The organism is Alloprevotella sp., assembly GCF_057240785.1.
The window spans coordinates 1-115,343 of sequence record NZ_DBHHRH010000038.1 but is presented as its reverse complement, the minus strand read 5'-3'; the positions used below and the strand labels follow the sequence as shown (position 1 = coordinate 115,343).

Below are 115,343 nucleotides of genomic sequence, written 5' to 3'. Positions count from 1 at the left end.
TGAAATGGGCAGAGCATTCTCGACGGAAACACGAACTGGAAGGTGGAGAACCTCCTTTCTTTGGTGAGGACAAGGAAGAACTCGTTGTTTTTGCAAAGAATTATCTAAAGACGCATCCCAATATCAACTATTTTATCTTTGGACATCGCCACATAGAATTGGATTTACATCTCCAAAAAGAGTCGCGCCTCTTCATTCTCGGTGATTGGATTGATAAGTTTACTTACGCCGTGTTTGACGGAGAGCATATCTTCATGGAGAATTTTATCGAAGGCGAAACCAACCCATAAAAAACATAAGACACGTTCATAACAGTCCGTGTTTTTCTCCCATAACAAAAGCGAAGTCTGAGGTCTATTTCCTTCGACTTCGCTTTTACTGTTCTATACTATTATTGATTCTTTTATAGTAGCTTACTATTTATCGAAAATAGCGATAACAGGAACCGTTTTCATCATTTCTTGCTTAGTTATATATCGATAGATACCTATCTGTCTAAAATGTTTTCCAGACGGGCGTGTTATAATTTGCTCATCGTAGTAATTAGTGTTGCTATTATTGTTGTTTAAGAATAATACTATTGTTCCATTTTCTACAGAGTTGTCAGCTGTACTAGAAAGGCTATTGTTTAGCATACTAGAAATGTTGTCAACCATAGCTAAAGCACTGCCGTCAGGTAAGACTTGCATAACTCTGAAACTGTTTGCTTTGATTTCTTGTGTAGGTTTCTCGAATAGCTGCAAGTTTTCATCTGTATTCCTTGGTCGTAATATTAGAGCTAATAGAATAGTTAAAATAAAACCAGTGATAATTCCTGCAACAAAAATAAGAATAGATTTGTTTCTTGTATTCATGAAAATTAAATATTTGTTCAGATAATATGTGTGCCTATGTATTTCTTTTTCTTTACAATACTGCATGAGAGTATTTTTAGTGAAGTTGGCTGACAGAGTATAGTGCTAGCTTCTGCAGCATATTTTTAATTATGGAATAATAACCTTGAAAGATTTGTCACCGATAACAATAAGATAAACGCCTTGTGGTAGTGGTAGGGATAGAGGGCTGTTCGGCTCAATAGATGTTTTTGTAACACATTTACCATCAAGTTGGTAGATGGAAATAATGGCTGATTTATCTGTGAGGACGATTGTTAAATGGCCTGGAGTCGTGGAAAAATAGGGGTCTTTAGCTGTAGTAGTGGAATTGATGCCAGTAGTGGGAGTTACCACCTTGAAGTATGTGCTATAGAGAGAAGCCTTATCTTTCAGTTTAGGGAAAGCAGCGGTCTTAATCTTTATTCGGAGAGCTTTATCAAATGCTTTGGAGAAAGTGAAAATACCATTAGTGCAAGTATAATCATCGCCTTCTGAAAGCATATTTCCTTCAGAATCGTACACAAAGAAAACTGTTTTCTTCTTGCTTTGTGCAACGCCTGTAGCTTCTGCTTCTTGGCTTAAATCTAAAGGTTTTCCTACTTCAACTTGCTGTGCTACCATAAAATCTTTTTGTGGCCAGTAGATATAAGTAGATAAGTTTCCTCGCATTGGCAGTTGAGAAATCGGGAGTCTGTTGGCACCACAATCCAAAGAGGTCAGTGAATCCAATACAATGTTGAGTGTTTGAAGTTGGTTGCTACTTACATTGAGTTCAACGAGCTTTGCATTCTGATGGAGGTCAATGTGTTGTAGTTTATTGCCATTGATATTTAATTTTATCAAATCTTTCAGAGCGGAGAGATTCACGTCGGTTAAAAGATTATCTGTCAATTCAACACTTTGCAACTTTGTATTTTTAGAAAGATCTATGGATGAGGTCTTTGTATTCGTCAAATCAAGAACTTGTAGTTCTGTTAACGCCGAGAGGTCAGGGTTGCTTAAAGAAGAGTTGTAAGCATACAGATAGCTGAGTGCTGTACAATGATTCAAACCTACTGGAACCAATCCCTCAGTGTTGGAGATGTTGAGAATTTTAAGTTCGGTAAGATCTGTAACATCTAAAGCTTTTAGTTTTGTGTTGCCATGGAGATAAAGTTCTTCCATTTCCTCGAGTCCGGAAAGGTTTATGCTTTCAAGATTTTGATAAGGTAGCGTGAGTCGTTTGATTTCTTTACAGCCTGTAAGATCTACTTTTGTGATACCTGTTTGCTGAGAGGCGAAAGACGCAATTCCTTCAACAGATATTTCTATCGTCCAAGGAGCTGGGACATCTTTGATTCGATGGGCAAACTGTGTGAGACGGTATTCGTTATCGCTCACGGCTTCAGCTACAATACCATCTGGGAATTTTACAGACACAGTTGTGTTTGGAGTGATGGTTCGAACAGAAAAACTTTGTATAGGAACACTCCCGTCAGCTATGTATCTTAGCTTAGACTGAGCCTGTATAGGCAAGGAAGTAAAGAAAAATAATACCAATAAAATTGGTAAGAATACAGAGTAAAGTTTCTTGTCCATAAGCATTTAAAAATTAAGATGAGTAATTAAAATAATTGCGTTATAGCTATAGATTCTTGTATGCAAGAGGGTGAATATTATCGTGTTATATTGCAAATATACGCTCTTATTTAATTCATTGCAACTGTATTTAGAGCAATGGATAGAAAAATACTAAAAGTGTTTCGGAATTTTACGTAAAATCAGAAACAGGTGTCGTTTTTTATTGAGTATGATTTAAAGGTTTATAGAATGCTATTCCTTAGTTGGACCTTAAATGTCTTCCAGCTTTACTATCCCGTGCATGACAGCATATACAGTAAGGCCACTGACAGATTTGATACCAAGTTTTTCAGTAAGATTCTTTCGGTGGGAGATGACAGTGGTAAGCCCCACTTGCAATTTTTCTGCAATTTCTTTGTTGATAAGTCCCATAGCTACAAAGTGCAGTACTTCTGTTTCGCGCAGAGTTAGTGGAGTGGGAAGGTTGCGCGGGTGAGGTGTTTGCGAGTTGGTACCGTGTCCACTATGGAAAATGCTGAGCAATTGTCGTGTGAAGTTTGTCTCTGTTTGGTGTGTGTTGATTGTGCGAAAAGCATTGGGGATACAACCAGTATCAGTACCATTGATCAAGACAATGGTACGATGACACAACGGAGTAAAGAATTCAGAATGTTGTAAAAGAACGTGACCTGTAATAAAAAAGTGGAAAAATTGCCCATTGTTCTCCTTTTGCATTTCTTCAAAGTCGTGAAAAATACAAGCTTCACCCATTGGCATCATACGCTTAATCATTTCAGCAAGACCTTTTCCTTCTAGTGGGTTTGCTGTAATGATAGCTATTTGTGGAGTAAACTTCATTCGCTTCTATCTTTTTTGGTTTGCAAAGTTACTACAAAAAAGTGAAATGCGGAAAGATATAGTGATAGAATTGAGTTACAAGGGTTTTAGTTAAAGTGGCGATAATTCGTGAAGCCATTACAATCCTTGCCGAAGCCAAATCTTGACGCCGCAACGTTACTTGTTCGTAACCATGTCCGAAAATGCGACAAACGGGTACGAATGGCGAAACAAGACACTATGTTATAGTGAGTTACCCACAACTCACGTAACAAATACGGTTACGGAAAAAAGATTGCGCCGTTCCTCCCCGTTTTGCGTACCGACACCGGACTCTTCACCAACTAATTTTGAAATCCAAAAATTAAGAACGATGAAGAGTACATTTTCAGTAATCTACTACCTCAAGCGTCAGGTAGTGAAAAAGGACGGGACGGTTCCCGTCATGGGACGCATCACGGTGGACGGCAGCCAGACGCAGTTCAGTTGCAAGTTGAGTGTCGATCCGAAGCTGTGGGACACCAAAGGGGGACGTGTCACGGGCAGAAGCGCGGCGGCACTCGAAACGAACCGTATGCTTGACAAGATGCGGGTGCGCATCAACAGACACTATCAGGAAATCATGGAGCGTGACAACTTCGTCACGGCGGAGAAGGTAAAGAACGCCTTTCTCGGACTGGAACACCGCTACCACACGCTGATGCAGGTGTTCCGTCGGCACAACGAGAACTATGAGAAACAGGTGGAAGCAGGCATGAAAGCAAAAGGTACACTGGAAAAGTACCGTGTCGTTTACAAGCACCTGCAAGAGTTCCTCGACATCCGCTACCATGTGAAGGACATCGCCCTAAAAGAGCTTACTCCCGCTTTCATCTCCGACTTCGAGATGTTCCTGCGCACGGACAAGCACTGCTGCACCAATACCGTGTGGCTGTACGTCTGCCCGCTACGGACAATGGTGTTCATAGCCATCAACAACGAGTGGCTGACACGCGACCCGTTCCGCGAGTATGAAATCAAGAAGGAGGAAACGACACGCAGTTTCCTGACCAAAGACGAAATACGCCTGCTGATGGAGGGGAAACTGAAAACGCCAAACAGGAACTGTACCGCGACCTCTACCTGTTCTGTGCGTTCACCGGATTGTCGTTCGCGGATATGCGCAACCTCACGGAAGAGAATATCCGTACCTATTTCGACGAACACGAGTGGATAAACATCAACCGCAAGAAAACGGGCGTGGTGTCCAACATCCGCCTGCTTGACATCGCCAACCGCATAATCGGCAAATACCGTGGGCTATGCGAGAACGGCAGGATATTCCCCGTTCCGCATTATAACACGTGCCTTGCCGGTATCCGTGCCGTCGCCAAGCGTTGCGGCATCACCAAGCATATCACGTGGCATCAAAGCCGCCACACGGCAGCCACGACAGTTTTCCTTTCCAACGGCGTACCCATCGAAACGGTCAGCTCCATGCTTGGACACAAGAGCATAAAGACGACGCAGATTTACGCGAAGATAACCAAAGAAAAACTCAATCAGGATATGGAAAACCTTGCCGCAAGGTTAAACAACGTCGAGGAATTTGCAGGTTGCACCATCTAAAAAAGAGGAGCCATGAAACGTGACATAATCATCATAGAGGACAAGGCGGTCAGCGTAACCGGTAACGATGTGTGGATGACCGCCACCGAAATAGCCGGACTGTTCCATACGACCGTCCCGGCAGTGAACGCCGTCATCAAAGCCGTCCGCAAGTCTGACGTGCTGAACGACTACAAGGTGTGCCGCTACATGCAGCTTGAAAACGGGCTGTACGCGGACGTGTACGCGCCTGAAATCATTATTCTGATTGCTTTTCGGCTGAACACCTACAACACCTACCTGTTCCGCATGTGGCTGGTAGGAAAGGTTCTCTCACAAGAGAAGCGGCAAACATACGTGATGTTTATACAGAACGGAAAAACTGCGTACTGTTGAAGATATCAAATGAAAATTATACGAAAGAATTTCTATATGGATCCTTATCTAAATAGCCATATCATATCTCAAAAAATATAGAGGTAATAATATGGCTATTATTTAATTCTTTTGATTTGTCGTTATGCAACGAATTCCGTTCATAAAATGTTTTAATATATATTTGTCAAATGAATGGAGATTAGGTATTTTTTGTTCAAGGTATTCAATTCCTATCGTGTTAAATTCCTGTATAACGATTGTAATCTCTTTAGAATCGTCTTCAAGATTTATAAGACCTGCATTTTGTATCTTTTTACTAATCATCCTCGGTAATCCGTATTCTTCAAGTTGAAATACAATTTTAGGTAAAAAGGCATTTGATGCTTTATATACAAAATTGGCGATATTTGAGGAATTAGGATAAAGTTCTTGACGTATAATATTAATTACCGCAATAATAGATGAGAGATTAAAGGATACATATCTTTCAAATGTAAATATATCCTCATATGTAATACCATAATCTTTTACTGTGTTATATAGCTCTTTTATAGTCATTTTCCATCCATTACTACATGCACATGCATAATACCGTAAATGTCCTTTTCGATGATATTCCAAAATTTCTATGATATCTCCTAAAGCATCCCTCCATTCCCATGTATTATTGTTTTGTAAAGCATCGCAATTTGTTGGCCAATTGGAATCAGTTTTCAATTTTTCCGCAATTATCTTTAACATTGATGGTTTACAACTTCTGATTTGTGGTATTCTTTCAATTCTATGCCAAATATCCGTTCCAAGAAGTTCTATCATTTCATCTTGATATCGTTGAATTTTTACATATTGTTCATTATTCAATTTTATACCGGGGTCATTTCCATCAAGTTTTTTTACTACATCATCAGGAAACTCTAATCTCAATTTAGTATTTTCTTGACTTGGTGGCTCTTCAAGCATATAGACACGACCTACAAAATAACGAAACATTCTGCCTGCGCGTCCAATGATGTTGCGAAAGGTAAAATAATCAATCTTATGAGCCCCGTTCTTATTTGACCATAAAACGACACTCTCTGCTTGAGTATTTACTCCTTCAATTATAGACGAGGTCGATACCAAATAATCTAACCCATTCTGTTCTTCAAATAGTTTTATTTGAATTTGACTAAGAGAACGATGTAGCTGACCATTATGAATACCAATACCATGTTTGACTAAATCTTTAAGAATATACTTTTCTCCATAATTGCATTCCAGCCAATCAGAAAAATTAGCAAGCAGTTCAGAGTCTTTATTATATAAATTTCTGTTAAGAATTGTTGTTACTTCTTCAATTCCCTTATATGTGCCGGTATATATCAAAGCTTTACCTATACCTGTATTTATTAATTCAATAAGTTTACGTGTCTTAAAACTCTGTTTATCTTCATTCTTTGGTCTGCTTTTATATAACCGCCATGCATGCGTTACAACGGTCTTAAAATCCATACGCAGAAATGTCATCCCTTCAGTGAATACATTTTCTTCTATTTCATGGATATTTGGGGCAAGATAATATCTTTGTTTAGCTTTCTTTCCGAGTTCTACCATTGAACTGAGTAAAGTGGAGCTTCTTTCAAGATCAAAATTTGTACTTGCCTTATAAAACTCATCAACGATTAGAATATCAATTGAAGGAAGTTTATCTATATAGGCAAAAGCTCTTTCTTGCGGAAATACCAATATGTTTTTCTCCGCAAGTTCTACATCTGTTGTTGTAATTATTTTATATTGATGAGAGAATTTTCGGCAAATTCGTCTTCTTGTTTCATCTGCAAGAGCAACCGTAGGTACTAATATTACAACATTAATTGGTTGTTTAATCGCAATAAATGCATCAATAACAAAACTTTTACCAAAACTTGTAGGAGCACTCACCGCAACGCTTTTCCCTTCTAATAACTTCTTTAATACCTGTGATTGAGCAGTATGTAAGACACAAGGTTTTCTTTCTCCAATATTAACTTTAAAAACTTCACATACAAACCGATCTTCCCAAGATGCAGTATATGTATCAATATACGGTAAAAGCCCCACTTCACGAATAAGATGGTTGACTAATTCCATATATGAATTATTGTTAGTACCATTAATCTCATGAAGTAATGTAATTACTTTGGATCTTGCATTACTTATATCACCAGCATTTAGAACATTACTTATATCTAAACATGTATTATATATATCATTCGTCTGCATCATTTTTGAGATTTTTTGCTTGTGAAATAAACCAGTTTACTATTTTTGTTTTATCAGGAACAGGAAAAAGAATCAAATGAAAGTTTATTTCCGAATACTTATGAACAGAACTAAGCTTGTTGATCTGCTTCTTAAAAAACGAATGAGCACGATCTCTATGAAAAGAAATAATACTATTTTTATACTCATCACTCATTTCAGTAGTACTTGCTGTTATCTGGCATTCATGTAATAAAAGAATAGGTATATGTAGTTTGGGTTTTATTTCGTCAATGGAAGTATTCTCATCGAAACATTCTTTTATCTTTTTAAGTAATGTTTGGTTTTCAATTTGTTTATCAAGTTCATTGAGATTGGTCATTATTCCGCATTCCTTTTTCATAATAGGTTTGCGCAACATTTGTTCAACAGAATTTATTGGTTCGTATAATCGCGCATCCTCAAGAGAATTATAAAATTTAGCTTCTCCTAACCAAAGTTGAAAGCCTCCATTTGGGTCAATTACAATGTGTACAGAATCAGAGCCCTTTGCATTATCATTATCATTCTGTTTATAAAAAATTTTAGGTATTGCAGATAAGGCTTTATAATGGTTCTTCATTATGCCATATAGAATAATTTCCGCTATTTCACTTCCCTTTCCATTCTGCTCTTTGTCAACAAGTCGTAAATGTTTGGCAGCCTCAATAAGCCTACCGTAATCATTATCTATTAATTTCTCTCGTTCTTGTGCAGACAAAGCTGTTTCTGCAATATTACTGAAAACAAATTCTTTGAATTGACGATATCTCCAACTGCCATCTTCAAAGCCATTAGCAACTGATAATAACCTGTCATTATGATCTGGATTTATTTCTTGCTTTTTTGTATTAAAATTAACAAAACAATCATCAACTAATATATCAAAATTCCAAATTTTATTGCTCATACACTTTATTTACATGCTTAAAAATGGTGAAACATCTATATTCCTTTAGATACTATTTTTTTGTATGACAAATAAGTTCATGAACATCAACATCAAGCAAATTTGCAATACGAACAAATGTGTACAAATCAGGTTGAGAATGATTATTACACCATTTAGATACTGTTGCAGGATCTTTCTGTAATTGTTTTGCCAACCATTTGCTCATAACTCCTTTTTCTGATAGTACATTTTTAATGTTGTTTAAAATTGCCATTACAATTAATTTTTAGATTGCGTTAAATGCAAAGTTACAACTTTTTATTAACTATATGAATTTCTAACGATAGAAATTGGTTGGATCAATCAAAAAACTGGTTTTAAGGTCATTAAAACACCCAAGTATATAAAAAGTAAACGGGCAGCACCACAAAATGTCGCCCGTTTCCTTTTTCATGTTGGCCGCCTCACTCCAGCGGCTTGCGGTAGTTCGCTTCCAGCACCTCGCGCAGCCCCGTTTCCGGGTAAAGCACCTTCCCTCCCAAAAGTATGAAGGACAACACGCGGTTGTTGCGGTATTCCTGCAAGGTGCGTCGGCTGACACGGAGCAGTTCCGCCACCTCACCGTCAGTCAGGTAACGTTCCCCGTCCAGCGGAGGGCGGTAACTTTCCAGAAATACAGACAGCCATTTCGAGCCTTTGCGCATATCCTGCATCACAGAGGCTATCGGCTCGTCTTCCATCGTAAAAACATCGTTGGTCTCGTTCATCATAACTTCGGATTCAGTGGGTGAATAAATCAAATCATCTGCCGTGCGAATAGAGCGTGCCGATAAGCGGTATCAACCTCTTAACCTCCTCCGGCTTGTAATAGAACCTGCGGTTTATCTGCGAGTAGCCGATAAGCCGCCTGTCGCGCAGCGTCTGCAACGTGCGCGGGCTTATTCTCAACTGCCCGCAGACCTCCTCGCCCGTGAGCCATCTTTCCATGCGCCCCGTGTCGCTTTTGCGCCTTAGGGCGGCGACCTTCTCCGAGAGTGCGCCGAATGCCGCCACCATCATCTCGAAAGTCTTTTTCTCGATAGATACTATTTCCATATTCATGCAATTATCGGTTTGCCCGCAAAGGTAACGATGCAGCCCTTAACACGTACCGTTTTCCGCTGAAAGGCTGCCTGTTGCACCGTTTGACCGGGTTACGGAGCCATCTTCCGTAAAAATCTTACGTGAGTCACGTAGTGAGTTGTTAAAGCCCCTTTTGTTTATTGCCGAATTTTGTCGCAGAAACATAGAGCAAGCCGAGTGTAGAGCGTCAAACTTGCTTGAACGGTATGCCGAGGCGCAGCCTATGTTCATGAAAATAAACAAAAATAAAGGACTGAATATGAAAGTGATAACGATGGAAAGTTCTGCCTTCCGGTCATTGACGGAACAGATAGCGGAGATTGCGGCACACGTCCGTGCCGCCTCCGGCGACAAGAAAGCGGCATCGCCCGACAGGTTGCTCACCACACGCGAGGCGGCGCACCTGCTTAACGTGAGTACCCGCACCCTCCAGCGTATGCGCAGCGAGCAACGCATCGGTTATGTCGTGCTTCGCGGTAAATGCCGCTACCGGCAGTCGGAAATAGACCGCCTGCTTGAAGCGTGTGCCGTCAACGAGGACGCGGCGACACCGCAGGAATTGAAACGCAACCACACGCTGCGCACTGGCGGCAAACCAAAAGGAAGGAGGACATAGGTCATGGAACTGCTCACACGAAACAACTTCGAGGGCTGGATGCAGAAGCTGATGGAACGGCTCGACCGTCAGGACGAACTGCTGCTGGCGATGAAGGCTGAGGGGAAACAGCCTACTATCACGGAAAGCATCCGCCTTTTCGACAATCAGGATTTGTGCATGCTGCTCCAGATAAGCAAGCGCACACTGCAACGCTACCGCAGTGTCGGCGCATTGCCCTACAAGACACTGGGCAAGAAAACCTATTACAGCGAGGAGGATGTGCTGACATTCCTTTCCAACCATATCAAGGACTTCAAAAAAGAAGATATAGCCTTCTACAAGGCTCGTATCCATAATTTCTTTCATAAATAACCCATTAAAACATTTTTCAAATGGCAAAGAAAAAAGACGAAAAGGACGTGCTGGTAGTCCGTGACGAGAAGACGGGCGAGATCAGCGTGGTAGCCGGGCTGAATGCAGACGACACACCCAAGCGTACCCCTGCGAAAGCTGAGAACGCGCAGAGTTTCCTGCAATTCGACCGACACGGCGACGTGCTGGACAACTTCTTCAAGAACTTCTTCCGGCAGTGCAAGGAACCCAGCCGCTTCGGTTTCTACCGCATCGCGGCAGACCAAGTGGATTCCATGCTTGGCGTGATGAAAGACCTGCTTCAGCATCCGTACCAGAACAAACAAATCCTTGCACCGCACAAAATCGACACCTTCCCTTATCAACAGCAGGTGCAGGAAGAGATGGCGGCACAAAAGACAGAGAAACAAGAACCTCAAAAACAGGAAAACATGGAACAACAGAAAGAACAGCAGGAAAGCCCGCAACAGACGCAGGGCAGACAGGGCTACCAACCCATCAACGAGAGCAAAATCAACTGGCAGGAGCTGGAGGACAGATGGGGCGTGAAGCGTGACGACCTTGAAAAGTCCGGAGACCTTACGAAGATGCTCCACTACGGCAAGTCCGACTTGGTAAAGGTCAAGCCCACCTTCGGCGGCGAATCATTCGAGCTGGACGCCCGCCTCTCCTTCAAGAAGGACGGCGAGGGAAATGTCAGCCTCGTGCCGCACTTCATCCGCAAGGAGCAGAAGTTAGATGAATACAAGGAACACAAATTCTCCGACGACGACCGGAAGAACCTGCGCGAGACGGGCAACCTCGGCAGGGTCGTGGACATCGTGGAGAAGGAAACGGGCGAGATTATCCCCTCCTACATCAGCATCGACCGCAAGACGAATGAGATCACGGACATTCCGGCGAGCAAGGTACGCATCCCGGAGCGCATCGGCAAGACGGAAATCACCAAGCAGGAGCAGGATATGCTCCGCGCCGGACTGCCCGTGCGCGACAAGCTCATCGAGCGCAACGACGGCAGGAAGTTCGTCACCACTCTGCAAGTGAACGTGGAGCAGCGCGGCGTGGAGTTCGTGCCGGGAACCGGAAGGTCGCCCCGTACCGTACAGACGCAGGAAACCAAAGGCGACACGTCGAAAAGTCAGGCGCAAGGCGGGGAAAATGCCACACAGACCAAGAAGGAGCAACGCCGCAACACGTGGACGAACGAGGACGGCAGCATCCGCCCCATCAGCAAATGGAGCGACGTGAACTTCACCGAACAGCAGAAAGCCGACTATGTGGCGGGCAAAGCCGTGAAACTGGAGAACGTGACCGACAAGCAGGGCTTCCATGCCACGATGTATATCAAGTTCAACCCGGAGAAGGGTCGCCCGTACCGCTACGAAACAAATCCCGACATCGGGCAGCAGGTCGCCCCGTCCAACGAGAGCCGCACGCAGGTGGCGGTGAACAACGAGGGCAAGACCAACGAGGCGACAAAGAACCTGAAAGAGCCTTTGCAGAAAGGTCAGACCACTCCGAAGGACGCCCGCCAGCAACAGCAGCAGGACAAGCCGCAGAAGAAAACGGGCAAGGGCATGAAAGTATAGACCGATGTCCGCCACTGAATCCAAAATAAAATCCAAAGTATCAACAAAAAAGAAGAAGACATGAAGACAATCATTGCAGAAAAGCCCTCCGTGGCACGTGAAATCGCCCGCATCGTGGGCGCGACAAAGAGAGAGGAAGGATATTTCGAGGGAGGCGGCTATGCCGTGACATGGGCATTCGGACACCTTGTCCAGCTCGCCATGCCCGATGGCTACGGCGTGCGCGGTTTCGTCCGTGACAACCTCCCGATTATCCCCGACACCTTCACGCTCGTCCCCCGTCAGGTCAGGACGGAGAAAGGCTACAAGCCCGATAGCGGCGTGGTGTCGCAGATAAAAACAATCAAAAGGCTGTTCGGCACCAGCGACCAAATCATCGTGGCAACCGATGCCGGACGCGAGGGTGAACTTATCTTCCGCTACCTCTACCACTACACGGGCAGTACCACTCCTTTCGTGCGCCTGTGGATAAGCTCGCTCACCGACAAGGCTATCCGCGAGGGATTGCGCAACCTCGAAGACGGCGGCAAGTATGACAACCTATACCTCGCCGCCAAAGCGCGAAGCGAATCCGACTGGCTCGTGGGCATCAACGGCACGCAGGCTCTCTCCATCGCCGCCGGACACGGCACATACTCCGTGGGGCGGGTGCAGACACCAACGTTGGCTATGGTATGTGAACGCTACTGGGAGAACCGCCGCTTCACGCCCGAAGCCTTCTGGCAACTCCATATCGCAACGGACGGTTGCGACGGCAAGGTCGTGAAATTCTCATCCTCTGAAAAATGGAAGTCGAAAGAACCGGCAACGGAGCTATATAATAAGGTAAAGGCGGCAGGCTTCGCAACGGTAACGAAAGCCGAGCGCAAGGAGAAAACGGAGGATACCCCGTTGCTGTACGACCTGACCACGCTTCAGAAAGAAGCCAACGCCAAGCACGGCTTCACGGCGGAGCAGACGCTTGAAATCGCGCAGAAGCTCTACGAGAAGAAGCTGATAACCTATCCGAGAACGGGTAGCCGCTACATCCCCGAAGACGTGTTTGCCGAAATTCCCAAACTGCTCGCTTTCATCGGCACACAGCACGAATGGAAAGACAAGGTGCGGGCAAAAGCCATCCCGACACGCCGCAGCGTAGACGGCGGCAAGGTGACAGACCACCATGCCCTACTCGTCACGGGTGAGAAACCGCTCTTCCTCTCCAAAGAGGACAATACCATCTATCAGATGATTGCCGGGCGCATGGTCGAGGCATTCTCTGAAAAATGCGTCAAGGACGTGACCGCTGTCATGGCGGAATGTGCCGGAGTGGAGTTTACCGTGAAAGGCAGCGTCATCAGGCAAGCCGGATGGCGTGCTGTCTATGGCGAGGAAAACAAGGAGGAAACCACCATTCCCGGCTGGCAGGAAGGCGACACGCTGACACTGAAAGCCTCTTCCATCACAGAAGGGAAGACCAAGCCCAAGCCGCTACATACCGAAGCCACCCTGCTGTCCGCAATGGAAACGGCGGGCAAGGAAATCGAGGATGACGCACTGCGGCAGGCGATGAAGGACTGCGGCATCGGTACTCCCGCCACACGCGCCTCCATCATCGAAACGCTCTTCAAGCGCGGTTACATGGAACGCTGCAAGAAATTGCTTGTCCCCACCGAAAAGGGGCTTGCACTCAATTCCGTGGTGAAGACGATGCGCATCGCCGATGTCGCCATGACAGGCGAATGGGAGAAGGAACTGGCACGCATCGAGCGTGGGGAGCTGTCCGCCGATACCTTCCGCAAAAAGATAGAGGCGTACACGCGGGAGATTACCTCCGAACTGCTCTCATGCGACAAACTCTTCGGCAGCCGCGATTCCGGTTGCGCGTGTCCCAAGTGCGGCACGGGCAGGATGCGGTTCTACGGCAAGGTGGTACGCTGCGACAACACGGAGTGCGGGCTTCCCGTGTTCCGGCTGAAAGCGGGACGCACCCTGTCCGACGATGAAATCAAAGACCTGCTCACCGAAGGGCATACCCAGCTGCTCAAAGGCTTCAAGAGCAAACAGGGCAAGAGCTTCGATGCCGTCGTCGCCTTTGACGGGGAATATAACACGACGTTCGTGTTCCCGGAGGCTAAAAAGGGCAAGAAATTTTCAGGACGGAAGAAATAGTATTAACTTTGCCACTTGTTCAGAGTAATGAATTGTTCTTCGATACCGGATTACACTCATACTTTGGATTTAGTGGCGGCACTCGGAGGGATACCGAGTGCCTTTTTCTTCCTTTTTTCCAACCGATTATCCCGTTAAATATCAATCCACTAAACTCCAAAGTAATGAACAACAAGAAGAACAACGAAGGGCAGTCCGACTTTTCCTATTACGGTCTGTACCTGATGGACTACCTCCGCACGAACAAGTTTGAACAGGCTACCGACACCGCTTTCATACGGGAACGCGCCGATCGTGCCGCCGAAACGTATGAAAAGGCGCGGATTGAAGGCTATCCCACCGACGGTGCGCAGGAACTGGCGATGGAAACACTGCTGCGCGGGTTGCACTATTCCCGGTACGCCATGCTCCACGAAGTCGTGGAGAACGAGTTTGCCAACGAAGTGCCGGAAGAGAAACAAGAAGCCTTTATCCATAAACTCCTGCCGCTTGTCGGCAACGTGTTCTCCGTCTATGACCTTTCGGACGACAACTTCGCCCTGTCTTCCGATTACGACCTGCTCTATACGGAGCTGACGGGGGCAACCGTCCTTTACATCGGGGAATATGGCGTTTAACCGCAAACAGAAACTACGGGACAACATCGAGGCGATACGGACGGCATTCATCCTTGACAGGGAACAGAGAGCGGCGACAACCGAAGAGCGTGCCATACTTCAAAGGTACTGCGGTTTCGGCGGTCTGAAATGTATCCTGAACCCTGCCAAGGAACTGACGGATGCCGTCCGGTGGGCGAAATCCGACCTCGAACTGTTCGCCCCGACAGTGGAGTTGCACAGGCTTATCCGTGAGAACAGCAAGGACGAAACAGAGTACAAGCGGTTTGTGGATTCGCTGAAAGCGTCCGTGCTGACCGCTTTCTACACCCCCAAAGAGATAACCGACACCATCGCGGACGTGCTGGCAGATTACAGCGTCCGCCCCGCCCGTATGCTCGAACCGTCGGCGGGGGTTGGCGTGTTCGTGGATTCCATGCTGCGGCACAACCCCAATGCGGATGTGATGGCTTTCGAGAAGGATCTGCTCACGGGTACAATCCTGAGGCATCTCTATCCCGGCAAGAAAACGCGCACCTGCGGTTTTGAGAAAATCGAAAGACCGTTCAACAATTATTTCGACTTGGCGGTGTCCAACATTCCGTTCGGAGACATAGCCGTGTTCGACCCTGAGTTTCAGCGGAGCGACTCATTCGGCAGACGCTCCGCCCAGAAAGCCATCCACAACTATTTCTTTCTCAAAGGACTGGATGCCGTGCGTGACGGCGGTATCGTGGCGTTCATCACCTCGCAAGGGGTATTGAACAGCACCAAGACCTCCGTGCGTAACGAGCTGTTCAGTAAGGCTGATCTGGTATCCGCGATACGCCTGCCCAACAACCTGTTCACGGACAACGCGGGGACAGAAGTGGGCAGTGACCTGATTGTCCTGCAAAAGAACCTCAGCAAGAAGGAAATGTCGCAGGACGAGCGGCTGATGACCGTAATACAGACGGACACGAAAACCGACCTGACCGACAACGCCTATTTCATCCACCACCCGGAACGCATCGTGCATACGACGGCGAAACTTGACACCGACCCATACGGGAAGCCCGCTATGGTCTATCTGCACGAGGGCAAGGCAGCAGGCATCGCCGGGGATTTGCACCGTATGCTCGACGAGGATTTCCATTACAGGCTCGCCATGCGTCTGTATTCGGGTTCAATCCGGCAGTCGGGAACGGAAGAAAAAGTTACCGTTCAAAAGGAGGTGGAGCGTACTGCCATAAAGATGGAAACAACATCTTCGATGCAGGCGGTGGAAACTCCGACGGAGAAACCGCAACCCACAGAGGAAAAGCCGGAGATAGAGCCACGTCCGAAATATTCTGACGGTGTGCAGCTATCCTTGCTCGATCTCTGGGGGATGACGGAAGAAGTCAGCCAACAACCGAAAACCGCCAAAAAGAAAAAGGAGGCGAAAAAGGAAAGCTCGGCAAGGCGCGTTCTACCCAAGCCACAGGTGCATGTCACACAAAATGTTACGGCTGTGCCGACGGCTACCACCCCTAAGACTGTAACAGAGAACAAGGAGGCTAAAACGGAGAACACCGCCAAGCCTGCCGACCCGGACGACATCTATGCCACGTTGGACTGGGATACCAATCCTCCCATCAACGGCTTCTACGAGATGATGATGGATTTGACGCCGGAACGCAGGAAGGAACTTCGGGAACTGGCAAGGCAGCATAACGAGAAACAAGCGGCGGCGGAAAAGATGGAAGTGAAAGCCGTGCCGGACACTCCCCGTGAGCAACCACGGCAGGAGGAAACACAGCCGGAAGCAGTCACCGCACCTGCCGTTACAGATACCCCACCGGAAGCGGTGGCGACCTCCCTTTTCCCCGACATCGAAGCGGAGAAGCCGAAGGAAGAAGTCGTGGACCTTTCGCCGCGTGCCTACCACCGCACGCCGGAGATGCACCTGCGCGAAGGGTCGCTGGTGGCTGACAGGGGGCGTCATAACATCGGCTACCTGAAGGACATCACGCCATACGGGGCGACATTCCAGCCGCTCGACCTGAAAGGCTACCAGAAGGAGAAGGCGTTACAGTATGTTTTACTCCGTGACGCCTACGAGCGGCTGTACCGCTATGAATCGAACCTGCATGAAGCAAATGTCCCGTGGCGAGAGCATCTAAACACCTGTTACGATGAGTTTGTCATGCGCTACGGCAACCTCAACGCCAAGCAGAACGTGAAGTTAGTGATGATGGACGCGGGCGGGCGTGACATCCTTTCGCTGGAACGGGCGGAGAACGGGAAGTTTGTCAAGGCGGACATCTTCGAGCGTCCCGTTTCCTTCTCCGTGGAGAGCCATGCCAACGTCGGCTCACCCGAAGAAGCACTGTCCGCGTCGCTCAACAAGTTCGGCACTGTCGATCTCGACTATATGCGGGAGATAACCGACAGTACGGCGGAGGATTTGCTCACAGCCCTGCAAGGGCGCATCTATTACAATCCGCTCGTAACCGGTTACGAGATTAAGGACCGCTTTATTGCCGGAAACGTGATAGAGAAAGCGGAACGCATAGAGGCTTGGATGGGCGAAAACCCCGAAAGTGAACGTATGCCGGAGGTGAAGCAGGCGTTGGAGGCTCTGAAAGATGCCGAACCGCCGCGCATCGCTTTTGAAGACCTTGATTTCAATTTCGGGGAACGCTGGATTCCGACGGGTGTCTATGCCGCCTACATGAGCCGGCTGTTCGACACGGAGGTGAAAATCGCCTACTCTGCAAGCATGGACGAGTTTTCGGTGGCGTGCGGCTACCGCACCATGAAAATCACGGACGAGTTTCTGGTGAAGGGGTATTACCGTAACTATGACGGCATGCACCTTCTGAAACACGCCCTGCACAACACCTGTCCCGACATGATGAAGTCCATCGGCAGGGACGAGCATGGCAACGACATCAAGGTGCGCGACAGCGAGGGAATACAGCTCGCCAACGCCAAGATTGACGAGATACGAAACGGCTTCTCCGAATGGCTCGAAGAGCAGTCGCCACAGTTCAAGGAGCGGCTGACGACGATGTATAACCGCAAGTTCAACTGTTTCGTGCGCCCGAAGTATGACGGCTCGCATCAGACTTTTCCCGACCTCAATCTGAAAGGGCTGGCAAGCCGGGGCATCAGGAGCGTCTATCCCTCGCAGATGGATTGCGTCTGGATGCTGAAACAGAACGGCGGCGGAATTTGTGACCACGAGGTTGGAACCGGCAAGACGCTGATAATGTGCATCGCCGCGCATGAAATGAAGCGTCTGAACTTGGCGCACAAGCCGATGATTATCGGGCTGAAAGCCAATGTTGCGGAGATTGCCGCCACCTATCAAGCGGCATATCCCAACGCGAGGATTCTGTACGCTTCGGAGAAAGACTTTTCGACCGCCAACCGCGTGCGTTTCTTCAACAACATCAAGAACAACGACTACGATTGTGTCATTATGTCGCACGACCAGTTCGGCAAGATACCGCAGTCGCCGGAGTTGCAGCAGCGCATCCTGCAAGCGGAGCTTGACACGGTGGAGGAAAACCTCGAAGTGCTGCGCCAGCAGGGAAAGAACGTATCGCGGGCGATGCTGAAAGGTCTGGAGAAGCGCAAGCATAACCTTGAAGCGAAATTGGAGAAGGTGGAACACGCCATAAAGTCACGCACGGACGACGTGGTGGACTTCAAGCAGATGGGCATCGACCACATTTTCATTGATGAATCGCACCAGTTCAAGAATCTGACTTTCAACACGCGCCACGACCGTGTGGCGGGATTGGGGAACAGCGAGGGAAGCCAGAAGGCACTGAACATGCTCTTTGCTATCCGCACCATACAGGAGCGCACGGGCAAGGACTTGGGGGCGACCTTCCTCTCCGGCACGACTATCAGCAACTCGCTGACTGAGCTGTACCTGCTGTTCAAGTACCTGCGCCCGAAGGAGCTGGAACGGCAGGACATTCGATGTTTTGATGCGTGGTCGGCGATATTTGCCAAGAAGACAACGGATTTTGAGTTCAACGTGACGAACAACGTGGTGCAGAAGGAGCGTTTCCGCTACTTCATCAAAGTGCCGGAGCTTGCCGCCTTCTATAATGAAATCACGGACTACCGCACGGCGGAGGATGTGGGCGTGGACCGTCCCAACAAAAACGAGATACTGCACCACATACCGCCCACGCCGGAGCAGGAGGACTTCATACAGAAGCTGATGCAATTCGCCAAGACGGGCGACGCCACCCTGTTGGGCAGACTGCCGCTTTCGGAAACGGAGGAAAAGGCGAAGATGCTTATCGCCACGGACTATGCCCGGAAGATGGCACTCGACATGCGCATGATAGACCCGCATTACGAAGACCACCCCGACAACAAGGCGAGCCACTGTGCCAAAATAATCGCGGAGTATTATCAAAAATACGACGCGCAGAAAGGCACGCAGTTCGTTTTCTCTGACTTGGGGACTTACCAGCCGGGCGATGGGTGGAACGTCTATTCGGAAATCAAGCGCAAACTGACGGAGGACTACGGCATACCGCCAAGCGAGGTGCGCTTCATTCAGGAGTGCAAGACCGACAAGGCTCGGAAGGCGGTGATAGATGCCATGAACGCCGGGACGGTGCGTGTGCTGTTCGGCTCCACCTCCATGCTCGGAACGGGTGTGAACGCACAGAAACGGTGTGTGGCAATTCATCATCTTGATACGCCGTGGCGACCGTCCGACCTGCAACAGCGTGACGGACGGGGAGTTAGAGCAGGCAACGAGATAGCCAAGCATTTCGCCGGGAACAACGTGGACGTAATAATCTACGCGGTGGAAAAATCACTGGACAGTTACAAGTTCAACCTCCTGCACTGCAAGCAGACTTTCATCAGCCAGCTTAAAAGCGGTGCTATGGAAGCGCGTACCATCGACGAGGGGGCAATGGACGAGAAATCGGGCATGAACTTCTCGGAATATATGGCGTTGCTATCCGGCAACACCGACCTGCTGGACAAGGCGAAACTGGAAAAACGTATCGCCTCGCTCGAAGGGGAACGCAAGTCGTTCAACAAGGGCAAGCGTGATTCGGAGTTCAAGCTGGAATCGAAGACCCGCGAGCTGGGCAACAACACAGCTTTCATAGATGCCATGACGGAGGACTGGAACCGCTTCCTCTCTGTGGTGCAGACCGACAAGGAGGGCAATCACCTTAATATAATAAAGGTGGACGGAGTGGATTCCGCCGATGAGAAAGTCATCGGAAAGCGTTTGCAGGAGATAGCCAAGAATGCCACGACCGGAGGGTTGTACACGCAGGTTGGAGAGTTTTACGGTTTCCCGATAAAGGTGGTCAGCGAAAGGATACTCAAAGAGGGATTGGAGTTTACCGACAACCGCTTCGTGGTCGAGGGGAACTACAAGTACACCTACAACAACGGGCATCTGGCGCTGGCTGACCCGTTGGCCGCCGCCCGCAACTTCCTCAACGCGATTGAGAGAATCCCCTCCATCATCGACCAGTATAAAGCGAAGAATGAGGTCTTGGAACGTGAGATACCGCAGTTGCAGGAGATAGCAGGCAAGGTGTGGAAGAAGGAGGAAGAACTGAAACAGTTGAAGTCCGAACTTGCCGCCCTTGACCGCAAGATACAGCTGGAACTTGCGCCGCCTACACCCGAAATCACCGAAAAGGAGCATGAAGGGCAACAGGTCAAACCGGAAGCGAAAGGTGTGCGAAACGGTATCAGGCAATATCCCGAAGATACATCACCGCAAATACGCAATCCATCGGAAAGTATTATCGCCAATCACACCATAACTGGGCATCCGGGGCTGTATGCCAAGGAGGAAACCCGGTCCAAAGGATTGAAAATATAACCTTAGGAATTTTATCTGAAGTATTAATAAGGGCTATCCCAAAAGGTCTAAAAGTAAATTTTATCCTTTCTGCAAGTATCTGTAGGATGGCAACTGCATTTTTTTTCTTTTTGGGCAGCCCTTATTAAAATTTATTCTTATTTTAGGTTATATACATTCATGTCCATTTATGTAAAAAATCCTGCTGACCTTGTTTATGTCTTGTCAGTCACCATTTGCAAAACCATATTTGACCCTCAAAGAGGCTGAATTTGATAAGCAACTTGCTACATACTCATAATAAGGAGCTAAATAGAACACGAATGGGAAATACTCAAATGCCAAACTAAAGAAGATATTGGCCAAAATAAACGTTATACCGAGAGAGAAACTTGATTTTTTTTCAACTTCCTAAAACGTTGTTGTTCAAACATTTCTACTTATTTGTACTTACCAGTTGAACCTACGCTTCCCTAATAAAATGTCTATGGTAAAAAGTTAAAAAATCCTCCCACTTTTGTTAGATATATTTTTTTGTGTAATTTTGTAATCGTTATGCGGCAGTAATAATATACATATTAATACGAGTTAGTAATCCTGTAGTTCTCACATGCTACGAGGAGGTATTAAAAGGTGCGTTTCGACAATGCATCTATTGTAGTATATTATTGCTTAATCCAAATGAATATTATAAATTTAGGAATTCTTGCTCACATTGATGCAGGAAAAACTTCCGTAACCGAGAATCTGCTGTTTGCCAGTGGAGCAACGGAAAAGTGCGGCCGTGTGGATAATGGTGACACCATAACAGACTCTATGGATATAGAGAAACGTAGAGGAATTACTGTTCGGGCTTCTACGACATCTATTATCTGGAATGGAGTGAAATGCAATATCATTGACACTCCGGGACACATGGATTTTATTGCGGAAGTGGAGCGGACATTCAAAATGCTTGATGGAGCAGTCCTCATCTTATCCGCAAAGGAAGGCATACAAGCGCAAACAAAGTTGCTGTTCAATACTTTACAAAAACTGCAAATCCCGACAATTATATTTATCAATAAAATTGACCGTGACGGTGTGAATTTAGAGCGTTTGTATCTGGATATAAAAACAAATCTGTCTCAAGATGTCCTGTTTATGCAAACTGTTGTCGATGGATTGGTTTATCCGATTTGCTCCCAAACATATATAAAGGAAGAATACAAAGAATTTGTATGCAACCATGACGACAATATATTAGAACGATATTTGGCGGATAGCGAAATTTCACCGGCTGATTATTGGAATACGATAATCGATCTTGTGGCAAAAGCCAAAGTCTATCCGGTACTACATGGATCAGCAATGTTCAATATCGGTATCAATGAGTTGTTGGACGCCATCTCTTCTTTTATACTTCCTCCAGAATCAGTCTCAAACAGACTTTCAGCTTATCTCTATAAGATAGAGCATGACCCCAAAGGACATAAAAGAAGTTTTCTAAAAATAATTGACGGAAGTCTGAGACTTCGAGACATTGTAAGAATCAACGATTCGGAAAAATTCATCAAGATTAAAAATCTAAAGACTATTTATCAGGGCAGAGAGATAAATGTTGATGAAGTGGGGGCCAATGATATCGCGATTGTAGAAGATATGGAAGATTTTCGAATCGGAGATTATTTAGGTACTAAACCTTGTTTGATTCAAGGGTTATCTCATCAGCATCCCGCTCTCAAATCCTCCGTCCGGCCAGACAGGTCCGAAGAGAGAAGCAAGGTGATATCCGCTCTGAATACATTGTGGATTGAAGACCCGTCTTTGTCCTTTTCCATAAACTCATATAGTGATGAATTGGAAATCTCGTTATATGGTTTGACACAAAAGGAAATCATACAGACATTGCTGGAAGAACGATTTTCCGTAAAGGTCCATTTTGATGAGATCAAGACTATCTACAAAGAACGACCTGTAAAAAAGGTCAATAAGATTATTCAGATCGAAGTGCCACCCAACCCTTACTGGGCCACAATAGGGCTGACGCTTGAACCCTTGCCGTTAGGGACAGGGTTGCAAATCGAAAGTGACATCTCCTATGGTTATCTGAACCATTCTTTTCAAAATGCCGTTTTTGAAGGGATTCGTATGTCTTGCCAATCTGGTTTACATGGATGGGAAGTGACTGATCTGAAAGTAACTTTTACTCAAGCCGAGTATTATAGCCCGGTAAGTACACCTGCTGATTTCAGACAGCTGACCCCTTATGTCTTCAGGCTGGCCTTGCAACAGTCAGGTGTGGACATTCTCGAACCGATGCTCTATTTTGAGTTGCAGATACCCCAAGCGGCAAGTTCCAAAGCTATTACAGATTTGCAAAAAATGATGTCTGAGATTGAAGACATCAGTTGCAATAATGAGTGGTGTCATATTAAAGGGAAAGTTCCATTAAATACAAGTAAAGACTACGCCTCAGAAGTAAGTTCATACACTAAGGGCTTAGGCGTTTTTATGGTCAAGCCATGCGGGTATCAAATAACAAAAGGCGATTATTCTGATAATATCCGCATGAACGAAAAAGATAAACTTTTATTCATGTTCCAAAAATCAATGTCATCAAAATAATGGAGCGGTCAGGAAATTTCTATAAGGCAATACAGTTGGGATATATACTTATCTCCATTCTTATCGGATGTATGGCATATAATAGCCTCTATGAATGGCAGGAGATAGAAGCATTAGAACTTGGCAATAAAAAAATAGACGAGCTCCGAAAAGAAATAAACAATATCAATATTCAAATGATAAAATTTTCTCTATTGGGTGAAACAATACTGGAATGGAACGATAAAGATATCGAGCATTACCATGCACGGCGTATGGCAATGGACAGTATGCTCTGCCGTTTCAAGGCCACCTATCCAGCAGAGCGCATCGATAGTGTGCGCAGTCTTTTAGAGGATAAGGAACGACAGATGTTCCAGATAGTCCGGTTAATGGATGAACAACAATCTATTAACAAGAAGATAGCCAATCAAATTCCGGTTATTGTGCAGAAAAGTGTGCAGGAACAGTCCAAAAAGCCAAAACGAAAAGGTTTCTTGGGCATCTTTGGCAAAAAAGAGGGAACGAAGCCAACGACAACAACGACTACGCTCCGTTCATCCAATAGAAACATGGTCAACGAACAGAAAGCGCAGAGCCGTCGATTGTCAGAACAAGCCGATAGTCTTGCTGCCCGTAATGCAGAACTTAACAGACAACTGCAAGGATTGATTTGCCAAATCGAAAAGAAGGTACAATCTGATTTACAAAATAGAGAAAGCGAGATAACAGCGATGCGTAAAAAATCATTTATGCAGATAGGCGGCTTGATGGGATTTGTTCTTTTGCTGTTGGTCATTTCCTATATCATCATACACCGTGATGCAAAGAACATTAAACGATACAAACGCAAGACAACGGATTTGATCGAGCAATTGGAACAGTCCGTGCAACAAAATGAGGTACTCATAACCTCCCGAAAGAAAGCGGTACATACTATTACCCATGAGTTGCGTACACCACTGACGGCAATAACTGGCTATACCGAACTTTTGCGGAAAGAATGCAATAGCGGTAATAATGGGCAATATATCCGAAATATACTGCAATCCTCCGACCGTATGCGGGATATGCTCAACACTTTGCTTGACTTCTTCCGCCTGGACAACGGCAAGGAACAGCCCCGTCTGTCACCCTGCCGGATTTCTGCAATCACGCACACACTTGAAACGGAGTTCATTCCTGTTGCAGTGAACAAAGGGTTGTCCTTGTCCGTGAAGACTGGACACGATGCCATTGTATTGACCGACAAAGAGCGAATAATACAAATCGGGAATAACCTGCTGTCAAACGCAGTCAAGTTCACAGAAGAAGGCGGTGTTTCTTTGATTACTGAATATGATAATGGAGTTCTGACACTGGTCGTTGAAGATACAGGTACAGGCATGACAGAAGAGGAACAGAAACAAGCGTTCGGTGCGTTTGAACGTCTATCAAATGCCGCCGCAAAGGAGGGTTTCGGGCTTGGGCTTGCCATAATGCGTAATATTGTGTCGATGCTTGGCGGAACAATCCGTTTGGACAGCAAGAAAGGGAAAGGCAGTCGTTTCACAGTTGAAATTTCTATGCAGGAAGCTGAAGAACAGCTTGGATATACAAGCAATACACCTGTTTATCATAACAATAAATTCCATGATGTTGTCGCCATTGACAATGATGAGGTATTACTTCTGATGCTGAAAGAGATGTACTCCCAAGAAGGAATACACTGCGACACTTGCACCGATGCTGCGGAACTGATGGAAATGATACGCCAGAAAGAATACAGCCTGTTGCTGACAGACTTGAATATGCCCGGTATAAACGGTTTCGAATTACTGGAACTGTTGCGTTCGTCCAACGTGGGCAATTCACCAACAATCCCGGTGGTTGTGGCAACCGCTTCGGGCAGTTGTAACAAAGGGGAACTATTGGCAAAAGGCTTTGCCGGATGCCTGTTCAAGCCGTTCTCCATATCGGAGTTGATGGAGGTTTCCGACAGGTGTGCCATAAAAGAAACACCGGACGGGAAACCGGATTTTTCAGCTTTGCTGTCTTACGGCAATGAAGCCGTTATGCTGGAAAAGTTGATGACGGAAACTGAAAAAGAGATGCAGACAATACGGGAAGCGGCAACAGAAAAAGACCTGCAAAAGCTGGATTCCCTGACACACCACCTGCGCAGCTCGTGGGAGGTGCTACGTGCCGACCAACCGCTAAATGTACTTTACAGATTGCTTCATGGCGATGTACTCCCGGATGGTGAAGCGTTAAGCCATGCCGTGACTGCCGTGCTGGATAAGGGAGCGGAAATAATCCGGTTGGCAGAAGAGGAAAGGAGAAAATACGAAGATGGATAAGACAACAATAATTGTGGTAGAAGACAATATCGTGTACTGCGAGTTTGTCTGCAACATGCTGGCGCGGGAGGGCTACCGCACCGTGAAGGCTTACCACCTCTCAACCGCGAAGAAACATCTACAACAGGCGACAGATAATGACATCGTGGTTGCCGACCTGCGCCTGCCTGACGGTAACGGCATTGACCTTTTGCGCTGGATGCGAAAGGAGGGAAAGATGCAGCCCTTCATCATTATGACCGACTACGCCGAAGTTAATACCGCCGTGGAAAGCATGAAACTCGGCTCGATAGACTATATTCCCAAACAGCTTGTGGAGGATAAACTTGTCCCCCTGATCCGTTCCATACTGAAAGAACGTCAGGCAGGACAACGCCGTATGCCTGTGTTCGCCCGTGACGGTTCCGCATTTCAGAAAATCATGCACCGTATAAGGCTGGTAGCCGCTACCGATATGAGCGTGATGATATTCGTAGAGAACGGCACGGGTAAGGAACATATTGCCCACCACCTGCACGACAAGAGCAAGCGGGCAGTCAAGCCATTCGTGGCGGTGGACTGCGGTTCACTCACCAAAGAGCTTGCGCCCTCGGCCTTCTTCGGACACGTCAAGGGAGCGTTTACAGGAGCAGATTGTGCCAAGAAAGGATATTTCCATGAGGCGGAAGGCGGCACGCTGTTTCTGGACGAGGTAGGAAACCTCGCGTTGGAAACCCAACAGATGTTGCTCCGCGCCATACAGGAGAGGCGGTATCGCCCGGTCGGAGACAAGGCAGACAGGAGTTTCAATGTCCGCATCATCGCCGCCACCAACGAGGATCTGGAAGCGGCAGTGAGTGAAAAGCGTTTTCGGCAGGATCTTCTGTACCGCCTGCACGACTTCGGGATAACCGTTCCTCCGTTGCGTGACTGTCAGGAAGACATCATGCCGCTGGCAGAGTTCTTCCGTGATATGGCAAACAGAGAGCTGGAGTGTAGCGTGAGCGGGTTCAGTTCCGAAGCACGTAAAGCGTTGCTGACACACGCATGGCCGGGCAACGTGCGGGAACTTCGGCAGAAAGTTATGGGTGCTGTATTGCAGGCGCAGGAAGGTGTTGTCATGAAAGAGCATCTGGAACTTGCCGTGACGAAACCGACCTCTACTGTCAACTTCGCCCTGCGCAATGACGCGGAGGATAAGGAGCGGATATTGCGTGCGTTGAAACAGGCAAACGGCAACCGGAGTGTCGCCGCCGAACTGCTCGGAATAGGCAGGACAACACTATACAGCAAACTTGAAGAGTATGGACTTAAATATAAATTCAAGCAATCATAGCCTGTAATTCACTGAATTTGGCTATCTTTGCATAACATTTGAGAAAAACGGCGATTGGCAGGAGCTTTTCGCCGCCAACATATAGGATAAGACCGCAAGGCGTTTCAAGCGAAAATCTGGTAAATTGGAACTACGGAGACGATTGCGTGATGCTTATGCTATGCTTACGCATAGCGTGCATTCACGTACTCTCCGTAAAGGCTTTACCAGAGCCATCGCTTGAAGGTAGTGTGAATTGCACGCTACTTTTTTGCCCTTGCCTAATGAAAGGTAACGATTATGGGTAAAGTTCAGATTCTCGCCGTACTGACGATGGACGGATGTCTTTCTTCAGAGTTATATTATAAAGCACATCAGGATTTGTGCCTTGACCGTTGCGGTCTTGATGAAATCAGGAAGAACGCCCTTTACCGCGTGACACCAGACTATTCCATTTCAATGCTGCACGAATGGAGAAAAGACGGCACAAACATCCGTTACCTCGCGGAAGCCACACCGGACACGGCAGACTATATAAACGGACTACTGCGTATGCACGCTGTGGATGAAATCATACTATACACCGTTCCTTTCATATCCGGAAGCGGACGACATTTTTTTAAGTCGGCTCTGCCAGAGCAACACTGGACGCTTTCCTCTTTGAAAAGTTTTCCCAACGGTGTATGCCGCATTATCTACATCCTTGATAAAAAAGCAAGATAGCCAAAATGTGCGGCAAGCATACATTTTTATTTTCAAGAATAGAATAAATGTTCTGATTACAAACAATTTAAGTCGGAGATAATTTGTCCCTGTGAAAAAATATTGAATTTTATACCACTGAAATACAACACTTTGTAAAATTGAGCGTTGGATTTTTTGTTTTCTGCCGCGTTTTTTGCCAATTATATTCATGTGCGCATACCGAAAACAGAGTGTAAAATTTCAAAATTGACAGGACATGAATTATTTTTTATTGGCGGAAACCGAGTTCTTCCGCCGGATAAACGAAGCCGGAGACTGCAATATGGAAAAAGCATACACGGCTTTCGCCACCCAAGTAATAGAACTGTGCAACGGCGGCATGGACATGAACCTTACCGTCATCGCGCTTGCCTACATCGAAATCGAGTTGCAGCACCATCCGGTGCGTAATCTGTCAGAAGAAAGAAGAGAGATTGCCGCCTACGTCAGCAAGGCTCTGTCTTTCGTAAGAAAGATGCAGAAATTCCTTGCCACGCCCCAAGTGCCACCACTAATATCCGCCAACAACGCAACAGAAACCACCGCCAGCCTTCTTTGGACGGGCAACGCCATCGACCTCGTGGAACTTATCTACGGCATAGACGAGATGGGCTGTATCAACAACGGCAATATGCCGCTAAAACAGCTCGCCCCGATTCTCTACAAGATATTCGGTATTGAGTCGAAGGATTGCTACCGCTTCTATACCGACATCAAACGTCGGAAAAACGAAAGCCGTACCTATTTCCTCGACAAGATGCAGGAGAAACTGAACGAGAGAATGCTGCGCGATGAAGAGCTGGAACGTATGAGAAGATAAAATCAGGTATAAGCGGGAGAATGGTATCATGCTGTTCTCCCGTTTGAGTAAAATCTATACGAAAAAGGGCGTTTTCGGCGCGCTATTGCCCCGAATTTCAGCGAAAAACGCTATCTTTGTACAATTGTTACGAATTGAATATGAACATAGACAACCTCGATATAGTAAAACAACTGATAGCCGAAAAGGAAAACGGGCAGGTGGAGTTCAAGGAAACCACCGGGCAGTTGGAGCGCGGCATGGAAACGCTCTGCGCTTTCCTTAACAGCGAAGGTGGCACGGTGTTGTTCGGTGTGACCGACAAAGGAAAGATCATCGGGCAGGAAGTGAGCGACAAGACGAAGCGTGATATTGCGGAAGCCATCCGGCGTTTTGAACCATTTGCCACACTCGAAGTTTCGTATATCAGTATCCAAAATACAGACAAGAGTGTGATAGCCTTGTCTGCGGACAGCCAACGTTATATGCGTCCGTTCTCCTATAAGGGACGGGCTTATCTTCGATTGGAGAGCGTGACATCCTCCATGCCGCAAGACGTATATAACCAACTGCTTATGCAGCGAGGTGGGAAATACGCTTGGGAGGCGATGACGAATCCCGACATCAAAGTTACTGACCTTGATGAACATGCCATTATGGGAGCGGTACGTGGAGGCATCCGGTGCGGTCGCCTACCCGAAGCCACCATAAGGGAGGATTTGCCGACCATACTCGAAAAATTCAACCTGTTACATGACGGAAAACTGAATAATGCTTCCGCAGTCTTGTTCGGTCGTGATTTTTACTTCTATCCCCAGTGCCTGCTTCGGTTGGCGCGTTTCAAAGGAACTACAAAAGACGAGTTTATAGACAATCAGCGTACCACTGGCAATATCTACACACTGCTGGACACTGCAATGTCGTTCTTTTTCAAGCATCTTTCCCTTTCGGGCAAAGTTGAAGGCTTGTATCGGGAGGAAGAGCTTGAGATTCCTTACAAGGCATTGAGGGAATGCTGCACAAATGCCCTTTGCCACCGCTCATACCACCGTCCCGGCAGTTCGGTAGGAATTGCCATCTATGATGACCGTGTGGAGATTGAGAACAGTGGAACTTTTCCGCCGGATATAACAATGGAAAAGTTATTGAGCGGGCATAATTCAGAACCTCAAAACCTGATTATTGCGAATGTTCTGTATAAAAGCGAGGTTCTGGAAAGCTGGGGACGAGGCATCGGGCTTATGATAAGCGAATGCCGGCGTGTCGGCATTCCCGATCCGGAGTTTCATACAGATGGAAATAGTGTATGGGTTATTTTCCGCTATACCCGAAAAACTGTGGGGCACGACCCGACAATTACCCGACAGTTACCCCACAGTCACCCCACAGTTACCCCACAGGTGGAAAAGGTGTTGTCTGCAATCGGCACACAGACACTTTCAACCAAAGAGATTATGTGTGTGATAGGATTAAAGGACAAAAGTAATTTTTTAGAACTATATCTGTATCCAGCCATAAGGCAGAATTTGGTAGAGCCTATTTACCCGGAAAATCCGAAACATCCCCGGCAGAAATATCGTCTTACCGATAAAGGAAAAGAACTGTTGATATAATAACGGGGTATGGTGGCGAAAAAGAAGAAACAACAGGGGCATTACTGTCGGATTTGTAGCGAGTACAAAGCCAACGAGCAATTCAGCGGCAAAGGACACTCGCGGCATATCTGCAAGGAATGCCGGTCGCTTCCCGATGATGTGAAGGCGGACATGGTGCGCTGTAACGAGGTGGAACGAGCCGTTTTCAAATGCCTGATGAGCCGTCAGGACTGGGAACTGCTGGAAAAATATGCCAAGAAGTACAAGGACAAGGAATCCGGGCAGTTCGCGCAGGATATGTTGGACATGAAACGGGGCAATCAGACACCGGACGAGGATATGGAAGAGGATGATGTTTTAATAGAAGGCATCTATGAAGAGGAAACCATACCATTTGCCGAACTGGAGGATGACATCCGTTATCAGTTGGAAGAATTGTTGGCGGACAACATCAACGAGTTCATGATACACAAGAATTACATTCCCGAAGGCAAGGAACTGAAAGACATCAACGAATGGGTCATGAAAGAAACCCGTGACACCTTTTTTATAAAGGTTATTCCCGATGCCGCTTATGACAGTCTGGTGGAAGAAACGATCAACAGGCTTGTGAAGGAATGGAAAGAGGACGGATTTGAGATAAAGACCTATTCCGCATCGCTGGTCGTCATGGAAACGGAACGGCTGCTTATCCGCAGGATAACCCGTAAGGATATGGACGCACTCCTTGCCATAATGGGAAAGCCGGAAGTCATGTACGCTTGGGAACACGGCTTTACCAAAAAGGACGTGCGCAAATGGATAAACAGGCAACTCATCCGATACCGCAAGGACGGGTTCGGATATTTTGCCGTCATACTGAAAGAAAGCGGCGCATTGATAGGACAAGCCGGTCTGATGAATAGTACCCTAAACGGGAACGAGACTGTCGAGCTTGGCTATATACTCGATAACACATACTGGCATAACGGTTACGGTACGGAAGCCGCCCGCGCGTGTTTGGAATACGCCTTTGGAGAGCTGGAACTGAAAACTGTCTGTTGCAGTATCCGACCGGAAAACGTGGCATCCATCCGTGTGGTTGAAAGGCTGGGAATGACCTTGTGCGACAACCATACAATAATATACAACGAAAAAGAAATGCCGCATCAGATATATGTGGCAACCAATAGTAAATCCTATATCTTATAAGCGAAATCACTCAACAATGAAAACAAATAATATTAATTTATTTTGCGATATAGTTACTCAAAGGTCAGGAGAACATTCTTGCGCTATAAATATTTTGTTGCAACAACAATTATATGGGCAGGTAATATCTATTCTGCGTCAAGAATTAGATTCTATGGTAAGAGTTATGTTTTTGTTGTCAATTAGCGACTTAAACCTTAGAGAGCATTTTATAAACCAAACTTTGGAGGGAATAAAATGGTCTTATCCCAATACAAAGAAAGTCGTGACCGATAAACAAATGGTGGATTTAGCTGATAAATTTTATGGCTGGCCTTTTTTTGTTTATAAATTAGGATGCGCTTTTATTCATCTTTCAGCAATGGTATATTATAAAAACAGTAATCCATTTTTGCTTTTATCTGTTTCAGAAAGAAATGACATCACAAGGTTTTTACATCAATATCATAGTTTCCCGTTAGAGTTGGAATTGAATTTGGAAAATATCATCCCATATCTTGATAAAGTATTTAATAAAGTTTCAAGTAACTTAGCATGTTACATTGAAGATTTACGTCAAAATAAACTTTTGGAGGAATATTAAAATAAGGGAGGATTTTAGCTATCCTCCCTTATTTTAATAGGTTACTTCTGCTGCAACAGATGCTTCAGGTTGTCATCGCCCGCGATGCGCTCCAATTCCTCCTGAACAATCTGCTTCACCTCCTCCTTGATGCGCCGGTAATTTGCCTGCACCGTTTCCTTCATGCGGTCGTTGCCGTCTGCGTCAGTGAAATCGGTAATAACGGGGATTTTCTTGTAGGCACTTTCCTCCCGTTTTACCTTATCGGCATCCACCACAATCTCGCAGTGGAAAATCTTCTGTTCGATACGCTCGTTGAAGTTGTCGGACACCGAACCGACAAACATTCCCTGCGTCAAACCGGAAATCTTGCTGGGCGGGATAAGCGCGTCCATCTGCGTGTTAATGGAGGTGGAAACATCCTGCCGGTTGATGGAGATAGACTGCCGTTTCTGCAACACCTTACCGAATCGTTCCGATAGTGTCTTTGCCGTTTCACCTACCACCTGCCCGGAGAAAATGTTACCGACCGTATTCATCACCACTTTCGCCTCCTTATCACCGTAGTCGCGCACCAGCTGGCTGAAATCCTGAAATCCCAGACACACGGCAACCTTGTTGCTTCGGGCGGTAGCTATAAGATTGTCCAACCCTTTGAAATATATCGTCGGCAGCTCGTCTATGATGACCGACGACTTCAGCATCCCCTTCTTATTGATGAGCTTCACGATGCGGGAGTTATACAATCCGAGAGCCGCCCCGTAGATATTCTGACGGTCGGGATTGTTGCCCACGCATAGGATTTTCGGCTCTTCGGGATTGTTGATGTCCAGCGTAAACTCGCTGTCCGACATCACCCAATAGAGCTGCGGTGAAATCATCCTCGAAAGCGGAATTTTTGCCGACGCTATCTGCCCCATGAGCTGCTCCGCAGCCCCTCCGAGCCACGCATCCATGAACGGGGAAAGGTAGTTCTCCAGTTCGGGATAGGAAGTCAGTATCGGAAAAATATCCTCGTAGCGGCGGTTCAAAAATTCGATGGCATGGGGAAACGTGCAATATTTCCCGTTCTGATAGATTTTAAGATACCATATAATACTGGCGAACAAAATGATAGGTGATTCCACAAAGAAGTCACCCTGCTTTTGCACCCACGTTTTATTGAGGTTGAGCATTATTGTATAGGCACTCTCGTAGGCGTCCGTAATATCTTCCATAAAATCCGGGTGAATGGGATTGCACCGATGAGAGCGTCGCGGGTCGTCGAAGTTGATCACATAGAACTTCGGCTTCACCTTGTAGCCGTCAGGGTGGTTCAGCAGATGATTGTAGGCAATGGTGGACAAGTCGCTGAATTTGAAGTCATACACGTACATCAAGAAGCCCTTTTCAATCTGTTGCTTGATAAAATTGTTTACCACGGCGTATGACTTGCCGCTGCCCGGCGTACCCAACACGATGGACGCACGGAAGGGATTCACCACATTGATCCAACCGTTGTTCCAACGCTTTTTGTAATAGAAGCGTGTCGGCAAATTGACCGAATACTCGCTTTCGATGAGTCTTGTTTCCTGCATGAAACTCTCGTTCTCGTTGTTGAAAACATCCTCCATCAAATTGTGTTTCAACAGACGGCTCATCCACAGACCTCCCATCAACAGGCAGACATAGCCCGTACCGATGGTAAGGACATACAGCCCCATCACCGCCTCAATCGGAAGCGGCAGAGCCAGTATCCACCAGTTTAGGAAAAACAGCACGGACCCGGCGGCGAGTGCCGTCCATATTCTTCCCCAAGTGATTTTCTCTCCCTTGACCCCCTTTGTACCCAGACAGGACAGGGCAAGCAGCAGGACGGCAAACAGCTTTGTGTACAGTATGGAATGGAACAGCCCCGCCGTGCGGTCGAAGTTCAGAAGGATTCTGTCCACCACACCGATGTTCACGCCCCACAGCCGGATGACTTCGTAACAGAACCAGTACACGTTCATAACCACTAAAATAATACTCACGGCACGCAGAAAATCCATGATTTTCGCCAATGCCCTCAAATCGTCTTCTTGTTGTGACATACATTGATTTTTTAATTGTTGATACTCCGATTACAAACCCAAGCCCTTGCGCTTTTTCTTCTTTTTGCGCTTCATCGCCCGGATGAAAGCCTTTTCCTCAGCATCTACCGCCGGACCTTCGGGAGTGAGCAAGCCCATTCCGCCCGATACGTCTTCACGGTCGTATGCGGTCTGTCCGTATGCCTTGTCCGCAGCATCCATAGGGATGGATAACGGTATCGGCGGTTGTCCGGCGTATGGCAGGGTGAAGTGTTCCTGCAAGGCATTCGCCGAAAGCTCCTTGCCCATGCGAGAGCCGTTCAGTACACATCCTGTGCGGTGGTCGATAAACGTCGCTCCATAGATACGCCCTTCATCCGTGTAGCGCAGTACGGTGTCGATGCCCTTCTCTTTGAGTTGGGATACAAATTTGTCCTTGTCATAAGTGCCTTGCAGCACGGAAAGAACGGTGCGTTTCGTCATGTCGGCGAGCTTCCTGTCCTTAATCTCTGATTTGGAACGGATAAATTTTCTCTGTACGGCTTCATAACCTGCGGACTTCCCGAAAAGCGAGGACTTGAACGGGTTGCCCACCTTGTTACCCTTGTCGTCCGTGACGGAATAAACCAGCCCGTGATACTCCCGTCCGCGCACGTTGCCTCTCGCTTCCTCCACCGTCATATTATATAAGGAAAGGAGCGCACGGTATTCGCCCATCGTCTGAAAACGGTACTGCCCGTTCAGAGCCTTCACAGTGCCAGCCACCTGCTTCTTCACATCACCTGCCGATGCGTCCACCTTGCTTAGCGGCGTGTCAAGCCGGCGGTTCCTGCGCTCCGCGCCGTGCAGCCCGTATTTCTTCTCCAGCTCACGGGTGATTTGTTTGCTACGATAGTAGTTGTTCTTGTCGCTGATACATTTCCCGTTATCGTCCACCCGCACCGTCACGATGTGCAGGTGGTGGCGGTCGATGTCCTCGTGCTTGAAAACAAGATAAGGCTGGTTGCCGAAACCGAGTTTTTCCAGATACTCGCGGGCTATATCCTGCAATTCCGCATCGGTCAACACATCCTCCGGATGTGGGTTGAGCGAAATATGCACCACCGGCTTCTCCACCTTCATCTGTGGCGGCATGAAGGTGAGAAAACCCTCCATCGCCTTGTTGATGTCCACCTTTCCCGAACCGTCATTGTAGATGCGGTTGGTCGTAAGCAACCGCCCCTGCGCCTCGTTAATCTTCTCCCCGTTATAGGCAATCGCGCCGTACAACGAGTTTCCTACACTGATTTTTGCGACCATTTCGCCTCCATTTCCCTTGAAAGTTCCACAATCCGGCGGCTCAGTTTCACGAGTTCGACGGTGTGTTGCTCTAATTTGTAGAGCAACGCCATCGCCTTTTTCTCTGAAAAATGCAGCCTCAGTTCCTTCACGACTTGGTTGTAATTCGTACCCACGGCGCGGAACTGCGCATGAAAATCCGATAGCTTGGTGTAATAGTCCACCAGCGTCTTGTCCACCTTCAGCACCTTGAACGGCTGTCCGAAGAAGTGCGCTTTGAGGAAAACCGACCGTGCATAGACACCCGATTTTCCGAACATGGCGAGGAAACGATTGTGTTCCTCCTCGTTGAAACGGACGGTGTAACGGTACACCGCCGGATCAAGTTTGGGATTTCTCCCTGCTTTGCTTTTCCTTTTCTCTTTCATATTACTTTGGATTTAGCGGATTGACGGCATAAGCCGCCGCTTCGGATCACAGCACCGCAGTTCTGAAAGGCTTTCCGACTTCGGAGGGAAAGCCCGCCCCCTGCAAGGGCAAGGCGTTTTCCGGGATGCTCAAAATATTTTGAGCGGCTGAAAACATACCTTGCTATGTTCAGGTGAACATAAAAATCCGTCGGGGACGGATTGGGGATGATTCCTTTCAAACTCCGGGCTGCGCCACCTGCGGCGTACCCTGCCGTTCGGGTGCAAAGTTACGCCCTTAAGGCGATGTCCGACAGAGGCTTGACCCGGACAATCAGTGCCAACCGGCGCAACGTGCTGCCACTTGCCGGAGAAGTGATACAAGTTCCAAAATATCCTTGTTTATTTGCAGTGTGATTCGGATGTGGGACTGAAAATACACTCCTTCCGCCAGATGTTCGGACAGCAATCCGGGCATCAATCCAAACGGTTGAAAACAGGTGTATGTATTCAGATAGTTTTCCAAGCACACGTCCATGCGGACGGATAAAAGCATGGGCGGTTGGACAAACCGATGATTACCCATAGGCACAGCCGGATTAAGGAGTGAATAAATAAATGAATGGGAGCGCGTGCGTACGTACTAATGACAATACGCTACCGCCACCGGACAGATGTATAACCAAATAAATTATCAAAAAAATGAAAAAAGCAACTTATGTGGCAATCTCCACGCAGAAAGGTGGAGCGGGTAAGACAACCCTGACAGTGCTTGTAGCAAGCTATCTGCACTATGTGAAAGGCTACAACGTAGCCGTGGTGGACTGCGATTTTCCACAGTACAGTATCCATGACATGCGCAAGCGCGACATGAAAGCCGTCATGGAGGACGGGCATTACAAGGTGATGGCGTATGAGCAGCTCAAACGGCTGAAGAAGAACCCGTACACCATCAGATGCAGCCGTGCGGAAGATGCGGTAAAGACTGCCGAAAATCTGGTGGCAGCGCAGCCCGACCTCGATTTCGTGTTCTTCGACTTGCCGGGAACCATCAACAATGCCGATGTGGTGCAGACCATTTCCAAAATGGACTACATCTTCACGCCCATCATCGCCGACCGTGTGGTGATGGAGAGTTCCATTAAGTTCGCCACCGTTATCAACGAACAGATGATAAGCACGGGCAAGTCCGGTATCAAAGGGATTTACCTCGTGTGGAACATGGTGGACGGGCGCGAAAAGACGGAACTTTACAAAGCATACGACAAGGTCTGTGCCGAGTTCGCCCTGTCCATTCTGGAAACACATCTGCCGGACAGCAAGCGTTTCCGCAAGGAGACGGCGGCAGAACGCAAGGCAGTATTCCGCTCCACGGCGTTTCCGGCGGACAAAATACTGGTACGCGGCAGCAACCTCGACAAACTCGTCGATGAGATTCTCGGCATCATCAAAAACTGAATGGCATGGCAAAGAAAACAAGAATCGAGGACATCGACAGCGAAGCCGTAATCAACTCGTTTCGACTGGACGATACAAGCATTCCGCCGGAAGCGAGAAGCACGGACGGGAACGCTCCTGTCCCACCTCCGAAAGAAGCGATACAAGAAGCCGTTTCTCCACCCGCCTCGCACTCCAAAGAGGAGCCGGAACGCAGGCGCAGGAACAGCAAGCCGGAAAAATTGGATTATGACACAGTATTCATATGCGGTTCCAATATCACGGCAAGGCTCGGCAAGCAGGTCTATATCCGCAAGGAGTACCACGACCGCATACAGAAGATGCTTCATGTAATCGGAGGCAACGAAGTGACTATCGCGGCATTTCTTGACAACGTGCTGACACACCATTTCACGCTGTTCCAAGACGAGATAGCCGAATCGTTCAAACGGCACATGGAATCCTATAATTTATAAACACTCAAAAACAACAAAGAAGTATGAAAAGAACAAATAAGAACCGTCAGGCTGAGTATCTGCAAACAGGAAAGAGTGAAAGAACCGCTGTCCGTGCAGCAAAGTGTGTAACCGACTACGGGCAGGAAAATACCGACGTTGACTTCCGCAAGGATAAAGGCAGAGACAAACCGCTCTCGACTTTCCTGCAAGCATCGGAAATCAAAACGCGGCAATGTATATACATCAGCCGAGAAATTCATGAGAAAGTCGCTATCGTTACCAGTCGGATGGGAAACGGTTTGAGCATCGGCAAGTTTGTGGATAACATCCTCCGCGACCATTTCCGGCAATACGGGCAGCAGTACATGGAACAGATTGAAAACGCCCAAAAAGTAAGATTATGACAAAGGCGTTTTTAATCGTATCGGTTGCTTGCAACGTGTGGTTTCTGTTTCTGCTGTTCTATGACCGCATCATGGACACGAAGCTCATCCGTTTCTTCAGACATATTGCCGGGCTGTGGCGGTCATTGGACAGTACGGTGGCAGAGCAAGGAAAGGATAAGGAAATACCTCACGCAGACACCTCGGACATCATTGGCAAGAGCCGTTTCAAGATGGCATCGACCCGGACAACCGCTGCCATACCGACGCAAGAAGCCGCCACTTCGGAAAAAGGCATTGAGCTGTCGGAGGAAGAGGCTACTTTTGACGACGGAAACACGGAAACCGTCTCACGCCCGACACAAGTACCGGAGGACAAACTCGATGAAACCTTCACGAGCATCCCGCCCTCGGAACTGGAGTACGGAGAAGATGAACCGGAGGATGAAGAACCAGACAAAAAGCAGGCTTCGGGAAGTAGCTTCGAGGATATTGACATGGCAGTACACACCATACGGAAGGAATCACCATCCGATGAGGAAATGCGACACGCCGGAAAGGTCATGACGGAACTGGACGGGACAGAGCTTTTCACAAGAATAACGGAACGCCTGACCGATGAAGCAATGAGCGAGAGGCTTGCAAAGGCGATGGCAGTTTTCGTGGACACGGTGAACATGACCGTGACACAACAAAAGGAAAAGGTGTTCGTGATTCCCGACAACATCGAGGAGTTCGACTTCCGAAACTATGTATAACAACTAAAAAAGAATGGAAATGAAAACGTAAAATGACGACACCCACGCGCACGGCGGTACAAGGTACAGCCAACCCGCAACGGACAGCCCCAAGTCCGTAGAAACAAACGGGCAACCACTAAAACCAAAGTAAAGTAATCAAGTATCAACCGCCCGAAAAAGGACTATCCACCCTTTGGACGGCACAAAAAAGAACAGTTTATGAACAAGAACATCAGACAAAAGTTAATCATCGCTGCGGCACTTATGATTGCCGCAACCGCCTCCGCTTTCGCACAGGGAAACGGTCTGGCTGGCATCAACGAAGCCACCTCTATGGTGAGTTCGTATTTCGACCCCGGCACGAAATTAATCTACGCCATCGGCGCGGTAGTCGGGCTTATCGGTGGCGTGAAAGTGTACGGAAAATTCTCGTCCGGAGACCCGGACACCTCGAAGACCGCCGCCTCGTGGTTCGGGGCTTGTATCTTCTTGATTGTCGCCGCCACTATCCTGCGCTCATTCTTCCTTTAATAAACAATGTATGGCTGAATACCCGATAAACAAGGGTATCGGCCGTCCGGTCGAGTTCAAGGGTTTGAAGGCTCAGTACCTCTTCATCTTCTGCGGAGGTCTGCTGGCTCTCTTCGTCCTGTTCGTCATCCTCTATATGGTCGGCATCGACCAGTGGATATGTATCGGCTTCGGCGCGGCATCGTCTTCCGTCCTCGTATGGCAGACCTTCGCGCTGAACGCCCGGTACGGCGAACACGGGCTGATGAAATTGGGAGCGGCAAGGAGCCATCCCCGATACCTTATCAACCGACGGCGGATCACCCGATTACTCAAACGGCAACGAAAGGAAGAAACGACATGAGAAATACATCCAAAATGACAACACTGGAAAACAAGTTCCCCCTGCTGGCGGTGGAGCATGGCTGCATCATCTCCAAAGACGCCGACATCACGGTGGCTTTTGAGGTGGAACTGCCGGAGCTTTACACCGTGACGGGCGCAGAGTACGAGGCGATACACGGCTGCTGGTGCAAGGCTATCAAGGTGCTACCGTACTTCTGCGTCGTGCATAAGCAGGATTGGTTCATCAAGGAGAAATATATGCCGGAGTTACAGAAGGACGACATGAGTTTCTTGAGCCGTTCCTTTGAACGCCACTTCAACGAGCGTCCGTACCTGAAACACTCCTGCTATCTCTACTTGACCAAGACGACGAAAGAACGTAACCGTATGCAGAGCAACTTCAGTACGCTGTGCCGGGGACATATCATCCCGAAGGAGCTGGACAAGGAAACCGCCGGGAAGTTCATGGAGGCCGCCGAACAGTTCGAGCGCATCATGAACGACAGCGGCTTTGTGAGGCTGCGCCGCCTCTCCACCGACGAGATTGTCGGGACGGAGAAGTCCGCCGGGCTGATAGAGCGTTACTTCTCGCTCATGCCCGAAGGCGACACGACCTTGCAGGACATCGACCTCTCGGCAAAAGAAATGCGTATCGGTGACAACCGCCTGTGCCTGCACACCCTCTCCGACGCGGAGGATATGCCAGGAAAGGTGGCTACCGACATCCGCTACGAGAAACTCTCCACCGACCGCTCGGACTGTCGCCTCTCCTTCGCCTCCCCCGTGGGGCTGCTGCTTTCCTGCAACCACATCTATAACCAGTATGTGATTATCGACAACAGCGAGGAAAATTTGCAGAAGTTCGAGAAGTCCGCAAGGAATATGCAGTCGCTATCCCGATACAGCCGGAGCAACAGCATCAACCGCGAGTGGATAGACCAGTACCTGAACGAAGCCCATTCCTACGGGCTGACCTCGGTACGGGCGCACTTCAACGTCATGGCGTGGAGCGATGACGCGGAGGAACTGAAGCATATCAAGAACGATGTGGGCAGCCAGCTGGCAAGCATGGAGTGCGTGCCGCACCACAATACCATCGACTGCCCGACGCTCTACTGGGCGGCGATGCCCGGCAACGCGGCGGACTTCCCGGCGGAAGAGAGTTTCCATACATTCATCGAGCAGGCGGTGTGCCTCTTCACGGAGGAAACCAACTACCGCAGTTCGCTCTCGCCCTTCGGCATCAAGATGGTGGACAGGCTTACGGGAAAACCGTTGCACCTCGACATCAGCGACCTGCCGATGAAGCGGGGTATCACGACCAACCGCAACAAGTTCGTGTTGGGTCCTTCGGGCAGCGGCAAATCCTTTTTTATGAACCACCTCGTGAGGCAATACTACGAGCAGGGTACGCACGTGGTGCTGGTGGACACGGGAAACTCCTATCAGGGCTTGTGCGAGATGATCCGGTGCAAGACAAACGGGGCGGACGGCGTGTACTTCACCTACACGGAGGAGAAACCGATTTCGTTCAACCCGTTCTACACCGATGATTACGTGTTCGACGTGGAGAAAAAGGACAGCATCAAGACATTGCTGCTGACGCTCTGGAAGTCGGAGGACGACAAAGTGACGAAGACGGAGAGCGGCGAACTGGGCAGTGCGGTGAACGCCTATATCGAGCGTATCAGGGCTGACCGGAGCATCGTCCCCTCGTTCAACACCTTCTACGAGTATATGCGCGACGACTACCGCCGCGAACTGGCGGAACGTGAGATAAAGGTGGAGAAGTCCGACTTCAACATCGACAATATGCTCACCACCATGCGGCAGTATTACCGGGACGGACGCTACGACTTCCTGCTCAACTCCACGGAGAACATCGACCTGCTCGGCAAGCGGTTCATCGTCTTCGAGATTGACAGTATAAAGGAAAATCGCGAGCTTTTCCCTGTGGTGACCATCATCATCATGGAAGCCTTCATCAACAAGATGCGCCGATTGAAAGGCGTAAGGAAACAGTTGATAGTGGAAGAGGCTTGGAAGGCTCTATCTTCGGCGAACATGGCTGAGTACCTGCGCTATATGTACAAGACCGTGCGCAAGTATTACGGGGAGGCAATCGTGGTGACGCAGGAGGTGGACGACATCATTTCCTCGCCCGTCGTCAAGGAGAGCATCATCAACAACTCCGACTGCAAGATACTCCTTGACCAGCGGAAGTACATGAACAAGTTTGATGCCATACAGTCCCTGTTGGGTCTGACGGAGAAAGAGAAGTCGCAGATACTCTCCATCAACATGGCGAACAACCCGTCAAGGCTCTACAAGGAAGTGTGGATAGGACTGGGCGGCACGCAGTCGGCAGTCTATGCCACCGAAGTTAGTGCTGAAGAGTATCTGGCGTACACCACCGAAGAAACGGAAAAAGTAGAGGTTTACCGTCTGGCGGAACAGTTGGGCGGCGACATTGAAGCCGTCATCCGGCAGCTTGCCGAAAGGCGGAGAAAAAAGGAATAAATAGAAACAGATTCATCAACTAAAAAAGAAAATGCGTATGAGTATATCAAGAACGAAAATGCTGCAAGTCAGCAAGTGTTTAATCGGGCTGGCGGTCATGGTGCTGCAATCCTGCGACATAACGGACAACCGACGCGACCTGCTTTGCGGGAACTGGGAGAGTGTGGAGGGCAAGCCCGACGTGCTTATCTACAAGGAGGGCGAAGCCTATAAGGTGACGGTATTCAAGCGGAGCGGCATCCGCCGCAAGCTGAAGCCGGAAACCTATCTCTTGCAGGAGGAGAACGGCAATCTGTTCATGAACACCGGATTCCGCATCGACGTGTCCTACAACGAGGCGACGGACATCCTGACCTTCTCGCCGAACGGGGACTACGTGCGTGTGAACCCGAAACCGGACCATCCGATAGGCGAGCAATAAATAATGAAATCCACTAAAATCCAAAGTAACATGAGAACAAGAATAACACTTATTATCTGCCTGTGCCTGTTTGCAGTCGGCAGGGCAAGCGCACAGTGGGCGGTGATAGACCCGTCCAACATCGCGCAGAGCATCGTGAACACCTCGAAGAACGTGGTACACACTTCCACGACCGCCCAGAATATGATAAAAAATTTTCAAGAGACCGTGAAGATTTACGAACAGGGCAAGAAGTATTACGACGCACTCAAATCCGTGAACAATCTGGTAAAGGACGCCCGGAAGGTGCAGCAGACCATCCTGATGGTGGGTGACATCACCGACACCTATGTGACCAGTTTCCAGAAGATGATGCGTGACGACAACTTCACGGTGGAGGAACTGGGAGCCATCGCCTTTGGCTACACCAAGTTATTGGAGGAATCCAACGATGTGCTGACGGAACTGAAGAATGTGGTGAATATCACCACGCTCTCCATGACGGACAAGGAGCGCATGGACGTGGTGGAACGCTGCTACTCCAAAATGAAGCGTTACCGCAACCTCGTGAGCTACTACACCAACAAGAACATTAGCGTGAGTTACCTGCGTGCGAAGAAGAAAAACGACCTTGACCGCATCATGGGGCTGTACGGGAACATGAACGAAAGATATTGGTAGCCTATGAATTTCGACAACCTTCACCAAATTCTGCGCTCGCTCTACGAACAGATGATGCCGCTATGCGGGGACATGGCGGGCGTGGCGAAAGGCATCGCTGGGCTGGGCGCACTCTTTTATGTGGCCTACCGGGTATGGCAGTCGCTGGCGAGAGCCGAACCGATAGACGTGTTCCCTATGCTCCGCCCGTTCGCTATCGGTCTGTGCATCATGTTCTTTCCGACGGTGGTACTGGGTACGATAAACAGCATCATGTCGCCCGTCGTGCAGGGTACGGCAAAGATGCTGGAGGCGGAAACGCTGGACATGAACCGATACCGTGAGCAGAAGGACAAACTGGAGTACGAAGCGATGATGCGCAATCCCGAAACCGCCTACCTCGTGTCAAATGAGGAGTTTGACAAACAACTGGAAGAACTGGGCTGGTCGCCCGGCGACATGGTGACGATGGCGGGGATGTACATCGAGCGCGGGATGTACAACATGAAGAAGGGCATCCGCGACTTCTTCCGCGAGATACTGGAACTGATGTTCCAAGCCGCCGCCCTCGTGATAGACACCATCCGCACGTTCTTCCTCGTGGTGCTGGCGATACTCGGTCCGATAGCCTTCGCCATATCGGTGTGGGACGGCTTCCAAAGCACGCTTACACAGTGGATATGCCGCTACATACAGGTCTATCTGTGGCTGCCCGTGTCGGATATGTTCAGCACCATACTGGCGAAGATACAAGTGCTGATGCTGCAAAGCGACATCGAACGGATGCAGGCTGACCCGAACTTCTCGCTGGATTCGAGCGACGGGGTGTACATCGTCTTCATGATAATCGGCATCATTGGTTACTTCACCATCCCCACGGTAGCAGGCTGGATTATCCAAGCCGGAGGCATGGGAAGCTACGGTCGCAACGTGAACCAGACGGCAGGACGAGCCGGAAGTATGGCGGGCAGCGTGGCGGGCGCAGCCGCAGGAAACGTGGTCGGACGTGTCGGGAAGCTGCTGAAATAATCAACTGACAATTAAAAACGAATAAACAACAATGGAATTTAAGTCACTTAAAAACATCGAATCATCGTTCAGGCAGATACGCCTGTTCGGTATCGTCTTCCTCTCGTTGTGTGCCGTAATAACGGTATGGAGCGTGTGGAGTTCCTACCGCTTCGCGGAGCGGCAACGGGAAAAGATTTACGTGCTGGACAACGGCAAGTCGCTGATGCTGGCTCTCTCGCAAGACTTGTCGCAGAACCGTCCGGCAGAAGCGAGGGAACACGTGCGCCGTTTCCACGAGCTGTTCTTCACGCTCTCACCCGAAAAGAGCGCGATAGAGCATAACGTGAAACGCGCCCTGCTATTAGCGGACAAAAGCGTGTACAACTACTATTCGGACTTTGCCGAGAAGGGGTACTACAACCGCATCATCGCCGGGAACATCAATCAGGTGTTGAAGGTGGACAGCGTGGTGTGCGATTTCAACGGCTATCCCTACCGTGCCGTGACCTACGCCACGCAGAAGATCATCCGGCAGAGCAACGTCACCGAGCGCAGCCTCGTGACTACGTGCCGCCTCTTGAACTCGTCCCGTTCGGACGACAATCCCAACGGTTTCACCATCGAGGGATTCACCATCATCGAGAACAAGGATTTACAAACCATCAAAAGGTAAACGGACATGAAGAAAATCAAAAAATCATTTTGGCGTGCGTACTGGAAGCTCCACGACAAAAAGAAAATGCTGGTGGCAAGGCTCAAAGGCTATCTGGACGGTTTGCCCCCGAAGACACGCAGGCGCATCGTGCTGGCGATGCTCGCCGCCTTTGCGGTGCTTGCCCTCTACACCTTCGGCAAAGCCGTCTATGAAATCGGCAGGAATGACGGCAGCCGGATGGTAACAGACCATGCCGGACAGGTGGAACTGTCCATAAAGCCGGACAACAATCATAATGTAATACCTTATTTATATGGAACAGACGAAGAATGAACCTAAAAACGAGAACAAGGCGGCTCCCGACAACGGGAAACCGAAGAAGGAGCGCAAGCCGCTGACCGAAGCCCAAAGGCTGAAACGTCAGAAAATGATAGTGCTGCCCGCTATAGTGCTGGTATTCATCGGTGCTATGTGGCTGATATTCGCCCCGTCTTCCGACAAGGAGCAGCAACCGGGAACGGGTGGTTACAACATCGAAATGCCCGACGCTGACAAGGCGAACCGCCAGATCATCGGCGACAAGGCGAAAGCCTACGAACAGGGAGCAATGGAGGAACGGCAGGAGAACCGCAGCCGCGCCATGCAGGAACTGGGCGATATGTTCGACCGCGAGGTGGCGGAAACGGACGGCGGCAGGGACTTCGACCTTGCTAATCCCGGAAATGCGGAAGATGCAACAGCAAAATCATCCGCTCCGAAAACCATCCAATCCTCCGCAGCTGCCTACCGCGACCTCAATACCACGCTCGGCAACTTCTATGAGCAGCCGAAGAACGACAACGCGGAAATGGACGAACTGTTGGAGCGTATCGCCTCGCTGGAATCGGAACTGGAAACCGAGAAAGGCAAGGCATCCTCTATGGATGATCAAGTGGCACTCATGGAAAAGTCCTACGAGCTGGCGGCGAAGTACATGGGCGGTCAGAACGGTACACAGCCACCTGTCGGACAGGCGGCAGAACCTTACCATGTGCAGAAAGCCGGAAAGAACACGGCTGCACCTGTCAGGCAGGTAACGCATCAGGTGGTATCTTCGCTCTCACAGCCGATGAGCAACGCTGAGTTTGTCGCCTCCTTCTCGCAGGAGCGCAACCGCAGTTTCAATACGGCGGTGGGTGTCACGACTGTATCGGACAGGAACACCATATCGGCGTGTGTCTATGGGGCGCAGAGTGTGACTGACGGGCAGGCGGTAAGATTACGGCTGCTGGAGCCGATGGCAGTGGCGGACAAAATCATACCCCGCAATGCAGTGGTGGTAGGCACGGCAAAGATTCAGGGCGAACGACTCGATATTGAAATTACTTCGCTGGAGTACGCAGGTACGATTATACCGGTAGAACTGGCGGTGTATGACACGGACGGACAGCCCGGCATCTTCATTCCAAACTCGATGGAGATGAACGCCGTCAGGGAGGTTGCCGCCAACATGGGCGGCTCGCTGGGCAGCAGCATTAATATCTCCACCAACGCAGGGGCGCAGCTCGCCTCCGACTTGGGCAAGGGGCTGATACAAGGCACGAGCCAGTATATCGCCAAGAAGATGCGTACCGTCAAGGTGCATCTGAAATCCGGATACAAGGTCATGCTATATCAGGACAGAGATTGAAAACAATAACAATCAACGACTAAAAAAACAACAACCAAATTTTTATTTACCACTAAAATCCAAAGTAGAATGAAAAAAGTAATCATCATGTTTGCCCTCGCTATGGGCATCGTAACTGCCAACGCGCAGGAGAACGTAACCGTTGTAACGGACAACGGAAGTGAACAACCGACCTTGACAAAGGAGGTCTATCCGCAGAAGGAGGCGGACGGCGATCTGTATCACGGGCTGACAAAGAAGCTGACCTTCGACCGCATGGTTCCCCCGCACGGCTTGGAAGTGACCTACGACAAGACCGTCCACGTCATTTTCCCCTCGGAGGTGCGCTACGTCGATTTAGGCTCGCCCGACCTGATTGCGGGTAAAGCCGACGGAGCGGAGAACGTCATCCGCGTGAAAGCGACCGTGAGGAACTTCCCGAACGAAACCAATATGTCCGTGATAACGGAGGACGGGAGTTTCTACACCTTCAACGTGAAGTACGCCGCCGAACCGCTGCTGCTCAACGTGGAGATGTGCGACTTCATCCATGACGGCGAGGCGGTGAACCGTCCGAACAACGCGCAGGAAATCTATCTGAAAGAGCTGGGTAGCGAAAGTCCCATGCTGGTGCGCCTTATCATGAAGTCCATTTACAAGCAGAACAAGCGTGAGGTGAAACACATCGGCTGCAAGCGTTTCGGCATCCAGTACCTTCTGAAAGGCATCTACACGCACAACGGACTTCTCTATTTCCACACGGAAATCAGGAACCAAAGCAACGTGCCTTTCGATGTGGACTATATCACGTGGAAAATCGTGGACAAGAAGGTGGCGAAGCGTACCGCCGTGCAGGAGCAGATCATCCTGCCGCTCCGTGCGCAGAACTATGCCACCTGTGTGCCGGGCAGAAAGAGCGAGCGCACGGTATTCACGATGGCGAAGTTCACCATCCCCGACGGCAAGTGCCTCGTGGTGGAGCTGAACGAGAAGAACGGAGGCCGTCATCAGTCCTTCGTGATTGAGAACGAGGACTTGGTACGTGCGGGTACCATCAACGAACTTCAAGTGCGCTGACCATGAGAAAGCACATCGCAATCATCATCGCGTCGCTTGCCCTCTTCACGGGGCAGGCGCACGCCCAGCGGTGCCTGCCGAAGATGCAGGGCATCGAATTGAGAGCTAACCTTGTGGACGGTATGCGTTTAAGTGGCAACAATGGCGGTTACAGTTTCGGGGCGGCTCTCTCCACCTACACGAAGAACGGTAACAAGTGGGTGTTCGGTGGCGAATACCTCTTGAAGAACAACCCGTACAAGGATACCGCCATACCTGTGGCGCAGTTCACGGCGGAGGGCGGTTATTATTTCAAGATACTCTCCGACGCCCGTAAAATAGTGTTCGTCTATGCGGGGGCTTCGGCTCTCGCCGGATATGAGTCGGTGAATTGGGGCGAGAAAGTGCTGCATGACGGCTCCACGCTCCATGACCGGGACGCCTTCATCTACGGCGGTGCGCTGACGCTCGATGTGGAGTTTTACGTGGCTGACCGTATCGCCCTGCTCGCCAACCTCCGGGAGCGCCTGCTGTGGGGTGGCGACACACGGAAGTTCCATACGCAGTTCGGGGCGGGCGTCAAGATAATCATCAACTGACACGTCGCATGGAACGGACGGACATTGAGAATATGAGGCAGATACCCATTGCGGACTTTCTCGCACGGCTGGGACATGAGCCTGTCCGAAGGAGCGGAAACGAGCTGTGGTATCGTGCGCCATACCGCAGTGAACGCACGCCCTCCTTCCGTGTGAACGTGGCGAAACAGCTCTGGTACGACTTCGGCTTGGGCAAGGGCGGCGACATCTTCACGCTTGTCGGGGAGTTTACCCGAAGCGGGGATTTCATGGCGCAGGCGAGATTCATAGCGGAAACCGCCCGTATGCCGCTTGCCGCAGCAGAAAAGCCGTTGTACCTGCCGGAACCGTCCGAACCTGCCTTTGAGGGAGTGGAAGCCGTCCCGCTGCTCCGCTCTCCGCTGACGGAGTATTTGAAGGAAAGAGGCATCCCTTATGCCGTTGCATCCCGCCACTGCTGCCGCCTGAACTACGGCGTGCGTGGTAAGCGGTACTTTGCCGTCGGCTTTCCGAACGTGTCGGGCGGCTATGAAACCCGAAGCCGCCGTTTCAAGGGTTGCGTACCACCAAAGGACGTGTCGCTGGTCAAGGCGGGGGACATCCCGGCGGACGTGTGCAGCGTGTTCGAGGGCTTTATGGACTTCCTGTCCGCCGTCACGCTCGGTTTGGCAACGGGTGACTGCCTTGTGCTGAACTCCGTCGCCAACGTGGAAAAGGCTTTGAAACATCTGGACGGGTACGAGCGCATCGACTGTTACCTCGACCGAGACGAAGCCGGACGCAGGGCAATGGAAGCCCTGCGGACACGCTACGGAGGAAAGGTGACAGACCGTTCCGGCATCTATCAAGGCTGCAAGGACTTGAACGAGTACCTGCAACAAGTATCAAGAAAACAACAAAAGAACAACAATCTAAAAATCAAAGAATAATGAACATACTGAACAACAAGAACAAGAGAACATCAATCTTCAAGGCGTTGGCACTCTGCCTGTTCGCCGCAGTGTCATTCACATTCGTATCGTGCGACGACGATATGGACATCCAGCAATCCTATCCCTTCACGGTGGAAACCATGCCCGTGCCGAACAAGGTCACAAAGGGGCAGACGGTGGAAATCCGCTGTGAGCTGAAGAAAACGGGCGATTTCGCCAATACCCTCTATACCATCCGGTATTTCCAGTTCGAGGGTGAGGGCACACTGAAAATGGACAACGGCATCACTTTCCTGCCCAATGACCGCTACCTGCTCGAAAACGAGAAGTTCCGGCTGTACTACACGGCGCAAGGTGACGAGGCGCACAACTTCATCGTGGTAGTGGAGGACAATTTCGGCAACTCCTATGAGTTGGAATTTGACTTCAACAACCGAAACGTGAAGGATGACGGGGTTATCACTGTTGTCCCCATCGGGAACTTCAAGCCCCTTACACGATGATGCGTGTATTCATGGCTATCCTCTGTTCGCTTCTGGCGGTCTGTTCCGTGTCCGCACGGAACAGACGCCATGAGGGAACGGACGGGCAGGCGGCTATCTACCGGCTGCCACCATTTGAGAGAGCGGTGCGATGCACGAAGTATTTTGAGGGCTGGCATTCGGAAAAACATCACCCGTATGTAGGATATGGACATCGGTTGCAGCCGGGGGAAAGATATTCGGCACGCACCATGACGAAGCGGCAGGCGGACGCGCTTCTGCGAAAAGACCTGCGGAAGTTCTGCGCGATGTTCCAGCAGTTCGGGAAGGATTCGCTTCTGCTTGCCACGCTCGCCTACAATGTCGGTCCGTACCGTCTTTTGGGGAGTGGGAAGATACCCAAAAGCACGCTAATCCGAAAGCTGGAGGCGGGTGACAGGAACATCTACCGGGAGTATATCGCTTTCTGTAACTATAAGGGGAAACGCCACGCCATGCTGCTCAAACGAAGGAAGGCTGAGTTTGCGCTGCTGTATGTACCATAAAGAATAAGTGTCTGACGAAAGAAACTCCGATGAAGCCGCCAACTTCATCGGAGTTTCAGTTTTCATACATTCGGGATTGTCCCTTTGCCTGCAACCTCACCGTCCCTGCAATGCTCTATGATACCGGGTGAAAATCCCATGCTGCCGATTGCGATATGCCGGATATAGTCTGTATATTCCTGACCTTGAAAATTCCTGCCCGTAAGGTTCTTGAAAACCATCTTTATGCTTATGCCGTCGTTGCTGTACAAGATGGTTTTTCCGTTCTGTCTGATTGTTTCCATGATTAAAACTTGTTTTTGTGAATACTATCGTAGATTGGTACAAAGGTTTCTTTGCCTACTTTCTTATCCGCCATCATGCTCATGAAAGAAAGTAGGCGGCTTTTGCCGCCCACCCCTCAAAAGCGGGTGTAAAGTCCCGTTACCATCGTGAACATTTCCTCCAGCATATCGCAATATATCCCCTCGTGCGTTTCAATGTCCTTCGTCCTGCTCTCGAATGTCTTTTTGCTGAACGTCTTGCGGTAGAAACGCATATTGTATAGGTCTGCCCCTCCGTCATAGATGATGTCAAGGCGGTTGGCACTGGTCTTGTTCCTCGCAAGGCTCATGCGCAAGCCGTTGCCCATGTCTGTGAAGTCTTTGCTTCCCGTCATGGCGGCAAAGCGTCTGCCGCCAATCTGCTCTAAAATTGTCTTTGCTATCATATCCGTTGTCTTTTAGGTTTATGGTTCGGGCGGTGCGGACACCGCCCCAATGTTCAAAATTCTGTTTTCTCGGTTATGGGTGTGCATTTTTCCAGCCACTCTTTCAGACATTCCATGCTATACTCGCTCGTGATGACTGCCGTATGGCTGTCAATGGCAGTGAAACGGCTGCTTTCATAGCTGTCTATCCACCCCTTTAGGGTATCAACTCCCCACGCTTCGGCATCGTCAAAGATGCCGTCCAATGCCGTAATGGGTTCGCTGAATTTGACTATCAGCGTTTGGTAGCCTGCTTCGTTCATCGCTTCTCCTCCTTCCTTTCCTTTGCCGTTAGCCACTTGTCCCGTGCGGCTCGACATTCGTCTAATGTGGGTTTGACACAAGAGAAAAGTTCCCCGTCCGTGTGGCGGTAGTCGTATTGCACAAGGGTGCGTTTGCGTCTGTCGATACCCGTTTGGAATTTCTCGTAGTTCTCCGTTCCTGCCGATTGGCAGGTGCTTACTCCGTTAATTGTCATTTTGTTGCCATAGTCGTTGTTATTTAGATGATTAGAAATGTACAGACAGCACTCTGTGTTGCATCACCATTTCGGGGTCGCTCGTGTAGCGTTGGTGCAGGTAGAAATGATGAGAGCCGAAGCCGTAAAGGAAGAACTTGTCAAGTTCGTGTTTCTCGGCAAAGTCTTTGACGCTAGCCCTTAATTGCTCCTCACTCTGACAAAGAGTGAGGAGGTTCATAAATTCAAGGAACATCGTGGGGATTTTATCATCCCATAGGAAAACCATGCTTTCAAATCTTACTTCCATAATGTTAGTTGTTAGATGTCGATATTATGCCGCTTTCATCCGCTGGCGGATAAGGTTGGCGTTCTTGTTCACAAGGGCGATGATGCGGTCGTGGTATTCGGAGTTCTCGTTGCATACGCCACGACACTGCACCACCTCAAAAGTTTTTAGTGACACCTCTATCGTTTCAATTCGTTTTCCGTCAATGGTGGCGGATAGGATAAGGGAGTCTTTTCGTTTGTGGTAACCGCCCACACAATGGTGCATCGTCCTTCCTTCCTCTGCCATTTCTTCCACGCTCTCTATGACTTTGACGCAAATAAGGCTGTCGGTAAAGGCAAGTCCGAAGAATATGCCCTTAGCTTTCAGATATTGTTTCTCGTCCTCAATCGCTTTCCTGCGTTGCTGTTCAGTCCGCTCATGTTTCCTTTGCAGGTTGCGCTTTGCCACCAACTTGTCGTGTTCAACTTTGAGGTCGGCAGGGCAAACGTATTTCGGGCTGTTTGTGTCCTTGCCGAAATGACGCAGGAGGTCTATGGTGTCACGCCACATTGAGCCGTCCTCAATAGTATAGCCGTTGCGGATACATATCTTGATTGAAGCCCAATACTCTCCAATATTGAAAGAGTGGTACAGATAGTAGCGCAACATGGGATATTGCCCTGCCTTCAACAGCGTTTCCGCACGGCTGTCCGACAATAATGCCGGTATTAGTTTGGTGGGTACAATGTCGTGGAAATTGCCGTTAAAGCCGTTTCTGCGGAGCGTCGGCAACACCTTATATCTTGGATATATCGGGGAATATGAGATATGGCGGTACGCTTCATTGTCATTGCGGATAGCAAAAGGAGAAGCGAATGAGAACGTGTCGATGTAGCATCCCAATGTGCGTGGAATGGCAACAACAGCCTTACGCCCTTGTTCATTCCACCAATACTGCCCGATTTCAAGGGCATAGGACTTGGCATTAACCCCTTTCTCCATACCCACGACAAGCAAGAACATTCGTAGCACTTGGTATTCTCCGCTTGTGGTAAGGGTTGTGAAATACTGCTTTTGTCTTACCTTGCGCTGATAGGTGAGGCAGACTTTCAAACTTGCTCCACATTCGGGACACGTACAATGCTCGGTCTGCTCCGTCATTACCCAACTATGACCGCAATCCATACAAGTGGTACGACCTTTCGGCAAGCGGTGTGCATAATGCTCCACGCAATTACGGAATGCCCAATTTATCTGTATCGGGGTTATCGGGCGTAGTTTCTTGCTTTGGGCAAGAACTGCTTTTTCAAATTTGTTTCTCGGTTTCATAAGCCAAAATCAAATAATGAGGGTTGAACTTGGGTTTCTGTTTTCGCCTTTGTCGGCTTGGTGCGGTTCTGCAACTTGCGGAGTTCCTCGTCTTGGTATCTGCGGACTGCCTGCTGACGTGCTTCTGCTTTTTCCTCTGCCGTGAGTTCCACAATGTGGTTCACCGCCACTTGGCATTGGATAGGCTTGCCCACCTCAATCTCGTTCTCGTCATAGTAGTGTACTGCTTGTCCGTATATCTCTCCGTCCGTGAAGCCGTTACAACCGCTTTTCTGCACATAGTTCAGAATGTAGGTTACGCAATCGTCAATGTTCTTGGCTGGATTGCGGTAGTTCTTCGCAAAGAGCGTGTCTTCCTCCGCACGTTGTTCCAAATACATCTGTATCGTTCTCTTGAAATGGTCTGTTCCTTTCATATCGCTGTCGTTTTTATGAGTTGTCAAATAGTATGTTTCAAAATCTCCCTCCAATAAATCGGCTCAACCTCGCTCAATAGGAAGTCTATAAAGTCCTTCCGTGCGTTCTTGTTCAGTTCGTGGTAGAGTCCACGGAACACGGACATATTGCCGTTGAGGTATGTTTCCACCATGTACTCGAAGATGTTGCCCACCTCGTAGTATCTGCATTGTTGCTCCACTGTCTTGCTTCTTCTCTTTGCCATGTCGGTAGGGATTAAAGGGTGAATAACCAAAGAATGAAGCCGAAGAACAGGATAACGGAAAGAATAGCCACGATTAACCCTATTGCCACTCGGAACACTCCGTTTATTATCTCTCTGACGATGTACCAAAGGATGCCGGACACCCAAAAGGCGGTGCGCATGATTAGGGTGCATATCGCAAGCCCTATGTATTGCGCCATTTGTCTGAAATTTACCGTTGCTGTCATAGCCGTATCATTTGTTAAGTTCCACGATGCTGTCTATCCTGCCGTATAGGAAACTGCGGAGTGCGGTCTTGTCGGTAGCCTTGTATTCCGCCCAATGTCCATACTGCTTTACAATGTAGGTTCGGAGAATGTCGGAAAAGTCAAACATCCAACCTTGCAAGGGTACTGCGCTCTTGAAATAGGTGTTGCTGTTCACATTGCGTGTAAGCCAATCCTTTTCCTCTCGGCTCAATTTCTCACCATTGTTCAGTTTGGTGCGAAGTCCGTACACCTTGCTGCCTTGCAGGTTCTCCAAACTTGGTACTTCCCATGCCACGAATTTTGTTGCTATTGCCGTTCTCATATCCGTTTTGTTTTTGATTTTTTGTTTTTTAATGCGGATTCAAGAGCTGAGGGAGTTGAGTTTCAAACTATCTTATCTGCCTCTCGTTTATCCGACATTTTTTTTAATGCGTCTTTCTGTCGCATCGGTCGTTTTCGTTTCGGGTGCTTAAAAAGGTAGGGATTAGGGAATGCAAGGTTTTTCGGGAAAATACTACCCGAAGGGCTGGAGATTTTTCCAGAAAACAGGAGGCTTGACCTTGCTTTCCCGTACAATCCCGGAGTTACCTTTGCACCCAGCACGAAAATGACTGTCTGATGCGGCTCACTGAAAGGCGCGAAAATGGAGGTAAACGGAAGTAGAGGCAGATTAGACAGGAAAACTTCAAAAGAGAAATCCGTGAAAAAGACATCCCCAACAGAAAAGAACATAGCCGGTAGCGTGAAACCGGGCAAACCATCGGCAAGGAAGTATGTTTTTATCTGTTTGGCCAAACGTGTTTGGTCGGATGGATAAAATCATTCTTCCCGGTTTGTCTGCCGTGAGTGACGGCTTGTTCCATTTATGGAATGTGCGGTCATACACGGCTTTCCGCTTCCGGCTCAAAAGGACAACGAAAAAAGAAAAATCGTCAAAACCCCGTAAAAGCACCTCTTTGGCATAAGCACAAAAGAAAGGGGCCTTGTCTCATCAGTCTAAACTATTGTTTAGGCGTGAGGCAAAGCCCTTTTCTCCGCTTATGCGGCAGTCGGCACACGTTCGTTCAAAATCTTTTTGGGCGATGGTGTGCTGACGGATAAAATCGCTTTTACGGAAAAACTTGTGTGAGAAGAAAAAATCAGGAGATTCATTTCTAAATCTCCCGTTTTATTGTTACTTTTGCATACGAAGAGTTCTTTGAAGGTTACGCAACGCACAGAAGAATAATGCAGTAGATAACTAACTAATTCGTAACCTATTACTATTATGAGCGATTACCCAATGCTCATTTCCAATAAATTACACTCTTTTCGTAACTTCATGTTGCAAATATACAAAGCTATATGATAAATCTCTGACAAATTCTTCAAAAAAGAGGAGAAAAACTCTTTGGTATTCGAATTTCATCCATGATAATAAAAATATTTTCTACTTAGCATTAGGTGCTATTTTTGTAAAACGGATGATAGAATAATACGAAGTATGACTACTATCTCTAACTTTTTTTAGAAAGTTAGGTGTGCGGATAACAGTTTAAGAACCAGATGAAATAACTTAAAGACACGATAGGAGAACGCAAGAGATAAGAGTATGAATTTCTTTTTTCCAATTATTCTTTGTACCTTCGCGTTCCATAAGACGAAAAGAAGTGAAGAATTTTTCTATCATTCGATGTGATTGCAACACATCGCTTGAAAATGCTCGGATTGGAGCGGAGGACAAGTGTGCCCTTCCGCTGATTCGTCGTATCCGTCTCTTCTGTCAAGTGAACGACGGTGTTTTTTTACTTCTAACTCAATCTGCGAGATTTTCTTCATGTGCTTTTGCGTCTTACCAGAGAACTTCAATTAAATTTATAAATAACACATTAAAGCTATGAACTTTACCTTATTTGTCACGATTATCGTGACGGGTCTGGCGTTTGTGGGTGTTGTCACGGTGTTGGCCAATCTGCTGGCACCGCGCAGCTTCAACGCGCAGAAGGATGAGGCTTTCGAGTGTGGTATTCCGACACGTGGAGGTGCATGGATGCAGTTCCGTATAGGCTACTACTTGTTCGCTATTCTCTTCCTTATGTTCGATGTGGAAACGATGTTCCTCTTTCCCTGGGCTGTGGTGATGAAAAGCCTTGGTCTGATGGGTTTGATGGTAGTCGGATTTTTCCTGTTTGTCTTAGTTCTGGGCTTGGCTTATGCCTGGAGGAAAGGAGCATTGAAATGGGAATGAAACTGAAAAGGCCCAAAATCAAGAACATTCCTTACGAGGAGTTCAATGACAACGAGACCTATGAGGAGCTCGTTGCAGAGTTGAATAAAAACGGAGCCAATGTAGTTGTGAAGTCGCTCGACGATTTGATCAACTGGGGCCGTTCAAATTCGCTTTGGCCGCTGACGTTCGCTACGAGCTGTTGCGGTATCGAATTTATGGCAGTTTGTGCAGCTCGCTACGACATTGCTCGCTTTGGTTTTGAAGTGACACGTAACAGTCCTCGTCAAGCTGACGTAATCTTAGTGAATGGTACTATTACTTATAAGATGGCTCCTGTTCTGCGTCGTCTCTACGATCAGATGGCCGATCCTAAGTATGTCGTGGCTATTGGCGGTTGCGCTGTAGCCGGAGGTCCATTCACGAAATCTTATCACGTAGTGAAGGGTGTTGACGAAATCATCCCTGTTGATGTTTACGTCCCTGGTTGCCCTCCGCGTCCTGAAAGCTTCCTTTATGGCATGATGCAATTGCAGCGTATTGTGAAGGCCGAAAATTTCTTCGGTACTACCAATCGTAAGCAAAAAGATCCTATGAGTCGTTCTGAGATAGCAAAACAGGAAAGCGAAATTATTAAACAGGAAGAAGAGGCATGAGCGAATTAGAAGAAAAGAAAGTCCAGGCTCAACAGCCTGCGTCTGCTGCAAAACCTGCAGCTACTCGTCCTGCGGCTCCTTCTGCAGTTGCTGCTCCAGCCGCCCCTGCCGAGAATGAGATACATCCTCGCACAGTAACCATCGATGAGTTCCACAGAGAAATGGAACGCCTCAAGGATGAGGAAAAGATGGATATGCTCGAACTCATTACGGGAGAAGACTGGCAAGAAGAAGGTCTTGGCTGTGTTTACAATCTTTGGTCAACAGATACGGGTAAGCGTGAGTATATTAAATTGGTGACAATGGATCGTGAAAATCCGTTCCTTCCGACAGTTTCTGATTTGTGGGAAATTGCCAATATATATGAACGCGAAGTGTTCGATTTCTATGGTATCAAGTTCTTAGGTCATCCCGATATGCGCCGTGTCTTTTTGCGTGAAGACTGGGAAGGCTATCCTATGCGTAAGGACGATGAAACGGAGCAGAAAAATCCGCTACGTATGACCAATGAAGTGCTGTCTGACACGACAACGCAGTATGATCGAATGCCCGATGGTTCTATTAAGGAAACTACCAATGTGGTGTTTACACCAGAGGATTATATGGTAAACATTGGTCCGCAACACCCTTCTACTCATGGTGTGCTCCATTTCCGCGTGGCACTCGAGGGTGAGCGTATCAAGAAAATAGATCCAAAACTTGGCTATATTCACCGTGGTATTGAGAAACTCAATGAAACATATACTTATCCCCAAACATTGGCATTGACCGATCGTATGGATTATCTCGGAGCAACGCAAAGTCGCCATGCTCTCTGTATGACCATTGAGAAAGCTGCAGGAATTGAAGTGAGTGAGCGTGTTCAAGTTATCCGTACGATTATGGATGAGCTTCAGCGTCTTGATTCTCACATCCTCTTCTTCTCTTGCCTCTGTCAGGATATGGGTGCAACGTCTGCATTCCTTTATGGTTTCCGCGACCGCGAGATGATACTCGATATCTTCGAGGAAACTTGTGGTGGACGCCTTATCATCAATTATAATATGATTGGCGGTGTGAGCCATGATTTGCATCCTAATTTCCAGAAGCGCGTAAAAGAGTTTATCCCTAAGATGCGTCAAGGTATTAAGGAATACTACGATATCTTTATCAATAATGTCATCGCACGCAATCGTCTTATTGGCGTGGGCATCCTGACCAACGAACAAGTTCGCAACATGGGTGTGACAGGGCCTTCTGGCCGCGCATCAGGTTGGCACAATGACATTCGTAAACGTCAGCCTTATGCAGCCTATGACAAAGTTGAGTTCAAAGAAATTGTACGTACGGAAGGTGATAGCTACGCCCGACTGCTGAACCGTATAGACGAGATGGAAGAGAGTTTGCACATTATAGAGCAACTTATCGATAACATCCCCGAGGGTACGTTCCAAGCAAAGACGAAGCCTATTATTAAAGTGCCTACAGGAACTTACTACAGCTGCGTAGAAGGTAGCCGTGGTGAATTCGGCGTATTCCTTGAGAGTAAGGGCGATAAGAGTCCGTACCGTTTACATTATCGTTCAACGGGTCTGCCACTTGTCAATGCAATGGATGTTGCTTGTCGCAACGAGTTGATTGCAGATATGATGGCAATTAACGGAACTCTCGATTACGTTGTACCAGACATTGACAGATAAATCTCATTTAATCCACAATTAATAATCAACGAAGAATCATTTGTGGGTAATGCCACGATGATTCATTGTATATTGTTAATTATTCATTTAAGCAATGAATTCAAATATTTTCGATTTAACTACTTGGACGACGGCGATCCACGATTGGCTGACGGAGTTTATCCCCGAATGGTCTGCCATCCTGCTGGAATCGATAGTTGTAGCGCTAATTATCATTACGCTCTACGCAGTCTTCGCCATTGCCCTCATTTATATGGAGCGTAAGGTCTGTGCCTTCTTCCAGTGCCGTCTCGGTCCGAATCGTGTCGGTAAATGGGGCTTGCTGCAGGTCTTCGGTGATGTATTCAAGATGCTCACCAAGGAAATTATCCGTATGCGTAAGTCGGATCGTTTCCTTCACGACTTAGCCCCATATCTGGTTGTAACAGCTTCTATGCTGACTTTCGCCTGCCTGCCCTGGAACAAGGGTGGCCAAGTTTTGGATTTTAATGTAGGCGTGTTCTTCTTTATTGCTGTTAGCGGTATCGGTGTTGTAGGTATTCTGATGGCAGGTCTTGGTTCTAATAGTAAGTATCCTATGATAGGTTCTATGCGCGCTGGAGCACAGCTCATCAGCTACGAGATTTCTATCGGTATAACTATGCTGACTATGGTGACCCTCTGTGGAACGATGCAAATCAGCGAAATTGTTCAGCAACAGGCTGACCAAGGTTGGAATATCGTTCGCGGACACATTCCTGCACTGATATCCTTCCTTATCTTCTTGATTGCTGGAAATGCAGAGTGTAACCGTGGTCCGTTTGACCTTCCAGAAGGTGAATCAGAGTTGACTGCTGGTTATCACACGGAGTATTCTGGTATGCACTTCGGTTATTACTATTTGGCTGAATACTTGAACCTCTTTATCTGCGCTGCAATGGCCTCTACTATCTTCTTAGGTGGGTGGGCTCCGCTACATATTGCTGGTTTGGACGGCTTTAACGAGGTTATGAACTATATTCCTGGAATCGTATGGTTCGTGGGAAAAACGTTCTTTATCCTTATATTGCTTTTGTGGGAACGTTGGACTTTCCCTCGTCTGCGTATCGACCACATCCTTTCACTTGAATGGAAGTATCTGATGCCTATCAGTCTTCTGAATCTTCTGCTCATGGCGCTTGTTGTGACATTGGGCTTGGGTATTAACGTGTAATCGAATTGTAACAATGAAAGAAAACTCATATTTACAAGGGCTGTTCGCTGGCGTTAAAACGCTCACTGTTGGTTTGAGAACCACAATGCGCGAACTTTTCACTAAAAAGATTACAGAACAGTACCCTGAAAATCGTAAGGAACTGGTTATGTTCGATCGCTTTCGTGGAAGTTTGGTAATGCCTCACGATGAGAATAATGAACATAAGTGCGTAGCCTGCGGACTCTGTATGATCAATTGCCCAAACGATACCATTACCGTTGTGAGCAAGATGATTGAAACAGAGGATGGAAAGAAGAAGAAGGTGCTGGATAAGTATATCTATAATCAGGGTATTTGTATGTACTGCGAAATCTGTACACGCGTTTGTCCTCACGATGCCATCACTTTTGATCAAAGTTATGAAACTGCAGTGTTTGATCGTGCAAAACTTATCAAGCAGCTCAATCAGCCAGGTAGCAAGTGTAAAGAACGCAAGCCTGTGGCTCGTCCAGCTGTGGCAAAGCCTGCAGCTCCAGTAGCTCCAAAACCAGAAGCTCCAGCCGCTTCATCAACAGAAACAGCGGCCGCTAATAATTAAAAATCAAATCAAACAATGGATTCCCATAACATAATGTTCATCATTTTGGCAGCTATTATTGCTTGCTCTTCTTTGGCCTGCGTGCTATCAAAGAGTATCATCCGTGCTGCCACTTACCTGTTCTTTGCTCTTTTGGGTACGGCAGGTCTGTACTTCCTGATGGGCTACACCTTCCTTGGTTCTGTCCAGGTCATGGTTTATGCCGGCGGCGTTGTTGTGCTGTACGTCTTTGCCATCCTGCTGACAAGAGGAAAGAAGGATCGACTGAGCGAGAATACGAAGACAAAGATATTTGCTTCAGCTCTCCTGAGTCTGGTGGGATTTGGTATAGTTCTCTTTGCCATCTTTAAGCAAGAGTTCCTTGCCAGTTCCCTGGATGCCCCTGACGAGAATGTTCTTCCAATCAAGGAAGTAGGTGTTTCTATGCTCTCAACGGACTTCAATGGTTATTTGCTTCCTTTTGAGGCTGTATCCGTTCTGCTCCTTGCTTGCATTGTAGCAGCGTTGCTCATTGCCCGTAAACGATAAAACGAAAGACAGCTATGATTGAATTAAATTATATCCTCATCGTTTCTGCCATTATGATGTTTGCTGGCATCTTTGGATTTCTTACCCGCCGCAGCACATTGGCAATCCTTCTATCCATCGAATTGATGCTAAATTCTGCGGATATCAACTTCGCAGTATTCAACCGCATGCTCTACGGACAAAGCGGTAATACGGAAGGTTTCTTCTTCACGCTTTTCTCCATCGCCATTACGGCTGCTGAAAGCGCTATCGCCATCGCCATCATGGTCAATATCTACCGTTTAATCAAGGATACGTCTGTTGACAAGCTCACAAAGATGAAATGGTAAAAGACTCTTAATGCACAATGGAAACTCAATTTTTATATACAATTCTGATTCTGGCATTGCCTTTTTGCTCTTTTCTCTTTTTGGGACTCTTCGGTCACAAATTGAGCCATAAGGTTGCTGGACTTATTGGTACAACTAGCTTGGGACTTGTCTTCTTGCTTTCGCTCTACACTGCCTTTGAGTACTTCTTTGGCATTGGACGCAACGCACAAGGCATATATCAAGCTTTAGTGCCATACAATATGACGTGGTTGCCTCTCGGCAATCTTCACTTCGATATGGGTGTCCTGTTAGACCCGATTTCGGTGATGATGCTTATTGTCATCTCTACGGTGTCTTTCATGGTACACATTTATTCTTTTGGTTATATGCATGGAGAGCGTGGATTTCAGCGTTATTACGCCTATCTGAGCCTCTTTACCATGTCTATGCTTGGCCTTGTTGTCGCTACAAATATCTTCCAGATGTATCTTTTCTGGGAGCTTGTAGGTGTATCTTCTTATTTGCTCATTGGTTTCTTTTATACTGAAAAGCCCGCAATTGCAGCTAGTAAGAAAGCATTTATTGTGACACGTTTTGCCGACCTATTCTTCCTCATTGGTATTCTTATTTATGGTTACTATGCACAAACCTTTAGTTTCAGTTTTGTTGAAACAGGTAGCGTGCGTGAATTTGCAGGTGCAGCCTTTATGCTGCCCACAGCTTTGTTCCTTATGTTCATTGGTGGTGCAGGTAAGAGTGCTATGTTCCCACTCCATATTTGGCTTCCTGATGCAATGGAGGGCCCAACGCCTGTTAGTGCACTGATTCATGCTGCAACCATGGTCGTTGCTGGTGTTTACCAGGTGGCACGTATGTTCCCTCTTTGGATTGCCTATGCTCCCGACACTCTTCATATTGTGGCTTGGGTTGGAGCATTTACAGCTTTCTATGCTGCGGCAGTTGCTTGCGCACAGAGTGACATTAAACGTGTCTTGGCTTTCTCTACTATCTCTCAGATAGCTTTCATGATGGTGGCTTTGGGAGTTTGCATGCCTCTGCCTAGTGGAGCAAGTCCTGAATTGATCAACCATGAATTTAGTATCGGTTATATGGCAAGTATGTTCCATCTCTTCACCCATGCTATGTTCAAGGCAACACTATTCCTCTGTGCTGGTTGCCTTATCCATGCAGTTCATAGTAATGAAATGAGTGCAATGGGGGGGATGCGTAAATATATGCCAATCACTCATTGGACATTCCTTATCGCTTGCTTGGCAATCTCAGGTATTCCTCCTTTCTCAGGCTTCTTCTCGAAGGATGAGATTTTGGAAGCTAGCTTCGCTTATAGTCCAGTGATGGGCTGGGTGATGACAGGTATTGCTGCTATGACAGCGTTCTATATGTTCCGCCTTTACTATGGTATCTTCTGGGGAACAGAGAACAAAGAACATCATGCCGAATGCCATCCGCATGAGAGTCCTTTGGCAATGACTTTCCCACTTTTGTTCCTCACAGCTATTACGCTAGTAGCTGGTTTTATTCCTTTTGGAAAGATTATTTCTGCTGATGGATTCGCGTACGACTTCCTAGCACATTTCAACTGGTTCTTGGGTGCCAAGAGCTGTGTCATCGCACTTGTCTCTATTGGTCTTGCCACTTGGATTTACAAGGGAGAGAAACAACCTATTGCTGATAAAATGCAGAATGCAGCACCGCATCTCCATCGTTGGGCATATAAGCGTTTCTATTTAGATGAAGTTTACCAGTTCATTACGCATCGCATCATCTTCAAATACATCTCTGGGACTATAGCTAAGTTTGACCGTAAATACATAGACGGTTTCTTCAACTTCTTGGCTTGGGGAACTCACGAACTAGGTTTCCAAATTCGCGGTTTCCAGAGTGGTTCGATTCAGAAGTATGCGTTTATATTCTTCTTGGGTGCTCTCGCCCTGTTATTAGTTATGATCCTCTAAAACTGACAGATATATGAATTTCTTATCAATATTTGTACTGATTCCTCTGCTCATGCTGCTCGGTTTATGGCTAGCAAGAGATCAAAAAAGTATTAGAGGCGTGATGGTAGCGGGTAGTACCTGCTTGCTCATCCTTTCTGCTGTCCTCACAGTGCTCTTCCTTCAAGAACGAGCTGCTGGTAATACGGCAGAAATGTTGTTCACCGCCTCTTTCGATTGGATTACACCATTGCACATTAAGTACTCCGTCGGAGTCGATGGAATCTCTGTTGCAATGCTGTTGCTATCCTCTGTTATCGTGTTTACAGGAACGTTTGTTTCTTGGCACATGAATAAGGAATACTTCTTGTGGTTCACACTGCTGAGTGCAGGTGTTTATGGTTTCTTCATTTCCATCGACATGTTCACCATGTTTATGTTCTATGAAGTAGCTCTTATCCCGATGTATCTGCTGATTGGTGTGTGGGGCACTGGCCCTAAAGAATATGCAGCCATGAAGCTGACACTCATGCTTATGGGCGGTTCTGCTTTCCTCATGTGTGGTATCTTTGGTATCTTCTATGGAGCAGGTGGCCAGACAATGGATATTCTCGACATTGCCCATCAGCAGAATGGTGCTCACTTAATCGACATTGCCCAGCAGCATATTTGGTTCCCGCTAACCTTTGCCGGTTTCGGTGTTCTCGGTGCACTGTTTCCTTTCCATACTTGGAGTCCTGACGGTCACGCTTCTGCGCCAACGGCAGTGTCTATGTTGCACGCTGGTGTATTGATGAAGCTTGGTGGCTATGGTTGCTTCCGTATCGCCATGTTCCTCATGCCACAGGGAGCACAGGACTTAGGCTGGATTTTCCTCGTACTAACGGGTATCTCAGTTGTCTATGGTGCCTTCTCAGCTTGTGTTCAAACCGACTTAAAGTATATCAATGCTTACTCTTCAGTGTCTCACTGCGGCTTGGTGCTCTTCGGCATTCTGATGGTGAACCAAGTAGCGGCTACTGGTGCAGTCTTGCAGATGCTTTCTCACGGTCTGACTACGGCTCTCTTCTTTGCCCTCATTGGTATGATCTATGGCCGCACGCATACGCGTGATATCCGTGAGATGAGCGGTTTGATGCGGATTATGCCGTTCCTCTCTGTATGCTACGTGATAGCTGGTTTGGCAAATCTCGGTCTTCCAGGCTTCAGCGGCTTTGTTGCAGAAATGACCATCTTTGTTGGTTCCTTTGCTAATGCCGACACGTTCCATCGTGTGCTGACTATTGCAGCCTGCACTAGCATTGTTGTCACAGCTGTCTATATTCTTCGCCTTGTTGGTAAAATCCTTTATGGAGTTTCCACTAATGAAGAACACTTGAAGCTTGACGATGCTCATTGGGAAGAACGTTTCGCTGTTATCTGCCTCATCGCTACGATTGCAGCCCTCGGTTCTGCTCCGTGGTGGGTAAGTAATATGATAAATTCTGGCGTAGCTCCAGTCGTAGAACATATTACAGCCTTTGCCGCCAATACGAATCTCAATCCGTTCATGTAATCTCTTAAAGAATAAAAACAGACAATGGATTATTCACAATTCTTACATATGCCCGAGGAGGCAAGCCTTTTGGCTGTCATTCTTATCCTCTTTTTGGCCGACTTGTTTATGTGCAAAGAGCCTAAGGAAGGGGAGACCATTAGCCAGAAGTCCTCAGCTATCAACTATGTAGCTATAGGCCTTCTCTCTATTCATACACTCATCAACCTGTTGCCCTGTTGCAATGGTAGTATGCAGGCAACAGAAGCCTTTGGCGGAATGTACCAGCATACGCCGATGATGACTGTTATTAAGTCGGTACTTAATATTGGAACACTTGTGGTGTTTCTGATGGCTAATAGTTGGTTGCGTCGCCCAGAGAACATTGTTAAGCAAGGCGAGTTCTATCTCGTTACGCTATTCACGTTGCTCGGTATGTACTTTATGATCAGTAGCGGCCACTTCTTGATGTTCTTCATCGGCTTGGAGTTGGCCAGTGTACCTATGGCAGCTCTCGTAGCTTACGATAAGTATCGCTATGAGAGTGCAGAAGCGGGTGCCAAGTTCATTTTGTTGGCACTCTTCTCCAGCGCACTTCTTGTCTATGGTCTTTCGCTCATCTATGGTGCTACTGGAACGCTCTATTACAGCAGTGTGGGTGCTCTCTTCTCTGGTGATACGCTTCTCAGTGTTATAGGTCTGACGTTCTTCCTTTCAGGTATGGGCTTCAAAATTAGTTTGGTACCATTCCATCTTTGGACAGCTGATACCTATCAGGGGGCGCCGACCGTAGTAACAGCCTATCTTAGTGTTATCTCAAAAAGTAGTGCTGCTTTCGTTCTCTTTACGGTTCTCGTGAAGGCTTTTGCAGGCGACTCTTTGATGGCCGAGTGGAACACAGGTCTCTATTGGATTATCATTGCTTCTATCACGTTGGCAAATATCTTTGCCATTCAGCAGCAAAATCTAAAGCGCTTCATGGCCTTCTCTGCCATCTCCCAAGCTGGTTATATCGTACTCGGCATTATGGGAGGGACGGCTCAGGGCATGACATCCATCGTGTTCTATATCCTCGTCTATATGGTAGCCAACTTAGGTGCTTTCGCTGTTATCAATGTGATTGAACAAAATAGCGGAAAGATTCGTATCGACGACTACGACGGACTTTATGAAACAAATCCACACTTGAGTTTCATCATGACGCTTTGCCTCTTCAGTTTGGCAGGTATTCCGCCTTTTGCAGGTATGTTCTCTAAGTTCTTCATCTTTATGGCAGCGTTCAATGCAGGCTACCACTGGCTTGTACTGATAGCTTTGATTAACACAGTTCTCTCACTCTACTATTACTTGTTGATTGTAAAGGCCATGTATATCAAGAAGAATGAACATCCTATAGCTCAGTTCCAATCTGATGGCTATACGCGTGTAGCTCTCGTTATCTGTACAGCAGGTGTTATCGTGCTGGGTATCGGTGGTGTTTTCTATAACTATATTGACACACTTTCCTACGGCATCGATAAGATGCTTGGAGCACTCTAATAAGTGTAAACTTCTATCTTTAGCGGCTTTTCTTACAATAAGGGAAGCCGCTATTTTTTTATGCAATAAAATAATAGTATATTGCGCCTTGAATCAGAAAAAGAACATCAATAGTATGGAAAAGAAAAGATATGTAGTGGGATTAGGCGAACTACTTTGGGATTTGCTCCCCTCAGGTAAACGTTTGGGCGGTGCTCCTGCAAATTTTGCCTATCATGTTTCTCAATTTGGTTTGAAAGGCTTGGCTATAAGCGCTGTGGGGCAAGATGCTTTAGGAGAAGAAACTATTCAAGAACTAGAGCGTAAACAGCTTCTTGCATATATTGAAAGGGTTGGATATCCTACGGGGCGAGTGAATGTACAAATTGATGAAGCTGGTATTCCCCTTTACGATATTCAGCAGGATGTGGCTTGGGATAATATCCCTTTTACAGAGAAACTCCGTGAGATTGCAGAAAATACCCAAGCCGTTTGTTTCGGTTCTTTAGCTCAGCGCAGTCCGCAAAGTCGTGTTGCCATTCAAGCTTTTTTGGCATCCCTGCCTGCCGATGATGACGTTCTTCGTATTTATGATATAAATCTCCGCACTCCCTTCTATAGTAAAGAAGTTGTAGATTTGTCTCTTTCTGCTGCAAATGTTCTTAAGGTTAACGATGAAGAATTGCCCATCCTAGCTAATTATTATAATCTCCCTCAAATATCTCCATTGGAGCAGTGTGAACTTCTTCGTCAGCGTTTTAATCTGCGTCTTGTTATTTATACATGTGGAGCAAATGGCAGTTATGTCATCTCTGAAGAAGGCGTATCTTCCCAACCCACGCCAAAAGTTTCAGTCGTCGATACTGTTGGAGCTGGAGATAGTTTTACCGCTTCTTTCTGTGCAGCGCTTATCAATGGTTCTCCAATCTCAGAAGCTCATGCTATTGCTGTTAAAGTATCCGCTTTTGTATGTACTCAGCAAGGCGCAATGCCTATTCTGCCTCGCGACTTATTGAGTTAACAGCAAGAAAAAATTATAAGAAAGAGAAGATTGAGGCATATATTATGTTGTCTCTCTATTTCTCTTTCTTTTTATTTTAGCGAAGAAATTGGCTATTGAATATCTAATTTTATATTTTGTCACTAGGAGTATTGTAGTGTTACAGATGAATTCAATAGATTCTCGCTGATTGCTCTTTTTCTTTTGAGTATGCTCGTTTTTGTGCCAAATAGCGAAAAAATGAATACGCTTATTAAGATATTCATTCTAATATTGTAACTTTGCCTACATAGAAATACCTAATAAATATATTCACACACAACTCTATGAAATTTTTCAAAGTTCTTGCTATCGCCGTTTTGGCGGTACTTTCGTCTGGGCAGATGAATGCCCAGTCCACGTCTCCTTCTACGAAGTGGCATTGGAATGAAGGGCAGATTGTACTTGACACTCCTGCTCGCCCTGCTGGCCAACAGTCGGCTTTAGGCTTGACAGTTCCCAAAATTCAGAATGTGCGTGTTGCTTTTGTAGGCTTAGGAATGCGTGGACCTGGTGCTGTTGCACGCTGGACATATATTCCTGGTGTAGAAATTGTTGCATTGTGCGACTATGAACAGAAGCGCGCAGAACGTTGCCAAGAATATCTGAAAAAAGCAAATCTTCCGCCAGCGTCCATCTATTTTGGTGCAGAAGGTTACAAGGAACTTTGCAAACGCCCCGATATTGATCTTGTTTATATTGCAACTGACTGGGATCACCATTTCCCCGTGGCTAAGTTTGCTATGGAGAATGGAAAGAATACGGCTATTGAAGTACCTTCTGCTATGAATGTTGAACAGTGTTGGGATCTTATCAACTTAGTTGAGAAAACTCGCAAACATTGTATGATTCTTGAGAACTGTTGCTACGACTGGTTTGAAATGAATACTTTGAATATGGCACAGCACGGAGTTTTCGGTGAATTGCTCCATGGACAAGGTGCTTATATTCATAACCTAGATGATTTTTGGAATGCATATTGGAAGAATCCAGAGAAATCTCCTGAATTAGGCTGGCGTATGCAGTATAATATGGAGAATCGTGGCGATGTCTACGCTACTCACGGTCTAGGTCCTGTGGCACAAGCTTTCGACATTCATCGTGGTGACCGCATGAAAACACTTGTTGCAATGGACACTAAACCTGTTCATGGTCCTAACTATGTGGAAGCTAAGACAGGTGTTCGCCCAACAAATTTCCGCAATGGCGATCATACCACAACACTGATTCGTACAGAGGAAGGAAAGGTTATTGAGGTTCAGCACCAAGTGATGAATCCGCGTCCTTACGACCGCCTCTATCAACTCTCTGGTACGAAAGGTTTTGCCAATAAATATCCTGTTGAAGGTTATGCCCTTGATGCGAAGAGCTTGAAAGAAGCTGGTGTTGCTCCTAAGGTAGACAATCTCTCTTCTCACTCTTTCATGTCGGACGCAGAAAGAAAGACTCTTGAAGAGAAATATCAGTCACCCATTCTGAAGAAGTATGGCAAGATGGCCAAAGAAGTTGGTGGTCATGGAGGTATGGACTTCATCATGGATAGTCGTCTTGTTTACTGTTTGCAAAATGGTTTGCCTCTCGATATGGACGTTTACGACCTTGCCGAATGGTGTGCTTTGGCTGAACTCGGAACTCTTTCTCTCGATCATAATTCTGCTAGCGTTGCTTTCCCCGACTTTACGCGTGGACATTGGAATGATGTGAAAGGTTATAAACATGCTTTCGCTCCTGCTGCACAAGAAGATGCAGCGGCTCAACTTGCTACTGCTATCACCAATGCACAAAAGGCTATTGCAGCTAAGGCTTGGGCAGACTATGAGAAGGCAACTACGGTTGAAGCCAAGAATGCTGTTAGCACAAAGGCTGTGGCCAACGTGCAGAAGGCAGTTGCTAAATTGCTGAAGAAGACAAAATAAGTCTACAGCCACATATAATTATACGTTAAATGCGTCCACTACAGAAGTAGTGGGCGTTTTTTGTTGTGATGATAGATGAGTGCGTGGAAAAATTTTGTATCGCTTTACGCATCACAAGTATTCACGCAAACTTCTTTCTTTTGATTTTTGCTCTGTACCGAGAAGATAAAAATATCCTTATTGTGCCAGCCGACGCAATAAGGATGTCAGCTGACATCCTTATTGTAATCAAAAATACAATAAGGGGATTTGTGGGGAGGTTACAATGATTGAGTCCCCTAATGCCTTTTTTGTGCGCGCAAGTGCTCTGAAGTAATATGTTCTGAAGATGGAGAAAAGCTGTCATTTGGCTTTTCAGCTTTTAGCAAAGAACGGAAAGGTTTGTCTTGTGGCGGAAATATTGTATTTTTGTCATCACAAAATACGTATTTTGATATGTCAGACAAAATTTATCTCACTGGCGACCGTCCAACGGGTCGCCTTCATATTGGACACTATGTAGGGTCTCTTCGCCGTCGCGTAGAGATTCAGAACACTGATGATTATAAGGATTTCTATGTGTTTATCGCAGATGCTCAGGCATTGACCGATAATATGGATAATCCAGAAAAGGTTCGCCAAAACGTGATAGAGGTAGCCTTGGACTATCTGAGTGTTGGCTTAGACCCTAATAAAGTCACAATTTTTATCCAGAGTCAGATTCCTGAGCTCACTGAACTGTCTTTCTATTATATGGACCTCGTAACAGTGAGTCGTTTGCAGCGCAATCCAACAGTGAAGACAGAAATCTCTATGCGTGGTTTTGATTCAAGTATTCCCGTTGGATTTTTCACTTATCCAATTTCTCAAGCAGCTGATATAACGGCATTTAAGGCTACACATGTGCCGGTGGGAGAAGATCAGAAGCCCATGCTTGAGCAAGCCACAGAGATTGTGCGTCGCTTCAATTATATCTATGGTGAGACTCTCGTTGAGCCACAGATAATTCTACCAACAAATGCAGCTTGTTTGCGTTTGCCAGGAACAGATGGTAAGGCTAAGATGTCAAAGAGTCTTGGAAATTGTATCTATTTGAGCGAAGATCCTAAGGACATGAAGAAAAAAATCATGTCGATGTATACAGATCCCGAACACTTGCGCGTGGAAGATCCAGGACATATTGAAGGAAATACAGTCTTTACTTATCTCGATGCTTTTTGCCGACCTGAACATTTTGAAGAGTTCTGGGCCGATTATAAGAATCTCGACGAAGTGAAAGAACATTACCAACGTGGTGGATTGGGAGATGTGAAGGTGAAAAAGTTCCTTAACAATATCTTACAAGCAGAGTTAGAACCTATGCGGTTGCGTCGTGCTGAATTTGAAAAAGATATTCCAGCCGTCTACGAGATGTTACGCAAGGGAACAGAGCGCGCTCGTGAAGCTGCTGCAGCAACGCTTTCTGAGGTAAAACATGCAATGAAAATAAATTATTTCGACGATCTAGCTCTTATTGAAGAACAAGCAAAGCGTTATGCAAAATAATTTTGCAGGCTAACTCTTTGAGAGTTCGAATATTCTTCTTAACTTTGCACCCCGAAACGCATAGAATGCGTCAGCTGAAAAGAACGAAACAAAAAATAAAAAAGACAAAATAAAAATGAAACGTACATTCCAGCCCCACAACAGAAAGAGAAACAACAAGCATGGTTTCCGTCATCGTATGCAGACCGCTAACGGTCGTCGCGTGCTAGCTTCACGTCGTCGTCATGGCCGTAAGAAGCTCACTGTTTCTGACGAAGTTCATGGTAAGAAGTAATTCTCTTTTTGAGATTTTGAGATTTACGAGAGAGGCAAAGGCTTCTCTCGTTTTTTTATAGTATCTTTGCAATAGATTGGGGGAGATTATGCCCCATAAGTCAAAGATAACATCGCCCATGACGATTAAGGAGTTTTTCAAGAAAGTTTGCAGCAAAAGCATTATAGGTAACATGCTAGCAATGTTGCTGCTCACTGTGTTGCTGATAGTAGGTGTTTCTTCTTTCCTTGTGATTTATACACACCACGGACAAGAAGTGACAGTTCCTGATTTGCGCGGCAAGAGTTATGATGTGGCCGTGGCAGAACTCAACGACATGGGACTCAAGGCGGAAGTTCGAGACACGGGCTATGTTCGTACATTGCCTCCTAATTCTGTTTTGGATCAATCCATCCGTCCGGGTGAAAAAGTAAAAGCTGGACGCATCATAGAGTTTACTATCAATGCTGCTTCAGCGCGTGCTGTTGCTATCCCCGATATTGCCGACAACTGTTCCCTTCGTGAGGCCGAGGCCAAACTGCGAGTTATGGGCTTCAAACTGACAGCTCCGAAATATGTTACAGGCGATAAAGATTGGGTTTATGGCATTGAGGTGAATGGTCGAAACGTTGTGAAAGGGCAGAGAGTGTCAGTTGATGTTCCGCTTACGCTTATTGTGGGTGACGGGAATGTCCAAGACGAGTATAATGGTAACGACAGTCTTGACTATGTTATCAATGGACCAAGCGAAGAAGAGCTCAAAGCAATGCGTTCGCTCTATGAAGATAACAATTACGATTCAATCCATATTTCCGAATGACGGCCTTTTCAGGAGAAATAGAGGATAGACATCTCCCAGATATGCTGGATGGAGATACTAAAGGTCTTCTCGATGAACCAGAAGACGACTCGATGGGGGGAGGCCTTTACGAGCATTTCCGCGTGGTTGCCGATAAAGGTCAGCAACTGCTGCGTGTGGATAAGTTCCTAATGATTCATCTGCCCGATACTTCTCGCAATCGTATTCAGTTGGCAGCTAAGGCAGGTTTTATTCACGTCAACCAGAAGCCTGTAAAAAGCAATTATCGTGTAAAACCATTCGATGTAGTTACGTTGCTTCTTGACCATCCTCGATATGAAAATAAAATAGAGCCCGAGGATATTCCGCTTGATATTATCTATGAAGATAGCGAACTGATGGTGGTCAATAAGCCAGCAGGCCTTGTGGTCCATCCAGGGTGGGGAAACTACACCGGAACTCTTGTGAACGCCATTGCCTGGCATTTGCGCGACGATGCCAATTATGACCCCAATGATCCAGGGGTGGGGCTCGTTCATCGAATTGATAAAGATACCAGCGGGCTTCTTGTCGTGGCCAAAACGCCCGATGCCAAGACCAAACTGGGATTACAATTCTTTAATAAAACAACGCGCCGCCGCTACAATGCCCTTGTTTGGGGGAACATCCAAGAGGAAGAAGGGACAATTGTTGGTAATATTGCCCGGAATCCGAAAGATCGTTTGCAGATGGCAGTATTCCCTCCCGAGTCGGAAATAGGTAAGCACGCCGTTACTCATTATCGCGTGTTGGAACGTTTTGGCTACGTCACGCTTGTAGAATGTGTTCTTGAAACGGGGCGAACTCATCAGATACGAGCCCACATGAAACATTTGGGACATCCACTCTTCAGCGATGAACGCTATGGGGGTGATAAAATTTTGCGTGGAACACAGTCGAGCAGTTATAATAGTTTTATCCGCAACTGCTTTGAGATCTGTCCGCGTCAAGCTCTTCATGCCCGCACGCTTGGTTTTAAGCATCCCACAACGGGGCAAGAATTGGATTTTACGTCCGAAATGCCTATTGATATGGCCCAGCTCCTAGAGCGATGGCGGACGTATTTCAAAGGAATTAAGTAAACGTACAAGATAGCAATGAAAAAAGTTATTGCAATTGTAGCCGGAGGTTACTCCTCTGAGCATGATGTCTCTCTGCGTAGTGCAGAAGGGATTCTGTCTTTCATGGACAACGAAAAATATGATAGCTACGTTGTCGATATAGAAAAGAACAAATGGACAGCACGTTATGGTGATGAACTTTGTCCAATCAACCGCAGCGATTTCTCCTTTACGGCCAGTGATGGTCAACATAAGTTCGATTTTGCATACATAACGATTCATGGAACACCAGGTGAAAACGGTATTCTTCAAGGCTATTTTGATTTAATAGGAATACCTTATTCAACGAGTGATGTACTTATTGAGTCGATGACTTTTAATAAGTTTGCCTTAAACAACTTTCTTCGCTCTTTCCCAGAACTGCATATATCAGACAGTATCATGGTGCGTAAAGGCGAAGCAATGCCTGTGGAGGCGGACATCATAAATCGCTTGGGACTGCCGTGTTTTGTAAAACCCAATGCAGGCGGCAGCAGCTTCGGTGTAACAAAGGTGAAAACTGCTGAAGCCCTCATACCGGCCATCGAGAAAGCAATGCACGAAAGCGATGAGGTACTGATTGAAAAGATTATGGTGGGTACTGAAATCACTTGTGGCGCGTACAAACAAGGCGGTGACGTCGTAACTTTCCCTATTACAGAAGTAGTGACCAGCCAAGAGTTCTTCGACTACGATGCGAAGTATAATGGAAAAGTTAGTGAAATCACGCCAGCCCGCATCGCCGATGAAACTGCGAAGCGCGTAAGTGAAATGACGAAGCGCATCTATAAAATTCTTGGCTGCTATGGCCTCATTCGTATTGACTATATTCTGTCGGGCGAAGCAGGTAACGAACAAATCAACATGCTTGAGATAAACACAACTCCAGGTATGACCGCTACTAGCTTTATTCCGCAGCAGATACGTGCAGCAGGGCGTAAGCCGGGAGATATCCTCTCCGAGATAATCGAAGGTAAATTCTAATTATCAACATATCGGCTCCATGCCAACAACTTTTAAATGTTTGTTGGCTTGGAGCTGTCTTTCTTAAAACCCGAAACAACATGGAAACACCTGCAGAATATGACGACATTCGCTGCTATGAAGCGAAAGATTTGAAAGCTACTTTCGATGCGTTGCTCGCTGACGAACAGTTCTGCGGCATCCTGCAACAACTCTTTCCCAAAACATCTTTTGAACAGCTCAAAGCCGGGCTCTATTCATGTAAAGACGTTCTTGATTTCCAAGAGAAATTTGTCTATGCGTACATAGATGATTTGATGAGCAAGGTGAGTTTGGGCTATGATCTCGACTGTGGTGAAATAGAAGATAAACATAAAGCTTACACGTTTATTTCTAACCATCGAGATATAGTTTTAGACCCCGGACTTTTGGCTATGTTGCTTATCAAGAATGGTTTTTCCACAACGCAAGAAATAGCAATCGGTGATAATCTCCTTATTTTCCCTTGGATAAAGCATTTGGTACGTCTTAATAAAGCTTTTATCGTTCAGCGTAGCCTAGGTCTTCGTGAAATGCTTGCAGCCAGTAAAAAGATGAGTCGCTATATGCACTTTGTCATTCGCGAGAAGCAGAATCCTATTTGGATTGCACAACGCGAAGGGCGCGCCAAGGACAGTAACGACCATACCGCTGAAGCCGTCTTAAAAATGGTGGCTATGGGAGGAACAGGGACTCCGCTGGGTAATTTGAAAGAAATGAACATTGTACCGATGAGTCTATCTTACGAATATGATCCCTGCGACTATCTTAAAGCCCAAGAGTTCCAGTTGAAGCGAGACAACGCAGATTTTAAGAAGAGTAGGCAGGACGATTTACTAAATATGCAAACAGGAATTCTCGGCTTTAAGGGACACGTTCATTTTGTTATGGGAACGCCTATCAATGATTGGTTGGACGAACTGGAAGATGCTCCTAAAGGACAATTCTTTGGCGAAATCGCCCAGCGTATGGATCGCGAAATCTATCGTAACTATCGTTTGTTCCCAGGTAATTATGCAGCTGCCGATCTTCTTCGTGGAAATTCTGACCATGCTACTCATTACTCCGCAGACGAGAAAGCTCATTTCGAGAAATACTTGAAAGGGCAGTTGGCAAAGATAGACATACCTAACAAGGATGAGGCCTTTCTGCGCGACCGTATACTGGAAATGTATGCTAATCCGGTTTTCAATCATGAAAGCGTGCTTTAGTGCACTTCTGCTGTTCTGCACCTTGTTGTCAGCATGTTCCGACGATGAGGACAGACCTTTACAAAATTATGAGCAAGGACTGGTGGAAGCCCTATCACGAGGGGATAAAACGATTTCGCAAATAGTCTTAGATAATGGCGATACCCTTGCGGTGACCAATCGGATAATGGTGGCACAACCTGCTTCAACTATTCGAGCCTATGCGCTTTATGTGCGTGCGAATAAGACGGTTGAACTGGCGCGCCTTTCGCCAGTATTGACCTGTTCCGTTCAGCAAATGCCAGATACAGTCCTCCGAACTGATGCGCTACTACTACGATCGATGTGGTTGAGCCATCGATATCTCAACTTCTTTGTGTCGCTGCCCACTGGGCCTGCAAAGCGCAGTCATTATCTGGGGATTGTTGATAAAGGCTTTTCAGAGAATGAAACGCACACGCAGACGCTGAATTTGCGACTCTTTCATTATCAGAATGGAGACGGAAAGGCTTACTATCGTGATACTTATTTTTCTTGTCGCCTTGATTCTTATCTCCCACGCCTCTCGAGGGGGGATAGTATCCGCTTGTTCTACAGGGATGAGAAAGGTAGGCAGACCTCAATAACGCAAGCTTATTGATTCAATCTTTTAGACAGTAGCTTCTTTAAGTACTGTCATTTTTAATTAAACAACCAGAGCTGAATGGATTTTCATCCTATAGAATTAACTGATCGCGAACAAATCCAACAGATTGTTCGTGAGAGCGAATGCCGAAATTGTGATCTCAACTTCTTGAATTTGATGAGTTGGCGTTTTCTTTATGATACGCAAGTGGCTTATCATGGTGATTGGCTGCTTTTCCGTTTCAAGGCAGAGGGGCATAATGCTTATTTAGCCCCCGTGGGACATGGTGATTGGGCTGCTGTTGTTGGCGATTTGCTCGAAGATGCTCGTCAGCAGGACGCTCCTTTTTTGATGTTGGGCTGCCCAGAAGTTCAGTTGGGCTATATTAATGCAGCCATGCCCGATTATTTTTATGCCACGGCCGACCGTAGTTATACCGACTACATTTATCATCGTGAATCGTTGGCCACATTGGCAGGAAAGAAGCTTCAGCAAAAGCGCAATCATGCCAATAAGTTTGAAAAACTCTATCCTAATTATGAATATCTTCCTCTCACTCCTGAGTTTATTCCTGAGTGTTTAGCACTCCGCGAACAATGGGAGGAGGAGAAAGACAATGTTCCTTCTGGCCGTCTCTCCGCTGATGCCGAGCGGCGCAGTATTGAGTATGTTTTTTCCCATTGGGAAGAGTTGGGTGCCATTGGTGGTGTGCTCCGCGTAGAGGGGAAAATCATCGCTTTCACTTATGGCGGCCCTGTCAATTACGATACTTTTGACACTTGTGCAGAGAAGGCGGATTTCAACTTCGAAGGAGCTTTTGCTATGATCAATCGCGAATTTGCGCGCCACTTACCGGAACAATTTGTCTATATAAATCGGGAAGAAGATTTAGGTCTTCCAGGTTTACGCCGCTCAAAGGAGAGCTATCGTCCGGCTTTTTTGCTTAATAAATTTACCGTTATGGAGCGACATCCAATGAAGATGGATTAAATTTGCACACATCTATTCATCGTAAAAATAATTCTTTCGATATGCTTCTTACTCCTGAAGAACTCAAACAACAGACTCGCGAACTTTGGAAAACTTGTTTTCCAACAGATAGCGAAGAGTTTCTAGATATTTATTTTGAGGATAAATATACCGATGCCTCCAACATAACACGCCGCGAGGGAACCCAAGTGGTTGCTGCAGGACAGTTGTTGCCCTATAGTATGAACTTCTACGGCAGCACTGTTCATACAGGTTATTTCAGTGGGGTAGGCACTTTGCCCGAGTATCGTGGGTATGGATTGGCTTCACAGATTATTAGTGAGGGCCATCGTCGACTTTATGAGCAAGGAGGCGTTTTGAGTTTTCTCATTCCTGGTAATGAAGAACTACGCCATTTCTACGAACGGCCTCAGCATGGTGCTTTTTGGACCTCTACTTTCCGTGCAGAAGTGGAGCTTACGCCCACGGGCGAAGAAGATGCTCACATCGTGATTGAGGAGCCCGAAGAATGGGGAGAAAATCTTTATGTCTATTACCAACAACGCTGTCGTACTTATCCTTTTATTTTTAAATCATCTCTGAACGATTTTTTTGCAGCCTTAGAGACCTGCGATTTAGAAGGAGGATTTGTTCTTGTGGCTCGTAATAAGTCGCGGATTGTTGGTTTGTGCTGGGGTGTACAAGAGTCCGACGGTCGCGTGATGCTGCGCGACATTGTGGTGAGTGACTATCGGGTTCAGAACCTCTTTGTGACGTACCTCTGTCGTAAGTATGCGGTGGAGCACATCTATGATCGTGGTGCTTGCGCGGGAGCCATAAAGGGAGCACAACCTTATGCTATGGCTCGTGTTGTCAATGTTGTCAAATTCTTCAAGACCATTTTGCTCCAGCATCCTGGTTTTGAGCTGAGCATTGGTATTGATGGCGATCTCGATGTGCCTGAAAACAACGGATTTTATATGCTGCGTGGCGGAGAAGTCTTTATTGTAGAAGATCGTCCCAGTCAGATTATCACCCCTGGTGGACTTGCTGCTATGTTCCTCGGCTCTCAGCCCGTGATAGTCAGAAATATGCTCGATGAGTAAGTAGGCAATATTTAAGGACATTATAGCGTTAGACAATATTATGCGACTCAAAATATTTTTTTTAGCATTCTTTTTGACCGCACTGACTGCGGTGGCGCAACCTGTGGTCCAACTCAAGCAACAACGCCTTTCTAAGTGGGGAGTGGGTACTGCCAATTTCAGTGGTATTGCTCCGATTCATGGCGATCGTTATGTCATGGTTAGTGACAAAGAACCTGAAGATGGCTTTTTTGAATTTCGCATTGTGCAGAATCCCATCTCAGGGCAAGTGGAGTATGTCGGTCTTTCTGAATTCAAAGGAAATCCCCGTCCACAACTCGACAGTCGCGGATTTACCCTGCGCGATTGTGAGGGAGTAGCCTATAATCCATCGCTCAATACAGTTTTCATTAGCGGAGAAGGCGATCAGCAGATTCTGGAATATGGAATGGATGGTGTGCCAACAGGGCGTGGCTTGAATATCCCTGATGAGTTTGGCGTTCCTAATATTCGCCACAACTACGGCTTTGAGTCGCTCAGCTATGATGCAACAACTGGTCGTTTCTGGACTACCACCGAAAGCACACTGAAATCTGACGGCGACTATATCCATTCTAGGAACATGATGGCCACAAACCTACTGCGCTTGCAGAGTTTTGGTAATGATCTTCAGCCTGTGGGGCAATATGCTTACCGAATGGATGCACCTGCTTTGCAAGCAACGGGGAGATACTATTGTTTTGGGGTGAGTGATCTCTGTGCCTTGCCTGATGGTAGACTCATTGTAATGGAACGAGAACTCAATGTTCCTAACGATTATATAGGAGCAAAGAGTGTGAGCCGTCTTTATATTGTTAATCCGTCGCGCGAACATAAGATAGATTCATCCACACCTCTCTCGAAACTATCAGCGGACAAATTCGTGAATAAAGAGTTTTTGTGTAGTGTTGAGACGGAGATAACGCCACTTTCTTTTTCTTATGCCAACTATGAGGGTATGTGTCTTGGTCACCGTCTCGATGATGGCCGACAGACTCTCCTGCTTGTCAATGACAGTCAAGCATCTGTTGGCAAAGGCATCTTTCATTTGAAAGATTACATCAAAGTTATTGTTTTACCATAGCCCCAAATTCTCCTTTCTCAAGACTTTAATAACAGAAAGAGTAAGATTTTTGATCTTAAAAATAAAAGAGGCGCACATTTGTGCGCCTCTTTTTCTTGTGAACATCTTCCGTTTCTGCATAGATGAAAGCTGCAAAAAGGGAAAAGTTTAGATATTATAGTGCTGTAAAAGCTGCGGCAAAACCAAAGATTATACCTGGAGTATTGGCAATGGCTACTGGCCAATCTCGCTTCTCTTTGAAGAGTCCGTATGACACCCAAAGCACGCAGTTAACACCTGCCATAAAAGGTTGAATGAAGGTTCCTTTATGACCTGCTAAATTGTTCTCAATTTGCGGGAAATAGAATACATACATTAGTACTGCTGTTACCGTACCAATCCATCCCATCATTTCAAAAAACTTTTCTTTCTTCATTAGTTCTTGCTTTGTTTTAAGAGTAAATAAAACTTAAGTTCTGGCAGTCCTAAAAACTTTACGCTTTGAGCATTGTTATCCTAATCTACCGCTGCAAAGGTAGAAAAAGTATTTTGGAACGAAGAAAAAGAAGTGCCTAAAAAGCGTGTGCAAAGTAAAAAAACATTGAAATCTTTTTGAAAAAAAGCGGCGTTATAGAGCTATGCCTTTACCCAATAAGCAGTCTCAAAAATACAATAAAGATATCGGCTGACACAATAAGGAAGCCAGCTGACACAATAAGGTTGTCAGCTGACAGCCTTATTGTATTTTTGGCTTTTCTAAGGAGAAAAAATGCTATTTGTTTCTGTGTGTCGTTTTATTCTAATCAACAAACTTAGAATGATGCTCTGCTAAGAAAATCTTCGCAGAGCAAAGAAGAAATAAAGCTTTTAGGGAAGCAATAAAAAGAGAGGGAGAGAATGACAGAAAACCTTATAGAAATCAGTCTTGCCATTCCTCAGTGAGCATTCGTTCAAGCTCTTCAGCATTTAAGCGGAGATGGAAATGGCCATTTTCGGCTATTGAGATGCCGCCCGTTTCTTCTGAAACGCAGATAGCCAGACAATCGCTTTTTTGCGAAATGCCTAAGGCAGAGCGATGCCGAAGACCAAGCGCCTTAGGGATGTCGGTGTCGTGAGACACGGGGAGGATACAGCCCGCAGCAGTGATGTGGCTATTGCTAATAATCATAGCACCATCATGGAGTGGAGAGTTTTTGAAAAAGATGTTTTCGATGAGTCGTTGGCTGATTTTGCCATTGATGATTTCCCCAGTGTTAATATATTCCGCAAGGTTGACACCTCGTTCCACTATGATGAGTGCGCCCACCTTTTGTTTCGACATGCTCAGACAAGCCATAACGATTGGCATAATGTCAGTGCGGTGGGATTTGACCTCTTTATTTAAGTGGAAAATGCGTGCAAGATACTTTGCATTCTTTTGGTTGCCAATGGTAGAAAGGAAATGTCGAATCTCGTCTTGGAAAAGAATGATGACAGCCAGCAAACCGATGTTCATCAAGTTGTCCATGATGCCTCCAATCAGTCGCATCTCAAACACGCGTGACACAAGAATCCATACTACAGTGAAGATGATGACGCCGCTAAAGATGTTGGCAGCGCTGGACTGCTTCATGAGTTTCCAAATGTAGTAGAGCAACAAAGCGACAAGGAAAATGTCAATGATGTCTTTAATTCCGAGTGAGAGCATGAGAACTTACTGAACGGTTTTAGTATATAACTGTACGGCTTCAACAGCTTGCTGAACGTCGTGGACGCGCAAGATATTTGCCCCCTTTAGGAGAGCGATGGTGTGGAGAACACTTGTTCCGTTAAGGGCTTCTTGCGGTGTGGTGTTGAGCAGCTTGTAGATCATGGACTTCCTAGAAACGCCAACGAGCAAGGGTAATTCAAATTCGTGGAAGTCCTGCAAGTGGTTCAACAACTCATAGTTTTCATCGAGCGTCTTACCAAAGCCAAAGCCAGGATCAAGAATAATGTCCTTTACGCCCATATCGCGCAACCTATTGATGCGTTGTGCCATATAGAGAAAAACTTCGCGTAAGAAATCTGAATATTGCGGGTTGTCCTGCATTGTTTGGGGGGTTCCTTGCATGTGCATGAGTATGTAAGGAACATTGAGGTGCGCTACGGTACGAAACATTTGCGCATCCATTTCGCCTCCCGAAATATCATTGATAATATCGGCGCCATATTCCTCTACAGCCATTCGGGCCACATCAGCTCTGAAAGTGTCAACACTAACCGGGAGTTGTGGCGCAAGTTTGTTGACTATTTGCAGACCATGCGAGAGGCGGCGCATCTCTTCCTCGGGGGAAACATCATCAGCCCCAGGGCGCGAACTATATGCTCCAATGTCGATCATTTGTGCGCCTTCGTCCACCATCTGCTGTACACGCCGGTGGATTTCCTCGTCGGATTGTTTTCTGCTCTCTGCAAAGAAAGAATCTGGCGTTACATTTAAAATGCCCATCACTTTAGGCTGACTGAAGTCTATAAGCTTTCCGCTGCAATTTATTGTATAGGTCTGCATGATTTCCTTTACTTTATTTACTCGCAAAAGTAGTTAAATTCCGCTGACCATGCTTGTCTCTTTCTTTTTTTTTTGCTGCTAAAGCTCCATAAAGGTAAGGTATCTGTCGGAAAAGAAGTAGGCTGCGAAAAAAAACTTGTAACTTCGCGTGATATTTATAATGAAAGAAATGAATACAGCAGACTTGTACAAACTGTTCTGCGAGCATCCTGTCATTACGACGGATACGCGCGAGTGTCCGAAAGGGGCAATCTTCTTTGCGTTGAAAGGAGAAACTTTTGATGGTAATAAATTTGCAACTATGGCCCTCGAAAAAGGCTGCGCCTTTGCTGTGGTTGACGATGAAAAAGTGGTGGGAAATGATGATCGCATGATTCTTGTTGATGATGTTTTGACAGCAATGCAGCAACTGGCCTCTTACCACCGCCACCAGTTGGGGACACCGATATTGGAGGTGACGGGGACAAATGGTAAGACTACCACAAAGGAACTCACCAGTGCTGTCCTTGCTGAGAAATATCGCGTACTCTATACGCTCGGCAATTTGAACAACCACATAGGAGTTCCCAAAACGCTCCTGCGTTTGACAGAAAAAGACGAAATAGCTGTGATAGAAACTGGAGCAAATCATCCTGGAGAAATCAAAGCTCTGGCAAATATCGTAGATCCTGATTGTGGCTTAATTACAAATGTTGGTAAGGCTCACTTGGAAGGCTTCGGAAGTTTCGAGGGCGTTATCCATACGAAGGGAGAGCTTTACGATTATCTCCGCTCGAAAGCAGGTGGCTATATTTTTCTCAATGGTGACAATGGATATTTGCTCAATATTGCAAAAGATTTGAAAGCATACACTTACGGGCGTCCAGGACAAGGTTATGATGTGGAAGGCGAGGTGCTGAATTGCAACCCCTTCCTGCATTTCCGTTGGCGCGTGAAAGATGGAGTCTGGCAAGAAGTGCAGACACAACTCATTGGTGCATACAATATAGACAACGCCTTGGCTGCCGCAGCCATCGGCGTTCACTTTGGCGTGACGCCAGAACAAGTGACACATGCTATTGCAGCTTATGTACCGACAAATAACCGAAGTGAGCTGAAGCGCACAGCCAAGAATACGCTCGTGGTTGATGCTTATAATGCCAACCCCACCAGTATGAAGGCTGCTTTGGAAAACTTCCGCCTAATAGAGCATCCACACAAAATGGCCATCTTGGGCGGTATGCGCGAGTTGGGAGCAGCAAGTGTTGAAGAACACCAAAAGATTATTGATTTGCTCAATCAGCTGAATCTCGAATCTGTTTGGCTTGTTGGCGAAGAGTTTAAACCCTTTGCCCATCAATATCGCTATTTTGAAAATGTGGAAGCTGTAAAAGAAGCACTGGCAGCAGACCCCGTAGAAAATCACATGATACTCATTAAAGGCAGCAATTCTCAGAAATTGTTCCAATTGCCGGATGTGCTATAATTGCTCAATGAAAATGATAAGAATAAAAACGCTCTTTGCTGCTATAGCTTGTGTGGCCGCCACTGCAACAGCACAGAGCATAGATCCAATAGTTTCGCATATCAACACATCTGTTCGCCCACAGGACGATTTCTTTGAATATGCCAACGGCACATGGTTTCGTCAGAATCCAATCCCTGCAACAGAAAAAGATAATGGAATCTTTACGGTGATACAGGATACCATTGATGATCAAATTCGTCGTATCTGTCAAGAAGCCAGTGTTCGCAAGCAATTGAGAGGCTCTGCTCGCCAAAAGATAGGCGATTTCTATGCTTCTTATATGGATAGCATAGGGCGCAACAAGCGTGGTATTTCAGAACTGCAAAATGATATTCGGCGGATTCGTTCGGTGAAGGATGTTAATGCGCTGATTCGTATGTTAGCTTATGTTACGCGTGTAAGCAGTAGTGCGCTGTTTTCTTTTGGCGTTTGGCAGGATCAGCAGCAAAGTGATAAGTATGCTTTCTATTTGAATCAGGGCGGGTTGTCGCTACCCGATCGTAGATATTACGTGGAAAATGATGAGGCTACACAACGCATTCGTCAGCGTTTTGTGGAATATGCAACGATAGTTTTCAAACGTGCAGGTTTTGTTGAAGAAGAAGCGCGAAAAGCAGCAGAGAAGTTGCTTAGTATAGAAACCGAATTGGCGCAGCACAGTCGCAAGCGAGAAGATACGCGCGATCCTCTGACCAACTTCAATAAGATGAGTGCGACGGCATTTGAGAAACTGGCTCCTCATCTTTCCCTGTCTCTCTTGACAAAGACTTTAGGGCTGAAAGATGTTGATACGGTTGTTGTGGGACAACCAGAATTCTTCACACATCTTGACGGAATGCTTCTTCGCATCTCGATGACTGATTGGAACAATTATCTTTTGTTCCATTATGTCAATGGGCTTGCATCTTCTTTGGATGATGCTCTTTTCCAAGCTCAGTTTGACTTTTATTCAAAGACTTTGCGTGGTATCGAGCAACCTCGTTCTCGTTGGCGGCGGGCCGTTACGAGTACGGATCATGCCTTGGGCGATCTCGTGGGACAAGTTTACGTGCAAGATTTCTTACCAAAGGGAACGAAAGAAAAGTTTTTAGAAATTGGTAATGCTGTCAAATCGGAGCTTGCTACCCGCATTCGCAATCTTAGTTGGATGAGCGAAGAAACAAAATTAAAGGCACTCGACAAGCTCAATGCTGTGGTGATGAAACTGGGCTATCCAGACAAGTGGAAGGATATGAGCCAGGTGGAGATTTCCCGTAAGTCCTATGTTCGCAATGTGATGAACGTGAACATTTGGGAGATGCAGCGCCACTTGTCCCATTATGGCAAGAAAGTGGATCGCACAGAATGGGACATGGAACCGCAAACGTATAATGCTTATTACAATCCATCGAACAACGAAATAGTGATACCTGGTTGCAATATTTTTGTACCAGGCTTTACGAGAATGCCAGACGATGCTATATTATACGCCATCGTTGGTGGAACATTTGGACATGAAGTTACGCATGGTTTCGACGATCAAGGATGTCTGTATGATAAAGATGGAAACCTTCAGAACTGGTGGGCTGAGGCTGATAAGAAACAGTTTGATGCTCGCACCGCGCAGATTGTTAAACAGTTCAACGAATATGAAGTGGCTCCAGGCTTGCATATAAATGGTAGTTTGACGCAAGGTGAGAATATCGCTGATCTCGGTGGTGTTATTGTTGCCTTAGAAGCATTTAAGAAGACACCACAATATCAAGCTGGAGAGCAGATTGGCGGTTTCACTCCGTTGCAACGCTTCTTCCTTGGTTATGCTCAAGCTTGGATGCTACAGATGCGCCCCGAAGCTTTGGCAACACAGGTGAAAAGCAACGAACATGCGCCCGCAAAATGGCGAGTATTAGGTCCATTGTCCAATATCCAAGAATTCTATGACGCTTTTCATGTAAAGCCAGGCGATAAAATGTATCGTGCTGACAAAGTGCAGATATGGTAACCATTGCTAACTGCTATGTTACAATCGCGCAGAGCTAAAAAAGGCAGAATTCCGTTGCTTGTTAGTTAAGTAATTAGTATTTTTGCAGCCGCTTATACGAATATAAGAATAAAACAATACATATCAGATGATTAAATCACAAGAGATTAAGAAAGGTACTTGCATCCGTTTGGATGGTAAACTGTATTTCTGCATCGACTTCCTTCACGTGAAGCCAGGTAAGGGTAACACAATTATGCGTACTACATTGAAGGATGTTGTTTCTGGCCACGTGTTGGAAAAACGCTTCAATATTGGTGAAGCTCTCGAGGATGTACGCGTAGAGCGTCGCCCCTTCCAATACACCTACGCTGATGGTGATGATTTCCACTTCATGAATCAGGAAACATTCGATGATGTCATGATTGAGAAAGAGCTTATCACAGGCGTGGAGTTTATGAAAGAAGGTGATATTCTCGACGTTGTTAGCGATGCTTCTACAGAGACCATTCTGTATGCTGAAATGCCGGTTAAAACACAGCTTAAGATTGTTTACACAGAACCTGGTTTGAAGGGTGATACCGCTACAAACGCAACAAAACCAGCCAAGCTTGAAACCGGAGTTGAAGTTCGCGTACCTCTCTTTATCAATGAAGGAGAAGTTATCGAGGTAGATACTCGCGATGGTTCTTATCTCAACCGCGTGAAGTAAGCTACTTTTGAGCGGATAATCTACTCCGAAATAAGTTTTTATACTAAATGTGCTAATGTACCTATGTGTGCATTAGCACATTTTTTTATACCTTTGCATCATACATAAATATTTTTTTAATAAATAATGGATATCTTAGAAAATCTTATTGTCCGCGCTAAGGCCAATAAGCAGCGTATCGTTCTTCCAGAAGCTGAGGAGGAACGCACTATTAAGGCTGCTGACCGCGCTCTTGCCGACGCTCTCGCCGACATTATTCTTATTGGAAATCCCGCTAAAATTCAGCAACAAGTTGAAGCTTTCAACCTGACGAATATCAGCAAAGCTACTATTATCGATCCAGAGAACAATCCAAAATCTGAGGAATATGCACAACTGCTCGCCGAACTTCGTAAGAAGAAGGGTATGACAATTGAGCAGGCTCGTGAATTGGTGAAGAACCCTCTCTATTTGGGCTGTCTTATTATTAAGAATGGAGACGCCGATGGCCAAATCTCTGGTGCACTCAGTACAACGGGCGATACGCTCCGTCCCGCTCTTCAAATTATCAAGTGTGCTCCTGGTATCACTTGTGTGAGTGGTGCTATGTTGCTCATTACTCAGCAGCATCAATACGGTGAAGATGGCGTTGTTGTGATGAGTGATGTCGCTGTCACTCCAGTTCCTACAGCAGAACAGTTGGCTCAGTTTGCTTACTGCACTGCAGAGACTGCAAAATCTGTAGCCGGTATTACCGATCCTCGCGTAGCTATGTTGAGTTTCTCTACTAAAGGCAGTGCTTCTCATGAAGTAGTTGACAAGGTAGTTGAGGCTACTCGCTTGGCCCATGAACATTATCCTGAATTGAAAGTAGATGGCGAACTCCAAGCAGATGCAGCTCTTGTTCCCTCCGTGGCAGAGAAGAAAGCCAAAGGCAGTGAGATTGCTGGTAGAGCTAACGTGCTGATTGTTCCTAACCTTGAAGTGGGTAATATAGGCTATAAGCTCGCTCAGCGTTTGGGCAATGCTATCGCCGTAGGTCCAATTCTCCAGGGTATTGCTCGCCCTGTCAATGACTTGAGCCGCGGTTGCTCTATCGATGACATTTATTATATGGTAGCCATCACTGCTTGTCAAGCACAGGCGGCTAAACAGTAAAATTCCTCTATTTATGAAAATCCTTGTTATCAACTGCGGTAGTTCCAGCATCAAGTACAAGCTGTACGACATGACCGACAAGTCCGTCCTCGCAGCAGGCGGCATTGAAAAAGTAGGTTTAGCCGGCTCTTTCAATAAAGTAGCTCTTCCCAATGGGGAAAAGAAAATTATCAGCCACGAGTGTCCCACTCATACGGAAGGTATTAAATTGATGTTCGACACTCTTCTCGATCCTGAGATTGGTGCAATTAAGAGCCTTGATGAGATTGATGCAGCGGGCCATCGTATAGTGGCTGGTGGTACTTACACTAAGAGTCAGATTGTGACAGACGAAATGCTTGAAGGATGGAAACCTTTTATGGAATTAGCTCCCCTTCATAGCCCCGCCCATCTGAAAGGCTATCTTGCAGTGCGTGCACAGTTACCCAATCTTCCGCAGGTGTTCGTTTTCGATACAGCTTTCCATCAGACAATGCCGCCTAAGGCTTTCATGTATGGTCTGCCTTATAATTATTATACAGATTATAACTTCCGCCGTTATGGAGCACATGGTACGAGCCATCGCTATGTGACTGCACGAGCAGGTGAAGTTCTCGGCTTCGATCCTAAAGATGTGCGTATGATTACGTGCCATATCGGAAATGGTGCAAGTATCTCTGCTGTTGATCATGGCAAATGCGTTGATACCTCTATGGGACTTACCCCATTGGAAGGTGTAATGATGGGTACGCGCACGGGTGACATCGACTCCAGTGCCATTCTCTATATTATGGAGAAAGAGCACCAAACTCCAGAAGAAGCCATCGACCTGCTCAACAAGAAGAGCGGTCTGCTCGGCATCAGTGGTGTCAGCAGCGATATGCGCGAAGTGGAAGATGCTGCCGAGAAAGGCAACGAACGGGCCCGCTTAGCTCTCGACATGTATTCTTATCGCATCAAGAAGTACATAGGAGCTTATACGGCTGTTATGGGAGGTGTCGACGTCATAGTCTTCACTGCTGGCGTAGGCGAACATCAGTGGGATGTGCGCAAGGCAACTATGGAAGGAATGGAATACTTAGGTATCCAGCTTGACCAAGAAAAGAACGAGCGCAATAATGGTGAAGAAGAACTTATTTCTCTGCCTGAAAGTAAAGTAAAGGTAGCTGTTATCCCGACGGATGAAGAATTGATGATTGCTACTGATACGATGCAGCTTGTTGCTAAGTAGTAGATTCATTTCTTTAATAGTTGGAGGAGAAACTTACCTACTACTTATAATTCTAACTGCCACTTATCTTTTTTCAGATAAGTGGCAGTTTTGTTTTATCCCTCGGATAGCTCTATAAGAGCAATAAAAGAGTTTGCATTTATATTATTTTCGGTTGGCTACTTTGTTAAATCTCCATGTCAATGAGAAGAGGAAATAGCGGGGTATTGTTGTTGCAAAGCTTTCGGTGCGACCTTGTGCGTCGATAGAATTAGTAGTGTAGAGATTACGAGCTAAGAGATCGCAAGCTTGGAACTTTAAAGTGAAATTCTTGATAGAGCGCTCCAGACTTGTCTCGATGTTTGCACGCGTTTCGTTGAGCGATGCGTCGTTATAACCAAAGCGTGAAGAGATGTCGCAGTTCGCATACAGAATGAACTTGGCAGGTAGGTTCACAATTGCCTGAAGGCCGTAGAGTAATGTGGTGGTATGAATCTTTTCGAATTGTGGGCGGGAGCCTCTGATATTATTCATGAAAGCAGTGAAAGAACTAGAGAGATTCAGCCAAGCTGTGGGATGACTTTGTAGTAAAACTCCTGTTGACCAATCCAATCTGTCCACATTGTATTTCTCGTTGTGACTGCCTGTTGTGGTATAACTTAAGTCTGCACTGTGATAGGCGTTTATGCTTGCCATGTAAAAGATAATCCATCTCTGATCCTTGTCTAATGGTGTGTTTACTATAAAGTTGAAGCCTGCATTCCAGTTTCCATCGACATTGACGGGCTGTGTTGTGCGTACACCTTTTGTCCGATCATAGATGGTGGAGATTTCTACAGCGTTTTTCAAGAAATTGAAGGAAATTCCATTATAGAGATTCGTATTTGTCTTGTAGAAACGGCGCATGTGCTGCAATGAAACATTGTTTATCCATGTGTCATGTAGTTGCGAGTTACCTTTGGACACATTCAGCGGATCTGCTGCATCAGTAATGTCGATAAGATGATAAAGGTTGACTTGCTCTTTGCGACTTGACGCAGACAATACCCAATTTGTGCCTCTTCCTCCACGATCCTCCGCGATGGGGTTATATGTCAGTCTGACCGAAGGAGAAGGAAGCCAAGAATGGCGTGTGGCTGGATATTTGTTTCCGTAGCGCCAATAATTGTACTGACTGTCCAAATATCCCGTTTCTGCTGTAACGTTGAATTTCAACCATCGTCTATTGGCAAGCTTTAGCTCGTGTTGCCAGTTTGCACCCAGCAGATGCTTCTTTTGTCTAAGATTGCCCCAATAGCTGTCGGCACTACTCAGTACCTGTTCCAAATCTGTAGCGTTGGAAGGCAGTACTCCCAATACAGACGTATCGAAGTTTCCCCATGTCCCACCTAAGAGGTCAAGGCGATAAAGAGGGTTGTTGTTACAGTTTTTATCGTACGCAAAGCTGTAGTAAGGGGTTAAAAGTCCATCGGCCTTTTCTGTCTGCCTATATTTCCAATCGTAAGAAATTTTCCCTAAATAGTGGTAGGTGTCAGTTTGTGATGCCACATACCGATTTCGGAAATCCGTTTGAGGTGTGGGGCGACTGTAGCGCAGATTATATAAGTCATAACGATGTCCATCTTGATTAGTGGCAGCAAACTCGCCCTCAACATTCAGTAAATTCCCTCCAAAGGCATTGTGCATCAAGAAAGAGGCCTGATGGTTGAGTTTTTTGCTATCGAAGTGCACCCCGTTTTGAAGGCGGCTGAGCAAGATGGACTGAAGGAACACGTTGGTGCTAAGTCTCGAAAACGTACTGTCCATTAACGCGTAGAAGTCTTTCTCCAAAGGATTTGCGTTGTAGTTGGCCGTCCGGATGTGATTATATCCGTGATTTTTCAGGTAGTTGATGGAATATTTGATTTCGTAGAATTGATTCTTGCGTGGACGAAGCGTCAGACGAGTTCGGCCTGCCACCGACATATTGTCAATGTAGGACACATTGGACGTGCGAATAAACGTATTACCTCCTGAAAGGAAATTCTCTCGGCTCGACCCTTCATCATTATGCACCGCATTGTCATGGTAGTCTGCACCCATTGTGAAACGAATCTTTCCGTTAGGCTCATATTGGTAATTGAAAGTCAGATAGTTTCTGCGGTGTTTTCCGCTCTTTTCTGCATTCCCTCTCTCCCCATCTCTTGCATATTGAAACTGTTGGCTGCGATTATTGAAGTCTCCAGCTAAGCTAAAACTTTGGCAGTCGTTGAATTTCATTAGATTAAATCCTGCCTGATAGCGATCTTTTGTTCCGTATCCTGCCACCAATTGACCTATATAAGTGCCTATATACTTCCGTTTCAAATGTACATCCATCACAAATTGCTCGTCTCCCATCGAGCTCCCCATCATACTGCTCTTTTCGCCTTTCTTCGTGTACACTTTCACGTTCTTTGCCACGTAGGCGGGTAAGCTCGCCAGAGCTGCACGAGGATTGCCGTTGAAAAAGTCTTTTCCTCCTAATAGCAGATTTTCAACTAAGCGCCCATTGACGTAAATGTTGCCATCGCGTATTTCTGCTCCAGGTAGTTGAGCAACAAGATCATTAAGCATAGAGCCGTCAGGAAGTTGGAAAGCAGAGGCATTATACACAAGCGTATCACCTTTGTAGAACATGCGTATTTTGGTACCTTTCACTACAGCCTCTCCCAATTGTACAAAAGATTCCTGCAAATAGAAGTCACCCACATCGTATTTTGTTTTTGCAGATGTGTATTTCACGTGGATGGGGAAGTACATTGTTTTGTAGCCCACGGCCATGCAACGCAGAATGTAGCGGCCTGGCTTCGGAACTTTTAATATGAACATTGCTCCATCCTTCGGATTCCTATCCCTAATCGGTTTCCCATCTATTTCCGTATAGCTGAGCTCTGTTATTGCATAAGTGGCTCCCACTCTGCTGCTGTCAGTTCTCAGCAGTGTCACTGCTGTAGAATCGATGCTATTCTCTGTGATGAGATCACGGATTCTACCTGTTATTTCTCCATTCTGTGCATAAAGGCAAAGAATAGGTGTGAAAACAAGTAAAAGAACGAAAGAGATACGTTTCATAATTTTGAATTTCTGGTTAAGAAAGAATTTAGCATAACTATTTTGCAAATATATATATATATATATAATTGCAAATAAAAAAGTCTTTTTTAGCTTCTATAAGCAGTTATTCGTGTATAATAAGTTTCAACTTATCAGATAATGAGCGATGATTTGCGCGATTTTGTTTGGCTGAGGTGAGAAGAAAATTCGGGGAGAAAGTAGGAATAGGAAGAAATACTCAGAATAGCAGGCTGATGTATTTTCTTTATCGTATCCTATAAAGGTTGTAATTTGTTGTAGCTAAAAATAGAATAAAGCTGTCAGCTGACGCAATAAGGAAGTCAGCTGACAGCCTTATTGTATTTTCAAACGCAATAAGGATATTTATGAGTGCCTTTATTCGATTTTTATGGCTCCTTTAGAGACAGCTGAAGCAAATCTTTAGAATTCCTGTTTTTTATACAAATGTTTCGTAATCAACTCGCTATGATGTTTAAAAGCATCAGTAAAGCTTTGATGAAGTTTGATCGTATAGAGTTTTTCAGAGGAAAGTTAGCTGTTGTGTCTCTTGTGCAGCAATATAGATACTAAAAAATCTGCCTGCTAACCAGGAATGGTAATAGGCAGGCAGATGATGTGATGAGGGATAGTTGGTAAGAATAGCAATGTTGTTTTATCTGCGTTTTCTCTTCTTCCTTTCTCGGTACATCTCAATGAAGCGATGACGGCTGCGGCGGATGTTGAGGGTGTAGATGATGCAAGTGGTGGTGAAATAGCAAATAGTTTGTATCCATAGTGCATGCCATTCGGGTTTTACATCTCCCATTTCAGCACCTAAACTATTGATTTTGATATAGGCATTCACGCCAAAGGTGGAGGGGAAGAGATAGGAAACATATTTCCAAAATGTGGGAATACTTACCCCTGGCCAGCTGACGCCTGAGAGGAATAGCAGCGGGACAGATGCAAAGACGATGAGCATGAAGCCTGTTTCGCGTTGGCGAATCAAGAATGTAATCGTCATGGCCATAAAAATGATGGCCAACAAGAAAGGAATGGCAATGAGCCAAAGGTCTAACGGATTGCCTATCTGGGGCAGATGGAAGATGCGCGGTACAACTTCGAGCACAAAAGCTATGTTCCAGAGATAGATAAGCAAATAGGCAAAACCTTTGCCAAAAACGATACGCAGCATGCCATTGAAATGGCTGTTGATGGGCTGCAATTCACGGTAGCGGTTACTTTCATTGTCTGTTCCAGCAGAGAGTCCCACGCCTAGAACAAGAGTTTGTTGTAGCACGAGGATCAGAACGGCAGGGATGAGGAACGAGGCAAAGCCCGTTTGAGGGTTGTAGAGATCCACTTGTTCATAGCGTATGGGCATTTGCGTTACTTTGTCTTGTTCTGCTGTTGTGCTGGGTTTTCTTTGTACCTTGATGTCTGCATTCATGGCCAGCGACACGTTGGTATTGGCTAAAACCAGTGCTTTATAATAGAGGAGTCCGCTCATGTCTGCATACACACCCACATGCGCTTGCTGCATGGTGTTGATATTCCGCGTGAAGTCAGAAGGAATACGGACGATGCCGTAAACCTCACGATTCTTGATGAGCCTTTCCGCCTCGGCCATACTCGTGCAATGAGCCACAATGTGAACATCGGGGGTGGCATCTACGTTGCGAATATACTGCCGCGATAAAGCCGTATTGTCGTAGTCGACAACGGCTGCAGGGACTTCGCGGATTACTTCGTTGTTATAGATGAACGCATAGATCAGTGGGTATGCAAGAGGCACTAAGATAAAGAAGATAAGCACACCTTTATCTTGGAACACTTTCTTCAATTCAGCTTTGAAGATATAATTCCAATCGTCTAAGGCTTGTTGTCTATTCTTCAGTATTGACATAATGATATAAGTTTTACATTTACCAAATGAGAGTAAGTGTAGAGTCAGAGGTTATGGTACGTATTTTACCGTTAGGAGTTCGCGCTTTAAAATAGGGGTTGTGATGATGGATAAGAGGATAAAACCGGCGAGTGCTGCCAGGTATGGCCAAGCATTTGTGAGATTGTAGCCATCAAGCGCGCAGTTGACATACAGAATAAAATAGTGGCGAAGAGGAAATAACCACGATAAGCCTTGAAGAGCAGGGTGCATCGCCATGACAGGAAACGACATTCCGCAGATACTCAGCGAGAGGACACCCCATAGCGAAGCAAAACTCAGTCCCATTCTTAGTGTGGGCAGGATGGTAATCATGAGAACGCCAAGCGCTTCGCAGCTAAGGATGAAGAGCGTCATGAGAATCAGCATATCGGTAATTCCCGAATTGCAGGGGAAGTGCATATATCCATAAAAGTAGAACACTATGGTCCACCCCACCAGGAGAAATAGGAGAGTGTTGGGCAGGAGTTTTCCAATGAGAGCCAGGTGCATATTTCCGCGTGCTTTTAGAATCCAATCATGTGCTGTGCCTTCTTTGATTTCTGTACCAATACTATAGACAGTCATCATGAAGAGGAAGATACCTAGGATACCTGGAACAATTGTATTGCTCAGATAGATGTTGTAGTTGAGCCATGGGTTGTTGGTGGCATGAGAGTCAACAACAATGGGTTGCAAGAAAGCAAGAGCCTGTTGTTCCGTTGCACCACGTGCATAAAGGACCGACCGCCCAGCCGATCCAGATGCCAATTCGGACATCATGCGCATATCGCGCATAACGAGTGAACCTGCTATGAGGTAAGCATAATTTGTGTAGAACGAGATCGTGGGAATTTTCTGCGCATTGGCTTTTGCTGTTGTACCTTTGGGAATATAGTAGAACGCATAAATTTCTCCACGTTGTACAGCTCGTCGTGCACTACTTACGTCAGGATAGTTTTGTACGATAGCTGTTTGCTGAAACGCATCAAGGTTGCGTGCAATCTTTCGCGTCGTAGTGGTGTTGTCTTGGTCTACCATTCCGATGGGGAGGTTAGTGGGAAGCCCCTGCCACATCATCGTAGTAAAAAAGACAATGCAGAGAAGGGGAGCAAAGATGATGGAAAACCAATAGATGGGGTTATTCTTCATCCGTTGGTATTCCCGTTTGGCTATTTTTATGATCTCCTTCATGATGACATTGTTATTTTAAGAGTACAGACATACCCGGGCGTAGGTCTTCAACTTTTTTTGTGGGGCGCACCTTCACTTCAAAAGTTTTCATATCAAACTGTCCGGTGGATTTTGTGGCTTTCCATGTGGCATAACTGCCAAGATTTTTCATGTAGAAAACTTTGGCTTCTACTTCTTTGTTCAACGCGGGGATATTCACTTTGACCGTTTGGTTCATGCGGAAGAGTTTCAACTTGTCCTCTCTCACATTGAAAGTCATCCACATATCGTTCATTAATGCAACATTCATAACGGGGGCACCCGTACCAACAAGTTCTCCTACAGAAGGGAAAATCTCGGTTACTTCACCATCGGCCGACGCTAAGAGATATGTTTCTTTGATGTATGAGCTCACTTCTTTAATGGCTCCGCGTGCTTGGTTGACAAGTGCACGTGCTGCTTCTTTGTCCTCTATGCGAGCACCGTTGACCGCCATATCATATTGCGATTTTGCCGCCTTTTCTGTGGCAATGGCTGCATCACGTTGTGCAGTAACTTCGTCCAGCTTCTGAGCAGGGAGCACTCCTTCGTCGGCTAAACGCTTAACGCGTGCCCAAGATTTTTCGGCAATCGTAACACCAACTTTGGCTTTTTGCCACATATCGTAGGCTCCTTGAATCTGCTCTTTGCGCGCTCCGTTGTCGGCTTTCTGACTCTGTGCTGCTGCGGCATTCTCCACGGCTTGAGCTTGCTCTAGTTTTGCCGTAACTTCAGGAGCTTCTAAGACGGCTAATGTGTCGCCCGCGTGAACATACTGCCCCTCTTCAACATAGAACTTCTTGATTCGGCCAGGCACTTTACTAGATACTCGATATTCTGTGACATCGGCTTGTCCTTCGAGCGTTTCGTCTTCATGGCGGAAAGCATATAGGCTTGCCAGTACCACCAAGACAATCACAGTAAGAAGAATGAGGATTGCAGGAATTAGATTGACTTTTCCTTTATTATTAGTAGCCATATTTATTGATGATTTTACAGATGAATAAACGGTTGTTTTAATTGAGAGTACCAAGGGCTTTCTGCAGGCTGGTTTGTGTTAGCTTGCAGTCGATTTCTGCGTCGATTTTTTCACTATGTGCTTGCAACCATGCTGTTTCGGCGGAGAGAACATCTGTCATGGTGATGACACCTTCTTTATATCCGAGTGTTGCTACCCTTAGGTTTTCGTTGGCTTGTTCTAGATTCTTTTGTGCCATCATTAGCTTTTTGTTGGCTTCATTCACACGGAATGTTTCCTGTTTTACTTGTAGCTCTATTTTCTCTCGAGCTTCAGTGGCACGCAGCGTTGTGATTGCTGCTTCTGCCTTGGCTGCACGCACTTTGTAGCGGCCTTCTCCCCAGCTCCAAAGTGGTACTTTCAGCGTGATACCAACGTGCCAGTCTCCGCGAAATTTCTTTTCAAAACTATTGTAAGCATTGGGGTAGGTAAGTCCGTATCCAGCGAGCAATGCCACTTGCGGAAGAAATTCTGAACGTACGATATTGATTTTCTCATCGTAGATGTTTTGTGCTGTTTGCAGCTGGCAGAGTTCTGGACGGTTGTTGAAAGCTATTTCAACATCGGGAGTAGCATTTTCATTGCTAACCTTTAGATCTTCCTTCGTTTCATCCTCGGTTGTGATTTGTTCTCCGAGCGGCAGACCGCAAAGTTGGCAGAGTAACATCCGCGAGAGAGCCAATCCGTCTTCCACCTTTGTTACGAGCATTTCTGCTTCGTTGAGCTTTACAGCGATTTGTAGCCCATTAGCTTTTGTGGCTACGCCTTCGCGAATCATTTTCTGCACATCATCGTCCAATTTTTTTAATGTGTTGCGATAGCTAGTGGCCAACTTGTGTTTGTTTGCCAAAGAAACAACTTGCCAATAGGCCTGGTCGGTTTGAAGTAGGACATCCTGCTCATCACCGCGTAGCTTTTCATTGGCTAAATCCTGCTGATAACGTGTGATTTTATCGTAGGCTCGAATTTTTCCACCCATATAGAGTGGCTGTGTTAATATCACAGCTCCCGCTGCCATATTGCGATTATCTGTTCGGAATGCATCAACAACCCGTTGGCCGGCTCCATCAATGATATTGCCCACACTTTGAAGAATTGGCGTAAGTTGTTGGATGAGCGGTGCGAGGGTAGGATTCTGTTGCAATAGTTGTTGGGCCGTTTGTCCAAAGCCGTTGACAAGAGCAGTCCCGTTGCCCGTGAGTGCATTTTTCTGTTCCTTGCTCAGAATGGAAAACTCTTTACCCGAACGCATATAGCCAGCTGTGGCTGAAAGTTTTGGAAGATAGTTGGTCTTTGCTGCCTTTTGGGTGTATTCTGCCACTTCTTGATTGAGTCGGCTCTGTGCTAAAGTCTTATTATTATCTATGGCTAACCTTCGGCATTCTTCTAAAGAAAGCGTGCGCTGTGCTTGTAAAGACGGAAGAACAAGAAGAGAAATGGCCAAAGAAACGATACAACGCTTAATCATAAGTATCTGTTTTTTTTCCTATTATAAATTACTTCCGCAAAGTTAAGACCTTTTTTATAGACGAAATGAGGAATCGGACTTTTTGACCAATTAAAACATAAAAAGAAAAAAAACTGCTGCTCAGAAAATAGAACTTGGTGAGCAGCAGTTTTGAGAAAATCTATTTTTTTAAAAAGCTTCTTCTTATTTCAGAAGGGCTACAGCTTCTTTGATACGCTTCAATGCTTCAATGATATTCTCATCACTAGTGGCATAACTCATACGGAAGCATTCGGGACTACCAAAAGCATCGCCACCAACAGTGGCTACGTGTGCCTTTTCAAGAAGGTAGAGCGCAAAGTCGGTAGAGTTATTGATGACACAATCTCCATCGCGTTTGCCAAAATAGTAGCTACATTTCGGGAAAAGATAGAAAGCTCCTTCTGGGACATTCACTTCAAACCCTGGAATCTCTTTGGCCAATCTTACGATAAGATCGCGGCGGCGTTCAAAGGCCTTGCGCATTTCTTCAACACAATCCTGTGGGCCAGAAAAAGCTACTGCTGCTGCTTTTTGGCTCACACTGCATGGGCCGCTGGTGTATTGTCCTTGAAGCTTAGAGCAGGCCTTCGCTATTTCTGGAGCTGCTGCTAAGAAACCGATGCGCCACCCAGTCATTGCATAAGCCTTACTCACACCATTGATAACAATGCAACGATCTTTCATGCCTTCACATTTTGCTAAAGAGCTGTGGAGTCCACTGTAGTTGATGTGCTCATAAATTTCATCAGCAATGACAAAAATGCGAGGATATCGACGAAGCACAGTTGCCAAAGCTTCCATTTCCTTTTGGCTATAGACTGACCCCGTAGGGTTGCAGGGTGAGCAGAGGATGATAGCTTTGGTCTGTGGCGTAATGGTAGCTTCAAGTTGGTCGGGAGTGATCTTGAAGTCTTGTTCAATAGTAGCGCCAACAAAGGTGGGTGTGCCCCCCGCCATTAGTACCATTTGCGGATAGCTTACCCAATAGGGAGCAGGAATAATAACTTCATCGCCAGGATTGACAAGGGCCATAATAGCATTACAAACAGCTTGTTTAGCACCATTGCCCACAACTATCTGAGCTGGCTCGTAATCCAGTCCATTTTCATTTTTGAGTTTGTCACAAATAGCTTTACGCAGATCAGGATAGCCAGGCACGGGAGAGTATTTCGTCCAGTTATCATCAATAGCCTGCTTTGCTGCATCTTTGATGTGTTGCGGCGTAGGGAAGTCGGGTTCGCCTACAGACATATTAATGATGTCAATACCTTGTGCTTTTAGTTCAGCACTTTTTTGCGACATAGCCAGTGTTGCACTAGGCTGCAGTCGGTTCACGCAATCTGATAGTACGCTCATTATATTAGGATTAGATATGATAGTCTGTGTTTTTTAGCTTTCTTTAATTGTCCTTGAAGAGGCGGAGCAGATAAAGGAAGATGTTGATAAAGTCAAGATAGAGTTCCAAGCTTCCTATAAGTGCTAATTTCAAAGTATTCTCATTTTCCTCGTCGCCCATTTCTTGTAGCATGATTTTGATGCGCTGTGAGTCCCAAGCTGTGATTCCACAAAAGATGAGCACACCTGCGATTGAAACAACCCAGTCGAAAGTGTTGTTTGCTACAAAAAGGTTGACAATGCCAGCAATGATAAGTCCGATGAGTGCCATATAGAACAAACGGCCCATGACACTCAAGTCTTTCTTAGTGATATAGCCCAGAAGTGCCATTCCACCAAACGTTCCAGCGGTGATAAAGAACGTTGTTGCAATAGTGTTGAATTCATAGGCTAAGAAGATGAAACTCATCGTAACGCCATTGAGTATGGAGTAGAGAGCAAAAGTGACACCTGCTGTGGCGAATGACATCTTCCAAATGCGCGTGGAGAGAAAGATAACGAGTAAGAGCTCGAGTCCGATAGTACCAAAGAACCAACCTTGTGAAATCTGATAAATTGCGCCAGATTGTGCTACCCAAGCAGCAGTTAATCCTGTTATAGCAAGTGCTAGTGTCATCCAAAGATACACTTTGCGCATAAGAGCGCCGAAGGCAACTTTCGTTTCTGTTACCTCTCCAAAATTGTTATACATATTATCCATAATTGTACTTTACTAATCTGCTGAATTACGTTTGCTTATTTCTCGAAATGCAACTTGTGCCCCATACGATCTTTCTTCGTGCGGAGGTAGCGTTCGTTATATTTGTTAGGCTGAATTTCGATGGGGACATTTTCAACGATTTCTAATCCATAAGCTTCCAAGCCTACGCGCTTCACGGGATTATTCGTCATAAGTCGCATCTTGTGCGCACCAATGAGATGCAGGATTTGTGCACCTACGCCGTAGTCTCGCTCATCAGGGTCATAACCTAAATGAATGTTAGCATCTACTGTGTCATAGCCTTCTTCTTGCAGTTTGTATGCAGCAATCTTAGCCATTAGTCCGATGCCGCGTCCCTCTTGATTGAGGTAGAGAATGACTCCTTTGCCCTCTTCTTCCACCATGCGCATGGCGCGATGAAGTTGTTCGCCGCAATCGCAGCGTTCAGAACCGAAAATGTCTCCAGTGACACAAGATGAGTGAACACGTACCAAAACGGGCTCGTCTTTTTCCCATTTTCCTTTGATAAGTGCTACATGTTCTTTTCCGTTACTTTTTTGACGGAAAGGGATGAGGTGGAAGTCGCCGTATTCGGTGGGCATATTCACTTCTTCACCTTGTTCGACGAGGCACTCAGTTTTTAAGCGGTAGGAAATAAGATCTTTTATAGTTATAACCTTTAAGCCTTCTTTCTGAGCAAACTCTTGTAGTTGTGGCATTCGAGCCATCGTTCCGTCTTCGTTGAGAATCTCTATAAGACAGGCTGCAGGCTGCAACCCAGACAAGCGTGCTAAATCAACAGCGGCTTCGGTATGTCCAGCGCGCGCCAATACGCCTCGGTCTTGTGCATACAAAGGATTGATATGTCCAGGGCGACCGAAGGTTTCGGGGCGACTCTTGGGATCAGCTAAAGCGCGAATGGTGGCTGCTCGGTCGTGAGTACTTACACCTGTCGTACAACCTTCAAGTTTGTCGATCGTAATGGTAAAAGGAGTGCCTAGCATACTGGTATTGTCACTCACCTGCCGATCGAGTTTTAGTTGGTTGCAGCGTTCAATAGTGATAGGAGTACACAGTACTCCGCGTCCATAGCGGAGCATATAGTTGACAGATTCTGGAGTGGCGAATTCGGCCGCCATGATGAGGTCGCCCTCATTCTCGCGATCTTCATCATCAACTACGATGACGAACTTTCCAGCGCGGAAGTCTTCCAGCGCTTCTTCAATGGTTGCCAATTTGAAATTTTTATCCATAAGGAGAAATCTATTTAATGTTGGCTCATCTCTAGTACGAGCAACGTTTCTATTCGTTATTAGGTGTTATTGTATCTAGTGGTGAACATTCTTGCTGCTTCATTTCTTCTCTCACATATTGCTCCAGTAGGCTTAATGCTTCATCAATGCGTTTTAAGTCTTTGTTTAAGCGAAAACGGAAACGCCAGATGCGTAACCATAGGAGGAATCCAATAGGGAAGATGACGCCACAAAGAATATTCAACTTTCGATTTACGAAAGGTGAGGTATGAGCGTGAATATAAATAACTGGTAATGTATTGAGAATGCTTAAGATACGAGAACTTCGAGTATTTGAAAGCTCTTCGACAATGGCTTCTAATTCATTACTAATGCGTTCGGCATGTCTATCTACCTGTGGGCGGAAAAAGGCTCGAATATAATTAGGAGCCATTTGTAGATGCTTCAGCTCTTTGTAGTTACGGCAGTATTCGCGCAGTTTAGGAATTTCTGTAGATAATCGTGCATAATCTGGCGTGTCAATAATAACTTCCTTGCGGAAGAGATGACGAGGAGTACGCCAACCGAAGAAGCGCATTAAAATGTTTTGATAGGTTTCCCAATTAAACACAACGCTATCGTTGTTCGATTTGTATGTTAAGTATGCTCCGAGAGGTGCTAAGATAGCAGAACTGATCCACATGCCATAGGTCATATTAAGCGAACCATCGCGCGCCATTTTCATACTTGAAGTGTCAATAATGTAGTAGAAAATGAAGATAATCACGCTGACCACAGTAGGTAGGCCTAAGCCTCCTTTGCGTATGATTGCCCCTAGAGGGGCACCAACGAAGAAGAAAAATAAGCAAGCTAGGGATAATGTAAATTTGCGATGCCATTCAATCCAGTGGGTGCGGATAAAATGGTCTCCATCGTTGGTCACCGCGCTTCGCCATTCTAGATCAGCCGCAAAAGCAGCGGCGTTAGCTTGGGCCATTTGGCGCGCCGATTGCAATCGCTCCGGTGAGGTATGAGCTAGAAGAGAATCGAAATTGAGTCCGCGTGATGCCAGGGCTACTTTGAGACGTTTGTTTTGTGCAACATTGAGTTTAGGATGTCTATAATAATGAGATTCTGCTTCTGCATAGTATGATTTTCCCACACTGTCTAATTGTGTCTCCATCGAGTCGATGTCGTTGCGAAGACGTGTGAGGTTTTTTGCAGAGGCCATACCGCGCAACTGCTCCTCATCCATTTTTTCAAAATTGCTATCAAAATCAATGATAAACTTTTTGTATTTAAATGTCTCGCGATCGTAGGGTGTGCCGTTAGGCGAACTAAGAACACTCATATTGCTCTGAAGGTTCTCGAATTGCTCACCATTCCAAATATCTAATATGAGGTGCATACGATCTGCCGTAACTTCCATTCGTCCAGAATCGGCTACAACAATTTGCGCCTTATCAAAACCTTCATCAGTCTTATAGACCATCAAGTTGTAGAGCATTCCTGTTGATATTTCTTTATGCTCTACGAATAAATTTAGGTTAGGTATTCCATTATAGAAGACTCCCTCGGGGATTTCCAGTGCTGGAGAAGTTTGTTTCATGCTCAGCAGCAAAGTGCGGAGTTTGAGCTGCGCTTCTGGAGCTGTTTTGTTTTGGAAATAGAAAGAAGTTCCTGTTAGAAAGACCACTAAAACTAGTATAGGTCGCATGATGCGTAGCAGGGAAACACCTGCAGCTTTCATCGCAAGCAGTTCTAACTGTTCGCCCATATTACCGAAGGAAATGAGCGACGCCAACAAAATGGCAAGAGGGAGAGAGGTTGGTACCAAGGATAATCCCATGTACCAAAAGAATTCGGCAAGAATGTCAACGGTGAGTCCCTTTCCGATAAGCTCGTCCACATAGCGCCATGTGAACTGCATCATAAAAACAAAAAGAGTGATAAAGAAGGAACCGAAGAAAACCCAAAGGAATTTCTTCAGTATGAACATATCGAGCTTCTTTAATATAGTCATCGTAAATTCTTTGTATGAGCAAAAGTAGCATATTTTTCCCATGTGTGCTCATCTTATATAAAATAAAACTGAGAGATGGGGTGTTTAGAACTTTTTTTTGTTTTTTTTCAAGAAACATTTGGTAGTGTCATAAGTATGCACTACTTTTGCACTCGCAAATCAGCAATACCTGGCGCGGTAGCTCAGCTGGTTAGAGCGCATGATTCATAATCATGAGGTCCCCAGTTCAATCCTGGGCCGCGCTACGAAGAAAGGTCTTAGTTCAGTTGCTTAACTGTATTAAGACCTTTTTCTTTGTGTTATCTTCTCTTAATCTTTATGTCCACAATTTGGCTGCGATAGTAGCATATTCAACTTTACCGTCAATATAATCAGCAAACATCTCGATGGCAGGCATACCGTCGGGGAGATTGCACGATCCACAGCCTCCGCAGTCTGGATATTGGCATTTGTATCGTTCGTGGATAAAGAAAAGTCTTTCTTCGCGATCTGAAAAGTCAATTTTTGGAGCTATCATGATAGAAATAATTTTTATCTAAATTAGGAATGATTACAGAAGTTTTCTGCCTACAAAATTAAGTATTTATTTTGCTCTTGTCTGCAAAAAGTAGAGAAGTAGCAACTGTTATATGTTGTGTGTTAAACATGGTATCTTCTTCTCTCTCCTGTGTATAGATTCTGAATATTTTTTTAATAACTTCATTGAGTGAGATTTGTGGTGCGAAGCTCTAGTGACGTTTTTTGTGTTTGAGTTTTTGTAAATTAGGTTCTATTATTAATACTGAAGCCTCTAAAACTTTTTTCTGAGTTCTTTTGTGACGAATGTGTATCCACGATATAGAGAGATGTAACTATCTTTATTGCGTCAGCTGACACAATAAGCGCGTCAGCTGACATCCTTATAGTATCAGCTGACGCGATAAGGATAATTATTACTCACATTTCAAAATATCCATGTTGCATTTAGCATAAAATATTTTGGAAGCGTCAGTTTGTTCTTTTCTTGCCAATAGGAGGCGGTGGCTATTCGTTCGATATTGTTCAACTGATGGAGTAAGTCATAGGCATCTAAACGAAAACCTAAATGTTTGCCAAAAGATTTACTGATGGAGGCATTCCATAGACTGCTACAGTGTCGAATGCCTGCCAAAGAATACCCCGACCGTAAGAATAGCGTGAAATCGGAATTTATTTGGAAGTCATAGGGTAAATTGTAGTTAAGAAGGATGCCATTGACCCAGTCTGTTCCACCATAATGGTTAGCACGATTATTGGTTGCAGAGAGCGTCTGTACACCTGTTTTTAGATTGATTTGTAGTTGTGGCAGACGCCATGTTAAGCGTAGGTTGGCTTTGAAGTTTTCAGAGTTGGACGAGCCTCGCGCCATATTGGTTAGAGAGGTTGTAGTAAAATAACTTTGATGTTGTATCCAAACTCCTACTTCAGAGCTAAGCGTCCAGTGGTTTTGAGTGTCTAAGCTGCGGCTATAGCCAGCATCCAAACTGACAAGATAATTCCCACTAACGTTTTTTGGTGTGAGGGTATAGACGCCCGTGGCAGTGTTGAGCAGAGAGGTATAAACCACTTCGTTATGCCCTATTGAATAACGTGTGTTTGCATGCCACGCTTGAGCAGATTTTTTTGCTTTTGAGGAATAGTTCAGCTCGAAAGTATGCTGCTGCGAGGGCTTTAAATGCGGATTTCCCTTATAGATTTGTTGCATGTTATAGGTATCAGTGATGTCGAAGAGTTGCGACATTTTTTGAGGGTCAACGCTCAAGTTATAATAAGCATATAGTCCAAAGGGGGACAACCACGTGAAAGAGGGTGTGAAAAGAGTGTAATGTTTCTGTATTTGTGTGGAACGTGTGTCGTTTGCCGTCCTTTTTTCAAAACTTAGTGGTAAACGAAGTAGTAGGATGTGACCATCTTTTATCCACTCCAAATCGCTCTGTAAGTTATGCCTATTGTGCCGAGCATTATAGCTGTAAGAGTTGATAATATCAAACGGGATGTCTCTGTCTTGTTTTGTGTAAAGATAGGAATAACCATAAGATAGTTTCCATCGGAAGGCTTTTAAAGAGATTTCGTAATCTATCTTAGTTCCAAATGAGTATGTCTGAGACGGAAGTAAAGCTCTGTTCTCTTTCATCATCCTGTCACTCACATTCCAGGTAAAGCGGTCGCCTCGATAGTGGTTAGACGCTTTTCCATCATAGAAAGAGGCGTCAGTGTCTAGTGTGATGGTGTTTCCCGTTAGTGGAGAAACGAATTTTACCAAACCTCCGAGCGCGGTGGTTAAATTTTTGGTCATACCCGCGTCTTTTGATTGGGAGTCGCTAATAAGATAGGGCGCATATATCGGAGAACGTACAGAGTCTATAGGTATGGTAATAGTAGAGGAGAGTGTTTTCAAAAGAGCTGATTGGGAGGTTGTGTTTTGCTCAGTCTTTTGATATTCAAGGAGGGATTTAAATTCTATAAAGACTTTGCGTAATGGCAAAACAAAGCGACCATTATATTCAAAGCTATGCGAGCGATTGTCTCCAAAAGTTTTCTCCAGTCCATCATAAGAAGTGCCATCTGTGAGGTAATGGTGGCTCATAGTGCCGCTTCCTATTGTCTCAATCTGCTGTCCTCCTTTGAGCGAAGCTGTTATATAGGCTTTTGAGCGTAGGGATTGCCAATAAATGTCAGCTCCTCCCTCCTTATCTATAGTAGGCGAAGTTGAAAAATCCTCTATGCTCCAAGTGTCTCCCTCAGTAGGGCGGCGAGTATCTCCCACATTGTTGAGGCGCCCATAGGCTGTGAATCGTAAAATGTCGCTTGAGTGCATAGCAAAGCCTCGCAGATTGTAGCGACTATGAGTTCCTCCGCCAAGACTAATGTTTCCCAGCCAACGACTATGATAGTCTTTGCGCAAACGCACATCCATAACCAAAGGGTCTTGCCTTCTATCTGTTGTGTCTTTCATAGTTAAATAGCTGTCTTCTGCTCCTCTTCTATAGACCTTGACTTTGTTGACTGCATAGGCTGGAAGATTGCGTAGAGCCACTGCTGCATCTCCGTTGAAGAAATCCTTACCATCGATTAGCAGACTGCTCACAAATTCTCCATTGACTAAGATCTGTCCGCCGTTTTTTAGTGAAACTCCAGGGAGTTGTTCTATGAGTTTATCCAAGAGAGAACCATTGGATAACTGAAAAGCATCAGCATTATAGATAATTGTATCTCCTTTTACGAGCATCATCACTTTTGAGGCTTTGACCGTTGCCTCGCGAAGCTCAATCACGCGCTCTAGGGAGAGATCGCCAACTTCATAGAGGGTAGTTCTTTTTCCATATTGCTTTTCAGGAATAGTAATAGGATAACTCAAATCCAGAAACTTATCTTTTTGTACGAGCAATGTATAGTTTCCGAAATTAGGTACTGCCAAACTAAATTCTATCAAAACATCACCTCCTCCATCTACGCCATAGAGTTTATAATAATCAACTGTCTTGGTGGAAGAAACAATGTCTCCTTGCGTGTTGATAGCCATAATTGATGCGTCCTCTATCGGCCTTTGGCTCAATTTTTCAACAACACGCCCATGAATATAGATGCTGTCTGTTTTTCCCTTTTGTTGTGCTATAGATATAGAGCTATATAGCGCAAAGAATGTGAGAAGAATCAATGTTTTCATTGATATTGTAAGATAAAAGCGTTGTATAAAGGATGGTCTACTTAGGAGTTCTGTAAATCTATGACCTTTGTAAAGACTTATCGCTGTCAATAATTTCGACGTATTTTTCAAAAGGGTTAGTTTGTTGAAAAGTACTTTGCTACGTTTGTTTTTTGGGGGGGTAAATGATGGTTTTTAGCTGTTTCTGTGTACGTTTCTGCTCCTTTTTTTACGTTGAAAAAATAGGGTTTCTTTGTGTCTGCTTTCATAATTCACATATTTGTAGTTGTCAATAATTAGTTGAAAATAAAAGATGCTTCCATGGAGATTGCTGACAAATATACTAAAAATCTATTATGTTTTCTATTTTTAGGTTTTATACATCTTTTACGTTTATAGTATTGAAGAAAGTTTTTTAGCTCCAAAGTCTATACTAATGCTCCTCGTTGTTCTATTTTATAAATGTTGGATTAAGTGTATTGTTTGTTTTTCTCTTTCTGTGATTATAATGTGTGGAGATGATAGATGTGCTCTATTTTCAACGGGCAATCAAAACTTATTGTTATCTTCGCTCGGTAAAAGAATCTATAAATGGAGATAGTTAATATTATAGCGCAGCGGTTGAATATCAACGAGCAGCAGGTACAGCGAACTATCAAACTTCTTAATGAAGGTGCTACAATTCCGTTTATCTCTCGCTATCGCAAAGAAGTGACGGGAGGATTGAATGAAGTGGAAGTAGCTGCGGTGAAAGATGAGAACGACCGACTCTCTGAAATGCAGCATCGTAAGAATACGATTTTGCTCACCATTGATGAACAAGGAAAACTAACTGACGAGCTTCGCAAGCGTATCGAGAATTGTTGGGATTCAACTGTTCTTGAAGACATCTATTTGCCTTATAAACCTAAGCGACATACACGAGCAGAAAAAGCTCGACAGCGCGGTTTGGAACCTTTAGCCGATTTGCTGATGAAGCATCCCGAGGCGCGATTGGATACTCTCGTTGCTCCATTTCTAACAGATGAAGTTCTGGATGAGGAAGCTGCTTTGCAGGGAGCGCGTGATATTATTGCAGAGAGAGTGAGCGAGAACGAAGAAGTTCGAAACACTGTACGTACTTCTTATAGTCGTCAAGCATGGATTCGTTCTGTGGTGGTGAAAGGAAAGGAAGAAGAAGCGCAGAAATATCGCGATTATTTCGACAATGCTGAACCGCTCTCCCGTTGTAGTTCTCACCGTTTGTTGGCAATGCGACGTGGAGAAGCTGAAGGATATTTGCGGGTGAGTATAACTCCACATGATGAGGAGCAGGCTATAGGTTTTGTGTTGCGAAAATGTGACTACCTCTTTGAGCATGGTCGTCCACAGTTCGTGCGAGAGTCTTCACAACTTCATCTAGCTGCTGTAGATGCTTACAAACGTTTGCTTCGTCCTTCTATCGAAACAGAGTTTGCGGGGCAGAGCAAGGCTAAGGCTGATGCAGATGCTATTCGTGTGTTTGCAAGTAATCTTAAACAATTATTGTTAGCTCCTCCACTCGGGCAGCAGCGCATTATGGGAATTGATCCTGGCTTTCGAACTGGTTGTAAAGTAGTTTGCTTGGATGCACAGGGAACTCTGCTTCACAATGAGACTATCTATCCTCATCCGCCTAAGCAGATGATAGGTTCTGCCATGAGAAAAGTGCGCAATATGGTTGAAGTGTATAAGCCTGACGCAATAGCTATCGGAAACGGAACGGCGGGGCGTGAGACCGAAACATTTATCAATAGTCTTAATCTTGGCGATGCTATTTCTGTTTTTTTAGTGTCGGAAGATGGTGCTTCGGTGTATTCTGCTTCAAAATTAGCCCGTGAAGAATTTCCCGATCACGATGTGACAGTGCGTGGTGCAGTAAGTATAGGTCGCCGCTTGGCAGATCCATTAGCTGAATTAGTAAAGATTGATCCAAAGGCGATCGGTGTAGGGCAGTATCAGCACGATGTGGATCAGAGTGAACTGAAGAAATCACTCGATTTAACAGTGGAAAGTTGCGTGAATGCTGTCGGCGTAAATCTCAATACTGCCAGTAAGAGCCTTCTTACTTATATTTCAGGATTAGGTCCAGCATTAGCACAAAATATCGTGGATTATCGTGCGGAAAATGGCCCTTTTTCTTCGCGTAAAGATTTGCTCAATGTACCACGCCTTGGTGCGAAAGCTTATGAGCAGTGTGCTGGTTTTCTTCGCATACCTGATGCTGTTAATCCTTTAGATAATACAGCAGTACATCCAGAGCGTTATGCACTGGTAGAGCAGATGGCGAAAGATGAACATTGTGATGTGCCCGAGCTCATACGCTCGGCAGAGAAGCGCAAGGCGATAGATCTACAAAAATACTGTACGGATGCTGTGGGCTTGCCAACATTGAACGACATTATCTCCGAGCTGGGAAAGCCAGGAAGAGACCCACGAGGTCATGCCACTGTTTTTCGCTTTGATGAAAAAGTGAAGAGCATTGAAGATCTAAAAATAGGTATGGAACTTCCTGGTGTTATAACGAATATTACCGATTTTGGCTGTTTTGTTAATTTGGGTATCCATAAAGATGGGCTTATTCATAAGTCGAACTTGGCAAATCATCGAGTGACTAATCCTGCCGAAGTGGTTCATATACAGCAGCGCGTTGTTGTTCGTGTGTTAGAAATTGATGAGCGCCGCGGGAGAATTGGACTGAAATTGGTGACGAGTGAAAAGTAATAGATATTTATTTCTTATACCTTAGAATCTTTAGAATTATGACCGACGAAGATTATATGACGAAAGCACTTGCAGAAGCGCGACAAGCTTATGAAGAAGGGGAAATCCCTGTGGGCGTAGTGGTAGTTTGTAAAGACCGCATTATTGCTCGAGCGCACAATCTGACGGAAACGCTTCACGATGTGACAGCTCATGCCGAAATGCAAGCAATTACTGCAGCTGCTGATGCTTTGGGCGGGAAGTACCTTGATCCTTGTACGCTCTATGTCACACTTGAGCCCTGTGTGATGTGTGCTGGAGCTTTGGGCTGGTCACAATTAGGTCGTCTAGTTTATGGTGCGAGCGATGAAAAGAGAGGTTTCTCTAAATTTGCTCCCGAAGCCCTTCATCCCAAAACAGAAGTGTGTAGTGGAGTTCTAGCAGAAGAATGCAGTGCCCTAATGAAAGATTTTTTTAAAAATAAGCGTTGATATGGCAGAGCATAATAGGCTTGGTGCGCTGGGTGAAGAGGTGGCTTGTCGCTATCTTAGCTCTCTTGACTATCGCCTACTTGAGCGCAACTGGCGTGTGGGGCATCTAGAAGTGGACATTATTGCTGACAACTACGGAGAATTAGTTTTTGTTGAAGTAAAAACGCGCAGTAGGGAAGGAGAGTTTACTGCTCTTGGAGCGGTCGATGTGCACAAACAGCGCAATCTGGCTGTGGCTGCAGAAGCTTATATGCAGGAGCATTATCTTAATTGTTCTTACCGTTTCGATGTTATCACTGTGGTAGGTGAGCAAGAGCCTTTTGAAGTGACGCACTACATAGATGCTTATTCCGTGGATCTTACTCGGCGGAAACATTACATTCATAAATTTTATTAGATGATAGATATAGAACAACTGCGTGAGTATTGTCTTAGTAAGCGGGGAGCTTCCGAGAGTTTCCCTTTTGATGATACGACATTGGTTTTTAAGGTGTGTAATAAGATGTTTGCAGTGTTACCACTTGAGCGCGCTGATTGTATTGTTTTAAAATGTGATCCTGAATATGCTCAAAAACTTCGCGCGCATTACGAAGGTGTAGGTGAGGCGTGTCATTTTGAGAAACTGCACTGGAATGCTGTTTATGTGGATAGTGATGTACGCGATGAACTCATTTTGCAACTCATAGACTTATCTTATGAATTGGTACTAAATAAGTTATCTAAAAAAGCCAATATCGTTTTTTTTGCTGAAAGTTTGCCACCAGAGGTAGGTTACGTACATCTTAATGTGACTGACTCGACAATGCTCTATCTCCGAGCACCTGAAGTGCGCGAGCGAACAGAAAAGTTTCTGCTTGTTGATGCTGATAAACAGAAAACAGGGAGGGGGCAACGAGGTACTCATTGGGAATCTGACAACGGAAAGAATATGACATTCGGTTTGTTAGCACATCCTAATTTTCTTCGAGCTGATGAGCAGTTCTATCTTTCAGAAATTACAGCTTTGGCTGTTGTTGATGCCTTGCGTCCTTATTGTGAAACAACGGTAAAGTGGCCTAATGATGTGTATTATGGCGATAAAAAAATATGTGGGATGCTCTTGGAACACGACTTACAAGGTTCAATGATTGCGCATACCATTGTGGGGCCTGGTATCAATGTGAATCAACAGAGCTTTTTAAGTGATGCCCCTAATCCAGTTTCGGTAGCACAGATTTTAGGTTTTGAAGTAAACCGATATCTTGTTCTTGAACGTTGGCTTCAAAGTTTTTTGCATTATTATTCTCGTTTGGAAAAAGGAGAACGAGAAGCTATCAATGAGGAGTATAAGGCTTGTCTCTATCGTCGTGAAGGTGTGTATACTTATCGTGATAAAAATGGAGAGTTCCAAGCAGAGATAGCTGATATAGAAGAAAATGGACATCTATTACTAAGAGATGCAGCAGGGCATTTGCGGCGATATGCTTTTAAGGAAGTTCAGTTTGTTCTCCAATAAGAATAATCTTATGAATCGCCAAATTCTAAAAATTGCAATTCCAAGTATTGTTTCGAACGTTACTGTTCCCTTGCTCGGCTTAGTTGATCTATGGATTTCTGGACATATTGGATCCGTCGATTGTATCGGAGCTATCGCTGTGGGCGGTATGATTTTTAATATGTTGTATTGGCTCTGTGGCTTCCTTAGAATGGGAACAGGAGGGTTCACTTCGCAAGCCTATGGTCGTGGGAATGTGGAAGAGATAAATCATATCCTCCAACGTTCGCTACGAATGGCTTTCGGTCTTGCTTTTGCCTTTATCCTGTTGCAGCAACCATTGCTTCGATTCTCTTTATGGATGATGAAAAGCTCTCCAGACGTTTCAATCATGGCTGGCTCTTATTTCCGAATCCTAATATGGGGGGCACCAGCTATGTTAGGTATTTATAGTTTGGCTGGATGGTTTTTGGGGCAGCAAAATGCCCGTGTGCCAATGATTGTGGCTATTCTGCAAAATGTTATCAATATATTGGTGAGTATGTTACTGACGATGTATTTTGATTGGAAAGTAGAAGGAATTGCCTTCGGTACGTTAGTGTCGCAATGGCTTGCTTTTCTTATGTATATATTCTTTCCGTTTTCAAACCATCGTCCTATAAGTGTCCTTTGGCGCAAAATTTCATCTCAAGCAGTACTTCCATGGGGACGTTTTTTATCCGTAAATCGCGACATATTTTTTAGAACACTTTGTTTAGTGGCTGTGCAGCTCTTTTTTACTGCAACAGGAGCAACTCAGAGTGATACAATTCTAGCTGCAAATGCTCTGCTCTTGCAGTTTTATATCTTATTTTCCTATGTGATGGATGGCTTTGCCTATGCAGGGGAAGCTATTGGAGGAAAAGCTTATGGAGCTAAAAATTTTGAAATGTTCCAAAATCTTACTCGCAATCTTTTTATTTGGGGAATAGGACTGATGCTTGTTTTTACCATTGTATATGTAATGGGAGGAAATGAGCTGCTGAAACTTCTCACTGCTCAGGGAGAGGTAATAGTAACAGCACAGAAGTATCTGCCTTATGCAGTATTTATTCCTTTAACTGGTTTTGCTGCTTTTCTCTATGATGGGCTTTATATTGGAACAACTTCGTCACGCCTTATGCTGCTTGCTGTTTTTCTAGCTGCTGCAAGTTTCTTTTTGCTTCGTTTTTTACTTTTTCCAAAATTCAGTAATGCTGGCTTGTGGATTGCTTTTCTGACTTTTATGTTTGTGCGGGGTGGTGTGCAGGCAATCTGTTATCATAGAATTTTTAGAGCGGAAATTAAATAAGCTTTGTTTGATGAGGCTTTTTATCATCAGATTCCTTAATTTCGCCTCTGAAAGAATTAAATATTAGAATAGAATGGCAAAATTTAATCGAATCTTATTGAAATTGAGCGGTGAAAGTTTAGCTGGAACACAAGGTTTCGGTATAGACACAAAGCGTTTAAACGAATATGCTCAACAAATCAAGGAAATCCATGAGATGGGCGTACAAATAGGAATTGTTATAGGTGGTGGCAATATCTTCCGTGGCTTGCAGGGAGCAGGTAAAGGCTTCGACCGTGTAAAGGGAGACCAAATGGGAATGTGTGCTACTGTCATTAATTCTCTCGCGCTAAGTAGCGCCTTAGGTGCTATTGGTGTAAAGAGTAGAGTCTTGACTGCTATTCGCATGGAGCCTATTGGCGATTTTTACAATAAATGGAAAGCTTTGCGAATATTGGAACGCAATGAAATTGTCATCATGGGAGCAGGAACGGGGAATCCTTATTTCTCAACAGATACAGGTTCTACTCTCCGTGGTATAGAGATTGAAGCTGATGTCATGCTGAAGGGAACGCGTGTTGATGGTGTTTACACAGCAGATCCTGAAAAAGATCCGACGGCAACTAAATTTGATGATATCAGTTACGATGAAGTGCTTCAGCGTGGTTTGAAAGTGATGGATACTACTGCCATCGCAATGGCCAAAGACAACGACTTACCTATCTATGTGTTCAATATGGATAAAGTGGGTAATCTTAAAAAAGTTCTTGAAGGAGAAAATCTCGGAACTTTCGTGCATGCTTAAATAACTAATATTGTTTAGACTTTAATCCAGAAATGTACTAAAATGGAAGTGTAAAAAGAATGTGAAGCTTTTACTTGCAGATTATTATTGCGTAAATTATATTTCATTTTAGTACATTTCTTCCTTTTATAATCTTTATATACTATCGTTTATTTCATGTGAAATAAACTTTCTATTGTCTATACCTGTTAATCTGAGAATTTTATTATTATTTTTGCAAAGCTAAACGAACAACAACTGTGTTCGTTGGTATTAGAAGTTGTAAAGATATTTATGTCTGAACATATTTATTTGATTGACCTTGATAGGGTTGTACATGATAAGATGGGTAAGAAGGCTCGTTTTGTCCCCCGTTTTCTTCTTAATTATTTGAAGAAAATTATTCATCAAGACGAACTTAATGTGTTTTTGAAGGGAGAAGGCGAAAAACAGGGGGTACCTTGGCTTTGGGATTGTGTTCGCTTTTTGGATATGAACCTTAATGTCGTGGGGCGTGAGAATCTTCCTCCAGTAACCGAAGCTGGGCACTATACTTTTGTTAGTAATCACCCGCTAGGTGGACAAGATGGTGTGGCGTTAGGTGCTGTTTTGGGAGAATATTTTGAAGGTCATGTAAAGTATTTGGTTAATGATTTACTCATGAATCTTCATGGGCTTGCCCCTCTTTGTATACCAATAAATAAAACAGGTTCGCAGAGTCGTAGTTTTCCTGCGATGGTAGAGGCTGGATTCCATTCAGATGATGCTATCATAATGTTTCCAGCTGGTTTGTGTAGTAGGAAAAATAAAGGAAAAGTGCGCGATTTGACTTGGCAAAAAACGTTTGTAACCAAGAGTGTTGAGACACATCGTGATGTGATTCCTATTCATTTTAGCGGCTCCAATAGTGAACGCTTTTATCGTCTCGCCAATATCTGTAAAGCCCTACATCTTAAGGTTAATATTGCGATGCTTTATCTAGTTGATGAGATGATGAAAAATCGTCATAAGACATTTACAATCACCATTGGTAAACCCATTCCATGGCAAACCTTTGATAAAACTCGCAAGCCTGTTGAGTGGGCTGAATATGTGCAGAATGTTGTCTATAATTTGAACAGAGAAACAACCTTTTAGGTTGTATGAAAAAGTATATGGAAGAAGAAATCATAGCTCCTATTGAACGTCGTTTGTTGAAATCTGAACTTACACCGGATCGTAAGTTACGCTCAACAAATAAAGGCGGCAATGAAATTTATGTTGTAACGTGGCAACAAGCCCCTAATGTGTTGCGTGAAATTGGTCGTCTGAGAGAGATTGCTTTCCGCACTGCAGGAGGGGGAACTGGATTAAGTTGTGATTTGGACGAGTTTGATATGTCTGATCACCCTTACTACCAACTGCTTGTTTGGGATCCAGAAAATGAAGTGATTCTTGGTGGCTATCGTTTCCTTCCTGGTAGCGATTGGAAATATGACAATGCTGGACAACCTATTCTTGCAACAAGTCACATGTTTCATTTCTCAGAAGAGTTCATTTGCAACTATGCACCGCGTACTACGGAATTAGGGCGTTCTTTCGTAACGCTGGAATATCAAAGTAGCCGTGCAATGACCAAAGGTTTGTTCGCATTAGATAATCTTTGGGATGGTTTGGGCGCTCTTACCGTGATTATTCCTGAATTGAAATATTTTTTTGGTAAAATGACGATGTATCCGAGTTTCGACCGCCCCGCTCGTGATATGATACTTTACTTTCTAGATAAGCATTTTGGCGATAGAGATCATTTGATTATCCCAACTAACCCAATTAAACTAGAAACAGACGCTTTCTTCTTAGAACGTCTTTTTGTGGAAAAGGATTTTAAAGAAGACTACAAAATATTGAATAAGAATGTTCGTGCTAGAGGTTATAATATTCCTCCTCTCGTTAATGCTTACATGAACCTTTCGCTGACAATGCACTTTTTTGGTACAGCGATAAATCATGCTTTTGGAGAAGTGGAAGAGACAGGTATTTTGATTGCCGAAGATGAAATTCTAGAGGAGAAACGTAGACGCCATATCGATAGCTTTTTAAAGGAACATCCAGATTGGCAGCGCGACTTAAGCCAGATTCTAATGATAAATCGACATCATTGTGATGAATAAAAAAGGAAGGATTCCTGATGGAATTCTTCCTTTTACTATAAGTATGTGTCTTAGTTTGTAGCTTTTATTCTTCAACTACTTCAAAGTCGTCTTTACCAACGCCGCAGAGAGGGCATACGAAATCTTCGGGTAAATCTTCAAAAGCAGTTCCAGGCTCAATACCTGCATCTGGATCTCCAACCTCTGGGTCATATACCCAGTCACATACTGTACAACGATACTTTTTCATTTTGATGTCTTACTTTAGTGTTAATTTAATAACGTATAATTAATAATAGATGTTGAAAAGATTTTTCTCCATGCGCTGTTCTACTAGCTGCCAGTCCGTCAACTCCCATACGGCTTCGCAAAAGTCCGCACGGCGATTTTGGTAGTCTAGATAGTAGGCATGTTCCCAAACGTCTATAGTCATAAGCGGAGTCATGTTCTTTTGTAGTGGATTACCTGCATTTGTCATCGCTTCAATGTTTAATTGATTGCGTTCGTTGTATGTAAGCCAAATCCACCCAGAACCGAATAATCCCGTAGCTTTTGCCATCAATTGGTTTTTGAAATTATCTATACTCCCATACGTTGCTATCAATTTCGCTTTCAATGTGCCGCTGATAGGTTTTGCAGTGGGAGATAAAGTTTCAAAGAAAAATGTGTGATTCCATACCTGGGCAGCATTATTATAAATGGCACCATTGGCCGTTCTAACAATTTCTTCTAAACTCTTATCTTCAAATTCTGTTCCCTTGATGAGCTTGTTTAAGTTGTCTGTGTAAGCTTGGAGATGTTTGCCATAATGGAACTTCATCGTATCCTCACTTATCCTAGGCTTCAATCCATCAAGAGGATAGTTGAGCTTGGGCATTTCATGCTTCATAGACTATGGCGTTTATATTGGAATGCTAAGATACAGCATTTTCTATTATCGTCCAAATATTTTCCTGCCTTTTTATAATTGTAGGTGAAATTTTGTTCCTTTTTTGATTCATCCCCAAAATGCGTTAATATTATCCTTTCGTTATATAATAAACTCAATATTCTCTTACCAACAAAAAATACATAGGAGAGCGTTCCTACTCACAAAAGCTCACACTCCTTATAATATAGCTTCCATTACAATAAGCCTGTGAGCTGACACAATAAGGCTATCAGCTGACATCCTTATTGTATTTTCAAACGCAATAAGGAAGCCAAAGCTTGCTTCTATTATTATAGTAGTTTCAATAAAAAAGCCCAGAAGCTTTAGAAATCTTGTTTATTTTGTTAATATGTACATAATCAGTGCTTT

The 115,343-nt window shown here is 45.7% G+C and carries 108 protein-coding genes, 1 tRNA gene and 1 pseudogene (1 of these 110 running past the window's edge); 71 read left to right on the top strand and 39 right to left on the bottom strand.

Annotated elements, in window-relative coordinates; genetic code table 11:
• A protein-coding gene (locus tag ACO4R2_RS09605; protein WP_311490525.1) for a UDP-2,3-diacylglucosamine diphosphatase crosses the window boundary here: on the top strand, positions 1-290 show its 3' portion. Its footprint begins 481 nt before the window's first position; the window shows 290 of its 771 coding nt (coding positions 482-771); its start codon lies beyond the left edge, outside the window; its stop codon occupies positions 288-290.
• A 126-nt stretch (positions 291-416) separates the two neighbouring features.
• Here ACO4R2_RS09605 and ACO4R2_RS09600 read toward each other — a convergent pair whose 3' ends face one another.
• The 3 genes from ACO4R2_RS09600 to ACO4R2_RS09590 form a co-directional block, all read right to left on the bottom strand.
• Positions 417-854 carry a hypothetical protein gene (locus ACO4R2_RS09600; protein WP_484770008.1) on the bottom strand — a complete coding sequence of 146 codons (438 nt, stop codon included), beginning with the start codon at positions 852-854 and terminating at the stop codon, positions 417-419.
• 129 nt (positions 855-983) lie between these two features.
• A complete protein-coding gene (locus ACO4R2_RS09595) occupies positions 984-2,294 on the bottom strand; it encodes a leucine-rich repeat domain-containing protein (RefSeq protein WP_484770007.1) in 1,311 nt (436 codons plus the stop codon).
• A gap of 411 nt (positions 2,295-2,705) precedes the next feature.
• Positions 2,706-3,293, bottom strand: coding sequence for a helix-turn-helix transcriptional regulator (locus ACO4R2_RS09590; RefSeq protein WP_484770006.1), 588 nt, complete (start codon positions 3,291-3,293; stop codon positions 2,706-2,708).
• A 352-nt stretch (positions 3,294-3,645) separates the two neighbouring features.
• Between ACO4R2_RS09590 and ACO4R2_RS09585 the strand changes: the two are divergent.
• Together ACO4R2_RS09585 and ACO4R2_RS09580 are read left to right on the top strand one after the other, a co-directional pair.
• A pseudogene (locus tag ACO4R2_RS09585) lies at positions 3,646-4,880 on the top strand (site-specific integrase).
• A 12-nt stretch (positions 4,881-4,892) separates the two neighbouring features.
• Complete coding sequence (locus tag ACO4R2_RS09580; RefSeq protein WP_002561010.1) at positions 4,893-5,255, top strand: hypothetical protein; 363 nt, start codon at positions 4,893-4,895, stop codon at positions 5,253-5,255.
• Positions 5,256-5,357: 102 nt separating this feature from the next.
• On the opposite strand, the gene ACO4R2_RS09575 is transcribed toward ACO4R2_RS09580, so the two are convergent.
• The 5 genes from ACO4R2_RS09575 to ACO4R2_RS09555 all read right to left on the bottom strand — a co-directional run bounded on the left by ACO4R2_RS09575 (position 5,358) and on the right by ACO4R2_RS09555 (position 9,489).
• The gene (locus tag ACO4R2_RS09575) at positions 5,358-7,481 is read right to left on the bottom strand and encodes a DEAD/DEAH box helicase (protein ID WP_004355287.1); all 2,124 of its coding nucleotides are present in this window, start codon (positions 7,479-7,481) and stop codon (positions 5,358-5,360) included.
• The gene (locus ACO4R2_RS09570) at positions 7,465-8,406 is read right to left on the bottom strand and encodes a HamA C-terminal domain-containing protein (RefSeq protein WP_002561007.1); all 942 of its coding nucleotides are present in this window, start codon (positions 8,404-8,406) and stop codon (positions 7,465-7,467) included. Before ACO4R2_RS09570 ends, ACO4R2_RS09575 begins: the two co-directional genes overlap by 17 nt.
• Positions 8,407-8,458: 52 nt before the next feature.
• Positions 8,459-8,662, bottom strand: a complete 204-nt coding sequence (locus ACO4R2_RS09565; RefSeq protein ID WP_002561006.1) for a helix-turn-helix transcriptional regulator — start codon at positions 8,660-8,662, stop codon at positions 8,459-8,461.
• A 190-nt stretch (positions 8,663-8,852) separates the two neighbouring features.
• Entirely contained in the window at positions 8,853-9,158 is a 306-nt protein-coding gene (locus ACO4R2_RS09560; protein WP_002561005.1) for a helix-turn-helix domain-containing protein, read from the bottom strand.
• Between the two features lie 31 nt (positions 9,159-9,189).
• Positions 9,190-9,489: a helix-turn-helix domain-containing protein gene (locus ACO4R2_RS09555; protein WP_019131010.1), complete on the bottom strand. Its 300-nt coding sequence runs from the start codon at positions 9,487-9,489 to the stop codon at positions 9,190-9,192.
• Positions 9,490-9,769: 280 nt separating this feature from the next.
• Between ACO4R2_RS09555 and ACO4R2_RS09550 the strand changes: the two genes are divergently transcribed.
• The 14 genes from ACO4R2_RS09550 (at position 9,770) to ACO4R2_RS09485 (ending at position 31,777) form a co-directional block, all read left to right on the top strand.
• Positions 9,770-10,126: a helix-turn-helix domain-containing protein gene (locus ACO4R2_RS09550; RefSeq protein WP_002561004.1), complete on the top strand. Its 357-nt coding sequence runs from the start codon at positions 9,770-9,772 to the stop codon at positions 10,124-10,126.
• A 3-nt stretch (positions 10,127-10,129) separates the two neighbouring features.
• A complete protein-coding gene (locus ACO4R2_RS09545; RefSeq protein WP_004291454.1) occupies positions 10,130-10,480 on the top strand; it encodes a helix-turn-helix domain-containing protein in 351 nt (116 codons plus the stop codon).
• Between the two features lie 20 nt (positions 10,481-10,500).
• Entirely contained in the window at positions 10,501-12,069 is a 1,569-nt protein-coding gene (locus tag ACO4R2_RS09540) for a DUF3945 domain-containing protein (RefSeq protein WP_484770005.1), read from the top strand.
• Positions 12,070-12,129: 60 nt separating this feature from the next.
• On the top strand, positions 12,130-14,220 hold the full coding sequence (locus ACO4R2_RS09535; RefSeq protein ID WP_004371701.1) for a type IA DNA topoisomerase: 2,091 nt from the start codon (positions 12,130-12,132) through the stop codon (positions 14,218-14,220).
• A gap of 164 nt (positions 14,221-14,384) precedes the next feature.
• A complete protein-coding gene (locus tag ACO4R2_RS09530; RefSeq protein ID WP_004371702.1) occupies positions 14,385-14,837 on the top strand; it encodes a DUF1896 domain-containing protein in 453 nt (150 codons plus the stop codon).
• Positions 14,827-20,667: an N-6 DNA methylase gene (locus ACO4R2_RS09525; protein ID WP_484770004.1), complete on the top strand. Its 5,841-nt coding sequence runs from the start codon at positions 14,827-14,829 to the stop codon at positions 20,665-20,667. Before ACO4R2_RS09530 ends, ACO4R2_RS09525 begins: the two co-directional genes overlap by 11 nt.
• Positions 20,668-21,327: 660 nt before the next feature.
• Positions 21,328-23,253, top strand: a complete 1,926-nt coding sequence (gene tet(Q) / locus ACO4R2_RS09520) for a tetracycline resistance ribosomal protection protein Tet(Q) (RefSeq protein ID WP_002560998.1) — start codon at positions 21,328-21,330, stop codon at positions 23,251-23,253.
• Positions 23,253-25,571, top strand: coding sequence for a hybrid sensor histidine kinase/response regulator (locus ACO4R2_RS09515; protein ID WP_002560997.1), 2,319 nt, complete (start codon positions 23,253-23,255; stop codon positions 25,569-25,571). Before tet(Q) ends, ACO4R2_RS09515 begins: the two co-directional genes overlap by 1 nt.
• A complete protein-coding gene (locus ACO4R2_RS09510) occupies positions 25,564-26,886 on the top strand; it encodes a sigma-54-dependent transcriptional regulator (protein WP_484770003.1) in 1,323 nt (440 codons plus the stop codon). The genes ACO4R2_RS09515 and ACO4R2_RS09510 overlap by 8 nt, the downstream gene beginning before the upstream one ends.
• Positions 26,887-27,165: 279 nt before the next feature.
• Positions 27,166-27,588, top strand: a complete 423-nt coding sequence (locus ACO4R2_RS09505) for a dihydrofolate reductase family protein (RefSeq protein WP_002560995.1) — start codon at positions 27,166-27,168, stop codon at positions 27,586-27,588.
• Positions 27,589-27,826: 238 nt separating this feature from the next.
• Complete coding sequence (locus tag ACO4R2_RS09500; protein ID WP_002560994.1) at positions 27,827-28,429, top strand: RteC domain-containing protein; 603 nt, start codon at positions 27,827-27,829, stop codon at positions 28,427-28,429.
• 140 nt (positions 28,430-28,569) lie between these two features.
• Positions 28,570-30,021, top strand: coding sequence for an ATP-binding protein (locus ACO4R2_RS09495; protein WP_002560993.1), 1,452 nt, complete (start codon positions 28,570-28,572; stop codon positions 30,019-30,021).
• A 9-nt stretch (positions 30,022-30,030) separates the two neighbouring features.
• Positions 30,031-31,194, top strand: coding sequence for a GNAT family N-acetyltransferase (locus ACO4R2_RS09490; RefSeq protein WP_349165646.1), 1,164 nt, complete (start codon positions 30,031-30,033; stop codon positions 31,192-31,194).
• 16 nt (positions 31,195-31,210) lie between these two features.
• A complete protein-coding gene (locus ACO4R2_RS09485) occupies positions 31,211-31,777 on the top strand; it encodes a hypothetical protein (protein ID WP_002560991.1) in 567 nt (188 codons plus the stop codon).
• A 41-nt stretch (positions 31,778-31,818) separates the two neighbouring features.
• On the opposite strand, the gene mobC is transcribed toward ACO4R2_RS09485, so the two are convergent.
• The 4 genes from mobC to ACO4R2_RS09465 all read right to left on the bottom strand — a co-directional run bounded on the left by mobC (position 31,819) and on the right by ACO4R2_RS09465 (position 36,078).
• Entirely contained in the window at positions 31,819-33,828 is a 2,010-nt protein-coding gene (gene mobC / locus ACO4R2_RS09480) for a conjugal transfer protein MobC (protein WP_002560990.1), read from the bottom strand.
• 30 nt (positions 33,829-33,858) lie between these two features.
• The gene (gene mobB, locus ACO4R2_RS09475) at positions 33,859-35,106 is read right to left on the bottom strand and encodes a conjugal transfer protein MobB (RefSeq protein ID WP_002560989.1); all 1,248 of its coding nucleotides are present in this window, start codon (positions 35,104-35,106) and stop codon (positions 33,859-33,861) included.
• On the bottom strand, positions 35,085-35,513 hold the full coding sequence (gene mobA / locus ACO4R2_RS09470; RefSeq protein WP_002560988.1) for a conjugal transfer protein MobA: 429 nt from the start codon (positions 35,511-35,513) through the stop codon (positions 35,085-35,087). Before mobA ends, mobB begins: the two co-directional genes overlap by 22 nt.
• 313 nt (positions 35,514-35,826) lie before the next feature.
• Positions 35,827-36,078: a hypothetical protein gene (locus tag ACO4R2_RS09465; protein WP_005827339.1), complete on the bottom strand. Its 252-nt coding sequence runs from the start codon at positions 36,076-36,078 to the stop codon at positions 35,827-35,829.
• Between the two features lie 116 nt (positions 36,079-36,194).
• Between ACO4R2_RS09465 and ACO4R2_RS09460 the strand changes: the two genes are divergently transcribed.
• The 18 genes from ACO4R2_RS09460 to ACO4R2_RS09375 all read left to right on the top strand — a co-directional run bounded on the left by ACO4R2_RS09460 (position 36,195) and on the right by ACO4R2_RS09375 (position 49,852).
• The gene (locus ACO4R2_RS09460) at positions 36,195-36,950 is read left to right on the top strand and encodes a ParA family protein (protein WP_005827337.1); all 756 of its coding nucleotides are present in this window, start codon (positions 36,195-36,197) and stop codon (positions 36,948-36,950) included.
• A 5-nt stretch (positions 36,951-36,955) separates the two neighbouring features.
• Positions 36,956-37,405, top strand: a complete 450-nt coding sequence (locus ACO4R2_RS09455; protein ID WP_004311202.1) for a DUF3408 domain-containing protein — start codon at positions 36,956-36,958, stop codon at positions 37,403-37,405.
• Positions 37,402-37,791: a DUF3408 domain-containing protein gene (locus ACO4R2_RS09450; RefSeq protein ID WP_287647342.1), complete on the top strand. Its 390-nt coding sequence runs from the start codon at positions 37,402-37,404 to the stop codon at positions 37,789-37,791. The genes ACO4R2_RS09455 and ACO4R2_RS09450 overlap by 4 nt, the downstream gene beginning before the upstream one ends.
• Positions 37,788-38,528 carry a hypothetical protein gene (locus ACO4R2_RS09445; protein ID WP_005827331.1) on the top strand — a complete coding sequence of 247 codons (741 nt, stop codon included), beginning with the start codon at positions 37,788-37,790 and terminating at the stop codon, positions 38,526-38,528. The genes ACO4R2_RS09450 and ACO4R2_RS09445 overlap by 4 nt, the downstream gene beginning before the upstream one ends.
• A 201-nt stretch (positions 38,529-38,729) precedes the next feature.
• The gene (locus tag ACO4R2_RS09440; protein WP_004311205.1) at positions 38,730-39,041 is read left to right on the top strand and encodes a DUF4134 domain-containing protein; all 312 of its coding nucleotides are present in this window, start codon (positions 38,730-38,732) and stop codon (positions 39,039-39,041) included.
• A 10-nt stretch (positions 39,042-39,051) separates the two neighbouring features.
• On the top strand, positions 39,052-39,384 hold the full coding sequence (locus tag ACO4R2_RS09435) for a DUF4133 domain-containing protein (protein ID WP_004311206.1): 333 nt from the start codon (positions 39,052-39,054) through the stop codon (positions 39,382-39,384).
• Complete coding sequence (locus tag ACO4R2_RS09430; protein ID WP_005827325.1) at positions 39,381-41,885, top strand: TraG family conjugative transposon ATPase; 2,505 nt, start codon at positions 39,381-39,383, stop codon at positions 41,883-41,885. Before ACO4R2_RS09435 ends, ACO4R2_RS09430 begins: the two co-directional genes overlap by 4 nt.
• A 37-nt stretch (positions 41,886-41,922) precedes the next feature.
• The gene (locus ACO4R2_RS09425) at positions 41,923-42,306 is read left to right on the top strand and encodes a DUF3876 domain-containing protein (protein ID WP_004308928.1); all 384 of its coding nucleotides are present in this window, start codon (positions 41,923-41,925) and stop codon (positions 42,304-42,306) included.
• 30 nt (positions 42,307-42,336) lie between these two features.
• The gene (locus ACO4R2_RS09420) at positions 42,337-42,966 is read left to right on the top strand and encodes a DUF4141 domain-containing protein (RefSeq protein ID WP_004308927.1); all 630 of its coding nucleotides are present in this window, start codon (positions 42,337-42,339) and stop codon (positions 42,964-42,966) included.
• A 3-nt stretch (positions 42,967-42,969) separates the two neighbouring features.
• On the top strand, positions 42,970-43,974 hold the full coding sequence (traJ, locus tag ACO4R2_RS09415; protein WP_004308926.1) for a conjugative transposon protein TraJ: 1,005 nt from the start codon (positions 42,970-42,972) through the stop codon (positions 43,972-43,974).
• A gap of 31 nt (positions 43,975-44,005) precedes the next feature.
• Positions 44,006-44,629, top strand: a complete 624-nt coding sequence (gene traK, locus ACO4R2_RS09410) for a conjugative transposon protein TraK (protein WP_004308925.1) — start codon at positions 44,006-44,008, stop codon at positions 44,627-44,629.
• A 6-nt stretch (positions 44,630-44,635) separates the two neighbouring features.
• Entirely contained in the window at positions 44,636-44,944 is a 309-nt protein-coding gene (locus ACO4R2_RS09405) for a TraL conjugative transposon family protein (protein ID WP_004308924.1), read from the top strand.
• On the top strand, positions 44,925-46,280 hold the full coding sequence (traM, locus tag ACO4R2_RS09400) for a conjugative transposon protein TraM (RefSeq protein WP_004308923.1): 1,356 nt from the start codon (positions 44,925-44,927) through the stop codon (positions 46,278-46,280). Before ACO4R2_RS09405 ends, traM begins: the two co-directional genes overlap by 20 nt.
• Positions 46,281-46,349: 69 nt before the next feature.
• Positions 46,350-47,336 (top strand): conjugative transposon protein TraN, encoded by a 987-nt coding sequence (gene traN, locus ACO4R2_RS09395; RefSeq protein WP_005827318.1) that lies wholly within the window; start codon positions 46,350-46,352, stop codon positions 47,334-47,336.
• 2 nt (positions 47,337-47,338) lie between these two features.
• Positions 47,339-47,914, top strand: coding sequence for a conjugal transfer protein TraO (locus ACO4R2_RS09390; protein ID WP_005827316.1), 576 nt, complete (start codon positions 47,339-47,341; stop codon positions 47,912-47,914).
• Between the two features lie 8 nt (positions 47,915-47,922).
• Positions 47,923-48,822 (top strand): toprim domain-containing protein, encoded by a 900-nt coding sequence (locus ACO4R2_RS09385; protein ID WP_004310298.1) that lies wholly within the window; start codon positions 47,923-47,925, stop codon positions 48,820-48,822.
• A complete protein-coding gene (locus ACO4R2_RS09380) occupies positions 48,822-49,328 on the top strand; it encodes a DUF3872 domain-containing protein (protein ID WP_005827314.1) in 507 nt (168 codons plus the stop codon). Before ACO4R2_RS09385 ends, ACO4R2_RS09380 begins: the two co-directional genes overlap by 1 nt.
• Positions 49,325-49,852: a glycoside hydrolase family protein gene (locus tag ACO4R2_RS09375; protein ID WP_005827312.1), complete on the top strand. Its 528-nt coding sequence runs from the start codon at positions 49,325-49,327 to the stop codon at positions 49,850-49,852. Before ACO4R2_RS09380 ends, ACO4R2_RS09375 begins: the two co-directional genes overlap by 4 nt.
• A gap of 62 nt (positions 49,853-49,914) precedes the next feature.
• Here the strand turns inward: ACO4R2_RS09375 and ACO4R2_RS09370 are convergent, their stop codons facing one another.
• The 11 genes from ACO4R2_RS09370 to ACO4R2_RS09320 form a co-directional block, all read right to left on the bottom strand.
• Entirely contained in the window at positions 49,915-50,136 is a 222-nt protein-coding gene (locus ACO4R2_RS09370; protein WP_004310300.1) for a DUF7688 family protein, read from the bottom strand.
• Positions 50,137-50,252: 116 nt separating this feature from the next.
• Positions 50,253-50,561 carry a hypothetical protein gene (locus ACO4R2_RS09365; RefSeq protein WP_004310301.1) on the bottom strand — a complete coding sequence of 103 codons (309 nt, stop codon included), beginning with the start codon at positions 50,559-50,561 and terminating at the stop codon, positions 50,253-50,255.
• A gap of 53 nt (positions 50,562-50,614) precedes the next feature.
• Positions 50,615-50,920 carry a DUF6956 domain-containing protein gene (locus tag ACO4R2_RS09360; protein ID WP_004310302.1) on the bottom strand — a complete coding sequence of 102 codons (306 nt, stop codon included), beginning with the start codon at positions 50,918-50,920 and terminating at the stop codon, positions 50,615-50,617.
• Positions 50,860-51,078 carry a DUF3873 domain-containing protein gene (locus ACO4R2_RS09355; RefSeq protein ID WP_008770680.1) on the bottom strand — a complete coding sequence of 73 codons (219 nt, stop codon included), beginning with the start codon at positions 51,076-51,078 and terminating at the stop codon, positions 50,860-50,862. Before ACO4R2_RS09355 ends, ACO4R2_RS09360 begins: the two co-directional genes overlap by 61 nt.
• Before the next feature lie 31 nt (positions 51,079-51,109).
• Entirely contained in the window at positions 51,110-51,367 is a 258-nt protein-coding gene (locus ACO4R2_RS09350) for a hypothetical protein (protein ID WP_005827305.1), read from the bottom strand.
• 24 nt (positions 51,368-51,391) lie between these two features.
• Positions 51,392-52,657, bottom strand: coding sequence for a PcfJ domain-containing protein (locus tag ACO4R2_RS09345; protein WP_004310303.1), 1,266 nt, complete (start codon positions 52,655-52,657; stop codon positions 51,392-51,394).
• Positions 52,654-53,073 (bottom strand): PcfK-like family protein, encoded by a 420-nt coding sequence (locus ACO4R2_RS09340; protein WP_004310304.1) that lies wholly within the window; start codon positions 53,071-53,073, stop codon positions 52,654-52,656. Before ACO4R2_RS09340 ends, ACO4R2_RS09345 begins: the two co-directional genes overlap by 4 nt.
• Before the next feature lie 23 nt (positions 53,074-53,096).
• Positions 53,097-53,318, bottom strand: a complete 222-nt coding sequence (locus ACO4R2_RS09335) for a hypothetical protein (protein WP_005643956.1) — start codon at positions 53,316-53,318, stop codon at positions 53,097-53,099.
• Between the two features lie 11 nt (positions 53,319-53,329).
• Positions 53,330-53,545, bottom strand: coding sequence for a hypothetical protein (locus ACO4R2_RS09330; protein WP_005827303.1), 216 nt, complete (start codon positions 53,543-53,545; stop codon positions 53,330-53,332).
• 7 nt (positions 53,546-53,552) lie between these two features.
• Entirely contained in the window at positions 53,553-53,888 is a 336-nt protein-coding gene (locus tag ACO4R2_RS09325; protein ID WP_004310306.1) for a hypothetical protein, read from the bottom strand.
• Positions 53,889-53,950: 62 nt separating this feature from the next.
• Positions 53,951-54,361, bottom strand: a complete 411-nt coding sequence (locus ACO4R2_RS09320) for a hypothetical protein (RefSeq protein ID WP_484770002.1) — start codon at positions 54,359-54,361, stop codon at positions 53,951-53,953.
• Between the two features lie 1,081 nt (positions 54,362-55,442).
• Here ACO4R2_RS09320 and ACO4R2_RS09315 point away from each other — a divergent pair.
• The 22 genes from ACO4R2_RS09315 (at position 55,443) to ACO4R2_RS09210 (ending at position 78,389) form a co-directional block, all read left to right on the top strand.
• The gene (locus ACO4R2_RS09315; RefSeq protein WP_311490522.1) at positions 55,443-55,793 is read left to right on the top strand and encodes an NADH-quinone oxidoreductase subunit A; all 351 of its coding nucleotides are present in this window, start codon (positions 55,443-55,445) and stop codon (positions 55,791-55,793) included.
• Positions 55,784-56,428: an NADH-quinone oxidoreductase subunit B gene (locus ACO4R2_RS09310; protein WP_484770001.1), complete on the top strand. Its 645-nt coding sequence runs from the start codon at positions 55,784-55,786 to the stop codon at positions 56,426-56,428. The genes ACO4R2_RS09315 and ACO4R2_RS09310 overlap by 10 nt, the downstream gene beginning before the upstream one ends.
• Positions 56,425-58,107, top strand: a complete 1,683-nt coding sequence (locus tag ACO4R2_RS09305) for an NADH-quinone oxidoreductase subunit D (protein ID WP_484770000.1) — start codon at positions 56,425-56,427, stop codon at positions 58,105-58,107. The genes ACO4R2_RS09310 and ACO4R2_RS09305 overlap by 4 nt, the downstream gene beginning before the upstream one ends.
• A 106-nt stretch (positions 58,108-58,213) precedes the next feature.
• Positions 58,214-59,299, top strand: coding sequence for an NADH-quinone oxidoreductase subunit NuoH (gene nuoH, locus ACO4R2_RS09300; protein ID WP_311490546.1), 1,086 nt, complete (start codon positions 58,214-58,216; stop codon positions 59,297-59,299).
• Positions 59,300-59,312: 13 nt separating this feature from the next.
• Positions 59,313-59,879 carry a 4Fe-4S binding protein gene (locus ACO4R2_RS09295; protein WP_484769999.1) on the top strand — a complete coding sequence of 189 codons (567 nt, stop codon included), beginning with the start codon at positions 59,313-59,315 and terminating at the stop codon, positions 59,877-59,879.
• A 15-nt stretch (positions 59,880-59,894) separates the two neighbouring features.
• Positions 59,895-60,407, top strand: coding sequence for an NADH-quinone oxidoreductase subunit J family protein (locus ACO4R2_RS09290; RefSeq protein WP_347719046.1), 513 nt, complete (start codon positions 59,895-59,897; stop codon positions 60,405-60,407).
• 14 nt (positions 60,408-60,421) lie between these two features.
• Positions 60,422-60,736, top strand: a complete 315-nt coding sequence (gene nuoK / locus ACO4R2_RS09285) for an NADH-quinone oxidoreductase subunit NuoK (RefSeq protein ID WP_183694150.1) — start codon at positions 60,422-60,424, stop codon at positions 60,734-60,736.
• A gap of 17 nt (positions 60,737-60,753) precedes the next feature.
• Positions 60,754-62,694, top strand: coding sequence for an NADH-quinone oxidoreductase subunit L (gene nuoL, locus ACO4R2_RS09280; RefSeq protein ID WP_484769998.1), 1,941 nt, complete (start codon positions 60,754-60,756; stop codon positions 62,692-62,694).
• A gap of 13 nt (positions 62,695-62,707) precedes the next feature.
• The gene (locus ACO4R2_RS09275) at positions 62,708-64,228 is read left to right on the top strand and encodes a complex I subunit 4 family protein (protein ID WP_484769997.1); all 1,521 of its coding nucleotides are present in this window, start codon (positions 62,708-62,710) and stop codon (positions 64,226-64,228) included.
• A gap of 24 nt (positions 64,229-64,252) precedes the next feature.
• Positions 64,253-65,746, top strand: coding sequence for an NADH-quinone oxidoreductase subunit NuoN (locus ACO4R2_RS09270; protein WP_311490516.1), 1,494 nt, complete (start codon positions 64,253-64,255; stop codon positions 65,744-65,746).
• A gap of 115 nt (positions 65,747-65,861) precedes the next feature.
• Positions 65,862-66,746 carry a PfkB family carbohydrate kinase gene (locus ACO4R2_RS09265; protein ID WP_315090330.1) on the top strand — a complete coding sequence of 295 codons (885 nt, stop codon included), beginning with the start codon at positions 65,862-65,864 and terminating at the stop codon, positions 66,744-66,746.
• Positions 66,747-67,051: 305 nt separating this feature from the next.
• The gene (locus tag ACO4R2_RS09260) at positions 67,052-68,680 is read left to right on the top strand and encodes a Gfo/Idh/MocA family protein (protein ID WP_484769996.1); all 1,629 of its coding nucleotides are present in this window, start codon (positions 67,052-67,054) and stop codon (positions 68,678-68,680) included.
• Between the two features lie 435 nt (positions 68,681-69,115).
• Positions 69,116-70,204, top strand: coding sequence for a tryptophan--tRNA ligase (gene trpS, locus ACO4R2_RS09255; RefSeq protein WP_311490514.1), 1,089 nt, complete (start codon positions 69,116-69,118; stop codon positions 70,202-70,204).
• Between the two features lie 115 nt (positions 70,205-70,319).
• Complete coding sequence (gene rpmH, locus ACO4R2_RS09250; RefSeq protein ID WP_009347500.1) at positions 70,320-70,478, top strand: 50S ribosomal protein L34; 159 nt, start codon at positions 70,320-70,322, stop codon at positions 70,476-70,478.
• A gap of 88 nt (positions 70,479-70,566) precedes the next feature.
• Complete coding sequence (locus tag ACO4R2_RS09245; protein WP_484769995.1) at positions 70,567-71,277, top strand: PASTA domain-containing protein; 711 nt, start codon at positions 70,567-70,569, stop codon at positions 71,275-71,277.
• A gap of 41 nt (positions 71,278-71,318) precedes the next feature.
• Positions 71,319-72,377, top strand: coding sequence for an RluA family pseudouridine synthase (locus ACO4R2_RS09240; RefSeq protein WP_484770064.1), 1,059 nt, complete (start codon positions 71,319-71,321; stop codon positions 72,375-72,377).
• A gap of 15 nt (positions 72,378-72,392) precedes the next feature.
• Positions 72,393-73,379 (top strand): D-alanine--D-alanine ligase, encoded by a 987-nt coding sequence (locus ACO4R2_RS09235; RefSeq protein WP_484769994.1) that lies wholly within the window; start codon positions 72,393-72,395, stop codon positions 73,377-73,379.
• An 80-nt stretch (positions 73,380-73,459) separates the two neighbouring features.
• The gene (locus ACO4R2_RS09230; protein WP_347719052.1) at positions 73,460-74,608 is read left to right on the top strand and encodes an acyltransferase; all 1,149 of its coding nucleotides are present in this window, start codon (positions 73,460-73,462) and stop codon (positions 74,606-74,608) included.
• Positions 74,571-75,227: a NigD1/NigD2 family lipoprotein gene (locus ACO4R2_RS09225; protein WP_484769993.1), complete on the top strand. Its 657-nt coding sequence runs from the start codon at positions 74,571-74,573 to the stop codon at positions 75,225-75,227. Before ACO4R2_RS09230 ends, ACO4R2_RS09225 begins: the two co-directional genes overlap by 38 nt.
• 63 nt (positions 75,228-75,290) lie before the next feature.
• On the top strand, positions 75,291-76,202 hold the full coding sequence (locus ACO4R2_RS09220; protein WP_484769992.1) for a DUF2156 domain-containing protein: 912 nt from the start codon (positions 75,291-75,293) through the stop codon (positions 76,200-76,202).
• Positions 76,203-76,243: 41 nt separating this feature from the next.
• Positions 76,244-77,287, top strand: coding sequence for a GNAT family N-acetyltransferase (locus ACO4R2_RS09215; RefSeq protein WP_484769991.1), 1,044 nt, complete (start codon positions 76,244-76,246; stop codon positions 77,285-77,287).
• Positions 77,288-77,327: 40 nt separating this feature from the next.
• Positions 77,328-78,389 carry an esterase-like activity of phytase family protein gene (locus ACO4R2_RS09210; RefSeq protein WP_484769990.1) on the top strand — a complete coding sequence of 354 codons (1,062 nt, stop codon included), beginning with the start codon at positions 77,328-77,330 and terminating at the stop codon, positions 78,387-78,389.
• Positions 78,390-78,543: 154 nt separating this feature from the next.
• On the opposite strand, the gene ACO4R2_RS09205 is transcribed toward ACO4R2_RS09210, so the two are convergent.
• The 3 genes from ACO4R2_RS09205 to folP form a co-directional block, all read right to left on the bottom strand.
• Complete coding sequence (locus ACO4R2_RS09205) at positions 78,544-78,804, bottom strand: hypothetical protein (protein ID WP_484769989.1); 261 nt, start codon at positions 78,802-78,804, stop codon at positions 78,544-78,546.
• A gap of 483 nt (positions 78,805-79,287) precedes the next feature.
• A complete protein-coding gene (gene cdaA / locus ACO4R2_RS09200) occupies positions 79,288-80,055 on the bottom strand; it encodes a diadenylate cyclase CdaA (RefSeq protein WP_183694200.1) in 768 nt (255 codons plus the stop codon).
• 6 nt (positions 80,056-80,061) lie between these two features.
• Positions 80,062-80,898 carry a dihydropteroate synthase gene (folP, locus tag ACO4R2_RS09195; protein ID WP_484769988.1) on the bottom strand — a complete coding sequence of 279 codons (837 nt, stop codon included), beginning with the start codon at positions 80,896-80,898 and terminating at the stop codon, positions 80,062-80,064.
• 169 nt (positions 80,899-81,067) lie between these two features.
• On the opposite strand from folP, the gene ACO4R2_RS09190 reads away from it, so the two are divergent.
• The 5 genes from ACO4R2_RS09190 to ACO4R2_RS09170 all read left to right on the top strand — a co-directional run bounded on the left by ACO4R2_RS09190 (position 81,068) and on the right by ACO4R2_RS09170 (position 87,424).
• The gene (locus ACO4R2_RS09190; protein ID WP_484769987.1) at positions 81,068-82,363 is read left to right on the top strand and encodes a UDP-N-acetylmuramoyl-tripeptide--D-alanyl-D-alanine ligase; all 1,296 of its coding nucleotides are present in this window, start codon (positions 81,068-81,070) and stop codon (positions 82,361-82,363) included.
• Positions 82,364-82,376: 13 nt separating this feature from the next.
• Positions 82,377-84,386, top strand: coding sequence for a M13 family metallopeptidase (locus ACO4R2_RS09185; RefSeq protein ID WP_484769986.1), 2,010 nt, complete (start codon positions 82,377-82,379; stop codon positions 84,384-84,386).
• A gap of 127 nt (positions 84,387-84,513) precedes the next feature.
• Positions 84,514-85,077: an elongation factor P gene (gene efp / locus ACO4R2_RS09180; protein ID WP_183694188.1), complete on the top strand. Its 564-nt coding sequence runs from the start codon at positions 84,514-84,516 to the stop codon at positions 85,075-85,077.
• 126 nt (positions 85,078-85,203) lie between these two features.
• Positions 85,204-86,214 (top strand): phosphate acetyltransferase, encoded by a 1,011-nt coding sequence (gene pta / locus ACO4R2_RS09175; RefSeq protein ID WP_484769985.1) that lies wholly within the window; start codon positions 85,204-85,206, stop codon positions 86,212-86,214.
• 13 nt (positions 86,215-86,227) lie between these two features.
• Positions 86,228-87,424 (top strand): acetate/propionate family kinase, encoded by a 1,197-nt coding sequence (locus tag ACO4R2_RS09170; RefSeq protein WP_484769984.1) that lies wholly within the window; start codon positions 86,228-86,230, stop codon positions 87,422-87,424.
• Positions 87,425-87,568: 144 nt separating this feature from the next.
• Here the strand turns inward: ACO4R2_RS09170 and ACO4R2_RS09165 are convergent, their stop codons facing one another.
• From ACO4R2_RS09165 to ACO4R2_RS09125, 9 genes are all read right to left on the bottom strand, one after another.
• Positions 87,569-90,496 carry an outer membrane beta-barrel protein gene (locus ACO4R2_RS09165; protein WP_484769983.1) on the bottom strand — a complete coding sequence of 976 codons (2,928 nt, stop codon included), beginning with the start codon at positions 90,494-90,496 and terminating at the stop codon, positions 87,569-87,571.
• A gap of 655 nt (positions 90,497-91,151) precedes the next feature.
• Positions 91,152-92,384 carry an ABC transporter permease gene (locus ACO4R2_RS09160; RefSeq protein WP_484769982.1) on the bottom strand — a complete coding sequence of 411 codons (1,233 nt, stop codon included), beginning with the start codon at positions 92,382-92,384 and terminating at the stop codon, positions 91,152-91,154.
• A gap of 51 nt (positions 92,385-92,435) precedes the next feature.
• A complete protein-coding gene (locus ACO4R2_RS09155; protein ID WP_347719062.1) occupies positions 92,436-93,596 on the bottom strand; it encodes an ABC transporter permease in 1,161 nt (386 codons plus the stop codon).
• 10 nt (positions 93,597-93,606) lie between these two features.
• A complete protein-coding gene (locus tag ACO4R2_RS09150) occupies positions 93,607-94,593 on the bottom strand; it encodes an HlyD family secretion protein (protein WP_484769981.1) in 987 nt (328 codons plus the stop codon).
• A gap of 37 nt (positions 94,594-94,630) precedes the next feature.
• Complete coding sequence (locus ACO4R2_RS09145; protein ID WP_484769980.1) at positions 94,631-96,100, bottom strand: TolC family protein; 1,470 nt, start codon at positions 96,098-96,100, stop codon at positions 94,631-94,633.
• Between the two features lie 183 nt (positions 96,101-96,283).
• Positions 96,284-97,477 (bottom strand): pyridoxal phosphate-dependent aminotransferase, encoded by a 1,194-nt coding sequence (locus ACO4R2_RS09140; protein WP_484769979.1) that lies wholly within the window; start codon positions 97,475-97,477, stop codon positions 96,284-96,286.
• Between the two features lie 43 nt (positions 97,478-97,520).
• Positions 97,521-98,216 (bottom strand): Bax inhibitor-1/YccA family protein, encoded by a 696-nt coding sequence (locus ACO4R2_RS09135; RefSeq protein WP_347719065.1) that lies wholly within the window; start codon positions 98,214-98,216, stop codon positions 97,521-97,523.
• Between the two features lie 35 nt (positions 98,217-98,251).
• Positions 98,252-99,469 carry a bifunctional 3,4-dihydroxy-2-butanone-4-phosphate synthase/GTP cyclohydrolase II gene (locus ACO4R2_RS09130; protein ID WP_484769978.1) on the bottom strand — a complete coding sequence of 406 codons (1,218 nt, stop codon included), beginning with the start codon at positions 99,467-99,469 and terminating at the stop codon, positions 98,252-98,254.
• A 49-nt stretch (positions 99,470-99,518) separates the two neighbouring features.
• Positions 99,519-101,471 carry an LptF/LptG family permease gene (locus tag ACO4R2_RS09125; RefSeq protein ID WP_484769977.1) on the bottom strand — a complete coding sequence of 651 codons (1,953 nt, stop codon included), beginning with the start codon at positions 101,469-101,471 and terminating at the stop codon, positions 99,519-99,521.
• Between the two features lie 171 nt (positions 101,472-101,642).
• Here ACO4R2_RS09125 and ACO4R2_RS09120 point away from each other — a divergent pair.
• Positions 101,643-101,716 (top strand) — tRNA-Met (locus ACO4R2_RS09120).
• Between the two features lie 71 nt (positions 101,717-101,787).
• Here the strand turns inward: ACO4R2_RS09120 and ACO4R2_RS09115 are convergent.
• Entirely contained in the window at positions 101,788-101,988 is a 201-nt protein-coding gene (locus ACO4R2_RS09115; protein WP_183694266.1) for a hypothetical protein, read from the bottom strand.
• Between the two features lie 426 nt (positions 101,989-102,414).
• A complete protein-coding gene (locus tag ACO4R2_RS09110) occupies positions 102,415-105,156 on the bottom strand; it encodes a TonB-dependent receptor (RefSeq protein WP_484769976.1) in 2,742 nt (913 codons plus the stop codon).
• A gap of 570 nt (positions 105,157-105,726) precedes the next feature.
• On the opposite strand from ACO4R2_RS09110, the gene ACO4R2_RS09105 reads away from it, so the two are divergent.
• The 8 genes from ACO4R2_RS09105 (at position 105,727) to glsB (ending at position 114,064) form a co-directional block, all read left to right on the top strand.
• Complete coding sequence (locus tag ACO4R2_RS09105; protein WP_484769975.1) at positions 105,727-107,877, top strand: Tex family protein; 2,151 nt, start codon at positions 105,727-105,729, stop codon at positions 107,875-107,877.
• 38 nt (positions 107,878-107,915) lie between these two features.
• Complete coding sequence (locus tag ACO4R2_RS09100) at positions 107,916-108,347, top strand: deaminase (protein ID WP_311491205.1); 432 nt, start codon at positions 107,916-107,918, stop codon at positions 108,345-108,347.
• Position 108,348: 1 nt separating this feature from the next.
• On the top strand, positions 108,349-108,744 hold the full coding sequence (locus ACO4R2_RS09095) for a YraN family protein (protein WP_484769974.1): 396 nt from the start codon (positions 108,349-108,351) through the stop codon (positions 108,742-108,744).
• Complete coding sequence (locus ACO4R2_RS09090) at positions 108,745-109,842, top strand: biotin--[acetyl-CoA-carboxylase] ligase (RefSeq protein ID WP_484769973.1); 1,098 nt, start codon at positions 108,745-108,747, stop codon at positions 109,840-109,842. It abuts the gene before it with no gap.
• A gap of 10 nt (positions 109,843-109,852) precedes the next feature.
• Positions 109,853-111,151, top strand: coding sequence for an MATE family efflux transporter (locus ACO4R2_RS09085; protein ID WP_484769972.1), 1,299 nt, complete (start codon positions 109,853-109,855; stop codon positions 111,149-111,151).
• 73 nt (positions 111,152-111,224) lie between these two features.
• Positions 111,225-111,935: a UMP kinase gene (gene pyrH, locus ACO4R2_RS09080; protein ID WP_311491209.1), complete on the top strand. Its 711-nt coding sequence runs from the start codon at positions 111,225-111,227 to the stop codon at positions 111,933-111,935.
• Between the two features lie 273 nt (positions 111,936-112,208).
• Complete coding sequence (gene glsA / locus ACO4R2_RS09075; RefSeq protein ID WP_484769971.1) at positions 112,209-113,051, top strand: lyso-glycine lipid O-acyltransferase GlsA; 843 nt, start codon at positions 112,209-112,211, stop codon at positions 113,049-113,051.
• A 17-nt stretch (positions 113,052-113,068) separates the two neighbouring features.
• Positions 113,069-114,064 carry a glycine N(alpha)-acyltransferase GlsB gene (gene glsB, locus ACO4R2_RS09070; protein ID WP_484769970.1) on the top strand — a complete coding sequence of 332 codons (996 nt, stop codon included), beginning with the start codon at positions 113,069-113,071 and terminating at the stop codon, positions 114,062-114,064.
• Between the two features lie 64 nt (positions 114,065-114,128).
• On the opposite strand, the gene rd is transcribed toward glsB, so the two are convergent.
• Both rd and ACO4R2_RS09060 read right to left on the bottom strand, forming a co-directional pair.
• Positions 114,129-114,293 carry a rubredoxin gene (gene rd / locus ACO4R2_RS09065; RefSeq protein WP_009347521.1) on the bottom strand — a complete coding sequence of 55 codons (165 nt, stop codon included), beginning with the start codon at positions 114,291-114,293 and terminating at the stop codon, positions 114,129-114,131.
• A 39-nt stretch (positions 114,294-114,332) separates the two neighbouring features.
• Entirely contained in the window at positions 114,333-114,932 is a 600-nt protein-coding gene (locus tag ACO4R2_RS09060; RefSeq protein ID WP_183694294.1) for a superoxide dismutase, read from the bottom strand.
• Positions 114,933-115,343 lie beyond the last annotated feature (411 nt).

What these genes read in the sequence shown, in the direction of transcription:
- ACO4R2_RS09600 (WP_484770008.1), bottom strand. Translation starts at nt 854, where the DNA reads ATGAATACAAGAAACAAATCTATTCTTATTTTTGTTGCAGGAATTATC.
- ACO4R2_RS09590 (WP_484770006.1), bottom strand. Translation starts at nt 3,293, where the DNA reads ATGAAGTTTACTCCACAAATAGCTATCATTACAGCAAACCCACTAGAA.
- ACO4R2_RS09580 (WP_002561010.1), top strand. Translation starts at nt 4,893, where the DNA reads ATGAAACGTGACATAATCATCATAGAGGACAAGGCGGTCAGCGTAACC.
- ACO4R2_RS09575 (WP_004355287.1), bottom strand. Translation starts at nt 7,481, where the DNA reads ATGATGCAGACGAATGATATATATAATACATGTTTAGATATAAGTAAT.
- ACO4R2_RS09570 (WP_002561007.1), bottom strand. Translation starts at nt 8,406, where the DNA reads ATGAGCAATAAAATTTGGAATTTTGATATATTAGTTGATGATTGTTTT.
- ACO4R2_RS09565 (WP_002561006.1), bottom strand. Translation starts at nt 8,662, where the DNA reads ATGGCAATTTTAAACAACATTAAAAATGTACTATCAGAAAAAGGAGTT.
- ACO4R2_RS09560 (WP_002561005.1), bottom strand. Translation starts at nt 9,158, where the DNA reads ATGATGAACGAGACCAACGATGTTTTTACGATGGAAGACGAGCCGATA.
- ACO4R2_RS09555 (WP_019131010.1), bottom strand. Translation starts at nt 9,489, where the DNA reads ATGAATATGGAAATAGTATCTATCGAGAAAAAGACTTTCGAGATGATG.
- ACO4R2_RS09550 (WP_002561004.1), top strand. Translation starts at nt 9,770, where the DNA reads ATGAAAGTGATAACGATGGAAAGTTCTGCCTTCCGGTCATTGACGGAA.
- ACO4R2_RS09545 (WP_004291454.1), top strand. Translation starts at nt 10,130, where the DNA reads ATGGAACTGCTCACACGAAACAACTTCGAGGGCTGGATGCAGAAGCTG.
- ACO4R2_RS09540 (WP_484770005.1), top strand. Translation starts at nt 10,501, where the DNA reads ATGGCAAAGAAAAAAGACGAAAAGGACGTGCTGGTAGTCCGTGACGAG.
- ACO4R2_RS09535 (WP_004371701.1), top strand. Translation starts at nt 12,130, where the DNA reads ATGAAGACAATCATTGCAGAAAAGCCCTCCGTGGCACGTGAAATCGCC.
- ACO4R2_RS09530 (WP_004371702.1), top strand. Translation starts at nt 14,385, where the DNA reads ATGAACAACAAGAAGAACAACGAAGGGCAGTCCGACTTTTCCTATTAC.
- ACO4R2_RS09525 (WP_484770004.1), top strand. Translation starts at nt 14,827, where the DNA reads ATGGCGTTTAACCGCAAACAGAAACTACGGGACAACATCGAGGCGATA.
- ACO4R2_RS09515 (WP_002560997.1), top strand. Translation starts at nt 23,253, where the DNA reads ATGGAGCGGTCAGGAAATTTCTATAAGGCAATACAGTTGGGATATATA.
- ACO4R2_RS09510 (WP_484770003.1), top strand. Translation starts at nt 25,564, where the DNA reads ATGGATAAGACAACAATAATTGTGGTAGAAGACAATATCGTGTACTGC.
- ACO4R2_RS09505 (WP_002560995.1), top strand. Translation starts at nt 27,166, where the DNA reads ATGGGTAAAGTTCAGATTCTCGCCGTACTGACGATGGACGGATGTCTT.
- ACO4R2_RS09500 (WP_002560994.1), top strand. Translation starts at nt 27,827, where the DNA reads ATGAATTATTTTTTATTGGCGGAAACCGAGTTCTTCCGCCGGATAAAC.
- ACO4R2_RS09495 (WP_002560993.1), top strand. Translation starts at nt 28,570, where the DNA reads ATGAACATAGACAACCTCGATATAGTAAAACAACTGATAGCCGAAAAG.
- ACO4R2_RS09490 (WP_349165646.1), top strand. Translation starts at nt 30,031, where the DNA reads ATGGTGGCGAAAAAGAAGAAACAACAGGGGCATTACTGTCGGATTTGT.
- ACO4R2_RS09485 (WP_002560991.1), top strand. Translation starts at nt 31,211, where the DNA reads ATGAAAACAAATAATATTAATTTATTTTGCGATATAGTTACTCAAAGG.
- mobC (WP_002560990.1), bottom strand. Translation starts at nt 33,828, where the DNA reads ATGTCACAACAAGAAGACGATTTGAGGGCATTGGCGAAAATCATGGAT.
- mobB (WP_002560989.1), bottom strand. Translation starts at nt 35,106, where the DNA reads ATGGTCGCAAAAATCAGTGTAGGAAACTCGTTGTACGGCGCGATTGCC.
- mobA (WP_002560988.1), bottom strand. Translation starts at nt 35,513, where the DNA reads ATGAAAGAGAAAAGGAAAAGCAAAGCAGGGAGAAATCCCAAACTTGAT.
- ACO4R2_RS09465 (WP_005827339.1), bottom strand. Translation starts at nt 36,078, where the DNA reads ATGGGTAATCATCGGTTTGTCCAACCGCCCATGCTTTTATCCGTCCGC.
- ACO4R2_RS09460 (WP_005827337.1), top strand. Translation starts at nt 36,195, where the DNA reads ATGAAAAAAGCAACTTATGTGGCAATCTCCACGCAGAAAGGTGGAGCG.
- ACO4R2_RS09455 (WP_004311202.1), top strand. Translation starts at nt 36,956, where the DNA reads ATGGCAAAGAAAACAAGAATCGAGGACATCGACAGCGAAGCCGTAATC.
- ACO4R2_RS09445 (WP_005827331.1), top strand. Translation starts at nt 37,788, where the DNA reads ATGACAAAGGCGTTTTTAATCGTATCGGTTGCTTGCAACGTGTGGTTT.
- ACO4R2_RS09440 (WP_004311205.1), top strand. Translation starts at nt 38,730, where the DNA reads ATGAACAAGAACATCAGACAAAAGTTAATCATCGCTGCGGCACTTATG.
- ACO4R2_RS09435 (WP_004311206.1), top strand. Translation starts at nt 39,052, where the DNA reads ATGGCTGAATACCCGATAAACAAGGGTATCGGCCGTCCGGTCGAGTTC.
- ACO4R2_RS09430 (WP_005827325.1), top strand. Translation starts at nt 39,381, where the DNA reads ATGAGAAATACATCCAAAATGACAACACTGGAAAACAAGTTCCCCCTG.
- ACO4R2_RS09425 (WP_004308928.1), top strand. Translation starts at nt 41,923, where the DNA reads ATGAGTATATCAAGAACGAAAATGCTGCAAGTCAGCAAGTGTTTAATC.
- ACO4R2_RS09420 (WP_004308927.1), top strand. Translation starts at nt 42,337, where the DNA reads ATGAGAACAAGAATAACACTTATTATCTGCCTGTGCCTGTTTGCAGTC.
- traJ (WP_004308926.1), top strand. Translation starts at nt 42,970, where the DNA reads ATGAATTTCGACAACCTTCACCAAATTCTGCGCTCGCTCTACGAACAG.
- traK (WP_004308925.1), top strand. Translation starts at nt 44,006, where the DNA reads ATGGAATTTAAGTCACTTAAAAACATCGAATCATCGTTCAGGCAGATA.
- ACO4R2_RS09405 (WP_004308924.1), top strand. Translation starts at nt 44,636, where the DNA reads ATGAAGAAAATCAAAAAATCATTTTGGCGTGCGTACTGGAAGCTCCAC.
- traM (WP_004308923.1), top strand. Translation starts at nt 44,925, where the DNA reads ATGGAACAGACGAAGAATGAACCTAAAAACGAGAACAAGGCGGCTCCC.
- traN (WP_005827318.1), top strand. Translation starts at nt 46,350, where the DNA reads ATGAAAAAAGTAATCATCATGTTTGCCCTCGCTATGGGCATCGTAACT.
- ACO4R2_RS09390 (WP_005827316.1), top strand. Translation starts at nt 47,339, where the DNA reads ATGAGAAAGCACATCGCAATCATCATCGCGTCGCTTGCCCTCTTCACG.
- ACO4R2_RS09385 (WP_004310298.1), top strand. Translation starts at nt 47,923, where the DNA reads ATGGAACGGACGGACATTGAGAATATGAGGCAGATACCCATTGCGGAC.
- ACO4R2_RS09380 (WP_005827314.1), top strand. Translation starts at nt 48,822, where the DNA reads ATGAACATACTGAACAACAAGAACAAGAGAACATCAATCTTCAAGGCG.
- ACO4R2_RS09375 (WP_005827312.1), top strand. Translation starts at nt 49,325, where the DNA reads ATGATGCGTGTATTCATGGCTATCCTCTGTTCGCTTCTGGCGGTCTGT.
- ACO4R2_RS09370 (WP_004310300.1), bottom strand. Translation starts at nt 50,136, where the DNA reads ATGGAAACAATCAGACAGAACGGAAAAACCATCTTGTACAGCAACGAC.
- ACO4R2_RS09365 (WP_004310301.1), bottom strand. Translation starts at nt 50,561, where the DNA reads ATGATAGCAAAGACAATTTTAGAGCAGATTGGCGGCAGACGCTTTGCC.
- ACO4R2_RS09360 (WP_004310302.1), bottom strand. Translation starts at nt 50,920, where the DNA reads ATGTCGAGCCGCACGGGACAAGTGGCTAACGGCAAAGGAAAGGAAGGA.
- ACO4R2_RS09355 (WP_008770680.1), bottom strand. Translation starts at nt 51,078, where the DNA reads ATGACAATTAACGGAGTAAGCACCTGCCAATCGGCAGGAACGGAGAAC.
- ACO4R2_RS09350 (WP_005827305.1), bottom strand. Translation starts at nt 51,367, where the DNA reads ATGGAAGTAAGATTTGAAAGCATGGTTTTCCTATGGGATGATAAAATC.
- ACO4R2_RS09345 (WP_004310303.1), bottom strand. Translation starts at nt 52,657, where the DNA reads ATGAAACCGAGAAACAAATTTGAAAAAGCAGTTCTTGCCCAAAGCAAG.
- ACO4R2_RS09340 (WP_004310304.1), bottom strand. Translation starts at nt 53,073, where the DNA reads ATGAAAGGAACAGACCATTTCAAGAGAACGATACAGATGTATTTGGAA.
- ACO4R2_RS09335 (WP_005643956.1), bottom strand. Translation starts at nt 53,318, where the DNA reads ATGGCAAAGAGAAGAAGCAAGACAGTGGAGCAACAATGCAGATACTAC.
- ACO4R2_RS09330 (WP_005827303.1), bottom strand. Translation starts at nt 53,545, where the DNA reads ATGACAGCAACGGTAAATTTCAGACAAATGGCGCAATACATAGGGCTT.
- ACO4R2_RS09325 (WP_004310306.1), bottom strand. Translation starts at nt 53,888, where the DNA reads ATGAGAACGGCAATAGCAACAAAATTCGTGGCATGGGAAGTACCAAGT.
- ACO4R2_RS09315 (WP_311490522.1), top strand. Translation starts at nt 55,443, where the DNA reads ATGAACTTTACCTTATTTGTCACGATTATCGTGACGGGTCTGGCGTTT.
- ACO4R2_RS09310 (WP_484770001.1), top strand. Translation starts at nt 55,784, where the DNA reads ATGGGAATGAAACTGAAAAGGCCCAAAATCAAGAACATTCCTTACGAG.
- ACO4R2_RS09305 (WP_484770000.1), top strand. Translation starts at nt 56,425, where the DNA reads ATGAGCGAATTAGAAGAAAAGAAAGTCCAGGCTCAACAGCCTGCGTCT.
- ACO4R2_RS09295 (WP_484769999.1), top strand. Translation starts at nt 59,313, where the DNA reads ATGAAAGAAAACTCATATTTACAAGGGCTGTTCGCTGGCGTTAAAACG.
- ACO4R2_RS09290 (WP_347719046.1), top strand. Translation starts at nt 59,895, where the DNA reads ATGGATTCCCATAACATAATGTTCATCATTTTGGCAGCTATTATTGCT.
- nuoK (WP_183694150.1), top strand. Translation starts at nt 60,422, where the DNA reads ATGATTGAATTAAATTATATCCTCATCGTTTCTGCCATTATGATGTTT.
- nuoL (WP_484769998.1), top strand. Translation starts at nt 60,754, where the DNA reads ATGGAAACTCAATTTTTATATACAATTCTGATTCTGGCATTGCCTTTT.
- ACO4R2_RS09275 (WP_484769997.1), top strand. Translation starts at nt 62,708, where the DNA reads ATGAATTTCTTATCAATATTTGTACTGATTCCTCTGCTCATGCTGCTC.
- ACO4R2_RS09270 (WP_311490516.1), top strand. Translation starts at nt 64,253, where the DNA reads ATGGATTATTCACAATTCTTACATATGCCCGAGGAGGCAAGCCTTTTG.
- ACO4R2_RS09265 (WP_315090330.1), top strand. Translation starts at nt 65,862, where the DNA reads ATGGAAAAGAAAAGATATGTAGTGGGATTAGGCGAACTACTTTGGGAT.
- ACO4R2_RS09260 (WP_484769996.1), top strand. Translation starts at nt 67,052, where the DNA reads ATGAAATTTTTCAAAGTTCTTGCTATCGCCGTTTTGGCGGTACTTTCG.
- trpS (WP_311490514.1), top strand. Translation starts at nt 69,116, where the DNA reads ATGTCAGACAAAATTTATCTCACTGGCGACCGTCCAACGGGTCGCCTT.
- rpmH (WP_009347500.1), top strand. Translation starts at nt 70,320, where the DNA reads ATGAAACGTACATTCCAGCCCCACAACAGAAAGAGAAACAACAAGCAT.
- ACO4R2_RS09245 (WP_484769995.1), top strand. Translation starts at nt 70,567, where the DNA reads ATGCCCCATAAGTCAAAGATAACATCGCCCATGACGATTAAGGAGTTT.
- ACO4R2_RS09240 (WP_484770064.1), top strand. Translation starts at nt 71,319, where the DNA reads ATGCTGGATGGAGATACTAAAGGTCTTCTCGATGAACCAGAAGACGAC.
- ACO4R2_RS09235 (WP_484769994.1), top strand. Translation starts at nt 72,393, where the DNA reads ATGAAAAAAGTTATTGCAATTGTAGCCGGAGGTTACTCCTCTGAGCAT.
- ACO4R2_RS09230 (WP_347719052.1), top strand. Translation starts at nt 73,460, where the DNA reads ATGGAAACACCTGCAGAATATGACGACATTCGCTGCTATGAAGCGAAA.
- ACO4R2_RS09225 (WP_484769993.1), top strand. Translation starts at nt 74,571, where the DNA reads ATGCTAATCCGGTTTTCAATCATGAAAGCGTGCTTTAGTGCACTTCTG.
- ACO4R2_RS09220 (WP_484769992.1), top strand. Translation starts at nt 75,291, where the DNA reads ATGGATTTTCATCCTATAGAATTAACTGATCGCGAACAAATCCAACAG.
- ACO4R2_RS09215 (WP_484769991.1), top strand. Translation starts at nt 76,244, where the DNA reads ATGCTTCTTACTCCTGAAGAACTCAAACAACAGACTCGCGAACTTTGG.
- ACO4R2_RS09210 (WP_484769990.1), top strand. Translation starts at nt 77,328, where the DNA reads ATGCGACTCAAAATATTTTTTTTAGCATTCTTTTTGACCGCACTGACT.
- ACO4R2_RS09205 (WP_484769989.1), bottom strand. Translation starts at nt 78,804, where the DNA reads ATGAAGAAAGAAAAGTTTTTTGAAATGATGGGATGGATTGGTACGGTA.
- cdaA (WP_183694200.1), bottom strand. Translation starts at nt 80,055, where the DNA reads ATGCTCTCACTCGGAATTAAAGACATCATTGACATTTTCCTTGTCGCT.
- folP (WP_484769988.1), bottom strand. Translation starts at nt 80,898, where the DNA reads ATGCAGACCTATACAATAAATTGCAGCGGAAAGCTTATAGACTTCAGT.
- ACO4R2_RS09190 (WP_484769987.1), top strand. Translation starts at nt 81,068, where the DNA reads ATGAATACAGCAGACTTGTACAAACTGTTCTGCGAGCATCCTGTCATT.
- ACO4R2_RS09185 (WP_484769986.1), top strand. Translation starts at nt 82,377, where the DNA reads ATGATAAGAATAAAAACGCTCTTTGCTGCTATAGCTTGTGTGGCCGCC.
- efp (WP_183694188.1), top strand. Translation starts at nt 84,514, where the DNA reads ATGATTAAATCACAAGAGATTAAGAAAGGTACTTGCATCCGTTTGGAT.
- pta (WP_484769985.1), top strand. Translation starts at nt 85,204, where the DNA reads ATGGATATCTTAGAAAATCTTATTGTCCGCGCTAAGGCCAATAAGCAG.
- ACO4R2_RS09170 (WP_484769984.1), top strand. Translation starts at nt 86,228, where the DNA reads ATGAAAATCCTTGTTATCAACTGCGGTAGTTCCAGCATCAAGTACAAG.
- ACO4R2_RS09165 (WP_484769983.1), bottom strand. Translation starts at nt 90,496, where the DNA reads ATGAAACGTATCTCTTTCGTTCTTTTACTTGTTTTCACACCTATTCTT.
- ACO4R2_RS09160 (WP_484769982.1), bottom strand. Translation starts at nt 92,384, where the DNA reads ATGTCAATACTGAAGAATAGACAACAAGCCTTAGACGATTGGAATTAT.
- ACO4R2_RS09155 (WP_347719062.1), bottom strand. Translation starts at nt 93,596, where the DNA reads ATGAAGGAGATCATAAAAATAGCCAAACGGGAATACCAACGGATGAAG.
- ACO4R2_RS09150 (WP_484769981.1), bottom strand. Translation starts at nt 94,593, where the DNA reads ATGGCTACTAATAATAAAGGAAAAGTCAATCTAATTCCTGCAATCCTC.
- ACO4R2_RS09145 (WP_484769980.1), bottom strand. Translation starts at nt 96,100, where the DNA reads ATGATTAAGCGTTGTATCGTTTCTTTGGCCATTTCTCTTCTTGTTCTT.
- ACO4R2_RS09140 (WP_484769979.1), bottom strand. Translation starts at nt 97,477, where the DNA reads ATGAGCGTACTATCAGATTGCGTGAACCGACTGCAGCCTAGTGCAACA.
- ACO4R2_RS09135 (WP_347719065.1), bottom strand. Translation starts at nt 98,216, where the DNA reads ATGGATAATATGTATAACAATTTTGGAGAGGTAACAGAAACGAAAGTT.
- ACO4R2_RS09130 (WP_484769978.1), bottom strand. Translation starts at nt 99,469, where the DNA reads ATGGATAAAAATTTCAAATTGGCAACCATTGAAGAAGCGCTGGAAGAC.
- ACO4R2_RS09125 (WP_484769977.1), bottom strand. Translation starts at nt 101,471, where the DNA reads ATGACTATATTAAAGAAGCTCGATATGTTCATACTGAAGAAATTCCTT.
- ACO4R2_RS09115 (WP_183694266.1), bottom strand. Translation starts at nt 101,988, where the DNA reads ATGATAGCTCCAAAAATTGACTTTTCAGATCGCGAAGAAAGACTTTTC.
- ACO4R2_RS09110 (WP_484769976.1), bottom strand. Translation starts at nt 105,156, where the DNA reads ATGAAAACATTGATTCTTCTCACATTCTTTGCGCTATATAGCTCTATA.
- ACO4R2_RS09105 (WP_484769975.1), top strand. Translation starts at nt 105,727, where the DNA reads ATGGAGATAGTTAATATTATAGCGCAGCGGTTGAATATCAACGAGCAG.
- ACO4R2_RS09100 (WP_311491205.1), top strand. Translation starts at nt 107,916, where the DNA reads ATGACCGACGAAGATTATATGACGAAAGCACTTGCAGAAGCGCGACAA.
- ACO4R2_RS09095 (WP_484769974.1), top strand. Translation starts at nt 108,349, where the DNA reads ATGGCAGAGCATAATAGGCTTGGTGCGCTGGGTGAAGAGGTGGCTTGT.
- ACO4R2_RS09090 (WP_484769973.1), top strand. Translation starts at nt 108,745, where the DNA reads ATGATAGATATAGAACAACTGCGTGAGTATTGTCTTAGTAAGCGGGGA.
- ACO4R2_RS09085 (WP_484769972.1), top strand. Translation starts at nt 109,853, where the DNA reads ATGAATCGCCAAATTCTAAAAATTGCAATTCCAAGTATTGTTTCGAAC.
- pyrH (WP_311491209.1), top strand. Translation starts at nt 111,225, where the DNA reads ATGGCAAAATTTAATCGAATCTTATTGAAATTGAGCGGTGAAAGTTTA.
- glsA (WP_484769971.1), top strand. Translation starts at nt 112,209, where the DNA reads ATGTCTGAACATATTTATTTGATTGACCTTGATAGGGTTGTACATGAT.
- glsB (WP_484769970.1), top strand. Translation starts at nt 113,069, where the DNA reads ATGGAAGAAGAAATCATAGCTCCTATTGAACGTCGTTTGTTGAAATCT.
- rd (WP_009347521.1), bottom strand. Translation starts at nt 114,293, where the DNA reads ATGAAAAAGTATCGTTGTACAGTATGTGACTGGGTATATGACCCAGAG.
- ACO4R2_RS09060 (WP_183694294.1), bottom strand. Translation starts at nt 114,932, where the DNA reads ATGAAGCATGAAATGCCCAAGCTCAACTATCCTCTTGATGGATTGAAG.